This is a genomic window from Halobacillus sp. B23F22_1 (assembly GCF_043497005.1).
GTDB lineage: Bacteria > Bacillota > Bacilli > Bacillales > Halobacillaceae > Halobacillus_A.
The window spans coordinates 288357-403699 of record NZ_JBIEKE010000002.1 but is presented as its reverse complement, the minus strand read 5'-3'; the positions used below and the strand labels follow the sequence as shown (position 1 = coordinate 403699).

The following is a 115343-nucleotide window of genomic DNA, read 5'->3' as shown; positions in this document are numbered from 1 at the left end:
CTTGTACATATTGTAAATATAATTAATACCTTTACAATCTCTTGAAATTGAGTATTATTTTTAGACATATGCTCCTCCATAAACTTCGTTTTAATAAAGGATATGTCTAAAAATCACAAGAGTATACATACAAATTACATTTCTAAAATTAACATAAACGATTTCTATACTTTTGTAAATAGAAACCTATCAACTAATAAAACCGTTACGAATACTAGATTCATAACGGTTTTATGATCATTAATGTTTAATTAGAGCTATTCGTAACTGCAGCTTTTTGACAAACTTTACAAATCCCATGAAATGTTAACCGGTGATCCTTAACTTGGAATCCCCACTGATTTTCCACCAGTTTCTCAACATCACCTAGCAAATCCTCTTCAATTTCTTCAACGGATCCGCATTCAGTGCAAACAAGATGGTGGTGAAAATGTTCAGCACCCTCTTTACGTAAATCATAACGAGATACGCCATCTCCGAAGTTAATTTTATCAACAACTTTAAGCTCTGATAATAATTCTAATGTACGATATACTGTAGCCAGACCGATTTCAGGTGCTTTCTCTTTTACGAGGAGGTAAACATCTTCGGCACTTAAATGGTCGGCTTCATTTTCCAAAAGAACTCTCACAGTTGCTTCCCGCTGCGGTGTCAGTTTATAACTTTGGGAATGTAATTGCTTTTTAATTCGTTCCAAGCGATGTTCCATCTTGTCTTCCCTCCCTCGTAATTCCATTTTCATTATAAGCAGAGAAGGAAACAGTGTCAAATTAAAATAATTATAAAGTGTTAATGATAATCACTATAACTTGATACTGTTTATCTATATATCCATTTTACCGCTACTTCTAATAAAGGCTGAGCGATAAATACTTCAATCAAAGATGCAGTAACTAAAATGAGCAGCAGCGCACCAAATAACAGGCTATATTTTGCAAATGCTTGCAAAATAGGTTGATGAACTCTTTTAATAAACAGTTGCTTACATAACGTAAGCGAGAACAGTAAAGCTAAAGCACCAGCTAATAAATAAACAGGAATAATAACTAAATTTTGAGGAGCTATTGAAGCTGATGAAAGCAGCAACCCGTACCAACCCATCTGGTTAACTAGAAAACCTACTGAAAAACCTACTACTAAACCTTTAATAAATAGTAGCACGGTTATGATGGGCATTCCTACAATCGAAATCCCTAATAGGAACAACAAGAGCATATATTTCACATGATAAAGAACGCTGTCTTTTAGTAAGGCTGTCTTATCTGGATTGCTTCGGTCTACCATTTGTTCAAAGAACTGTTTCAAATAAAAAAACAAATCTTCTTTCTGTACAAAATTCATACTGTTCACGATTATGGCACCAAAAACCATGCCCATAATAAACAACACAAATATAAAAACGAAGATGCTTATATGGTTGTTAAAGTCACCCTTTACCATTCTTACGCCACGCTGCATCTACTCTTCATCCTTTCTCCTCATCGATCTATAAGTACTCTATGATCGGAGCAGGAAAAGTAGACCAAGAAAGAGAGATTTCTTAAAAGCGGGGTTATGGTCAGCTAGTTTGTATTGTATTTTATTTTAACCCTCTCAATTTTAAATAGAGTAATGCATAGGATGTTTTAGCATCATGTATTCTTTGCTCTTTTTCAAACTGTTCGGCCTCTTCTATTGATAGCTCCAATAATTCTACAAATTCATCTTCATCCCCGGCTACACTCTTCTCTAATCTCATTAATTGATTTGTAAAATACACATTAACAAGTTCATCAGCAAATCCCGGGGAGGTGTAAAAACTATTAACTAACTCTAAGTTTTCTGTGGTATAACCCGTTTCTTCTTCTAGTTCCCTTTTTGCCGTAACGATTGGATCTTCCCCTTCTTCCAGCTTGCCAGCAGGAATCTCCACCACGCTTTTTTCCAGTGCTTTACGATATTGTTCTACAAATATAATTTTTCCGTCTTCTTTTTGAGCAATAACAGCAACAGCACCAGGATGTTTTATGATCTCTCGTTTAGATGTATTGCCATCGGGTAAAGTAACTGTATCTACTTTTAAGTGTACGATTTTCCCTTTAAATATTTCTTTAGAATCTGTAGTTACTTCTTCAAATTTACTCACAAACATTCATCCTCTCTTTTCATCTATCGATAGTTTATCATAGAGAGAGTAAATAATAGAATAATGAATATATAACGAAAGGAAGATTAGATGAATAAAAGGCAAATTGGTCATACGGATTTATATGTTTCTGAATTGAGTCTTGGTTGTATGTCACTTGGCACCGATCCTAATAAAGCCAAAGAAATTATTGACCGCGCATTGAATGCAGGAATAAATTATTTAGATACAGCTGATCTTTATGATTTTGGTGAAAACGAGCGAATTGTAGGAGAGGCCATTAAAGGGCGGCGAGAAGATGTTCTAATCGGCACAAAGGCTGGTAATAAATTCACCCCGGGCCAAGAAGGATGGACATGGGACCCGTCTAAGTCTCATATAAAAAGCGCTGTCAAAGACAGTCTACAGCGACTGGGGATTGACTATATTGACCTCTATCAACTTCATGGAGGTACAATTGAAGATCCTATAAATGAGACAATCGAAGCTTTTGAAGATTTAAAGTCGGAAGGATTAATTAGGGAATACGGCATTTCTTCAATTCGCCCAAATGTTATTAAGGAATTTGCGGAAAAGTCAAACATAGCGACAGTAATGATGCAGTACAGCGCGTTAGACCGCCGCCCCGAAGAACTATTAGGGTTTCTTGAAGAAAACAATATTAGTGTATTAGCTAGAGGACCGCTGGCGAAAGGAATGTTATCCTCCAAAGGGCAGAAAAAAGTGAACCAAAAAGGAAGAGATGGATTTTTAGACTACAGTTATGAAGAACTGCTTGCAACCATTAATAAATGGCAAGATTACAGAAGCGATGAAAGAACTCTGGAATCCTTAGCCTTACAATACATTCTGCATCACAAGTCTGTAGCTACTGCAGTGTTTGGGGCAAGTTCATTAGCTCAGCTGGAAGATAATCTAAGCTTCCTGGAAGCTGCTCCGCTAACAGAACAAATTTTTGGGGAAATGCAGACATTAACTAAAGAATTAACCTATCAAAAACATCGGTAACAAAAAACGCCCAACTCAGTGGGCGTTTTTTATCGTTCAATTGTTTATATGCTTAGTAGTGGTATAAGACAACAGAACATTTCTTTATTTATAATAATAGAATATCCAAACTGAAAACAATACCTACCTTTTATATTTTTTCCAGTCTAATTCACTTTCATTTAATAGCTCTTCGAAGCTTTTATTCGCTTCTCGTTTTTTTCTTTCTTTTGCCTTTTTTTGCCGTTCTATTTCTTCTCTTTCTTTTTCTTGTTGCTTTAACGTTGATTTTTTCTCCTGCAGCTGCTTAAGCAAGTCTTCATTTAATTGATTAGCCAATGAACCTTTACTTTTATTGTTCATAGCGACACCTCTTTTTTTACAGTCCCTGTTGGAATAATCGGATTTAATATCCCTTCAGGACTTGATAGGCGAAATGTACCTTTTACAAGATCGAGCTTCATTTCATTTCTGAAAAAAACACCTTGTTGATGGTCAATAATAACAGGAATGTGTTCATTTTTTACTTCTCGATGGGCTTCTCTCTTATTAGTATTGACTAATCGAATCGTGGGCTGTCCATTAACCCCACACCCTAAGCCTTCAGTATCATAATAAAGCCGAAGCGTAGTGTGACTTTCATCCATTAATAAATTTAATTGTTTCAATGCTGATTCTGTAATCATGAGCCTCATCTTATCACCTCTTTATGTTTCCATAATAATTTAGGTAAATAGCCAATTCAAATATCATGCTGGGTTTGCCGCTATTTTTTGTTAAATTGAGAGCTTAACAAAGTTTCAAATAAAGATGGATAAACCTGGTAACACCTACTTCCAAGATCCATCCATACAGGCCGATCCATTTCCCGTTTTGGTACAAACAGCGTTTGTACAATTTCGCGTGCTACTTGGTTAGGTTGGAGCATAATTTTCTGGACCGCCTTTTCATACTTACCTGTCGGATCAGCATTCTGAAAGAAATCAGTTTTCACAGGCCCCAGGTTCACTGTGGTAACATAAACTCCGTATGGCTCAGCTTCCATTCTAAGCGCATTAGAATATCCTATAATGGCATGTTTAGTGGCTGAATAAACAGCTGATTTTGGAGTTGCCATTTTACCTGATTGGGACCCTATATTAATAATATGCCCTCTTCTTTGTTCTATTAAGTAAGGTAAAGTCTCATAGGTGGCACGGAACGCAGCACGAATGTTTACACTTATCATTTGCTCAATATCATTCCAATTTGATTCATTTACGGCGTCAAATTTTCCTACCCCGGCATTGTTAATAACAGCATCAAGAGAACCGTGGTCTAAAAAAATGGACTGTAACACATCTTTCCACATTTGATCGTCAGCTAAATCTGCTTCATAGCAATGGACAGGCACGTCATATTTTTTTTCAATTATATCCTTAATAATTCGCAGCTTGTTTATAGATCGAGATACAAGGATTGGTTCGCCGCCTTTCCCAGCAACATGAATCGCCAAATACATCCCAATTCCATTTGAAGAACCTGTAATTAGAATCTTTTTTCCTTTTAAAATTTTCTTCATAACAATCACCTGTTTACATAATAATATTTCTGTTTACCTGAAAGGTGAAAACAAATTTGTTTAGTATCTTCTAAGTAATCCAATTGTCCAATTGTTTCAGACATCGTTAAGCCGAATTGAGCTTGTATGTGTCTAGGAAATAACTTTTCACAAACCTGATAAGGCGTCATCTCTCCTCGTTGCAGCATGCTTAATACTTTAGCTGCTCTGACTTCCTGACTTTTTAACCTCTGTGTAATTAAAGCATCCATGTCGTGAAAAATTTCTCCATGACCAGGGTAAACTGTATCTACATGATAATGTAATAGCTTTTTCATAGAGTCTCTGTACTGAAGTAAAGGACGCGGCCGAGGTTTACTTGACGTCTTTGGCGGTTCCAAAAGCGGGTTTGAGGATATGTGAGCCAGCAAATGATCACCACCAATTAGAGATTGATCACTCTCTCTATAAAAAGAGATATGACTTTGCGCATGACCTGGTGTTTCAATCACTTTCCATTCAGGGTGACCTGTGAGTACATCTCCTTCTACCAACTCTTCTTTAAGCTTACCTACAGATGTCCATTTTAAAGGTTTTCGCAAATTCTTAAGTAAATAAAAATATTCTTCCGGCACACCAGATTCCGTGTACATTTGATGAAAAAAATCTTCGTATCTAATAAAAAACCCTTCATCTTGTTCATACCAAGGCCGCAGTAAAGGATGAGCAGCCACTGTTTTTAAATGAGGAAAATTTTCTACAAGCCCCATATGATCAGGATGATGATGTGTCAATACGACTTGTTCGATATCGTTAGGTGTTACATCAAGTTTTTCTAGCTCCTCCGTCATCGCCTGCCATGCTTCTTCCGTTTTCACTCCGGCATCAATTAACGTTAACATATCGCCTTCTAATAAATAGGCATGCACATCTCCCACAGCGTAAGGAGTGGGCATGGTAATTTGATGTATAGTGTCCTTAATCGTTCTCAATAATATAACCCCCAAAAGTGAATGGTCATTCATTGTTCATTGTAGCACTTTTTTTCCTATTATCCTATTTGTTTAAATAAAAGAAAGAAAACCACCCGGGAGCGGTTTTCTCGATTGTTATCAGAATACGATGCGACTGGACTAATCAATGAAACAAACACTTATGCTTGTGTTGTTCCTCCACTTCAAGGAACGGCAGAGAGTACTGAGAGTAGTTCAAGAACGGAACATATGATGAATCGTTTTCGTTAAAATAACCGGAAGTTTCTCAAAACTGTACGTTAACTCCAACCGTTCTGTCCACTGATGAGGATCTTTACCTAATGGACCAATATTGATAATAGGCATTGTAATGGACTCCATTAAATTAGATGGTAAACTAAATCCTTTTCCCTGGATCGGCATTTGATCGACTAACTGTTGTATGGAAGATTGAGTAGACACTGGACCTATGAAACTTAAATCAGATAAACCTGTAAAGTACTCTTGCGTTTGCAACTCCATGCCAAATGACTGACGAGCATATTCCATTGCAAACTGTGAAGTTTCCTTAATAAAAGGATCGTCATTGGATGATACTGCCGGGTAAAAAGGCGGACTGTAAAAAAGCACCATCATTGGCGTTATATCTTTGCATAAAGCTGCTAGATCTTGAACTAATAACGTAGAAAAATCCCGATCTCCTTGATCCCTTTGTTTCATTAATAAGTTTTGTCTTCTCTTCACTTCTTCCTTACCATAACGATCCACAGCAGCTTTATAAAGCTGCTCGTATGTTAAAACGGTTATACTCGGTTTAAAGGATGACTCTTGCTTTTCGTCCAAATAATAAGAAGCTTGTTTATAGTAGTGATCGATGATATTTTTCTTTGCTCTCTCGGCGGCTTGAATTAACTTTTTATTAATGTCTTCTATGGACTGCTTCATGTATAGTACGTTATACATTGTTACAGCAGCTTGTGGACTTTGAACAGAATATTCCTCTTTCAAGTCTCTTTGCATTAGACTGATCGGTGGAGGGGTCTTTTCCCCATCTACTTCTTCAATAAAAGCTTCATTCAGTTCTAATTCTTTTGCTAAGTAACTGATCATTAAGTTAGCATTTAATCCACCAAACGGTTCTCCTGCATGCGTTTCTTTTCCGTAACAAAGAAATCCGGGAAGCGCTTTGCCGATTGATCCCGTGTAAAGGTAGTAAGCTGGATCCCCAGGATACTTACTAAACATAGGTTCACCGTTAAGAGCAGCTTTATAAGTAAGGTTAAATTTATCTTTTAATTCATCCAATACCGGGAGAGCGGCAAGCATTCCCTCAGAATTCACTTCTTCATCCGGCACAGCCAGCAGCAGTAAGTTCCCTTTAAATTCTCCTTTCATGGCTTTTTCCAACAATGATAAGTGAACGGTTAAACCAGCCTTCATATCCATCGTGCCGCGGCCGAATATCCACTGCCCCGTTTCTAAATCCCGAGCAGCATCTGGAGGTAAAGCCTCTGTGTTTTTTTTGAATTCCTGGGTAAGTTCTTTAGGATAGAATGCTAAATTTTCCCATGATCCATAGTCCTGGACAGACACTACGTCAGCATGGGAAATTAAAACAATCGTTTCGTCAGCTTCATCTTGTTTTACAAGAGCCGAAACAAATTGGCGTCCATCTTCTAAGGGATGTAACTTTAAGTACTCTGGATGTTTTTGATAATATTCCTGATCGCTTAAAATATAATATAAATATTCAAAGATTGCGATCTCAGCATTAGAACCGGTAATACTAGGGTATTCCACTAGTGAACATAACAAATCAATCAGTTGATCTTTCGTTTGCCATTTACTCATGAAGAACCACTCCCTTTGACTTTTCCTAGATCATCACCCACAATCAATACGAATTAAACCTTTAATTGAGGTGAAAAGTGTGAAAAAAACTTTAATTTACGCTCATCGTGGAGCGAGTAAGCTTGCTCCTGAAAATACAATGCCCGCCTATAAACTCGCTAGTGAATCGGGAGCTGACGGAATAGAAATTGATGTCCAGCTGACGAAAGACCGTATTCCAGTTCTTATTCATGATGAAAATGTACGCAGAACTACAAACGGAACTGGCTTTGTTCAAGAGTATACATTAGATCACATTAAAAAACTGGATGCAGGAAGCTGGTTTTCTACAAAATTTTCTGATTGTTCTATTGTAACATTGGAAGAATTTCTATGCTGGTTCAAATTTAAGCCTATGTTATTAAATGTAGAACTGAAAACGAACTTGATCGAATATAAAGACATTGAAAACATCGTATACGAATCATTAATGAAACATAGGATGTTAAATCGCACTGTTATTTCTAGCTTCAACTTAAATAGTATTACAAGAATGCATGAATTAGATTCTAACGTGCAAACAGCGTTTTTAACGTCGACCAAACGTCAGAACTTAGCGAAGTTTGCTAAAGAAAACGGATCCACTTCCTTACACGTTAAATACCGCTTACTTGATAAGAAATTAATTAAAGATTGTCGAAGAAATGATATAGCTTTGAGAGTTTATACTATTAATCGACCTTCATATATGGAAAAATGCTACAACCTTGGCTGTGACGCGATTTTCACAGATGTTCCGCATGAAGCCATAGAGTACCGTGAAAGATTTCAAAAAGTGAGCCATCGATGATGATACTCTTCTATATCCTGCTCCTTGGCTTTTGGATATGGATAGTAGTAGAGTTCCTACGTGGATTTAAAGCTATAGAATCGATTGACCACTACCCAATAAGCGAAACCTCTCAACTTGTTTCTGTAGTTATTCCGGCAAAAGATGAAGAAAGGCATATAAAAGAAACACTCCTTTCTCTAATTGCGCAAGAAAATATAGCACTCGAAGTGATTATTGTAAATGACCGTTCTACTGACCGGACAAAACAAATAATTGACGACGTTAGCAGCCGCTACTCTAACGTTAAAGCAACTACTATAACCAGTCTGCCAGAGGGATGGCTAGGAAAAAATCATGCCTTATATAAAGGAGTTCAACTTGCACGCAGCAATTATTTATTGTTTACTGATGCAGATGTGGTTTTTCATAAAACTGCTTTAGTTCGTGCATTTAATAATATGGTCACCTACGGGGTTGATCATATTACTGTAGCTCCTCATTTAAAGGCCTCTTCCTTTTTCTTAAAAGGTCTCATTTCATATTTTCTATTTGGTTTTAGTTATTTAAATAAACCATGGAAAGCTAACAAACCGTCCTCCAAACAAGGGATTGGTATTGGCGCTTTTCAACTAATAACACGAAATTGTTACACAAGTGTAGGCGGTCACGAGCGGTTAAGACTTCGACCTGATGATGATCTCGCTTTAGGTCAACTTGTTAAAAATTCCAACTATAAGCAGAGATTTGTCACTTCACTTCAGCGTATTACTGTGGAGTGGTACCCCGATCTACAAGCAGCTTTTAAGGGTTTTGAGAAGAATGCTTTCGCTGGATTAAAATATTCTTATTTTATGGCAGTTTTAGCCATTACAGGAGTTTTCGCTTCTCAAATCCTCCCTTTTTGGTATCTTTTTTATGGTTCGAGCACCGAACAATTGCTCAGTGGACTGACGTTGCTCCTCGTGACTTCTGCCTATACAGTTTCCACCTTCTATTTTACTCGTTATCCTTTGTGGATAGTAGTTGGCTGGCCTCTATTTTCCCTTCTATTTGTGTACATGCTTACTAGAGCATTGCTTTTAACAATGACGCGAAAGGAAATAAGCTGGCGTGACAGCCGTTATTCTTTAGATGAGTTAAAAATTTTTTATAAAAATACAAAATAAAGAAACAGTGAGCTCTTAGATAATATGAAGTGTATCTACATTATTACGGTGGTATGATAGTTAGAAAGGGGGATACATATATGGAGCTATTTTTTTTAGGTACTGGCTCAGGAGTACCTTCAAAAGAACGCAATGTCTCTTCACTCGTACTTCGATTACTTGAAAAAAGCGGAAGAACGTGGGTATTTGACTGCGGAGAAGCTACACAACATCAGATACTAAGCACTAATATACGGCCAAGACGAATTGAAAAAATATTTATTACACACTTACATGGCGATCACATATATGGATTACCCGGATTATTAAGCAGTCGTTCATTTCAAGGAGGAGAAACACCAGTTACAGTTTATGGTCCAAGCGGATTGAAGGATTATATCGAGATTAGCTTAAGTATCAGCGGAACACGCCTGAAGTATCCTCTTTATATTGAAGAGGTGGATGAAGGTTTTCTATTTGAAGATGAAGCTTATGAAGTGGAGGCCGTTAAACTGCAACATGGCCTTAAAAGTTTTGGATATCTCATTAAAGAAAAAGACAAGCTTGGAGAACTGCGCCCAGACCGGCTGAAAGAATTAGGTGTTCAACCCGGCCCTATTTATCAAGAAATTAAAGAACAGGAGAAAACTACCTTGGAAAATGGGCGCACTATTTATAGGGATGAGGTATTAGGCCCTCCCAAGAAAGGAAGAAAACTAGCTATTCTTGGGGATACGCGTTATATGCCTGAACTAAAAGAAAAGCTGTCGGAAGTAGATGTGCTTGTCCATGAGGCTACTTTTGCTAGTGAGGAAGAAGCAATGGCTCATGATTATTTTCACTCAACAGTGAAACAAGCCGCTCAATTAGCTAAACAAGCGAATGTCCAAGAACTCATTCTCACTCATATTTCCTCTCGATATCACGGAGAAGCCGTAAAACAACTAGAGCGTGAAGCCAATACCATCTTTGATCGTACAACAATCGCTTTTGATTTTTACCAGCACCACATCAAATAATTAGGAGGCCGACTATTATGCACCCTGTAGTTAAACTTCAAAAAGATTGGTATAACGAAGGACACACCAAAAGTTACGAATTCAGAAAAGAACAGCTGAAAAAAATCAAGAAAATGCTGGTTACATTTGAAAAACCTATATTACAAGCTTTGAAATTCGACTTAAGCAAATCAGAGTACGAGGCTTATACAGCTGAAATTGCTTTTTTAAAAACAGAGATTGATGATCACTTGAAACATTTAAAAGACTGGATGGCTCCTGAAAGTGTGAAAACGCCTTTGACTCATACCGGCTCGAAAAACTATATAATTAAAGAACCCTATGGTACCACACTTATCATTGCCCCATGGAATTACCCACTGCAACTGGCTATTGCTCCTGTCATCGGAGCGGTTGCAAGTGGTAATACAGTTATCATTAAACCTTCAGAATTGACACCCACTGTATCGTGGGTAATTAAAAGAATGATCGAACAATACTTTCCTGCTCACTATATTTCTGTTATCGAAGGAGACAAAGAAGTTACTCAAGAACTCCTCGACCAACCTTTAGATTATGTATTTTTCACTGGAAGCGTCTCAGTAGGTAAGAAAATAATGGAGCAAGCCAGTAAACGTCTTATTCCTGTAACGCTTGAACTTGGAGGTAAAAGCCCTGCCATAGTCCATCGGGATGCTAACATTGACTTATCTGCTAAGCGAATTGCTTGGGGTAAATTTATAAATGCAGGTCAAACATGCATTGCTCCTGATTATCTTTATGTACATCATGAGGTAAAAGCGGATTTTGTTAAAGCAATAAAAAAATATATTTATGAGTTTTATGGAGAAGAATCGCTGTTAAACGAAGATTATGTGAAGATTGTCAATCGTTCTCACTTCGACAGAATATCAAGTTATTTAGATGAAGGGAACATTTTAGTAGGCGGACGTGTAGACTCTAAACAACTTAGAATTGAACCTACTGTGGTGGATCAAGTAACGTGGACAGACCAAGTGATGCAAGATGAAATTTTTGGACCTGTTCTTCCTATTCTTACTTACGATGAGTTAGATGAAGTTATTAAACAAATAAGCAACAAACCTAAACCGCTGGCTCTTTATTATTTTGGTGAGAGCGAAATAGATCAGCAGAAAGTTACAGAAAGAATATCCTTTGGAGGCGGCTGCATCAACGATACCCTTTATCACATTTTAAATCCTCACTTACCCTTTGGAGGAGTTGGAGAAAGTGGTATCGGTCATTACCATGGTAAGGCTAGCTTTGAAACATTCTCTCATGATAAAAGTATTACTAAGCAAACCACTAAGTTCGATCAAAAGTTCCGCTACCCAGGCTCCAAGCTCGGTTTAAAAGCGGTAAAAACGTTATTAGGATAAAATTAAAAAGCCATTATTTTAGACAGGGCTCCAGCTTGTGGAAGGACCATTGGTTTTCTACAAGCTTTTTTCTTGCCGCAAAAAGCGACGAAAGACCATTCGGGTCACTCTTTTTGCCACAGTAGTGGAAGGGTTCTCTCTTTTTGGAAGTCCTTTGGGAAAATCTCCTCCTCCCCCTGGATCACTCCGGGCAGGTGAAGAAGAATGTTCAGCCTACAATTACTTACACTTTTAATGAAAAACAATAAAAAAGATTTTCTGCCGATGAATCCTCAGTGAGAGGTCCTCTATTCATCAAATTCCTTTAAAAATTCGCCATAACCTTCTTTTTTTAATTCAGTTTTAGGGATAAAATTCAAGGCTGCGGAATTCATACAATAACGAAGTCCCGTTGGATCAGGTCCATCACTAAATACGTGTCCTAAATGGGAATCAGCATGTTTACTTCTCACTTCTGTCCTTACTCCAAAAAGGCCAGGGTCCTCTTTTTCTACGATATTGCCTTCAACTAGCGGCTTTACAAAACTGGGCCAGCCAGTCCCTGACTCGTATTTATCTTTTGAACTAAAGAGCGGCTCTCCAGAAATAATATCGACGTATATCCCCTCCTCCTTCAAGTCCCAGTATTTATTATTAAAAGCTTCTTCCGTCCCGTCTTTCTGGGTCACTTCATATTGATCAGTTGTTAGTTGATCTTTCAATTGTTCTTGAGAATATGTTATTAGTTTCCCATCTTTTTTAAATATTACTTCTTCTTTTTTTCTATCAACTTCTTTACCTCCTGCCATACGTTCGACGATTGAAGGAGTGTAGATTACAGCTAGAATTAAAAGAAAAATGAGAGCCATCACTATTTTGTACAATTGATACCCTCCTCTTATATAATAGTTAATATAATTTTATCATCTTATATAACGTGAGTCATAAATGAGGATGTGCCAATGGAATGGAGGAAAACCATGGAAAGAAATGAAATGGAAGAACGTGTGATCCGAAAGTATCGACAAGATGAAGATATGATGATTTTAATTTTTGCACAGTGGTGCGTCAATAACAATTTAGATCCTGTAAATGTTTACGAAGAAGCCTACCCGGGTCAACGTAAAAATGAGAAGCTTAACGAAGCAATAGAAAATACCGCATTAAAAAATGAATCAGAGCATATTTCAAATGAAGCATTATTAGAAATATTAGCCTTATTTGATAACGACACACTTGCCTTTAAGGTCGCTGAATATATTGAACAATTTAACACAGAAAGCAGCGAATAAAGCGTTTTCATTGAGTATTTATTCAATCTGTTCATTTGACTATCCAAAAAATTCTGATAACATAATTAAAATATGAGTCACGGTCTACAAACCGTGGTAATCACAATGATTATACAGGATGGTGAAAGCGTGACACTACAAACAAAAAACAACGATCATACGACACCGCTGCGACGGGACGTAAACTTACTAGGAAACATGCTTGGTGAGATTCTTGTCCATCATGGGGGAGAAGAATTACTTAACAAGGTGGAATCGATTCGTAAACTTACAAAGGATTTAAGGGAAAATCGCGAGTCTGATACTTACGATAAGTTAAAACAAAAAATCTCAAATCTTGAACCACCAATACGAGGCCAGGTTATCCGTGCTTTCTCAATTTATTTTCACCTAGTTAACATCGCGGAACAGAACCACCGTATCCGTAGGCGTCGTGAATATCAATTACGTGAGGATCACGGAGTACAGCCCTATTCATTAGAAAGTGCTGTAACTAATCTTAAAGAAAATAACATTGAAAAAGACGTTATTCAAAATGTGCTAAATGAATTATCTCTAGAGCTAATAATTACAGCACATCCAACAGAAGCAACAAAGCGTACGGTATTAGAAATTCAAAAACGAATTGCTAATATATTAATCAAGCTAGACCACCCTCAATTAACAAGCCACGAACGTGAAAATATTGAAGAAAGTTTATTCAATGAAGTAACCGTATTATGGCAGACTGATGAACTCCGCCATAGAAAACCGACAGTAATGGATGAGGTACGTAATGGTTTATATTATTTTGACCAAACGTTATTCGATGTACTGCCTGACATTCATCAGGAACTGGAAAATCGCTTAGAAGAAGTATATCCAAATGAAGATTGGGTAGTTCCAAACTTCTTGCATTTTGGTTCCTGGATTGGCGGCGACCGTGATGGGAATCCTAATGTTACTCCTGAAGTTACGTGGTCTACGTTAGAAAGACAACGTAACTTAGTGCTAAAAAAATATGATGCTGTTTTAGTTGAATTGATGAAAAGGTTTAGTCATTCAACTACAAGAGTCAAGATAAGCAAAGACTTTTTAAATGCTATACAAAAAGAAGAGGAAACCATCCCTGAAGACAAACGCTGGCGGGTGGAAAGTGAAATTTATCGACGCAAGCTTGCCATTATACTTGAGCGTTTACGCCAAGTGGGGTCATCACACGTGGGTTATGAAACAGCGGATGAATTACAAAAAGATTTAGAAGAAATTCAAGAGAACGTACATTATCACCATCCGACTAAACGCGAACTAAAAATGTTAAAGAAACTCATTAGACAAGTGAAGCTATTCGGCTTTCATTTAGCAACATTAGATATCCGTAACCACAGTGGCGAACACGAAACCGCTATAACCGAGCTTCTGCAAAAAGTTAATATCACAGAAAACTATGCTGAACTAAGCGAACAGGAGAAAGTGGATTTACTTGGAAAAGTATTGAGAGATCCCCGTCCAATTTCTTTATTAAATGAAGATTATTCTGAAGAAACTCAAGAAATGCTTAAAGTCTTTCAACTTATTAGAGAAGCTCATAAAGAGTTTGGTAAACGCTCCATACATGTTTACTTGATCAGCATGACAGAATCGGCTAGCGACTTACTGGAAGTATTGCTTCTTGCAAAAGAGGCAGGAATCTACAGATTACATGCGGATGGGAAAGTAGAAAGCAACTTAGACATTGCTCCTTTACTTGAAACTGTCGATGACTTGAAAGCAGGGCCTGAAATCCTTCATACCTTATTTTCCATGGATGTGTATAAAAAACACTTAAACGCCCGCGGTAATGACCAGGAAATTATGTTAGGCTATTCTGATGGCAGTAAAGATGGTGGTACTCTAACCGCTAACTGGAGATTGTATAAAGCTCAACAAGAAATTCACGAAATGGCTAAAGACTTTAACGTAGGATTAAAATTTTTCCACGGCCGAGGTGGTTCTCTTGGTCGCGGCGGTGGTCCGCTAAACAGAAGCATTGCATCCCAGCCTGTTGAAACGCTAGGAGATGGAGTAAAGATTACTGAGCAAGGTGAAGTGTTATCCTCAAGATACTTACTAACTGACATTGCTTATCGTAGTCTGGAACAAGGTGTTTCCACCCTTCTTGAAGGGGCTGCACACGTTTCAAGAGAAACTGAACAAGCTACAAGCTGGGAAGAGCATTGGGAGCAGGTAATGGAGGAGATCGCAAATGTTTCTTTGGAGAAATATCAGTCGCTTGTATTTGCTGATAAAGACTTCTTAACTTATTTCAATGAAGTAACTCCTCTACAAGAAATCAGCGAATTAAATATTGGGTCACGTCCTATGAAGCGTAAAGACAGCACTAAATTCGAAAACCTTCGTGCCATTCCCTGGGTTTTTGCTTGGACCCAAAACCGTCAGCTCCTCCCTGCCTGGTATGCAGCAGGCACCGGCCTTGCAGGGTATGCGGATCAAAGTGAACAAAATTTAACTCACTTAAAACAAATGTATCAAAACTGGCCATTTTTCCGTTCCACTATCGACAATTTACAAATGGCTCTTACCAAAGCTGACATGCCAACGGCTAAAGAATATTCAGCTCTTGTAAATGATGAAGAAATGGGTGAACGCATCTTCCAAAACATTGTTGATGAATATAATACAACTAAAGAGATTCTACTCAAGATTACAGGTGACAACGAGTTACTTGATCATCAACCGACTATTCAAGAATCTGTTCGTTTGCGCAACCCTTACGTGGATCCCTTAAATTTCTTACAAGTCGATTTGATCAAAGAACTTCGGGAACTTGATGAGACTGATGAAGAATTACTAACGGAAGTTTTGCTGACAATAAGCGGAATTGCTGCAGGACTTCGAAATACAGGTTAACAATTGTCCCGAGCTGCTAAAGCTCGGGATTTTTATTTGCCTATGCATAATTATAGTCGAGAGAATCACAATAGAGAGGAATTCATTTTATAGGAGGAATAAATATGGAACAACAGCTGCCTAATAATAATCCACAGTCTTCTTCTAACATTCCCGCTTCGATGAGTCATGGAGGGCACGAATTGTTTGATGCTCATGAAGTGATTGCTTCTGTCATAAGCTTACTAGATCAATATCAATTATACGATCAGCATATGCAGGATGAGGAGCTTAAACAAATCGCTTCACGTCAGTCATCATTTTTAACAGAGTTGTATAACATTATGGTTGAATGCTTACAAACAGGAGCTAAACCATCCCAGTCCACTCACGTTTACAAGATGGAACAAAATAATGATGTAACCTATGGGATGAAGCCCACTAAACCTAAAAAGCCAAATCAGTCGATTAATGACCTATCCGATCAGGGTCTATCCGCATATATGCTTGGTCAAACGAAAGGCTTAGCTTCTTTAATGGCTATGACTGCATTAGAAATGACGAATCCAGTATTAAGAAGAGTGATCGCCGATAGTGTCCCTAATCTCATTGAAATGAGTTACGAAGTGTTTTTGTACCAAAATAAACACGGGTACTATCAAGTCCCTCAACTAGCCCCTCAGGATATTGCTCAAATGACGAATAGTTATGCTCCTGCAACAAACCAGGGTTTACATTAAAAATATAGCCTTTTAACTGTTTTCAGACTGTCGAGAAATTTCTCGACAGTCATATTTTTATCTTTAATTTTCGTTATTTAAATTATAGACTTAAGAGCCGGTATGGAAAGGGAAGTGTTCTTAGCCGCTTACGTGGAAAAAAGAAAATGATGGAACAGGTGCTGATCACAGCTGCCGGCAAGAGTGATCCAGGAGAAGAATGATTTTCTAAAGGACTGCCAAAATGCCCTATCAGAAAAAAGTTAGCTAATATTGCCGAGCACGTATTTCTGTAAGGAAGCTCGGGCGCTCATCCCCGGAAAAGGAAAGGCCTTTGCTCCTGGCGGCAAGAAAAAACCTGTAGAAAAACAGAAGGTTTCTCCACAAGCTGAAAGCATTCTTTTGGCTGTTTGTTTAGTTGTTAGTACTATTTGAAGCAGCTACTGCTCCTACCATTCCTGCCATGATGGCAGCCTGCTGTGCTTGCATAATTGATTCTATGGTCGCAAATAACCCTGTCGCTGCAATACTAGAGTCTTTCAATCGATGACTAATCGACAAATTAACTGCCATTTTAAAATTTATGTCCTGATTCCATTTGAAATGTTTTGAATGATCAAGATCTTTTTTAACAGCTATAATAGTTTCTAACTCTTTTGTTCCTTCTTTGAAGAGGGAAAGTAAACTAATTTCAGGGTAATAAAGAGTTTTAGGTTTAATAGAAAGATGTTTCATTTGCTCATAAACATGAACAGCCCTTTCTATTAAATGATCTTTTTCAGGTTCTTTATCCAAAGATAAGATATGACTTAAGAATTGTAGATCATTTCCTTTATGGAAACCGTTACGACTCAGTTTTTTATAAAAATATTCCACCCTTTGAACGACTTCTTTTTCTTCTCCGTCAGTTTCAGATAGAAGAAAAGCCAACGGATAATCTTCTTTTGCCGTCAGAAAAGGGTGTTTATTCTTCATCTCTTTATAAATAGTAAGCGCTCGACTCATTTGTTTATCTTCTGCATGTAATTGTTCATTCGTTAGAATAGTGAGAGCTGCAATATATGTGAAATTTCCTTTTTTAAAACCGTGAACAACAAGCTTATCGTATACATGAAGCAGCTCTTCATACTTCCTTTTTACGTCCTCCCCATGTACATCTAATAGAGCAGCAGCTGTGAAGCGTAAATCTGAATTCAAAGGTGAAAAAATTCCTGCTTCTTTTTTTATGTATTCGCACAGTTCCTTATATTGACGAATGGAAAAGGTATGGTCATGCGTCACATATATAGAAGCTGCAAGCATAAGAACTTTTTTATCTGTCCACTTAAACGTCTCTGCTAGTTTAAAAAAGATTTGTTTATATTCTCTAATATTTGGCCCCAATTTATCTGTTTCCATTTAGATCACGCCTTTCTTGAATTTTACTTTAGTTACGTCCTCTCTTACAAAAGTTTCAATTACTTTTAAATCAATGCCTTCAAGCACCAAAGTAGGGTCATTTATAAAAAGCATGTAGTCTTTCTATTAGACTACATGCTTTTTAATTTAAACATTTTTACTTTTTATGATTTGTTTTCTGTTTCATTCTCATTTTCATCCTTTAGGGGCTCTTCTTCCTTGGTTGATGAAACTTCTTCGAACGCTTTATTAATTTCAGAATCAAAGTTATTTACATGACCTCTAGACACGTAGCTTTCAAGCATTGCTTTTAAATCCATACCTGTTGTTTCTTTCAAAGATTCCTGGATCCCAAGCATCGTAGACGTTACACTATTTGCTACTTTTGCTGAGCCGCCTTGAGAATTCGATCCTCCCATATCTATAACTCTCATGTCTTTAATTTGTGACAGCGGTGCTGAAACCTTTTCTGCGTAGTCTGGTAACACCCCTATCAACATTTCCATAATCGCAGCTTCACCATAATGTTCCATCGCTTTGGCCATACGTTCTTTCGATTCTGCCTCTGCAATACCACGCTGACGAATCACTTCGGCTTCTGATTCACCTTTAATTCGCTCGGTATCTGCTTCGGCTTCCGCTCGTTTGGTAACTTCATAAGCTTCTGCATCGGCGATAGAGCGTCTACGTTTGTTTTCTTCCTCCTCCAGCTCAACGGCTCGCTGTTTCTCTATGTATTTTACCTTCAGCTCTTCTTCTTTAATTTGCTGAGCAAGTTTTTGACGTTCAAGTTCGCCTGCTTGATCTGCTTTGGCTTTTGCACGATTTGTTTCTTTTTGAAATTCAGCTTCTTTAATTTCTTTTTCATTTGTAGATTCTGCTACCGCAGTGAGTCGGCGGTTTTCTTCATCTTTTGCTTCTTGATCATTTTTCGCATGATAAATTCGGGTTTCTTTTGTAGCGTCAGATTCCGCCATATTTGCTTTTTTCTGCACTTCCGCAATATGAGGGCGACCTAACGCGTCTATATAGCCATTCTCCTGGTCAACATCTTCTACATCATTTAATGCAAAAGATGTAATTTCAAAACCCATTCCTTTTAAATCCGATTCAGCAATTTTTTTTACCTGCGTATTTACTTCTTTAAAATCGTTATAAATTTTTTCTATTGGAAGTGAAGCAATAATGGAACGAAGGTGGCCATTCAAAACGTCTTTCAGTTCAGATTCTCTTTCATTCTGCTTCTTTCCTAAGAACTTCTCAGCAAAATTTGCCATTATTTCCAGTTCGCTCCCGATACTAATTACCGCCGTACTCGCTACGCGTACTGGAATACCTTCTTTGGTATATGCTTTTTCTGAGTTTACTTGCAGTTGGAAAGAAGTCAGGTCAATCGGTGTAGCCGTTTGGAACATACGTAAGCGATATCCTCCACCTCGTATAATTTTTACGGAACGACCATTATCATCTTCAAATACGTTTTTTTCTTTTTCTGGATCCCCCAACTTTGGCCCTGTTACAATTAAGGCTTCATTAGAGCTTGCTGTTTTGTAACGCAATCGAAAAATGACAAAGGTGATGATTCCCCCCACAAGAGCCACCACTCCTAAAATCATTAAAATAATTACGGATAAAGTACTTTCTAGCATCTTAAACCCTCCTACTTTTATGTTCCATTTCAAACTAATAAATGGTTACTCTATTACATAACGATGACAACCTTCCAAAAGTTTCACTATTTGTACTATAAAAACAAAAAAACCTTCCTCAAAGGTGAAGAAGATTTATAATGCTTCCATATAACGCTGATAATAAGCTTCCACGTTGTTAAGCAGAAGTAATTCGGTATATATATAACTCTTCATATTAAAATCATTAAAATCAATATTCGTCAGCTCTTGAATTTGTTTGATTCGATAATTAAGCGTGTTAGGATGTATATACAATTGAGTAGATGTTTGTTTCCCTTTACCGTTATTAGCAAGGTAAACTTCTAATGTACGTAATAGATTGGTTTGTTTTTCTGTGTCATTTTGAATCAATTTCAGCAGATCCTCGCTGTAATAATCCTCTGAACTATTTTTTTCATAAAGAGCCGCTAGATAACGATAAATTCCCAGTTTTGCAAATTCACGGGGCATTGACTCAGGTCGGGGCGTGATAAAGTTTGCTGTTTCAATAACTTCTAAAGCCTCTAGAAAGCTTTTTCTTAAATTGTATAGATTTGTATACTCTTTTCCTATACCTATCAGAAAATGATAAAACTCCTCTTCCCCCGTCTCATATTTAACATCATCTATTAATTTCCTGGCAATTTCGCGCGAAGAAAATTCCTCTGCTGTCGTTCCTAGAATTACGATAATGATCTGAAACTCTGTTTTCAAATATTGCAGTTGTTTACGTGCTGGTGATTGTTGAATAACCTTTTCTAAATAATCAAGCATATATTTATGCTTCGGTGTGGTAATTGAAAAGACAACCACTGAAAAACGTTCAGGCAAAGGTAGTTTGGCCAAAGAGGCATCATGACGAATTTGACTTTCGCTGCCATACTCGTGATGAAGCAATTTCCAAATAAGCTCTTCCTTCCGTCCTTCTTTCGCATTAGCTTTAGCATATACATCGTAAATTAACTTTCCAATGTGAGGCGTAATCTCTTCTAAAAATGTAAGTTCATCATCCTGTAATAGTTGATCGGATTCTTGTACCCACACGTATCCCATCGTATGTCCAAGATGCTTAGCAGATATAACAATTCGTTGATGAAAACCAAGTTCTTCAATCGGCTGCACTCTAATGGGGTCAGGCCGTTTTTCTAACCTTTGAACTATTCCTTCTTTTTTAAGACGATCAATAATGAAGATCGGGCATTTTTTGGAAAGGATCGTTTTTTGCTGCGTTTGATCAAACTCATCGAAAGAAGAGCTGTAAGAAATGAGTTCGAAGTTTTTATTTTCTATAATTACAGGTTTTTTTAAACGTGAACTAATAAGCTCTGTAGCTTTGTGCACATCGTCTACTTGAAAAATCAATTCTTTTACTTCCATAACAATCCATACCTTTCCAGGTCGTCATCTTGTGACTAGTTACTCATTATTATAGCGATTATTGATGGAAAGCAAAAGAAAAAAAGCTCTCCAGTTATGGAGAGCTTTTTTAAATCCTGTCATTTAGTACATTTCAGAGATGGTTTTAGCTTGCATATGAAGGGCAAGGTAATCTGGTCCACCAGCTTTAGAGTCTGTACCGGACATTTTAAATCCGCCAAATGGCTGGTAACCTACAATCGCACCCGTACAGTTCCGGTTAAAGTATAGGTTGCCAACATGGAAATCACGTTTCGCTTTTTCTAAGTGATCACGGTTGTCAGAAATTACAGCACCCGTTAAACCATACTCTGTGTTGTTGGCAATCTCAATGGCTTCATCAAAGTTCTTAGCTTTTGTAAAACATACAACCGGCCCAAAAATCTCTTCCTGCTGCATGCGGGAATTAGGTGCCAAATCAGCAAATACTGTTGGTTCAATAAAATATCCCTTAGAATTGTCGCCTTTTCCACCTGTAACCAGTCTACCCTCGTCTTTTCCAACCTCTATATAACTCATTACCTTATCATAGGCTCCCTGATCTACTACAGGCCCCATATAGACATTTTCTTCCGTCGCATTCCCAACGGTTAATTTTTCTGTTCTCTCTTTAACCATTTCAAGGAGCTCATCGTATACATCTTCATGCACCACTGCACGGGAACCTGAAGAGCACTTCTGACCAGAAAATCCAAAAGCAGATACAACAATCGCTTCAGCTGCAGTTTCAAGGTTAGATTTGCTATCAACTACTACGGTATCTTTTCCACCCATTTCAGCAATTACTTGCTTAATGTGAGTTTGCCCTTCTTTAACTTCTGCTGCTCGCTTAAGAATACGCGTTCCTACATCGCGGGAGCCAGTAAATGAGATTAAAGCAGTTTTTGGATGATCTACTAAATAATCTCCAACTTCTCCGCCGCTTCCAGGTACAAAGTTCAGGACACCTTTAGGCAGCCCGGCTTCTTCTAAGACTTCTACAAACTTAGCTGCAATAACCGGGCTATTACTGGCTGGTTTCATGACGACCGTACTACCAGTAACTAGAGGAGCGACCGTAGTACCAGCCATAATAGCAAACGCCAAATTCCAAGGTGGAATAACAACAGCAACCCCTGTAGAAGTGTAAATATAGCGGTTTTGTTCCCCTGGACGGCTTTCTATTGGCTTACCATCCTTAAGTTCAATCATCTGTCTGCCGTAGTATTCAAGAAAGTCAATCGCTTCGGCTGTATCAGCATCCGCCTCTTTCCATGGCTTACCTACTTCGTAAACGAGGTAGGCTGAAAATTCATGCTTTCGTCGGCGAATGATACTCGCTGCGCGGAATAGAACTTCAGCACGCGCACGCTCATCCCATTTTCTCCAATCTTCAAATGCAGTGTCCGCTGCCTGAATAGCTTTTTCTGCTATTTCTTGATTTGCTTTTGACACCGTGCCTACAACTTCTTTTGTATTAGCAGGATTAGTAGAAACGATTTCTTGATCGGTACGAATTCTTTCCCCATCAACTAAAAGATCATGTTTCTGACCAAGTTCTTGCTTAACTTGCTTGAGTGCCTCTTCAAATGCCTTTTTATTTTCCTCAATTGTAAAATCTGTAAACGGTTCATGCTTATAAGGTGTAACCATAATATTATTCCCCTTTCTATTTTTAAATTTATTTACTAAAAATTCCTTTTATAGCAAAAGTAACATTTGCCGGTCGTTCAGCAAGACGTCTCATAAAATAACCATACCAGTCTTCTCCATAAGGCAGATAGACACGTACAGTATACCCCTCTTCCATAAGCTGCTTTTGAGTTTCATTACGCATCCCATAAAGCATTTGAAATTCAAATTGATCTTTAGAGAGAGACATTTCTTGTTCAAGATGTTTCGTATAATTGATGATCGCATCATCATGACTGGCAATCGCAGTATAATGGCCATTCTTTAAATTTTTCTTTATTAAGTGTTTTAAATTAGAATCGACCATATCTTTGTCAACAAATGCTACTTTTCCAGATTCTTTGTAGGCGCCTTTCACAAGTCTTAAATACGGGTCGACCAAATGAAGCTCCTCAATATCCGAATCTGAACGATAAAGGTACGATTGAATTACTGTACCTAAATTTGAATAATCTTTTTTTAAGGATTTATAAATTTCTAAAGTGGACTCACACCTTGAAGAGTCTTCCATGTCAATTGTAACTGTTACATTACGTGCTTGCGCCTCTTTGAGAAGTTTTTTCATATTTTCGATGACTAATTGATGACTAATATCAAGTCCTAAAGAAGTAAGCTTCAAAGAGATTTCTGACTGCAGTTGATTTTCAGCAATCAACTGAACTGCTTCTACGCATTCTTCAGCGCGGTTTCGAGCCTCTGCTTCTGAAGTGACAAATTCACCTAAATGGTCAACCGTCACTTGCAATCCATCATGGTTAAGCTGTTCTATAATTGGTATTGCCTGACTAAATGTTTCGCCTCCTACAATCTTGTCAGCCCCAAATCTCGATCCAAATCGCTTCGCTAAACGATCCAAAACTTTGTTATTGGAAAGGTATAAGAAAAAATTCTTACTTATGGCTTCCAAGATCACCACACCCTTTCTATCATGCATTTAAAACCATGTGGAACATCGAAATAGATTTTTTAGTATTTGATCTATTAAGAAAATTATAACGATTAATGTCGGTTGCCGGCAACGTGGACATACCACAAACTTAAGCCTTTTCAATTGTGGTTTGTGCACAACTTGTGAAATGTCAAATAAAAACTCTGCTTTTTCTTTTTAAGAATATCTTTAAATGAATCGATAAATTTCTCCTTTCTTTACTTTCATGCTTACAGCAATAAGTGCTTTAAAAATTCAATACTTTAGGAAGTTATATTTTTATCTATTAATCAGCCTTTAATAGGATTGTAGTAACCACTAATAGACTATTGAATAAGTTAAAGAGCTTCTTTGTTAAAGTTCGTAACTCAATAAACGTATCAAAAAACCGCCAATATAACCAATGGCGGTTTACAATTTTTTCATATTAAATTGGGCATTGATCTGTCCTTGAATCAATTGGTCTCTTACTTCACGTTTTTTATTATCGTTTAATAATTCTTGTTTGATTTCATAGGTTTGGATACCTTCCTCCCGTTTATCTGCGATTTCCATTAATAATTCAATATCGGAGAAGGAATATTTTCTTGTTCCTCTCTCCGTTCGTTCAGGAAAAATTAGTCCCCGTGATTCATAATAACGAATCATTCGGCAAGTTAAACCTGTGATTTCATTCACAATTCCAATTGTAATGACTTTCTTATCTTTATAAGAAGACATAATTAACTCCTTTAACCAACAAAGTTATTTAACCGTCTGCCTGACGCGGTGATGACTCATAATAGTTTTAAGCTGGCTAACAGTTAGTGTACATTCATCCTTAGCTGAAGCATCTAACAAATTCGCTTCTATTAGTTTATTAATATAATACTGTTTCATTTCATAAACGGCATTCCTTAACTGATTAGGTTCTGAGACATCCATAATCCAATTATACTCATCGCTCGCCTTATAACTTTTAGGTTGATCCACTTCACTATTCCTCCCTTAATAATATCTTCTTTGTATACAGACTAGGATGAAAGAAAAAATGACACCAAAAACTAATGAGCTGCTTTGTTTTTCTGTTTCGTTAGTATAAGGATAAAGGAAAATTAATTGGTTGTCAGTAACTATGTAAGAAAACCTAACATAAGTTTCGTTAAAAAATAAATATAATGTAAGGAATATTAACATATATATACCAAAAAAACACAACTCAAAATTTGAGTTGTGTTTTTTCTTATTAATAACCGTCAATAACTTTATCTAGCTTGCCGGTTTCCGGATCAATAATGAGACCGTGAACTGGTATGCCTTCAGGCAGTAAAGGATGATTATTAACAGTGGAAACACTCTGTATGACACTATCTTCTACACTGCTAAAGCCTTGCAGGAACTGTTCTAACTCCACACCTGAATAATTTAGCGTATTTAATGTTTCTTTTTGAATACCTCTATCTTTCATTTTATTCATAATACCTTCCGATTCTAAGCTGGCCATACCACAATCGTAATGACCAACAATACAAACCTCTTCTGCACCTAGCTCATAAATCGCTACAAGAATACTTCTCATAATGCTGCCAAATGGATGAGAAACCACTGCACCAGCGGTTTTGACAATTTTTACGTCACCGTTTCTTACATTCATTGCTTTGGGAAGTAGTTCTACTAGTCTCGTATCCATACAAGAAACAATCACAAGCTTCTTGTTCGGAAGCTTACCTCGCTGGTACTTTTCATAGGCTTTACTATCCACAAACTGTTCGTTGTGAGTCAAAATTTCTTCAAGTAACTTCATTTTATCTACTCCTACTCTCTCATTATTTCTTTTATTCTATACTAGCGTTCTTTCAGCCTGTTGAAAAGTATTCTATCTTTAAAATCGCTGAAACTGCATCTATTTTCATAGAAAAATATAGGTCTTTCTCAACGTTTTACAAATATAAACAAGGGAACTTATACCATATGTACAATTTTGACCCTGAAGAGCTGCTGTTTACTCCTAGCAAAATTACAATATTGTACGTTGCTGTATAACTTATAAAGGAGGAAGTATGATGAGTAAAATTCATTTAATCCCTTATGAAATTGACGAAATTATCGAGGTATCCTCTGAAACACCTGAGGGTGTAAAAATGATTCAAGCTCCTGATGTATGGGAAAAATCCGAGCAAGGAAAAGGTAACATAATTGCTGTAGTAGATACGGGTTGTCAAATCGATCACCCTGATTTAAAGGATCGTATTGTAGGAGGAAGGAATTTCACAAGCGACGACAATGGGGATAAAGAAAACTATGATGATAATAATGGTCACGGAACCCATGTGGCCGGTACGATTGCTGCTTCTTCAGCCAATGAAGATGGTATCTACGGAGTGGCACCTGCGGCCAATATTTTAGTGGTCAAAGTGTTAAGCGAGGATGGAAGCGGTGACTATCAATGGATTATTGATGGAATACACTACGCCATCGACTGGGAAGGTGAGAATGGCGAAAAAGTAAGGGCAATCTCTATGTCCCTTGGCGGACCTACTGATGTACCTGAACTTTATGAAGCTGTCAAGAGAGCTGTCGATGAGGGAATACCTGTCGTTTGTGCAGCGGGAAATGAGGGAGACGATCGTCACGATACAGACGAGCTTGCTTTTCCAGGTTCGTATAATGAAGTCATTCAGGTTGGTGCAGTAAATTTCAATAAAGAAATCGCTCCATTCAGTAACACAAATGATGAAGTAGACCTTGTAGCGCCTGGCGTAAACATACTATCTACTTATTTAGACAGCAAATATGCCAAATTATCAGGCACCTCTATGGCTACTCCTCACGTTTCAGGTGCTTTAGCTTTAATAACAAAGATTGCTGAAGAACAATTCGATAGGCAGTTAACTGAGGCAGAACTTTACGCACAGCTGGTAAGACGTACAATACCGCTGGGTTATCCTAAATCTGCTGAAGGAAATGGTTTGCTCGCCCTCGCTATCTTAGATCAGTTCGAACAATTATTTACAGCCTTTACAACTCCCTATAATCTACCGAGCCAAAAAGAAACAGTCAGTACCTCAAGAAAACCCTAAAATCAGCAAGCCACCTGTGTCTTTTAAACAGGTGGCTTGCTATTTTTTATAATCATCTAAAAAATCTTTTTGAAAACTTGTAGTCACCTTTGCTTCCTGATTGTTTTTTAAAGAACGAAAGGTATCCTCTCCGTATTTCTCAGTTAAATTCTCCATGACTTTATACAATTTTTCTTTACTCGCATACTGCTCGAAACTAAATATGTCCAGCTGCTGTGTCACTTCAGATTTTTCAGCTAAGTCTTGAGCCGTAATCCCCAGCAGTCTCACAGGCGTTTGATTCCAGTGTTCATCAAATAACTGCATAGAAACTTGAAAGAGATCATCTCCCGTTTCTAAAAAATCCAATTGTTGTTTGCTCCGTGTTATCGTTTTTCGATCATGGTAACGAATCGTGATTTGAATATTTTTAGCAACGACGCCTTTATTTCTCATACGGGTTTCAACCTTGTTAGCCAGCTGCCTAAATATCCTTCTTACTTCAATATCATCCGTCGTGTCCTGTGCTAACGTCGTTGATGTACCTATACTTTTAAACTCATGAACTGCTTCTGGGTCTACGGGTCGTTCATCAATTCCATTTGCTCTATCCTGCAGTCTTTCACCATTTATTCCTAAAAGCTGTTTCAATTCAAAAGTTGAATGATGCGCCAAATCCCCAATAGTATAAATTTTTACTTTTTTTAATTTCTCAGCTGTCTTTTCTCCAACACCATACATTTCTTCAATGGGCAGAATCCATAACTGTTTTGATAAATCCCTTTTACGTAAGACGGTAATGCCCATAGGTTTCTTCATATCTGAGGCCATCTTAGCTAAAAATTTGTTAGGGGCAATCCCTATACTGCATGGAAGATCTAACTCTTCTTTAATTCTTGTTTGTATTTTGTCTGCAATTTTAAGTGGAGACCCTTGAGCTTCACAGCCAGTAATATCAAGGTACCCTTCATCAATAGAAACAGGCTGCACAAGATCAGTTACGTCAGCTAGTATTTTAAATATTTCTTTAGAAGCTGTTCGATATCGTTCAAACGTTGGACGCATAACAAGCAGATCAGGACACAAACGCTTTGCTTCCCCAACAGGCATTGTTGTTTTAACGCCAAATTTTCTTGCTTCATAACTGCTCGTAACTACGATCCCTCTCCGCTCTTCTGGATTCCCCGCAATGGCTAAAGGTTTCCCCTTTAACTCAGGGTTAAACGCCATTTCAACGGAAGCATAGAAACTGTTCATATCCACGTGAAAAATGACGCGGCCGCTTTTTGGATACCACTTCGACATAGTCATCCTTCCTTTTTTAGAACGGTTGTTCTCACATTATAACATAAAAACAGCCATGAATTTATCATGGCTGTTTTTTGTATTATTGTTGAGAAGCCTCCACAATAATTGAGGTAATAAATTCTGCAACTTTTTCGAGTTCAGCTACAGAGATGCGTTCATTGGTGGTATGAATTTCTTCATAACCTACAGCTAAGTTTACTGTAGGGACACCAAATCCAGCGATTATATTGGCATCGCTGCCTCCACCACTCGTTAAAAGCTCACTTTCACGGCCGATTTTAGCCGCGGCTGCTCGTGCCACCTCTACAACTTGATCACCTTCAGCGTGCTTAAAACCTGGATACATAACTTCTACATCAAGTTCAACTTCACCGCCCATTTCTTCAGCTGTTTCATTAAAAGCTTGTTTCATCTTTTCAACTTGCTTTTCCATTTTTTCGGGCACTAAAGAACGAGCTTCTGCTAAGATTTCAACGTAATCACAAACAATATTTGTCTGTTTTCCACCTTCAAACCTTCCAATGTTTGCCGTGGTTTCTTCATCAATCCGGCCAAGCGGCATTTTAGCTACAGCTTTAGAAGCAAGCGTGATAGCTGATACTCCTTTTTCAGGAGCTACACCAGCATGAGCGGTTTTTCCTTTTACTTTCGCTAAAATTTTAGCTTGAGTTGGAGCGGCTACAATGATGTTTCCAACCTGTCCGTCACTGTCTATCGCATAGCCATACTTGGCTTTTAAATGGGTGGTCTCTAGTGCTTTTGCTCCAACTAGACCACTTTCTTCACCCACTGTGATAACGAATTGAAGATCCCCGTGGTCGATGTTTTGTTCTTTAAGACTTTTAATCGCTTCTAGAATAGCAGCAATTCCAGCTTTATCATCTGCGCCAAGAATGGTTGTTCCATCTGTAATTACATACCCATTTTCTACAGAAGGTTTAATGTTATTGCCAGGTACTACTGTATCCATATGAGATGTAAAATAAATCATATCTGCCTTTTGATTAGAGCCCTGTAAATTACATATTAAATTTCCCGCACCATGACCAGTTTTCTCTTTCGCATCATCTTCTATGACCTCAAGTCCTAACTGGGTAAACTTTTCTTTTAAAACTTCAGCTATTTCAGCTTCCTGTGTTGTTTCAGAGTCAATTTTCACCAACTCTAAAAACTCATCTAATAATCTTTGTTTGTTAATCATTACCATACAACTAGAACCCCTTCCTATGTAAACGTACCACCCTCTGTACGTTAGCCGAACGATTATTTCATGTCAATTAAAGTGGTATATTTCCATGTTTTTTATATGGACGATCTTCTTGTTTATTTCTTAACATGTCCAAAGCTTTCATCAGAGTAAGACGTGTTTCTCGTGGGTCAATAACGTCATCGATCATCCCCAGCCCTGCAGCAACATAAGGGTTGGCAAACTTTTCCCGATATTCGTTGATTTTATTTTGCCTTGTTTCTTCTGGGGTTGAACTTTCTTGTATTTCCTTGGCAAAAATGATATTCGCTGCTCCCTCTGGCCCCATTACAGCTATTTCAGCGTTCGGCCAGGCGTAAACAAGGTCAGCTCCTATGGACTTACTGTTTAAGGCAACATAAGCACCTCCATACGCTTTTCTTGTTATCACGGTTAGTTTAGGAACTGTGGCTTCTGAATAAGCGTAAAGAATCTTTGCACCGTGGCGTATGATACCGCCGTGCTCCTGCTTAATACCTGGGAAAAAACCAGTTACATCCTCAAAAGTAATTAAAGGAATATTAAAAGAGTCGCAGAATCGAATAAATCGAGCTGCCTTGTCACTCGAATCAATATCTAGCCCCCCGGCCATATACTTTGGCTGATTACAAATAAGACCGACACTTTCACCTTTTAACCTTCCAAATCCTACCACAATATTCTTGGCAAAATCTGCATGTATTTCAAAAAAAGATCCCTCGTCTACAACCTCGTCTATAATAGTCCGAACATCATAAGGACGAATCGGATCAAAAGGAATCTTGTCTGTTAAGTCAGGTCGGTAATCATCTGATTCATCTACTTGAAACATAGCTGGCTTTTCTTTACTATTCTGTGGTAAATACTGAACTAACTGACGTACTGCGTCCAATGCTTCTGCTTCATTTTCTGCTTTTATATGTGCATTTCCACTAAGAGAATTATGGACGTCTGCACCGCCTAAATCCTCAGAGGATATTTTTTCTCCGGTAACTGTTTCAATAACTTTAGGACCCGTAATAAACATTTGTGAAGTTTTTTCCACCATAATCACGAAGTCTGTAATCGCTGGAGAGTATACAGCTCCTCCGGCACAAGGGCCCATGATGACACTAATTTGAGGTATGACACCTGAATATACAGAATTACGATAGAAAACTTGTCCGTATCCATCTAAAGAGGATACACCTTCTTGAATCCTGGCTCCACCTGAGTCATTTAATCCAATAAATGGCGTACCGTTTTTCACCGCCAGATCCATTACCGCAGCAATTTTTTTCGCGTGCATTTCCCCCAGGGCTCCACCAAATACGGTAAAATCCTGAGCAAATAAATAAATCGACTTTCCACCAATTTTTCCGTACCCAGTTACGACACCTTCTCCAGGAGCATCTTTTCCGTTCATTCCGAAATCGTCATGACGATGTTCTATAAATGGATTCAACTCCACAAAGGACCCCTCGTCTACTAAGTAATCGATTCGTTCTCTTGCTGTCCATTTGCCTTTTTCATGCTGCTTATCAATACGTTCGTCACCACCGCCTAATTGTACCTGCCGTCGCTTATCATAGAGTTCATTAATTTTATCGTAAATATCCATTTCAATCAGTCCTCCTGGTTGGGTTGACAGAGTTCATACATAACGCCATTTGCAGCTTTTGGATGCAGGAACGCAATTTGGCTTTGATGAGCCCCTTGTTTAGGATCATTATTAATTAATGCAACCCCCTCATCTTTATATTGTTGCAATCTATGGGAAATATCATCCACTTCTAATGCAATGTGGTGAATTCCTTCTCCTTTTTTTGAAATAAATTGATAAATGGGAGAATCATCGCTGGTAGGCTCTAGTAATTCAATTCTTGTATCCCCTATAGGTAAAAAAGCCACTCGTACCTTTTCTGAACTAACTTCTTCTACCGCTTCTAATGATAGACCTAGTGTATTTTGGTAAAAAGGCAGAGCCATCTCTAAACTTTCCACAGCTATTCCTATATGAGCAATTTTCTTAGGTGGTCCTACCGTTTCATGATTCATTAGCTGTTTAATATAAACAGCTATCGCATTCGTAGGTGCTCCGCTAGTAAAGATCTTAGTGACACCTTTTTCCTCAAGAAATGGAATATCTTCTGCTGGAATTACTCCCCCTCCTATTACCGGGATATCTGCTGCCTGCTCATTTGCCAAAGCTTCCACTACTTTAGGAAATAAAGATTTATGAGCTCCTGATAAAGAAGAGAGACCCACTACATCAACGTCTTCCTGTACAGCTGCTCTTGCAATCTGCACGGGTGACTGCCTTAACCCAGTATAAATTACTTCCATCCCATGGTCTCTTAAAGCCTGTGCAATGATTAAAGCTCCACGATCATGGCCATCTAAACCTGGCTTAGCGATTAATACACGAATAGGTTTCATCATTTTGTCATCCTTCCTACATTGCCGTATATTCTCCAAATTCCTCTCTGAGAACGTTTGCAATCTCTCCTACAGTGGCATAAGCTTTCACTGATTCAACGATATGAGGCATTACGTTTTCGTTCGTACTTGCGGCTTTTCTTAGCAATTCTAGACATTCTTTTACTCTTTGTTGCTCTCTTGTCTCTCGTACTTGCTGCGTTCGCTCGATTTGATTTTCCTCTAATTTTTCATCTACTTTTAATAAATCGGGATTGATTTCTTCTTCCACTTTATACTCATTTAACCCCACGATGATATCTTCTTTCGATTCAATTCTTTTTTGAGCGTCATAAGCAGCTTGATGAATCTCACGCTGCATATACCCTTCTTCCACAGCTTTAACCGCTCCGCCTATGTCAGAGATACGAGTCAAATACTCATTTACTTGTTTTTCAATTTCATCTGTCAGTGCTTCTACATAATAGGATCCGGCAAGAGGGTCAATGGTATCAGCCACACCACTTTCCTGTGCTATAATCTGCTGTGTTCTAAGAGCAATTCTGGCTGAGTCTTCAGTTGGAAGAGCGAGTGCTTCATCCTTAGAATTCGTGTGCAAACTTTGGGTTCCACCCATTACTGCTGCTAAAGCTTGAAGAGTGACCCTGACGATATTATTATCTGGCTGCTGAGCTGTTAATGTACTACCGCCCGTTTGAGTATGAAATCTCATCTTCCAGCTTTTAGGATCTGAAGCTTGGTAATGCTCCTTCATAATCTTAGCCCATATTCTTCTAGCTGCACGGTATTTTGCTGCTTCTTCAAAAAATTGATTATGAGCATTGAAGAAAAAAGCTAACCGCGGGGCAAACTGATCCACTTTTAAACCAGCTTCAATTGCGGCATCTACATATGCAATACCATTTGCAATTGTAAAAGCTACTTCTTGGACAGCCGTTGAACCAGCTTCTCTAATGTGATAACCAGAAATGCTAATGGTATTAAACTTCGGTAAGTTCTCCTGGCAATAAGCAAAAATATCAGTGATTAATCTCATCGACTGATTAGGAGGATAGATATATGTACCTCTTGCAATATATTCTTTAAGAATGTCATTTTGGATGGTGCCTGTTAATTCCTCCGCTTTTACCCCCTGTTTTTCACCTACAGCAATATACATAGCCAGCAGTATAGAGGCGGGAGCATTTATTGTCATCGAAGTACTCACTTTATTTAAAGGAATTTGATCGAAAAGAACTTCCATATCCTTAAGTGAATCAATCGCTACTCCCACTTTCCCTACTTCACCTTCGGCCATCGGGTCATCAGAGTCGTACCCGATTTGAGTAGGTAAGTCAAATGCAACAGAAAGCCCGGTTTGCCCTTGGGCAAGTAAATATCGAAATCTTTTATTCGTTTCACTAGCGGACCCGAATCCTGCATACTGTCTCATCGTCCAGTATCGACTGCGATACATGGTAGGCTGTATTCCCCGGGTATAGGGATACTGCCCTGGAAACCCTAATTCTTTTTCGTAGGAGAGTTTTTCTTCTTGAGTTGGTGTATACAACGCATCAATTTTAATATCAGAACTCGTTACAAATTGCTTCTTTCGTTGCGGGAAACGTTGGCTTGCTTTTTGAACATCTGCTTCCCACTTCTCTTTTCCTTGTTGAAAATCTGTTGAATTCCCCATGTGTTGACCCCCTCTAGTAATCTTTCTATAGTAAGCATACCAGAAATAAAGCGCTTACGTTTCAAAAAATTAGTAGAATTCATAATACTATTTTAATTCATTTCTCTCCCTTGTCCAATTCTTTGATATCATTTAAAATGTTTGTAGTAGGAAATGAAGGAGGTTACTAAACCTTGGCTAATCAAAATGAACCAGCAAAAAAGAAAAAGTCTAAACGAGAGAAACGTATGAAGTTCATTATCTACCTAATGATCCTTTCTATGTTCCTATCTTCTCTTCTCGCTGGCGCTTCTTTCTTTTTATAATACGAAGCTAAATGAGGGAGTCTATTTTCAATAGACTCCTTTTCTTTACATAAAAAAGCCGAGCATCCGCTCGGCTTAGTCTCCTAATAATTCCTTTAACTGTTCTTTCTCCCAATTCTCATAAACCTTCTCAAATTCTACAGTTTCAGAAGTAATGACAATATCTGTTTCTTCTTCCACTAAAGAATAAAGCTTTTCAACTTTTTCATTTTCCATTCGTATACACCCTGCCGACACGGCATCTCCAATTGAATCAGGATCATTAGTGCCATGAACGCCATAGATCCTTCCATCGGTTCCTTTTGCGTCAAACCCAATCCACCGGCTTCCTAAGGGGTTTTTCGGATCTCCACCAGGAATATCTTTCTTCCTATAATAAGGATCAATAGCTTTTACTTTAAATGTAAATTCACCCTCAGGCGTCAATTCCTTTGTTTTTCCTGTCGCTACTTCTGATTGAAAGACCGGCTCCCCATATTGATAAGCCACTAGTTCATTAGAAGATTTATTTACAATCACTAATGTATCATCAGTTACAGCAGGAGGGAGAAATAACGCAGCTATGAAATAAAACATATGCATGAAAGGCATCTCTGTCATCCTTTTTTCAAAGTATGCCTCATTCAATTGAGCTTATACATCACTTTTCTTAAATGAGCGTTTAAATATTAAGTATTGTTCAATTTCATTTAATAAGTGAAAAAGACTCGCTCTTTTTTCAAACTCTTCCCGCGTAGCAGGCAGATCATCATTACGGAACTCATCTTTCATTTCTTTTAGCTTTTGCAAGTATATGACGGCTGTATTTCCTGGATGAATGGCTTCTGATAAATCTTCAAAGAAATCCGCAATTACATGAGCATGCTTATTATCACCCCAAATTCGGGTAACGAGCGGGAGTATACGCTCCAGAATTTCGAATTGTTTTGTTCTCATATGAAAATAATGGTAATACTTATTGTGCGTCCTTAATAAATGGTTTTCCACATCACGGAAAGATAGCGATTTAGCTTCCTCAAGAAGCGAAGCTGTTTCTGTAAGTTCTTTACCAATCCACACTTCATTGCCGTCTCGTAAATAACGAGCAATTTCTTTAAGGATTGTTGAAAAGTTATCTTCTACCTTAAATTGATAATCCTCCAGTTTCCCTTCCAAGCTGGGCATGTATAAATTAAGCAGCAAGGCAGTTCCAATACCTACAATTATTAATAAGAATTCATTTATAATAATGTTCCATCCGATGGGTTCAGCCACGAAAAGGTGAAGGATAATAACAGAACTGGTCACAATTCCTGGAGTGATTTTGAGCCAGACTGTTGTAGGAATGAAAACGAATAACATAAGTCCTATGGCAAGAGGGTTATAACCAATTAACTCGAAAAAAATAAAGGAAAAAACGATAGCAATCATACAGGCAGCAAACCGATGCCACGCGGATAACATCGATCGTTTCCTTGTAATTTGTATACACAAAATTGTCAGAATACCTGCCGAAGCAAAATTCTCTAAGTTCAATAAAGTAGCAATCCATATCGCAAATGGTGTGCCTACAGCTGTTTTTATCGTACGATACCCAATCTTCAACGGTAATTCCACCTCAAATTAACCAATTCTACACAAAAGAGGACCTTTGCATAACAAAGATCCTCAATTTCTACTAGTTTTTGCTTACACTTCCTCACAATATTCCTCAAATTGATGCTGTAGTTTCGCGATGACTTCCATTGGCTCAAAGCCCTCAATGTCGTGGCGTTCAACCATCGCGTGGATTTTACCATTTTTCAGCAAGGCAAAAGATGGAGAGGATGGAGGAAATCCTTCAAAATATTCACGTGCTCTTTCTGTTGCTTCACGATCCTGTCCTGCAAATACCGTTACAAGCTGATCCGGACGCTTATCATAATGAATAGCGTGAGAAGCAGCTGGACGAGCTATACCGCCTGCACACCCGCACACTGAGTTAACCATCACTAAAGTAGTACCTTCTTTATTTAATGCTTCATCAACTTCTTCTTTAGTTGTTAATTCTGTATACCCTGCCTGCGTAATTTCTTCACGTGCTTTTGTAACGACGTCATTCATAAAAATATTGAAATCCATATCATTCGGCCCCTTTTCTATAAGTGCTATCAATAGTTTATCAATATTTATACAGCCTTTCAATTCTAAGAAACCAATAAAAAATTCCCCCGGTAGAAACCAGGGGCTAGTATTAATAAACGGAAGTATTGTCTTTCGTCATTTTTTCAAGTATCTCTTTAACACGTCTTAAGAAATTACCTGCCACCAAACCATCCAGCACTCGGTGGTCAAGAGAGAGGCAAAGGTTAACCATATCACGGGCTCCGAACATGCCGTCCTGAAAAACTGGCTTTTTAACTATAGATTCTACTTGAAGAATGGCTGCCTGTGGATAGTTAATAACACCCATCGACTGTACAGAACCGAAAGAGCCTGTGTTATTTACTGTAAAGGTGCCACCTTCCATATCCTTTGAAGTTAACTTGCCTTGACGTGCTTTTGAAGCTAAGACAGTAATATCTTTAGCGATTCCTTTAATGCTTTTTTCGTCTGCATCTTTAATAACCGGCACAAAAAGTTCATCTTCTTTCGCAACAGCTATATTTAAGTTTACTGCTTTTCGCTGAATAATCTTATCACCGGCCCACGTACTGTTTAACTGCGGATATTCTTTTAAGGCTTGCGCCACTGCTTTTACGAAAAAGGAAAAAAAAGTTAAACTGTATCCTTCTTTTTCTTTAAACTGTTGTTTAATAGAATTACGAAGCTCTACTAATCCGGTGACATCTACTTCTACCATCATCCAAGCATGAGGGATTTCAGTGGTGGACTTAACCATATTCTGGGCAATGGCTTTCCTTACACCAGTAACCGGAATTTCAATATCTCCTTCAGCGGTTTGTACGCCCGCTGTTTGAGCTTCAGCTGATTCCGAACGATTGTTTTCTTTCGATTGCTCATGCACTGAGGAAGAAGCAGTCGGAATATCACCGCTTTGAATAATTTTTTCAATGTCTTTTCTAGTGATTCTACCGCCTCGTCCAGAACCTTCAACTTGATTTAAATCAATATTATTGTCTTGTGCAAGAGTCATTACCGCTGGAGAGTAACGTTTCTTACTAGTCTTGTCATCGCTTTTTGCATTCTTACTCTGTTCAGGGGGTGAAGCAGATGCAGACGAGTTTGATGGCTTCTCCCCTTCTACTACTTCCTTCTCAACCGGTGCTTCCTCTGGGCTGCCAGCTCCATCAATTTCGATATAGCACATTAGCTCGCCCACTGCAATAGTGTCATCCTCCTGTGCGACAAGTTCTTTTATCGTGCCTGTAAAGGATGATGGTACTTCTGCGTTCACCTTGTCTGTCATTACTTCTGCAATTGGATCATATTTATTTACTTCATCACCGGGTTGTACGAGCCAAGAGCTTATCGTACCTTCTGTAACACTTTCCCCGAGCTGAGGCATATTAATCTTTTCTAACCCCATGGGAACGCCTCCTCTATATTAAAATTCCGCTAAATCACGCATCGCTTTCTCGACTTTATCAGGATTCATCATAAAGTATTTTTCCATTGTAGGTGCATAAGGCATAGAAGGAATATCCGGACCTGCTAAACGTTTTACCGGAGCATCCAAATCGAATAAGCAATTTTCACTGATGATCGCTGAAACTTCTGATATAATTCCGCCTTCTTTGTTATCTTCTGTAACGAGCAATACCTTCCCAGTTTTAGAAGCCGCTTCAATGATAGCTTCCTGATCGAGCGGATAGACTGTTCTTAAATCTAACACATGCGTCTCTATACCCTCGTCTGCGAGTTTTTCTGCCGCTTGCAAAGCAAAATGCACACAAAGTCCATAAGTGATTACTGTTATATCTGAACCCTCGCGTTTAACATCAGCTTTCCCTATTGGCAGCGTGTAATCCTCATCAGGAACTTCACCTTTAATTAAACGGTACGCTCTTTTATGTTCAAAAAATAGAACAGGATCGTTGTCACGGATAGAGGCCTTTAGTAAGCCTTTAACATCGTATGGAGTTGAAGGCATAACTATTTTCAAGCCAGGCTGATTAGCAAATACAGCCTCCACAGACTGCGAATGATACAGGGCTCCGTGAACACCGCCGCCATAAGGCGCACGGATAGTCATTGGAACCGACCAGTCATTATTAGAACGATAGCGTGTTTTTGCTGCTTCGGATATGATTTGGTTTACAGCAGGCATAATAAAATCAGCAAATTGCATTTCAGCGACCGGTCTCATTCCGTACATTGCAGCGCCGATTCCCACTCCTGCAATAGCTGACTCAGCAAGCGGAGTATCTAGTACCCTGGCTTCACCGAATTCTTCGTACAACCCATCAGTCGCACGGAAAACACCTCCACGTTTTCCAACATCCTCACCTAAAACAAAAACTCTCTCATCTCGCTGCATTTCTTCCTTCAAAGCTTGAGTTACAGCTTGAATATATGATATTACCGGCATACCTTCTCCCCCTCCTTACTCTTCGTAAACATAATGCAGTGCGGATTCAGCTTCTGCATAAGCTGCATTTTCTGCATAATCCGTAGCTTCATTTACTAACTGATCTAATTCTTCATTTAATGATTTTTCATTTTCTTCAGTTAATATGTTGTGTTCTCTTAAGTATTGAGCAAACGTAACAATGGAGTCTTTCTTTTTCGCTTCATCCACTTCATCACGCTCACGGTAAGTTCGATCATCATCATCGCTGGAGTGCGGGGTTAAACGATAGGAAACAGCTTCAACCAAAGTTGGCCCCTCACCATTTCTTCCACGATCAGCTGCTTGTTTAACGACTTCATAGACAGCTAAAGGGTCGTTTCCATCGACTGTATGTCCTGGCATTCCATAACCTACAGCTCGGTCAGATACATTTTCACAAGCTAACTGCTTAGAAACTGGAACAGAAATGGCATATTTATTGTTTTCTACCATAAAAATTACTGGTAATTTGTGAACGCCAGCAAAATTTGCCCCTTCGTGAAAATCACCCTGGTTAGAAGATCCCTCTCCGAATGTGACAAGAGAGACGAAGTCTTTATTTTCCATTTTTCCAGCCAGCGCAATCCCCACTGCATGTGGAACTTGCGTTGTAACAGGAGAAGAACCTGTAACAATACGATTCTTCTTTTGACCGAAGTGTCCCGGCATTTGGCGTCCGCCTGAGTTTGGGTCTTCCGCCTTCGCAAATCCAGAAAGCATTAAGTCCTTTGCTGTCATACCAAAAGCAAGAACCACCCCCATATCCCGATAATAAGGAAGGGCATAATCCTTTTCCCGATCCAGAGCAAAAGATGCTCCTACTTGAGCGGCTTCTTGACCTTGACATGAAATTACGAATGGGATTTTACCAGCTCTGTTTAGAAGCCACATTCTTTCATCAATTTTTCTTGCTAATAACATCGTGCGGAACATGTCCAGCACTTCGTCATCACTTAACCCTAACGTTTTATGACGATTCTCAGCCACAGGAATTCCTCCTTTGTTAATTATCCATGGATTTGATTACCATCTACAGCTAATGCTGCCTCACCGATAGCCTCTGATAGCGTTGGATGTGGATGTATACTTTCTGCAATTTCCCAAGGTGTAGCATCGAGAACCTTAGCAAGTCCGGCTTCCGAGATCATGTCTGTGACATGCGGTCCGACCATGTGCACTCCAAGCAGATCATCATTCTCTTTATTGGCAATTATTTTAACAAAGCCTTCCGTTTCTCCATAAACTAAAGCTTTCCCTATCGCTTTAAATGGAAACTTTCCAACCTTGACGCTGTATCCTTCTTCTTTAGCCTGTTTTTCCGTTAACCCTACACTTGCTGCTTCCGGGCTCGAATAAATGCAAGTTGGTACCTGGTCATAATTCATAACATGCGGGTGCTTGTCAACCATATGTTCCACCGCTGTTATTCCTTCATGGGAAGCGACATGGGCCAGCTGCATCCCGCCAATTACATCGCCTATCGCGTAAATATGAGATTCTTTTGTTTGATAATATTTATTTGTTAAAATTACCCCGTTATCCACTTCAATATCCGTATTCTCAAGTCCTATATTCGTCACATTAGCTGCACGTCCCACTGATACAAGCATGCGGTCAGCCTGAAACGTTTTTGTTTCTCCGTTAACTTCTCCCTGTATAGCAACCTGCGTTTCCACCTTTAAGCTTTCTGGCAGCACTTTTACATCAGTTACAAAGGTAATGCCTTTTTGTTTCAGCTGTTTTATCATTTCTTTTGATACGTCTTCGTCTTCTGTTGGTAAAATACGAGGTAAATATTCAAGGACGGTAACGTCTACCCCGAAATCAGCCAGCATCGATGCCCATTCAATACCGATAACACCGCCGCCTACAATTATAACGGAATTAGGGAGTTCTTCCATAGTGAGTGCCTCATCTGAGGACATCACATACTTTCCGTCAATCTCTAAACCTGGGAGTGTTTTTGGACTTGAGCCAGTTGCAATTAATACATTTTTGGGTATTAACATATCATTTTCTTCCCCGTTATTTAATTCAACTGAAATCGTTCCAGCCGATGGCGAAAAAATAGAAGGACCTAAGATTCGGCCGAATCCTTCATATACATCTATTTTCCCTTTTTTCATCAATCCTTGAACGCCTTTATGTAAGGTATCTACTATAGATTGTTTACGCTCTTGTACCTTAAGAAAGTTAAGTTTAGGAGATGATGTTTCAATACCATATTCATCTGCTTCTTTTGTCTGGCGGAATACTTCCGCACTTCGGAGCAGCGCTTTAGAAGGAATGCAACCACGATGCAGGCAAGTGCCACCCAATTCTCTTTTTTCAACTACAGCCACTTTTAATCCTAAACGAGAAGCACGTATAGCAGCTACGTAACCGCCTGTGCCACCGCCTAATACGACTAAGTCATACTCTTCTGCCATTCTAAACGACTCCTTTTATTCAGCAAAATTTGGATAATGCTTTGGCAGTTCTTCTCGATTCAGCACGCGGAGAGTTCCCTCATTTAAAGCCTCTAACTCATTTTCCCCCGGGTAGATTAATACGTCTGAAATCCAGCTCACTCTTTTGGATATTTCATCAGTAAATCCTTTTCCATATGCTAAGCCGCCTGTTAAAGCAATAGCATCGACGCGCCCTTCAAGTGCTGCACTCATACTGCCTATTTCTTTAGAAATTTGATAAGCCATCGCCTCATAAACCAGTTTTGCTTTTTTGTCACCATGCTCAATCATTTTTTCTACTTCTAAGCCATCATTCGTATCAAGATAGGCCATTAATCCGCCTTGTCCAACAAGTTTTTTCATGATTTCATCTCTATAATAGCGGCCAGAAAAACACATAGATACAAGATCACCAGCTGGTACTGTGCCGGCACGTTCTGGAGAGAAGGGACCATCTCCATGAAGTCCATTATTCACGTCAATCACACGTCCCTCCGCGTGCGCCCCAATCGTAATACCTCCACCCATGTGAGTGACAATTAATCGAGATTTACTATAAGGTTTTCTGAGATCTTCTGATGCTCTTCTAGCTACAGCTTTCTGATTTAAGGCATGAAATATGCTTTTTCTCGGGATTTCAGGAACTCCTGAAACTCGCGCGATATCTTGAAGTTCATCTACGACAACGGGATCCACAATATAAGCGTCTATGTTGAGACCTTTAGCAATCTCGCTGGCAATAATTCCACCAAGGTTAGAGGCGTGTTCTCCATTATAGCCATTTTTTAAATCTTCCAGCATGGCCTCATTTACTTCATATGTTCCACCTTCTATCGGTCGCAGTAAACCACCTCGTCCGCAGACTGCACTCAAAGATTGAATGTTAATTTCCGCATTGTCCAGCTCTTTTAATATAACGGATTTACGAAAATCATATTGCTCAATGATATGGTTATATTGATTGATCTCCTCATGTGAATGACGCATCGTTTTCTCAAAAATTACCTCTTCATTGTCAAAGACTCCAATCTTCGTTGAAGTTGACCCAGGGTTAATGACTAATATTCGATGTATCTCCAAAATCTTTTACCCTCCGATGCCTATCTTCTGCTTAAAATATGATGACCATTTTGTAGAAACTGGCTGCGAGATTGACGCATGGACTCTATACGTTCTTCTGCCATCCGATCCGCTGCTTTATAAGTAGGAATATGATCGCGCCGGGCGATTTCAAAAACTCTTGTTACGTTATCATAAATGGTCTCTACGCGCTTCATAGCCCGGTCTTTATTATATCCGTTCAATTCATCTGCTACATTTATTACTCCACCTGCATTTATAACATAGTCAGGAGTATAAACGACACCTTTTTCATGAAGGATGTCCCCGTGTTTTGTTTCTTTAAGTTGATTATTCGCTGCCCCTGCAATGACTTTAGCTTTAATTTGCGGTATCGTCTCATCATTAATTGTAGCACCTAGTGCACATGGAGCGTAAATATCGCAATCAACGCTGTAAATTTCGTTAATCCCTACTGCTTGTGCACCGAAATCCTCAACAGCTTTTTGCACAGCTTCTTCGTTAATGTCTGTAACAATGAGATGTGCTCCTTCTTCATGAAGGTGACGGCATAAATGGTAGGCTACATTTCCAACTCCTTGCACTGCCACCGTTTTTCCTTCTAAAGAGTCACTGCCAAACCCTTCTTTTGCCGCTGCTTTCATCCCTCGATATACGCCGTAAGCAGTTACTGGTGAAGGGTTTCCAGAAGACCCGAAAGCGGGAGAAATTCCAGTTACGTAATCTGTTTCTTCATGAATTAAATCCATGTCCTGTACAGTAGTGCCTACATCTTCTGCTGTAATGTATCTTCCGTTTAAACCTTGAATGTAACGGCCAAACGCACGGAACATGGATTCATTTTTATCTTCGCGAGGATTACCGATAATAACAGTTTTTCCTCCCCCAAGATTAAGACCAGCAGCAGCATTTTTGTATGTCATTCCTTTAGCTAAACGCAAAGCATCCTCTATTGCTTCTTCTTCACTGGCATAAGTCCACATACGCGTTCCACCCAGTGCGGGTCCTAGCGTTGTATCATGAATGGCGATAATGGCTTTTAAACCAGAGGATTCATCATGACACATGACTAATTGTTCATAATCGTATTTGCTCATATACTTAAAAATTTCCATATCCAATTCCTCCTACTATTTGCTTGAATGTAACGCTAATGCTAGTGAATATACTTTACTTTCAGATGTGTCCGACCTTGAAGTCAGTACAATTGGTGCACTTGCACCACTAATTACTGCGGCAACTTTAGCGTGAGCAAAGTACATAAAGGATTTATAAAGTGCATTGGCTACTTCTATTGAAGGTACCATCAATATATCTGCCTTACCGGCTACCTCAGATTTGATGCCTTTTTGTTCCGCTGAGATACTACTTACAGCGTTATCAAAAGCCAAAGGTCCATCTACAATACAACCGCTTATTTGTCCTCTCCGGTTCATCTGTGTAAGAGTAGCGGCATCTATAGTTGCCTGCATCGAGGGATTAATAACTTCAACTGCTGCTAAAGGAGCTACCTTTGGCATAACCCAGCCACTTCCTATTGCTACATCAACTGCATTCTTAATAATTTGAACTTTCTCTTCTAAGTTGGGTGCTATATTCATTGCTGAATCGGTTAAAAATATTAATCGTTCCTGACCGGGAATTTCAAAAAGAGCTACATGAGATAAAATTTTCCCCGTTCTCAATCCATCCTGTTTGTTGAGCACGGCTTTTAGCAGCGCTTTGGTATCCACATTCCCTTTCATAACTACTTGAGCTGTACCTATACTAACTGCTTTAACTGCTTCGAATGATGCTTCCTCAGTTAAACAATCAATAATTTGAATCTCGTCTCCTGCGTGAACATTAAGTTTCACCTCTCCAGCTAGACGCTGAATCTCTTCCTTATCCCCTGTAAGAATAAAGGTAGCTAACTGTAAGTCAACAGCTTTTTTTACAGCTAAGAGAACTTCTTTATCAGCTGCTTGTGCGACCGCTACTTTATTAGACTTCTGGTGTTTTAAATTGGTGATAAGTTCGTCAAGCGACTTCATACTCACCACTCCTTTTTTGCATACTATGAAAATCCTTGCAGATCATCTTTGTCCAATTGGTGTTTTTCTAGCTTATAATATAAATTTCTGATTGAGATACCTAATGCTTTAGCCGTTTTCGTTTTATTAAAATTATGCGTCCTAAACGCATCCGTTAATAAACTTTTCTCATAATCATCCACAGCTTCTTGGAGGCTAGACCTCTGCCAGGCCGCTTCTTCCCCATAATGATTCGTTTCTGATTTTAATAAGGTAGGAATATGACTTTTACGAATTACTTCTTCTGTGTGCTCCATAAAAATCATGGCTCGGCTAATTACATTTTCAAGCTCTCGAACATTACCAGGCCAATCGTAATCTTCAAGCTTTTCAAAAGCTTCATCGTCAATCGTCCGTACATTTCTTCCATAATCTTCGTTCAATTTCTGTATTAGATGAGTGATTAAAGGGGACAAGTCCTCTTTTCTCTCTCTGAGAGGGGGTATATAAATGGGCAGCCGGTTAAGACGATAATAAAGGTCATCTCGAAACGTTTTACGCATAATAGCTTTTTCTAAATTAATATTTGTGGCAGCGATGACTCGCACATCAACTACGACCGGCTTCGTGCCCCCAACGCGGACGAGTTCTTTCTCTTGTAAAACTCGTAGAAGCTTCGCTTGCATCGGCAACGTAAGTTCGCTAATCTCATCTAAAAAAATACTTCCATGATTCGCTTCTTCAAAGTAACCATTCTTGCCGCCCTGCTTTGCACCTTCAAAAGCTCCATCCTCATAACCAAATAATTCGCTTTCTAACTGCGACTCTGCAATAGATGCACAATTCACTCGAATAAATTTATTGTGACGCCGATTGCTTTCATTATGAATCGCGTGAGCAAATAGTTCTTTACCCGTCCCTGATTCACCTCTTAGCAATACTGTAGCAGGTGTTTTTGCTCCCACTCTTGCTTGTTCTAATGCAATGGTGAGTTCTTGAGAATCCCCTGTAATATCCGCAAATGTATATTTAGCTTCTAAACTTCTGATAATTTGTCTGGCTCGTTTTAATTCACTTGTTAATGATTGAATTTCTGTAACATCGTGTAATACTCCTACGCTTCCTTTCACTTTTCCATCGACAATCACTGGAGCAACGTTAACGAGAACATCCTTCTTCGCAGGTCCTACTTTCATCCGTACACCACGTACTGGACGTCTTGTGTTCAACACTTTCATATGCATACTTTCACCTTCGGAAATATCTACCGTGGCAGGCTTACCTATAACCTCGCTTTCTTCCAAGCCAGTAATTCGGGTGTATGCAGGATTTATCATTAAACCGCTTCCATTTTCATCGACCACAGAAATTGCTTCATCCGAGGATTGAATAATGGCTTCAAGCATTGTTTTTACTTCTTTTAAATCTGTAATTTCTTCCGCCAATTCAACAACTTCAGTAATATCTTTGAATACAGCATAAGCACCCACAGGCTCACCATCTGCTCCAATTAATGGAATGCGCGTTGTAATAACTTTTTTTCCATTTTCCAATTCTAACTCTTGATTTATTTCTTTCGTTTTAGTCTCTAGTAACTGTGGCAGCCCTGATGCCGGGATAACTTCTCTTACGTCTTTACCAATAATCGTTGAACGGACCTTACCTAGTATTTTTTCCCCACTTTTATTTAAAAAAGATACACGCTCATCATCACCAATTACAATCATGCCATCATGTATGCTGTTAAGAATTAGCTCCTGGTTATTCGTCTGGTGTTTAAATTCTTTCAGCAGTGTTTCTTTCTCTTCTAAAAGTTCTGATGTAATATAAGCCACTGCACCTGGAATTACAACAGTATGCGCAGGACGTTCTTCTCGAATTTGTTCAAAAACATCTTCTTTGCCAGTAGCTTCAATTACAATATCAATATCTTTATGTATATATGACCGCCAGTCATCTCCCGTAGGAATGCCTAATGATTTTGCTTTACTAAGTCCGACGGCGTACGGGTTTACGTCGGTTACAGCTACCACTCTTAATTTGTCTGTTTCACTTAACAGTTTCATAAGCGCTGTACCGCCTTTACCTGCTCCTACAATTAATACTCTTTTCATAGTTTTCACACCCTGCAATTTTTTGCGCAATTTTATCGTACATGATTGTGCACGTTTTAGCAAGAGTCAACTCTATTTTCAGTTCAAAGTGCTTCTGATATACTAATGAAGGATTGAAAAAATAAAGGAGTTATTATGATGAGATTGATCGCTCTATTGCTCATTGCTACACCCGGCATAATAGCTGTGATTGGGATAAAACTAATACGGGATGCATTATTTAACGTGTTTCATCCCGTTTTCTTTCATATTGTCATTCAAGGTGTCTTCGGACTCCTTTGCGTAATCGGCGGAATTGCCTTTATAGGCGGCTTCATTTTGCACCGTGACAGAAAAAGAAATTTAACTAAAGGACGTTTTAAGAAGAAGTAGAGTGCACACGCTCTACTTTTTTAAAAGTACATTTATAAAGGAGGTAATCACCTTGGGTCATTCTTTAGACTTTTACCGAACTCAATATCCATTTGATCTTCTTTCTGATAAAGAATTTGACGAGATCATTAAAGATGTTGAAGTTAAAGAATTTAGTAGTAATGAATTCATTATTCATGAGGATCAAAATGAAGATACGATAGATATACACTTTTTATTATCAGGCTTGGCTAAGAATATTATGCACCGTTCAAACGGAAAGCAATTGTCCGTGAGGTTTTATTACCCTGGCGATCTAGTTGGCGTAATGATTTTACTTACAAGCGGAGAAATGAAATTTTCTGTTCAAGCTTTAGAACCTATTAAGACGCTTTGCTTTAAGCGTGAATCCTTTTTAAAAATTATGTCTAACAATACACAATTTTCTAAAGTAGTCATGGATGGGATAAGTCATTTAATGAAAAGCTTATATGATGAAGTGAAATTTAAAAGCTCCTCTACGGATGAAGATGATGATCGTGAGTTATACAAAAAACGAGCCGGATCTTATATGGAACAGCCTGCTTTTATTCATCCTCAAGATTCCATTGAGAAAGCGGCTCGAATGCTTCAACAGCAAAAAATTGAAGCTCTGCTGGTTAGTGAAGATCGCCAGAACCTTTTAGGGATGATCGGATATGGTGATTTGCTGAAAGCTTATTTTGAAAATAACCATAGAGATTCAGTCTATCTCCACATGTCCGAAGAGCCTTATTCCATTAGTGATCAAGAGTTTATCTACGATGCATTAAGTTACTTAAAACATCATCCTACTGAAATTATCCCAGTGCACCATAAAGATAAGATTGTAGGAATATTACGTCAATCTTCCTTCTTTACGATCAGTAATTCTGTTTATTTTGATCTAACCTACCGAATTTCAAATGCTACAAGCTTAGAGGAATTAAAAGATTTGTCACCAGTTTATAATACCCGTTTCCAAGATTTTGTCTCAAGCTTGATTAAAGATCATATGATGGCTTACGATATTGCGGAGCTTATTACAAACTATAATGATCGGATCCATAAACAAATTGTCCAAATTGCGGAAGATGAAATGATTACAGCAGGGTTAGGAGCTCCTCCAATTAACTATTGTTTTTTAGTTATGGGCAGTGAAGGACGTAAAGAGCAGGCTTTTTCAACAGACCAAGATAACGGGATGATTCTGGCTGATTATGAACACTCCCGAAACAAGGAGCAGATTTATTCCTACTTTAAACTGCTTTCTGAAAAAATAAACTCTATGCTCAACCAATGCGGCTTTCCATACTGTACTGGAGGGATCATGGCTAAGGAGGATAAATGGCGCAAGGAGAAGAATGAATGGCATGAAAGTATCGATCAATGGATTAAAAAAATGGACGCGGAAGAAATTCGTGACTTCACTATATTTATGGACTTCCGTCCGATTTTCGGCGATTTTTCATTGGCTTATGACTTAAAAAAATATGTGACCAATCGAGTTCAACGTTCGCTGGGTCTGCATCAGCTTCTCATGAAAGATACGCTGCGTTTCAGGGTGCCTGTGCAGCCCTTCGGTCGAATTTCAGGGGTGGGCAAACGAAAAACATTAAATCTTAAAAAGTCAGCAATTATGCAAATTGTTAATGCCATTCGAATTTACAGCATGAAATATGGTATTGAAAATATAAATACCGTAAGCCGGCTCAATGCATTAGCCGAGCAGGAAAGATTTCATCCACGAGATGCTGAAAATGCAAAACTAGCTCTACATCGGTTAATGTCATTTCGAATCAAAGAAAACTTAGCACAGCTCCAAGATGATGAGCCCCTGTCTAACGAGCTGAAACTCGGAAAACTAAACAAAGAGGAACGTAAATCCCTTAAAGAAGCCCTTAATATAGCTAAACGACTTCAGCAAGTACTCGAACTCAGTTATAATCGAAATCGGGTGATGTAATGCTACCCATTGATTTACAAATATTAAAGTATCTATTCTTTGAGAAACCCATTTATTATTATAAGATACGACCTTTTATTAATACTGATATTCATCGAGAACTTTTTATTCAATTGCAAGAGTATGACTGTCTTGAAGTTCATAATAAAAGCTTACTTGAGATTGATTACACTATTTTTGATTTAGAAACCACTGGTTTTATTCCAGAAATCGGCCATGAAATTATCTCTATAGGGGCGATACGAATGCACGGAAATAGGATTTGTGATAATGAAACGTTTTACAAATTAGTTAACCCAATACGTCCTGTAACCAAACAGACCCTTACATTAACAGGTCTTAAAAAAGAACAACTGATTCAGTCCGATTCTTTTTTGGAGTGTTTCAAGGAGTTTCTTTCCTTTTGTAAAGGCTCCGTTCTAGTGGCCCATCCAGCTAAATTTGATATGCGGTTTATACAAACAATGCTTAAACGTTGGAAACTTCCGCCTTTAAATACCCCTGTTATTGATTCACAAAAGCTTGCAAAGTTTCTGTATCCTAACGAAAAGCATCAGCTTGACCCTCTTTTGAAAAAATTCCAAATCCAAAGACGCACAAGGCATCACGCATTAAACGATGCCCGAATGACCGCTGAATTATACGGTCATCTACTAGAAGATATTACTTCAGAAAAAAACCGAACGTTCGGTGAGTTAAAAATTCTGCTTTCAGAAAAAACAAAAGCGAGTAACCGTTAATGGTTTCTCGCTTAGTTTGTATATAAACTTAAATTTTACCTTCTATCTTTAAAAGGGGACAGACATCGAGTCTTGCCCCATGAACTAGGAAAGCTGCAAACTCTGTTCTCTTTCTATAAACCAAAATCGAAGATCAGAGCCAATTTTTAGAAAAACGCACGATACAATGATTGAACTGCCCGATTTAGATCCTTTGCTTTAATTCCAAACATCATGGAAACTTCTGAAGACCCCTGGTTAATCATATCAATATTCACTTCAGCATCTCTAAATGCCGTAGTAGCCTTACCTGCTATACCAATTGCTTCGTTCATACCTTCTCCTACAATCATGATCATTCCCATATCTCGTTCAATCGAAATAGTGTCCACATTTAATTCTTTCTTAATTCGCTCTTTAACACACTCTTCTTTTTCTTTAGAAAGCTGATGATCTCTAATAATAACAGACATATCATCAATTCCAGAAGGTGCGTGTTCAAATGAAATGCCTTCTTCTTCAAGGATTTGGAGCAGCTTGCGGCCAAAGCCTACTTCACGGTTCATTAAGTATTTACTTACATATAGGTTTAAGAACCCTGAGTCACTTGCTATACCAGCAACGTGACCTTCTCTCTCAGGAAGTTCTGCTACAATCATTGTTCCGTCACCGCCTGGATTATTTGTATTCTTAATACAGACAGGTATTTTTTCTTTAAAAGCAGGAATCAATGCTTCATCGTGGAAAACAGAAAAGCCTGCATAGGACAATTCACGCATTTCCCGATACGTTAATGTTTTTAACTCTTTAGGCTGATCGACAATCATCGGATTAACACAGTAAACAGAATCTACATCTGTAAAGTTTTCATATAAATCAACCTTCATACCTGCAGCTACTATAGATCCAGTAATATCAGAACCGCCGCGTGAAAAAGTGACTAAATCTCCTTCCAGCGTATAGCCAAAGAATCCTGGAATGACAAGAATACCTTCCCTTTCCCTTAACTTAAAGAGCTGATCAAAACTTTCATCTAATACCAAAGCCCCACCAGGCTGGTCACTTACAAAAATGCCGGCATCCTTAGGGTTTACATAAGAAGATTCCAGTTCCCTCTTGTTTAAGTAAGCACTCAACATAAGTGCCGTACCATCTTCACCACAGGACTTCAAGGAATCCATACCTCTTTTAAGATCTGTTTTAATAAGAGCACAAGCCTCATCAATTCTCTCTTGAATTGTATTTAATATAGAATAATCCAATTCAAGGTCTGTAATGATAGAAGCAAACCGTTCAATTACTTGATCATAAACAGCTTCATTCTTTACATTAATTTGCACAGATTCTCCAAGAGCTATTAAAAGGTCTGTGGTTTTAGTATCTTTCGAGTGCCTTTTTCCAGGTGCTGATACAACAATAGCTTTTCTTTCAGGATCAGCTTTAATAATTTCGGTTACTTTTCTTAATTGATCGGCATCGGCAACTGAACTGCCGCCAAATTTTACGACTTTCATTGTTACAACTCCCTGTTATGATGAACTAAAGTGTCTAATAATTAAGAATTGTACCATAATCTGTCGATAAGATGAAATAAAAAATCCCCCCTTAACTGGGGAAGCCGCTGAAAAAAATCCCCTCTATCTAGTGAGTAGTTCTTGATTCTCACAATAGCTTGTCGGTGTATGCTTGCCCCCGGCACGGCCTCACCACCGAATGCTTATTGCAGAACCAACCGAGATCCATCTTAGTCTTTAATTTATAAAAGATAAATCTCTCATTGATTAACTGTTTTTATTGTTCAAAATAACTAACGTGTATAAAATCTTTATTAGCACTGCATTTAATTTGCCTTACACGATCTGAAGTTACGTTAATTTCTTTTCCTTTTTCTCGCAATTTTTCTACTTCGGAATTAACTCCATATATCTTATTTAGTACCGAGTAATTCATAAAATGGAGATCGGTTAGATTTTCGGATCACTACACCACTTAATATTGTATAGATAGAACTCAAAATCTTCACAAAAAAATCTCCAATTTATTGAGTGGATTTTCCAATACACCCAAAAAATAAGAGATTAAAATTTGTTGAAATAATTACCTGTTATTTATCGATCTGAAAAAGTTGTTGTTTAGGTCATCAGTCAGTGTCCACAAATCATTCATACATAAGGTCTATAAACGTTAGTATGAATCCTATTAGGATGCTTTATGTTCTAATCTTAAACGATCAGCCACCATCGCAATAAATTCACTGTTTGTCGGTTTGGCTTTCGTAGAGGAGATCGTGTAACCAAACAAGGAAGAGATAGCTTCAATATTTCCTCGGTTCCAGGCTACTTCGATAGCATGACGTATTGCTCGCTCTACTCTTGATGCCGTCGTATTGTATTTAGCTGCTATGTCTGGGTAAAGGACTTTTGTAATGGATCCAAGAAGGTCAATGTCAGTATACACCATAGTGATGGCTTCTCTTAAATACAGGTAACCCTTAATGTGTGCAGGAACGCCTACTTCATGAATAATGTGAGTGATACTTGTATCTAAATCAGGCTTTTTCGATCTCGTGTAACTACTTCCCATTGCTCGATTAATGGGATCTCCCACATGTTTTATCTGTCTAACCTGCTCCCCTAAGTGGTCCAAATCAAACGGTTTCATCATAAAGTATGCAGCACCTAACTCTACAGCTTTTTTCGTCACTTCTTCTTGTCCAAAAGCAGTCAGCATAATAACTTCCGGTGATTGTTCCCTGCCTTTTAGTTCCTGTAAGACAGCTAATCCATCAACATGGGGCATAATAATATCAAGAATGAGTACATCCGGTTTCTTTTCTTTTAACATTTCCAAGCAATCTCTGCCATTGAACGCTGTACCAATCACTTCAATATCTTTAGCATCTGAAAAATAGTCCTCCAGAAGTCTAACTAGTTCACGGTTATCATCAGCTAAGCACACTTTAATTTTATCCATTTGCCCTTCCTCCTTACAAAATAATCCTGACTTACTATATGAATTCGACATCAGGAATGGTAACCCTCTTTATTATATCAAATTTATTTGTAAAAAATAAGATTATCTTGAAAATGCTTCTATTTACTCTCGCTTTCTCTATAATTCGATAATTTTCAACAAACTAATTTTATTATTGTCGAATTTTGTCGAACGAAAATAGAGAGCTCGTTTTTGAGCTCCCTATCCATTAACTTGCTTTATTCTGATCGTTTTCATAAATATCAATACCAGCTTCTTCAAGCATCCACTCAATATGAACACCATATCCTGAAGTAGGATCGTTTACAAATACATGAGTTACAGCACCAATAATTTTATCATTTTGAATAATTGGGCTCCCACTCATCCCCTGCACTATCCCTCCGGTTTTTTCCAGTAATTCTGGGTCTGTAATTTTCACTACCATCCCTTTAGTCACAGGTGAGTCCTTAGGCATATTACGGACCACCTCTACATCAAACGATTGTAACTTGTCACCATTTAAAACGGTTAAAATTTTAGCTGGTCCTTCTTCAATTTCATTATCCAAAGCAATGGGTAAACCATCTTTATATTGATCGTTTTTAATCGGATTTTCTAATTCACCGAAAACGCCAAAAGAGCTATTTTTTGTTATCGTTCCCATTCGATCATCCGTTAATGAAAACTCTGCTTTCTTTTCTCCTGGGACTCCTTGATTCCCTTTTTGAATTGAAGTTACTCGTGAATTCACAATTGTTCCTTCGTGAATTTCAATTGGCTTCTTAGTATCCATATCTGCAATTACATGTCCAAGAGCTCCGTACTTCTTTGTAACGGGATCATAAAAAGTCATTGTTCCAATTCCTGCTGCAGAATCGCGAACATAAAGACCAATTTGAAATTGATCTTCTTTTTTATTTACTTCTGGTTTAATCGTAGTATTAAATGTTTCTTCTCCACGCTTAACGTCAAATGTTACTTCTTTGTTTTTCTCTCCAGCTTCTTTAACAATAGCGGAGAGGTCTTCCATATGATTTAATTCTTTACCATTCCCTTTTAAAAGAATATCTCCTACTTGAATGTCTCCATTCTCTCCCGGTGATGTTTGTTGATCTTTATTTTCACTAACAAGGTGGTGACCGACCACTAATACACCTTTTGTCTGTAACTCTACACCTACTGATTGTCCGCCTGGAACTAATCGAATATCTTTTACGCGCTTCATATCTGTTTTCTTAACAGGAATTCCAGCATACTCATGGAATATAGCGTTTGTGGTGTTTGTTTTCTCCATTGAAAAGGCAGGGACTGAACCTTCCTCATCACTAATTGATGCATTTACTGGGTGCGATGAAGAAAGGTTGATCTCGGTTGGAATTGATATATACTCTTGAAGTGGACTTAATAAAGGAATAACAAGCATCATCAACAGGAGCATGGAGCCTAGAATATATTTCACCCTCTGTTTTTTATCCAAGGTCTACCACTCCTTTTTACTCCTGAACCAATCATTTGGCTTACTTATAATGTGGGCCTTAAAGCACTTTTTTAAACGAGCATAATCACAGAAAATATAGGATGGTTTCCCTAGTCATGAAACATTCACCAAAAGAAAAAACGCATGAATACAATCATGCGTTCTGCTTATGCTTATTTGCTAGTGATAATAATTCTTTTGCGTGCTCAACTGTAGTAGCAGTCAACTCAGCACCGGTAATCATCCGGGATATTTCATCCGCTTTATCTTTGTCAGATAACTCTTTTACAACGGTAGAGGTACGATCATTATCAATTTTCTTTTCTATCCTGACATGCGTATCTGCCATAGCAGCCACCTGTGGCAGGTGAGAAATACAGAGTACTTGAGAGCCTTCAGAAATCCCATAAATCTTTTCAGCAATGGCTTGAGCTACTCTGCCGCTTACTCCTGTGTCCACTTCATCAAAAATAACACTAGTAACGCCTTGATGCTTGGAAAAAATCCGCTTTAGAGCTAACATGATCCGAGACAATTCTCCACCAGAGGCTGTTTTATGTATTTCTTTTAAAGGTTCCCCAGGATTAGTGGTAATTAAAAAAGAAATAATATCCATCCCTTTTTTGTGAAGCTTAACTGGTTTTCCATTTATTGTTGGATCTGTTGTATTTCCTTCTTTCACATTAAATCCAACATCAAAAGCTGCTTTTTCTAAATACAAATCCTTCAATTCGTCGTGAATAGAATTTATAAGCTGTTGGGAAGCACTTTTTCGAATGTCATGTAAATGTTTAGCTTCTAGTACTGCATCTTCTCCGCATTCTTCAATTTCGGTCTGAAGACGAGATAAATAAGAGTCTTTGTTTCGGATTTCATCTATTTCTTCTTCAATCCGAGACATATATTCCAACATGTCCTCTACTGTTTGCCCGTACTTTTTCTTTAAACGATTTAATTCGTTTAATCGAGACTCTATAAAATCAAGCCGATCAGGGTCAAATTCAAGTTCCGCCATCTGAGCACTAAGCTGAAAACTCAGTTCTTCTACTAAATAATACGAATTCGTCATCTCTTCAGATAATTTTTCTACTTGGCTATCGTAGTTTGACGCACCTTCAAGAGAAGCCATCGCATGACCTAACCAATCCAGTCCTCTTTGTTCACCATATAAAGCATAATAGGCGTCGTGAATACCTTGATATAGCTTTTCATAATTCATTAGCTTTTGACGTTCATCGGTTAACTGCTCGTCTTCTAAAGGGGACAGCTCTGCTTCTTGCAGTTCCCTAAACTGAAATTCAAGTAAATCCAATCTTTGCGCCATTTCCTGCTCGTTTTCACTTAATTCCTTGTATCGCTTTCTTAAAGTACTGAGTTGATTGTATAGCATAGTGTAATCCGCCAACGTACGTTCCAATTCGTCACGCGCATATAAATCCAACAACTCAATATGCCGTTCAGGGTCCATTAACGATTGAGTTTCATGCTGACTGTGAATATCAATAAGGGAACTTCCAAATTCTTTAAGAATCCCTAACGTAACAAGCTTGCCGTTTACTCTGCAAATGCTCTTTCCTTGACTTGTTATCGTACGTTGAAGCACAATCATACCTTCTTCCTCAATTTCAACCCCGTAACGCTCTCCTTTTGAAAAAACAGGGTGGTGCTTTTCAACTGTAAATAATCCTTCTATATCCGCTTTATCAGTACCATGGCGAACAAATTCCACAGAACCGCGAGAACCTGATAATAGCTGAATAGCATCAATAATAATTGATTTCCCAGCTCCTGTTTCACCCGTTAGAACAGTTAAGCCTTCTTTAAAATGAATAGACACCTGATCTATAATAGCAAAGTCTTTAATTGATAATTCAGTTAGCATGAAGTGAGTCACCTCAGTTTATAACATATTTAACAGCTGTTCACTTATATCCTCGGTTTGCTCCTGACTTCTGCAAATAATTAGACATGTGTCATCTCCGCAAATTGTACCCATGATTTCCTCCCATTCAAGGTTATCAATTAGAGCACCCACTGCGTTCGCGTTACCCGGTAATGTTTTCAAAATAATGAAGTGACCGGCTCGATCGATACTTACAAATGCATCCATCATTAACCGTTTAAGTTTCTCTAACGGGTTAAAACGTTGATCAGCAGGGAGACTGTATTTGTAGCGGCCATCCATCATAGGGACTTTAACTAAGTGAAGTTCTTTAATATCTCTTGAAACTGTTGCCTGGGTTACGTTATATCCCATACCCTTTAAACGATCGACTAATTCATCTTGTGTCTCAATATCTTCATTCGTTATTAATTCTCGAATCTTTATATGGCGCTGCCCTTTATTCATTTTCACCCTCCCTAAACTAAATCTTCCTTAATAAAAGAGGCTGCTCGTGAGCCCCTTTTTCCTTACTTTTTATGTTTAGAATGTGCTTCTTTTACAATTTCATCAATATCTATATCAAACAACTTATCGTTCGATGCGTCTCCATATCGAAAGTGAGCTAAAAACTCGATGTTTCCATCACCGCCAGTAATCGGTGAAAAGGTTAAGGCTTTGGTTTTGAACCCGTATTCCTGAGCGAACGTTAAAATATTTAATACTACATTCTTATGAATTGCGGGCTCTCGAACGATGCCTTTTTTTCCAACTTGATCTCGACCTGCTTCAAACTGGGGTTTAATTAATGCAACTACATCACTTTCAGCTTTTAGAAGAGAAGCAAGAACTGGGAGGATAATTCTTAAAGAGATGAAAGATACATCAATTGTCGCAAACTCAGGCTGGCCATGTTTTAAATCATCTAATGTCATATACCGAAAATTCGTACGTTCTAATACAATAACCTGTTCATGATTTCTTAGCTTCCAATCTAACTGATTATAACCCACGTCTACGGCATAACTTTGCGCCACACCATTTTGTAATGCACAATCAGTAAACCCACCTGTTGAGGAGCCGACATCAATCATAATTTTACCTTGTATATTAAGATTAAAATTGTTTAATGCTTTCTCTAGCTTTAATCCACCTCGACTTACATATGGCAGAAGTCTTCCCTTAACCAGAATATCCGCATCTTCATCGATCTTCATACCAGGTTTATCTAAGCGAACTTGTTTATGGAAAACCAACCCGGCCATTATTGTTCGTTTAGCTTTTTCTCTTGTTTCTAAAAGTCCCTTTTCAACTAGTAGTACATCTAACCTTACTTTTTTTCCCATTTACATTAAGCCCTTTGCTGTTTAGTTAAAGTAATTCCTTTTATTTGTTTAATAATATTATCTTCTGTCAGGCCGATTTCTTCCCAGAGCTTAGGGACACTTCCATGCTCAATAAATCGGTCAGGAACGCCTAGGCGTTTAATCCAAGAAGTATAGTTATTCTCTTCTTTAAATTCAAGCACGCTGGAACCAAACCCGCCTTGAAGAACAGCTTCTTCGATCGTTAGGATCGGAAGGTTGTCTTTCATAATGTCATGAAGCATCGGCTCATCTAACGGTTTAATAAATCGTGCATTAATTACACGTACAGATATGCCTTCTTTTCCTAAACGTTTACCTGCCTCAACTGCCATAGAAATAGTTGTTCCAAATGTCAAGATCACTGCATCTGTTCCTTCTTGCAATACCTCCCAGCTTCCGATTGGGATAGTCTTCAGATCTTCGTCCATTTTCACTCCATTTCCATTTCCACGAGGGTAGCGAACAGCTATTGGCCCGTCATCGTATTTTACGGCTGTATGAACCATATGCTGTCCTTCATTTTCATCTTTGGGCATCATAACAACCATATTAGGAACCGAACGTAAGAAAGCTACATCAAATACACCTTGATGTGTTTCCCCATCAGCTCCTACGAGACCGGCACGATCAATACCGAACATTACATTTAGATTTTGACGAGCCACATCGTGAATCACTTGATCATAGCCCCGCTGAAGGAAAGTAGAATAAATAGCTAAGAAGGGTTTCATACCCTGAGTAGCTAAGCCTGCTGATAATGTTGTAGCATGTTGTTCTGCTATACCAACATCAAAAAGCCTTTCTGGAAATTCGGCTTGGAATTTTTCTAATTTAGATCCAAGTACCATTGCTGGAGTGACTGCCACAACCCTTTTATCTTGTCGTGCTTCTTTTCTCAGCGTTTCACTAATTACTTCACTCCACGCTGGAGGAGCATCTACAGCTTTTATCTTCTCACCAGATTCAATTTTATAAGGACCTACACCGTGCCACTTATCTTTTTGATCTGATTCTGCCGGATGATAGCCTTTTCCCTTTTGTGTGATCACATGAATAATAACAGGACCTTCGGTTTTCTTCGCGTAATTCAGATTTTCTAACAAATCATTATAATCGTGGCCATCCACAGGGCCGTAATAAGTAAAACCTAACTCCTCAAAAAACATTCCAGGTACGATAAAATATTTCATACTATCCTTAAGACGTTCAGCAGCTTGAGCAAGCTTTCCGCCAACCGCAGGAATCCGTTTTAGAAGCCACTCTAAATCATCTTTTGCTCGGTTGTATTTGCCAGCACTGCGCATGCGTCCTAACGCACTGTGAAGGGCCCCTACATTCTTAGCGATAGACATTTCGTTATCATTTAAGATAACGGTTACATTCTTTTTCTCATCCCCAATGTGGTTTAAGGCTTCAAGAGCCATACCCCCTGTAAGTGCTCCATCTCCAATAATCGGAAGAATCGAGTGGTCCTCCTCATTTAAGTCCCTTGCGATAGCCATTCCCATAGCAGCCGAAAGAGAGGTCGAACTGTGCCCGGTTTCCCAAACGTCATGCTCACTTTCATTACGTTTAGGAAATCCGCAAAGACCTTGATATTGACGCAGCGTATCAAATTTCTCTGCTCGTCCTGTTAGGATTTTATGGATATAGGACTGATGTCCGACATCAAAAAGAAAACGGTCTTTAGGACTTTCATATACTTTATGCAAAGCAAGCGTTAATTCAACAACCCCTAAATTTGCTCCTAAATGACCTCCAGTTGAGGACAAATTTTCGATTAAAAATTTTCGTACTTCTGTAGATAGTTCATTTAATTGATCAATTGACATTCCCTTCACAAAAGAAGGATCTTTAATCTTGTACAGATCCATAAATGGACCCCCTTATTTTTATCGTGATTTTCGAGTGGATTTTGTTGAGGCGGAAAGTATATTTATTTTAAAGCTTGATTCAATCCACGCAATCACTCGAGCAGTCATAAAAATAATCTTCGTAGAAGAATGTATGGCAAGAAATTTACCAACAGCCTTGCCGCCAACAGTTAATGCTGCCACAATACTTGTTAATACTACTGACAATGTGATTTGAACGGTTGAACCATCAGAATGACCGAACACGTTAGCTAATTGAATGACAACAACAGCTGTTGCTGTTCCACTCACTATACCAGATATATCCCCTATTACGTCGTTACAGAAACTTGCAAAGCGATCTGCGTTTCTCACGATGATAATAGCTTCCTTAGCTCCGGGGATCTTTTCAGCGGCCATGGCGTGGAATGGGGGCTCTGAGGCAGCAGTTGCTGCTATTCCTAGCATATCAAAAACTACCCCAGTAAATACAATGAGGAGTACGATAATTAGTCCAATCCCCCATACAACCTCAGTTAATACGGAAGAGGAAATTATTGAAAAAATAGCCGCTAACACAAAAGTGATAACGGCAATACTAATACTAAACTTTAAGGATTTTCTAAATTTATTGTCCATTTTCAACCTCAATATTTATAATTACGACTTATGTAAGAAAGGAATGGTCGTCAATCGAGTAAAAATTACGGCTTAGGTCTAGTAGGTTTTCCCAACCGGATACCGAATGTCACCATTCTGGCGGTTCCCCTTTAAATCCGGATCAACTCCGTTTCCGGAAGTTGGACTAGATTACCACTTAGTCCGTACTATAATTCTCGATTCACGTCCATAGAACAGCCTAGGGGATTTCCCCGACAGCCTTTAGCCGTTCCTTAGCCTCTTTTGCAGTTCAGATTTCATATAGTTACCTCTTCAAACCCTAGTGGCCATCTAAAGTTTTGAATGGTCCATGACTATAATCCCCTCAAAACCACTCAAGGCAGGCTACGCTACTTATACAGATTATTCCTCCATATAAAAGTAGGTTCATACCCCATTTCATAAGAGACTCCGGCTTAGAAACTCTTACAAAGATGGGCCTCCGCGGAAGCAGGGTCAACGCCCACATGCCTTTGTGGATCGCCCTGCAACCTTAACTCCCAGCACCGACCCAAGGCTGGGCGCCTCAAGCCGACACAAGGAACTTCATCGATGTGCCCTTCGGCGGATTTTTAGGCCCGCCTTCAGGAACGGAGGGCCGACTAGAATACTGCACCATTCCTTTTGTAGATCAAATATATCACAATCGTTCAACTTCCTCAATAAAAAACGCTGGCCAAACTTTAACGGTCCCTCTGGCTTAAATAGTTGATTAATTCTGATAACACCGTTCCGTCCACTCCTGCTTCATGTAAAGCATCCTGAGCAATCTTTAAGTAGTAATCTCTCTGTTTGATCGCTCCCTCTAGACCTAAAAGCTGCGGGTATGTACTTTTATAATTGCCTTCATCGCTTCCAGTAGGTTTGCCTATTGCTTCTGCATCACCTATGACATCTAAAATATCATCTTGTATTTGAAAAAGAAGCCCCAACGCCTCGGCCATCGTTGTTATTTCGGATAACTCGCGCTCCTTAGCCTCTGCTAGAAAAGCACCTGCTAAAACAGCAAACTTTAAAAGCTCCCCCGTTTTGTGCTTATGCATTTTTTCTAAATCTTCAAGTGGGAGCGTTTGGTTCTCACTATTCATATCCTTCATTTGACCATCTACCATTCCTTTAGGACCACTGGCTGCTGATAATTGACTAATGATGAAGACTTTTTCTTCACTGGTTAATTCTTCCGCATTAGAAATAACATTAAAACTTAATGTAAGAAGTGCATCGCCTGCAAGAATAGCTGTAGCTTCATCAAATTTCTTATGATTTGTAGGCTGACCTCTTCTTAAATCATCATTATCCATAGCAGGTAGATCGTCATGAATTAAAGAGTATGTGTGAATCATCTCTAAAGCGCAAGCTACACTTGCACCTTTTCCAGCATCTTTTTGAAAAGCTTCTATAGTAGCCATTAGAAGTATAGGCCTAAGGCGTTTGCCCCCTGCTTGAATGGAATAGAGCATAGCATTCTGCAGACGTCCTTCATTCGTATTTTGCCTAATATGTCTTTCTAATTCTGAATTCACTATGCGTTTATACTTATCTAAAAAAGGGGTTAAGCTTTCCACTACTCTTCCTCCTGAACGTCGAACGCCTCAAACTCTCCATGTTCATTTAAAATCTGATGCATTTGTTTCTCTACTGTACTTAGTTTTTCATTACAAACTTTAGAAAGCTTCATTCCTTCTTGATAATACTGAATGGCTTTCTCTAAAGGAACTTCGCCTGTCTCGAGTTTTTCTACCAATTCCTCAAGTTGACGCATAGCTTCTTCAAAGCTCACTGATTCTTGTTCTTCACTCATTTTTTCTCCTCCTTTACATCAACCACTTCACAATATAGAGTACCGTCTTGAAGTGTTACTTTCACATCATGGCCCTTAGATATTTGATTCACTGATTTAATCACTTGATTGTTATGATTGTACGGAATTGCGTAACCCCGCCTCATAGTGTCCAGAGGATTGAGCAAGGTTAATTTTTCAAGTTTTGAGTGAAATTGTTCTTTTTTTGCAGTTAATTTATGATGAAATTGTGTTTGCAAAAGCTTTGTCACTTCTTGAAGCTGCTTTTGTTTAGCCTCGATTTCTGTTTGAGGATGCTGCTGAAAAAGACGATTAGTTAAATAAGAGAACCGATCAGTTTGTTGTTTTTTTACTTGGTTAACACTTTGTGTTAGACGTTCAATCATCCGATCTAAATCCTGTTCTTTTTGGTTCATTAATTGTCCAGGATATTTAAAAGCATACGATTTTACCAGTCGATTCAATTTTTCTTTAGCCGTGGAGCGATCGACCTCCATTGCTCTTTGTAATCTTCTTTTTAAGGTCTGCACACGATCTTTTAGTTCAATAAGAGAAGGTACAGCTAATTCCGCAGCCCCTGTCGGTGTGGCCGCCCTTACATCTGCTGCAAAGTCACTAATAGTGGTATCTGTTTCATGACCTACAGCTGAAATAATAGGTGTCGCTGAACTGGCAATGGCTCTTGCTACAACTTCTTCATTAAAGCCCCACAAGTCCTCTAGAGATCCTCCTCCCCTTCCAACAATCAGCACGTCACAGTCTAAATGGTCGTTCGCATATTGGATCGCTTTATTAACCGAATTGGCAGCCGATTTACCTTGAACGAGCACAGGTAAGATCGATACTTTCACAATAGGGTATCTACGTTTAATTGTCGTTAGGATATCACGTATGGCAGCCCCTGAAGGTGAGGTGATAACTCCTATATGTTTGGGATAAGCAGGTATATTCTTCTTTCTTTCAACACTAAATAACCCTTCCTTTTGAAGCTTTTCTTTTAACTGTTCAAAAGCTAAATATAAAGCCCCAAGACCGTCTGGCTGCATATCCTGAATATACAGCTGATAACTCCCCATTGGTTCATAAACATTTATCTCGCCACGAACCAGCACATTCATTCCATTTTCAGGAGTAAACTTTAACGTTCGATTATTCCCTGCAAACATGACTGCTTGAATTCTTGCATGTTCATCCTTTAAAGAAAGATACATATGACCGCGGCTGTGATGTTTGAAATTAGAAACCTCTCCGCGGAGCCATACTTCCTTAAGATGATAATCATTGGAGAGCTTCTTTTTAATATACTTTGTAAGAGCTGTAACGGTTAAATAACGCTCATTCACTTCACATATCTCCTTACCGGTTATGAATCCACTTTGCAGCTTTAATCGTATTATGAAGAAGCATTGTAATCGTCATGGGTCCTACTCCTTTTGGTACAGGGGTAATGAACGAAGCCTTTTCTGAAGCTGATTCAAAATCAACATCACCTGTCAATTTTCCATCGACTCGATTAACTCCCACATCTATCACCACAGCTCCTTCTGCTATATCTTCTCCTGTAATCATACGAGGTTTGCCTACCGCAACGATAAGTATATCAGCCTGTTGTGTTAATTCTTTCATGTTTTTTGTACGAGAATGACAGTAGGTAACGGTAGCATTCTCATTAAGTAAAAGCTGCCCCACAGGCTTACCTACTAAGTTACTGCGACCAACGACTACCACATGCTTGCCTTCAACCGTAACGTTGGCTCGCTTAAGCATGACAAGTATTCCATACGGCGTACACGGATAAAACGTATCTTGTCCAGTCATTAACTTTCCAACATTAATTGGATGGAATCCATCAACATCTTTCCTGGGATCGATAGCTTCAATTACTTTTTGCTCATCAATCTGGTCGGGTAGTGGAAGCTGGACAAGAATGCCATGGACTGAAGAAACAGAATTTAACTGCTCAATCGTCTCTAATAATTTTTCTTGAGAAGTATCTGCCGATAGTTCTAATAAATCTGATTCCATTCCTATATTTTCAGAGGCACGCTGCTTTCCTTTGACATAGGATTGAGAGGCTGGATCTTCCCCTACGATAATAACTACGAGCTTAGGGTGAATCCCTTCTTTACTTAAAGAAGCAACTTCTTCTTTCATTTCTTGTCGAATTTGAGTAGCTAGATCTTTACCGTAAATAACTTCTGCTGACATACTTAAATTCCCCTTCCTACTTCACCATTTTAGATAATACGCCATTAACAAACTTACCTGATTGATCTTCTCCAAATATCTTCGCAAGCTCAACAGCTTCATTAATGGCCACTTGAGAGGGAACTTCCTCATTAAATTTAATTTCGTAAGCGGCCATTCGGAGCAAAGTTTTTTCTACTCGAGCTAGTCGAGTGAACGTCCAATTTTCTAAGTGTGTTTCTATCCAATCATCAATTTCATTTCTGTGTTTAAGTACCCCTTCTACCAACTCCATCAAAAAGGCATCTTTCTCCTCATCATTGAGGACGTGTTCAATGGCTTCATCCGCACCTATTTCACTTGAATTCATTTGGAAAAGCGCTTGAAATGCTTTTTCTCTTGCTATTCGTCGTTTCATCGGTCTTTTTCTCCTTTAATGTCATATCCGATAGAATCATAACATTTTCAATTCTTAAATGCTATTCACCATTAATAAAAGACCAGTCCAGGGTAATAACCTGCTGCTGGCCTTTTATAATTAGTCTTCTTCGGTTGCCGCTTCTTCTCTTGATTCCATTTGTACGCCGACCACATGGACGTTAATTTCTTTAATTTCAAGCGCTGTCATGTTTTTTAGTGCTTGACGTGTATTATCTTGAATTTTTTGTGCGGTTTCTGGTATGGAAATTCCGTAGTCCATAACCACATACGCATCAATTAATATTCCTTCTTCATCAAGTTCCACTTTTACACCTTTGCCATGGCTTTTTTTTCCTAGTCTTTCAACAACACCAGTGGCGAAATTACCTCGCATAGCAGCTACGCCTGCTACTTCAGAAACAGCTATGCCAGCAATTACTTCAATCACTTCTGGAGCAATCTCTACATTACCAAGAGTTGAACCTTCTGTAACGTTTAACAATTGTCTTTCGTCCATTTGTGACCACTCCTTAATTATTCGTCCTCCAAAACATTATAATTCTCGAGAAATTTAGTGTTGAAATCGCCTTGTACAAATACCTCATGATCCATCATTCTTTGATGGAATGGAATTGTAGTCTTGACCCCTTCAACAACAAACTCATCAAGAGCTCTTTTCATTCTCTGTACAGCTTCTTGACGATCTTTACCATAAGTAATCAACTTGGCTACCATTGAATCATAATAAGGAGGAATCATGTATCCAGGATATGCCGCAGAATCTACACGCACACCGAACCCACCTGGAGGTAAATACATTTCAATTGTTCCTGCTGATGGCATAAAGTTTTTAAAAGGGTCTTCTGCGTTAATTCTACACTCCATAGCCCAGCCTTCAAATTGAATCTCCTCTTGTATAAAAGATAACTTTTCATTATTCGCAACTTTTAATTGCTCTTTAATAAGATCGACACCAGTTACCATCTCTGTCACAGGATGTTCTACTTGTATACGAGTGTTCATTTCCATAAAATAGAATCTTTGCTCTTTCTGATCAAAAATAAATTCTACGGTTCCTGCACCAGAATAATCTACCGCAAGAGCAGCCTTTACTGCTGCATCCCCCATTTTTGTGCGCATGGTTGGATCAATTGCAGGAGATGGTGTTTCTTCAATTAATTTTTGCAAACGGCGCTGAATAGAACAATCTCTTTCACCTAAATGTACGGCATTCCCGTGATTATCAGCTAACACTTGAATTTCAACGTGGCGAAAGTCTTCAATAAATTTCTCAATGTAGACCCCCGGGTTTCCAAAAGCAGTTTCTGCTTCTTGCTGGGTTACTCTGATCCCTTTTTCAAGATCTTCTTCCGTTCTTGCTACTCGAATACCTTTTCCGCCACCGCCGGCAGTTGCTTTAATAATAACTGGATATCCGATTTCTTCTGCTATTCGCTTACCTTCTTCAACATCCTCAATTATCCCTTTAGAGCCAGGTACAACAGGCACTCCTGCTTCTCTCATCGTTTCACGAGCTACATCTTTGGTCCCCATCTTCTGAATCGCATAAGAAGAAGGGCCGACAAAAGTAATGTTGCATTCTTCGCACATCTCTGCAAATTCTGCGTTTTCAGCTAAAAAGCCATAGCCCGGGTGAATAGCATCCGTTTGCGTCAGTGTAGCCAAGCTCATTATATTCGTGTAATTTAAATAACTGTCTTTACTTAACGTTGGACCAACACAATAGGCTTCATCGGCAATTTGGACATGTAAAGCTTCTTTATCGGCTTCTGAATACACTGCTACCGTTTCTAATCCCATTTCTTTACAGGCACGGATGATCCGAACTGCAATTTCACCGCGATTCGCAATTAGTACTTTTTTTATCATGACAATAACCCCCCGACTACGCTGTCTTCACTCGAAATAATGGTTGACCATACTCGACGAGTTCGCCATCTTTTACGAGGATTTCTACGATTTCCCCTGTTACTTCTGCTTCAATTTCATTAAATAATTTCATCGCTTCAACTATACATACGACTGAATCTTGTTTAACTTCATCGCCAACTTTCACATAAGCTCCTTGATCTGGTGAAGGTGACTCGTAAAATGTACCTACCATCGGAGAAGTAATTTCTTGATCGTAGTCTGCTGTCTCCTTTTGTGGCTCTTGCCTTTCTTCAGCTTTAGGTGATTCTTCTTTTGGTTGAGAAGCTTCGCTTACCTCTGGTGCAGCTTTTGGAAGTGTATTTTGTTGTACAGGAGCTTCTGTTACAACTTTTCCTCCGCTCTTCTTCATGCACACCTTAGTTCCATTTGCTTCATATGAAAATTCATCGATTTGTGAATCATCAATTAATTTAATTAGTTCACGTATTTCTTGAACCTTTAACATGTTGGGCACCCCTTTATGTATATAGCTTTTATAACTGGTACTAATAACTCCTTATAACATTTTACGATACAATACCACTTCCCTGCAACTTTCCTTTCGCTTTACTAGAGTAATTAAAAATCTCCTTTACCAATTGGCAAAGGAGATTTCATATTTATGAGGTTGGTTGAAACTTCACTTCCACGCGCATCTGCCCAAATTCATCAGAAACCATTTGCATAATCTCTCTAGTTTCAGACTTCGTAAGCTCTTCAGCTTGTACGGTAACTTGAATAACATCGTCTTCAGCTCTAACTAATACATCTTCATATGGAATGCTTGCTCGAATGGTATTTTCTAAAATCGATTCTTTAGAAGACGTTTCCTGTAATGTCTCCATTTCTTCCATGGCATCATTTTTCTCTTCTGCCGAATAATCACTAGAAGCTACAATTTCTGAAAGTTGTTCTGATTTCTGGTCTCTTTCATTTTGTTTTTCAAGACGGATGGAGGCAAACAATTCATCAGTAGATAATTCCGAAGTTACTACATCTTCAGAAGTCCCTTCTTCTCCGTTCTCTCCCTCTTGCCATTCATCATCTTGAATGAAAGCCATCTCCCCGTTATCAGGTGAAGTCATGTAATAGACACTTAACACAATAAGTAAACTTAACATCGTTAACAGCCATACCGTTTGTTTTTTTACCAAGAGAAACCCTCCCTATGATTTAGGTAAAACTGAAACCCTGTGGCTGGGTACATCAAGTACACGAGACACAGCTTCAACTACCCATTCTTTTACTTTCATCTGTTCAACGCCTTTTGCCGTAACAAACACTCCGCTGACGTTAGGCTTGTTAGTTTTTGTCAGCAAAGGCACTTCTCGATCACCCTGTCTTACAAGTACTAACTGCTGTTCCTTCGAATAATCCTCAATCTCTCGTTCGCCTCCATTCTTGTCCGTTTCTTTTGTAGTTTGCTTTCCAATAATTAAGTTTTTGTCATACACTTTCTCCTCCGTAGCAGCTAGATTGATCATTAAGTCCACATCACTTACGCCTTGTATGTTTTCAAGAAGGGGCTTCAGTTGTTGTTCAAACTCACTTTCAAGCTGATCAACAGATAGTGATATGTCTTCGGTCTCCTCCTCAGAAGCTGAACTTTCATTAGTTGGAGGAGGCGGGGCAGTAGGGTTTGGCGTTTGGAACCAATTGCTAACTAAAATAAACATCACACCTACTAACCCTATAATGATCAGGTATTTTGGCTTGTTTAGTTTCTGTCCTTCTTTTGAAGATAAAGGACTTAACAGCTTACTCAACCAATTACTCATGATCTTCCTCCCAGCGTATTTCAATTTGTTCTTTAGCAAGATCCAATTGTTGAGCAGCTAACTCTTTAATTGAATCTTCTTCAAATTGCGGCTTTTCAGCTCTTTTTTCTTCATCTGCTGCTGAGATAATAACTTCCTCAACAGATCCCCCCTCTTCTGTTGAGGATATGAATAATACAAGCTTGTCCAGTGACTCTAAGGAGTGCGGGGTTTGAAAAAAAGTCAGATCAACCGCTTCCACCGTTACTTGTTCACTGCTCTCTATAGGCTCTTGAAGCTGAGCCACTATTGCTTCCTTCACCTGTTGTAATGTATATGCATCTTGTCCATTCAATATTTCATTTTTCTTTTCTTCAATTTCACCTGTTAATTGTTCTGTTTCCATACTTGCTTCCATCTGTCTTTCAACTGAATATAGGATCTGGTTAGGATCAAGCTTTAGAAACTGAAGCAGAGGGTCTACAATGACAAGCAGCAATAAAATCGCCATTACTAATCTTGCGTACTTTTTCATTAGTCCTGATGGAAGCAGAGCATCGGCAACCATTGCTAACAGGAGAAATAGAACGATTTCAATGATCCACTGGATAAAAACTTGCATAAGACATCCACCTTATCGAACCATCATTGTTATATTACTGGCTGCAACCATAATGACGATAACTAAGAAAAACATCATGGATACCATCAGCAATGCAGCAAATATATACATCATGTGCTTACTAACGACGGCCATTGCGGTTACGACTGGACCATCTCCTACTGGCTGCAGCAGGGCAGCAGCCAGTTTATAGATGAGAGCGATTGCTAATATTTTTAACGCAGGAAATAATGAAATGCCTAAAAGAATAACCACTCCTGCAATCCCTAATGTATTTTTCAATATAAGAGAGGCTCCTAAAATTGTATCGGTCGCATCTGTAAACAGCCGGCCTACGACAGGCACAAAATTGCCTGTAACAAATCGTGCCGTCTTCATCGTGACTCCGTCCTGTACCGCAGTAACTGTGCCCTGCACAGAAATAACTCCTAGAAATAAAGTCAAGTAAACTCCCATGATCGCCATCCCCGTCTTACGCATTAATTCCGCTAATTGATCAACCTTAAAAGCTTCATTTAGCGAACCCACGATAAGCAGAAGTGCCGATGAAGCGAATAAAGGGATAAGGACAAATTTAACAAGTAGACCACTTGATTGAACGAGAGCCACAATAACAGGATGAAAAAAAGAAATCGACATAAGATGACTAAAAGATGCCATAATCCCTAACAAAAGTGGCAGGAGTCCGATCATGAAGCTGCTCATTTGATTTATGGCTCCCAATGTATACTCAATAACTTGTCCAAAACTTTCTAATGCAAGTCCGATTAATACTAGATAGATGACCATATAGGCGATTCTGCTGACAACAGTATTCTCAAATGAAGACTGCATGGCTTGCAGTAAGGTACTAAACAAAGTGAGGAAGAGAAGCGCTCCTAAAAGTTTCCCGTTTGTCAACAATTCATGGAATAAAAAAGATACGATTCCAGAAATCCAACCTGTATTTGTAGGTTTTTCATTCCCCCAGCCACTAAGATCGTTAAAATCTACTTTAGGCATGTATTCACCATATTGCTCATGAAGATGTTCATAATTTTGCTCTAATTCTTCGGTTGAAATGTGATCCATTAATGATCTAACTTCTTCATCATTAGAGGTGGAGGCCTCCGACACATTTGGCATAAATAATATTCCAAAACTAAAACAGCAAAGTAAAAGTATTTTTTTCATTTCGAACCTCAATCCTTAACCTGCAGCTCCAGGTATAAAATCAAGTATTGTCTCAATTAAGGCTGTAATGATTGGGATTGCCAGCATAAGGATAAACAATTTCCCCGCGAGCTCCACTTTTGAAGCTAAGGAATTTAATCCAGCATCACGAATCAACTGGGAGCCAAACTCAGTAATATAGGCTATACCTATTATTTTTAAAATTGTCTTGAAATAAATTGACTCTACCTGTGCCTTTTCAGCCATGTATTGAAGAAGAGAAAAGATATATTTGACATGATCAATGACGGCTATAAAAATGAGAATCACAGTAAACAATAAAAGCAAAAATGCTATAGAGGATTTATGTTCTTTTAATAAGATAATGAGCAAGCTTGCAACTAGTCCTAAAGATACGATTTGAACAATATCCATGATCGTCTATCCTTGATACAGGAAGACCGATTTAATTTGTTGAAATAAGTCCGCCAGCCTGTGCAGCACAATAAATAAAACGATGATGAAGCCTGTAAGTGTGACTACTTGCGCGATCTCTTCTTTTCCCATTTGCTTCAAAATGCTATGGATCATAGCAACGATAATTCCTATGCCAGCAATTTGAAATAGGATGGATGCGTCTTGAAACACAACGTCCCCTCCCCCTCATCAAATAAGTAATAAAACAACTAACAATCCACTTAACACCCCCACCCCGCGAGCTAGTTTTTCATGTTTGCTCGAACTTTCAATTGCTTCATTAAGCTGTAAGTCTAGATGATGTGTAGTTAACTTAATTTGTTTTTGCTGCTGAGTTAAATCGTGCTGCCCAATTGTTGTTCCAAATTGTATAAGAATATCAAGATCACTTTTTGACATTGCATTCCAAAACCAATGCTTCCTTAACTCCGCACTCCATAAAGCACTGAAGTCAGTACAAGAATCTTTTTCTTTGGTTAGACTTGAAAAAAAATAGCAAACAGGCGGGGGAAGTATAACGGAAAGTTTTTCACAGACTTCCCACAAAGATGACTGACTATAAACCATTTCAGCTTCAATCATTTGCAGAGCACTCTTCCATTGTCTGATTTGACCAGGACGCTTTCTAAATTTAGCCGCAATATCAAACCCTACCCACGTTGTAGCGACTAGTACGATCAGGGCCCCGAACCATTCCATCATTTCCCTCCCCTTTCACTTTGACCATCTGTTTGCCGTGGCGGTCTAAAACAGTTAAATAATAACTAGAAATTGCTTTAAGTCTCTCCAATATGACATAACGATCAAATACTTCATCATCAAGTAAGGGGCCTACATCCTTTCTTCTTTTTACCGTGGTTAATCCTTCCCCATGGACACTGCAGATCACTTGAACCCCAGTGTTAACCGCTTCTTTTACTGCAGCTGCATCTTCCATCCCCCCAATTTCATCTACAATTAGAACTTCGGGGGACATAGAACGAATCATCATCATCATCCCCACAGATTTCGGACAACTATCCATAACATCAGTACGATTGCCTACATCCATTTGAGGTATTCCTTCTCGACAGGCAGCTAGTTCAGACCTCTCATCGACGATGCATACTTTTGCGCTTTGCGAAAAAGTATTACCACTTCCTATCCAACGTGAAATATTTCGAAGAACCGTCGTTTTCCCCGAATGAGGCGGCCCAATGATAAGTGTACTCAGCCATCTACTTTCACTGAATAAGTAAGGTATAATCCCCTTTGCATTGTCGATGTGATCATGCGCTACGCGAATGTTCATAAACGTTATATTCTTTAAAGTTTCTACTACGCTGTTATTCACATTAGCTTTGCCGGCTAGTCCTACTCGGTGCCCCCCTTCAATGGTGATGAAGCCTTCCTTCATTTCTTCTTTAAATTTATAAACCGAAAATTGACTGACTTGGTTGAGTACAAATGATAGATCGGATGAAGAGACGACGCCATTCGCGATAGTTTTTACACCATTTCCATCTACTACTTCCAGTGCTTTATTCACACGTAATCGAATCTCCTGAGTAATGTCCCAATTCACTTGTTTTCTTAACAAAGGAGCATAATGCTCAGGAAACAAACGGATAATCTGCTTCATCAAAAATGGTCTCCTTTACCTTCTTTACCTTATATGTATGTGCTCTCTTAAAAGATATGACTGTTGATAGAGGAACCATAAAAAAAGAGCAATCCCTATTAGGGTTGCTCTAACTAGTCTCTTATTTAAGCACGAGACACATATTTACCATCTGAGGTATTAATAAGTAACACTTCACCCTCATTAATGAAAAATGGCACTTGTACAATTAATCCAGTTTCCAATGTGGCTGGTTTCGTGCCGCCGCTAGCCGTATCACCTTTAATTCCTGGCTCAGTTTCTTCTACTTTTAATTTAACATTATTAGGAAGTTCTACTCCAATTGTTTCGCCTTCATATGTTTGGATTTGAACCTCCATATTCTCTTTCAGGTAATTCAGTTGTTCAGAGATTTGAGCTGTAGGTAATTCAACTTGCTCATATGTTTCAGTATCCATAAAAGCATGCATGTCTCCCGATCCATATAAATACTGCATTTTACGGTTCTCGATATGAGCTTTCTCTACTTTCTCACCAGCTCGGAAAGTTTTTTCTTGGATATTTCCATTACGCAAGTTTCGCAGCTTTGAGCGAACGAATGCAGCCCCTTTTCCGGGCTTAACGTGTTGGAATTCAACCACCTGCCAAATACTTCCGTCTACTTCAATTGTAAGTCCCGTTTTAAAATCGTTAACTGAAATCATATTTATTCCTCCTATTAAAGCGTAATTAATTCTTTCGGTGAATGACTTAATGTTTCGTTGCCTGTATCAGTCACTACTGTATCGTCTTCTATACGGCAACCACCAACTTTAGGAACGTAGATGCCCGGCTCAACCGTTACCACCATTCCTGGTTCTAAAACTACATCAGAACGATAAGAAAGTCCGGGACCTTCATGTACATCCAGTCCGATGCCGTGACCGGTTGAATGACCAAAAAAGTCGCCGTAACCTTTATCTTTAATATAATCACGCGTCAATGCATCTGCTTCTTTCCCCGTTATTCCTGCTTTTAAACCTTCCATTCCTTTGAGCTGAGCCTGTAAGACAGTATCATAGATTTCTTTCAACTTTTCATCTATTTGTCCAACTGCTACCGTCCGAGTAATATCAGAGCAATAGCCATTGTATAAAGCTCCGAAATCCAACGTCACTAATTCACCCGTTTGTATTTCTTTGTCTGAAGCAACACCATGGGGTAATGCCGACCTGGAACCAGAAGCAACGATAATATCAAAGCTAGACGATAAAGCTCCTTGTTTTCTCATGAAAAATTCCAGTTCATTAGAAATCTCTATTTCTTTAACTCCAGGTTTTATGTAATTTAATATATGGGAGAAAGCATCATCAGCAATTTTGGTGGCATCCTTTAATATAGTAATCTCGTCTTCGGACTTTATCAAGCGCAACTTCTCTACTAACCCTGAAGTAGGTGTTAAATCTGCTTTTACATGCTGGCGGAAGAGGTCATACTGCCCATATGTAAGTAAATCTTTTTCAAACCCTAATTTAGTGATTCCTAATTGATTTGCCTGCGCAGCTACTTCTTCATGTAAAGGTACTTTATGCTCGATTATAGAAAATCCGGTTGCTTGTTCTGCCGCTTGTTCTGTATAGCGAAAATCAGTGATCAAAAGCGCTTGATCTGCGGTGATTATTAAAGCACCAGAAGATCCTGTAAAGTTAGCGATATACCTTCTATTCTTAGAGGACATGATAAGGAAACCATCTATCCCTTGTTCTCCAAGCGCGGCCCGTAATTTACCAAGTTTAGTCATGAAAAAATTCTCCCTTCGCTTTTAAAGCTTTTTTAGCAGCCCTACTGCTGCGAGCTGATAGCCATCTGTACCAAGACCCACAATCTGTCCCTCACATACTGGCGCTAACATCGAATGGTGACGAAATTCTTCTCGCTGATGAACGTTCGAAATATGGACTTCAATGACTGGAGCTGTAATTGATGCGATAGCATCTCGCAAGGCAACACTTGTGTGAGTATAGGCCGCAGGATTAAAAATGATACCCGAAACCTCCCCTTCCGTTTCGTGTAATTTATCTATAAGTTCACCTTCATGATTGGATTGAAAATGATCCAACTCATATTGGTATTCATCTGTTACAGCTTTTACTTTATTGACCACATCAGCTAGTGTTTCCGTTCCATATGTGTCCGGTTCTCTTTGACCTAACCTGTTTAAATTAGGTCCGTTAAGTAGTAACAAACGTTTCACGATTAACCAACCACCCTATTCTCCCAAAATGAATATACTCCTATATTTTATCATACTATGAGCATATCATCACTTTGGCTGCTGATTATACTCGTGAAACTCGTACGAAATTGAATATCCAATGAAAACTCCATAAAGGATGAATAGGCATACACTCGTTACATACGTATCGCTAGTTAAATCACTCCATGTAGGTACAGCTGAAAATATAGGATTCAAAGCAAAGAAAACAGCTGAAAATACTACTATACCTAATAGCAGTCCTGGCCACATACCATTTTTTCGTTTCAATAATAAATAATATATAAGAGATACTAAGATTGACAATAACCCTACTATTATAACTGCAAGTATTTCCGCTAAAAAAGAACTCGTCCAATTCGTCTGCCAGAACGATCGAAAAATGAACGAAGCTGGAGATACTTCAGAAAAATGAAAATAATAAGAAATCGCTCCTAATGTACTCCATAGTACGCCAGAGACAAAGCCAATAGTTAATGACTTGGCCAGCACACTTTGCGGCGGCTCTTGTTTTCTTTGTTCTTTTGCTTCATCTGACATTTTCATCACCTCATCGTTATATTTTCCAACTTCTTATTTTTCATCCAATTTCTTTGAGCAAAAACTGTAGTGAAAGTCTCTGTATTGCTGTAAAATAAAAGAAAAGAAGTACTGGCGTTTCCACTAAATATTAAAGGTGATTTTCCTAATCTATGCATAATTAGAGCCTTATTGGAAAGAATTTAAAGAGTTAGTTGACTCGAAGAATTTTATAAATGTGTAAAAAAATGATAACAGCAAGGTCTAAAGTGGTATACAGATAGTAAGACTATCTTTATTGAAATTATGTAAAGGAGGAATAATTCATGACGAGGAACTGGGTAAGCCCTATGATCTATACACTAATTGCCCTTGCTATATTTTACGTGGGTGTGCAGCTCTTCACCAACACATCTGGCTTTCTAAAGTCTATTGTAATGATGATTGGAATCGCAGTGCTGATTTACGGGGCCATCTACTTTTTCTTTATCCGTCAACGCGTTGGATCCGGAGGTAACAGCAATGAAATGAAAAAGTATAAACAAGCGGTTAAACAATCAAAACAAAAATACAAAGCGCCAAAGCCCGTAAAATCAACGAAAACAAATCCTTCTACTACAAAATCCACATCGCTCCAAAAGAAAAAAGCTAAACGAAAGCAGCCATCCCACTTAAGAGTGATCGAAGGAAATAAAAATAATAAAAAAGATCGTGCCTCTTTCTAATACAGGCTCGATCTTTTATTTTGACCACCTTCTTAAAAAACCCGTCGCCTGTTCACGGCCTATTTCAAGTAATCTTTCTTTTTGTAGAGGACTTAGGTAAAAATCCGTTGTTTCCACACCTTTAACAGGGATAAAAATAATGTCACGACTTTTTGTGGTTGATATATACCGTGCATCGTGAGCTTGCTTCATCGTACTAAATAATGCCTGAAACATTTGAATAGAGTTTTTTATTTTACGCTCAGGCAGCTGATCTGGCGGATCGCTTAGCTGCATTCCTATTATCGGACGCTTCCTTCTCCCATGCTCATTCTCAAATAACCAAATCGGAAAATTACTAAGAACTCCTCCATCAACAACCAACGATTTCCCCTTCTTTCCATGTATTTTCACAGGCATAAAAAAATAAGGCAAACTTGCACTGATCCTTACTGCTTTTGCTACAGAAAACGTCCTCGGATCAATACCGTACACCTCACTTAAATCATCGGGAAAAACAACCATTCTCCCTAAAGTAACATCAGAGCATACGACTTTCAGGCTTCCCTTAGGCAGGTCATCAAAAGTGTGAATTCCTTTTTTATGGAGCCATTTAGTTAAAAGCTGTTCTAACCTATTCCCTTTATATAATCCCATTCTAAAGTATAGAAACAACCATTTTGAAAATGGGAAAATTTGATCCGAGAGAGGTTGGTCGATCAATTTCTCAAAGGATAGTTCCTCTAGAATGATATTTAAATCTTTCGCATTATAACCCGCTGCTTTTAAAGAAGCAATAATAGCACCGGCTGAAGTTCCTGCCACTCTTTCGAAACAATAATTCTGCTCTTCTAATACTTCTAATGCACCTATAAAAGCAAGTGCTTTTACCCCTCCACCAGAAAATACGCCGTCAATATTCACGCACATCCCCCCACACTTATATATAGAAAGAAGTCGTCGTTTATAGAACAAGAAGGCATGAAAAAAAGGCATTATAAAATGCCTCAGGCTGTTGAAAAAGCTTAGACAGAGAGAAGAGGTTAGCAACCCTTCCCTGAAGAAAAGGCACAAGAAAAAGCCGTCACTTAATTCAATTTAATACGTGTCGATATTATGGGTACACTTCAATAAAAACCGAAGCCCACCTTTCGCCTGTAGAATAGGTTTTGTTACCTGCACCCATATTCTATCGAATGATAGAAACTTTCCCTGACATAAAAAAATGTAGAGAAAACCAAGGTTTCTCTACAAGCTGAGGCGCTATAAAACGGCTTTAATTCTCTTCACTATTTTGCTCTTCATTTTTTTGCTGTACATCTCTTAAATCAGATACTCGGCTTTTATTTTCTTCAAAATATTGTACCAGATCACCTATGCGATCTATAGAATCCCAGCTTAAGTGATGCTCGATCCCTTCTACATCTTCATAAATTTTGTCTTTTTCTACTCCAATTATTTCCAAAAACTGTTCAAGTAGTTCATGACGATAAACGAGCCTTTTTCCAACTTTTTTCCCTTTCGGGGTCAGGATCAGCCCACGATATTTTTCATAGTTTAAATATTGGTCACGGTCCAATTTTTGAACCATTTTCGTTACTGAAGATGGGTGGACTTGCAGGTTCTCAGCAATATCAGAAACACGAGCATACCCTTTATCTTCTATTAATATGTAAATTTGTTCAATATAATCTTCCATACTTGGCGTCGGCATGTTGAACCCCCAATACAGCATATGGTCGCTAGACCTTTTCATGAAAATGATACACTAGTTTCCCTTTGATGACAAGGAATGGAGCTATTACAAAAGAAAGACACTTGCGTAAAGCAAGTGTCCTTTGTGTCCATATTATAATCCACATTTCAGCTGCGCATTACAATTTGTACACGTATTACAGCCGCCAATATCTTCTACTGTTCCTTTTCTACAAACAGGGCAGGTGTCCCCGACTTCAGAGCCAATGGTTACATTCGTTTTCTCAAGTTCATGCACCGTATCCATCAGTACAACCCGAGGTTTTGTATCTTCCTCAAATTCAAACTCTGTTTGCTCCCCGTCAAATGCATTTTCTTCCGCTTTCAACGTTAGAACTTGACTGTCACGACTGCCGTCTACATAAACAGTTCCGCCCTTAGCTCCACCACGGTAAAGCCTTTGGTAGACACTTTCAACCTGTTCTACAGAATAACCTTTTGGTGCATTTACTGTTTTAGAGATGGAACTGTCTACCCAGCGCTGAATCACACACTGTGTGTCCGCGTGAGCTTCAGGGCTCATAGTCATTGCAGTAATAAACCATTCCGGTAACTGATCAGGATCCTGGTCGGGATTTCGGTCCAGGTACTCTTTAACAATATCTGCTTTTACTTCAATAAATTTTCCTAAACGGCCGCTTCTATAATAAGAGAAAGAAAAATAAGGCTCAAGACCTGTACTTACACCCACCATCGTACCTGTACTTCCAGTAGGAGCTACCGTCAGTAAATGAGAGTTTCTTATTCCGTATTGAAGGACTCCTTCTCTTATATCTTCAGGCATTGCCTGCATGTATCCAGTATTCACAAAATTCTCTCGGAGTTGTTTTGTTTCTTCATCGGTTTCTCCAATAAGGAAAGGAAAGCTTCCTTTCTCTTTAGCTAAGTCGATCGATGCACGATAAGCGGTAGTAGCAATGGTTTCGAATATTTCATCAACGAGCTGGTTTCCTTCATCAGAGCCATACTCTGTTTCACAATAAATAAGAAGGTCATGCAGCCCCATCACTCCTAAACCGACTCGGCGTTCTCCAAGAGCCTGTTTCTTGTTTTCTTCCAGGAAATAAGGAGTAGCATCGATTACGTTATCCTGCAGGCGTACACCCGTAGCTACCGTCTTTCTTAGTTTTTCAAAATCGACTTGCTTGGCTTCCTTGTCTGCAACTGCAGCAAGGTTAACTGCGGCTAGATTACAAACTGAGAATGGGGCTAACGGTTGTTCACCACATGGGTTAGTAGCAACCACTTTTTGACCATACGCACTAGCGTTTGTCTTCTCATTTGCATTATCGATAAAGAAGATGCCTGGTTCCGCTGAATAAGTAGCACAAATATTAATAAGCTTCCATAGCTCGGCAGCTTTGACTGTACGATATGTGCGAACAGCTAGTCCTTTATCTTCCCATTCACGTACATCTCCGCTTGCCTGCCACTCCGCATTATAAATATCCATTTCTTCCTTAGAATAAGATTCCACATCCGGGAAACGTAAGCGATAGTCCTGTTCATTCTCAACAGCATCCATGAACTCCTTTGTAATACATACAGAAATATTCGCACCAGTTAAAAATTCAGGATTATTTACGGTATACGTTCCGCCTGTATGAAGTTTTTCTTCAGCTTCTCGGATGCTGCTTTCTGTGAAACCACCCTGACCTGGCATCGCTTTGTAATTAACAACGCTTTGGTACAAATCACGTTCTGTTTCTGTTAATGGAGTGAATTTTAATTTTTCTTTCGCTAAGTTTTTGATTTGCTCATCTTCTGTATTTTCTATTAAATAACGCAAAATTCGAGGGTTTTGCATTTTAGAAATAATAAATTCGACAATATCAGGATGCCAATCCGCTAACATTATCATCTGCGCTCCGCGTCTTGAGCCACCTTGCTCTACTAAGTGTGTCAGTTTCGCAATATCATCAAGCCAGGATACTGAACCAGAGGATTTACCATTTACCCCCCGGGCAAGCGTATTTCTCGGTCTAAGAGTAGAACCATTTGTTCCAACCCCGCCCCCGCGAGACATGATTTCCATTACTTGTTTCCGGTGATCAGAAATTCCTTCACGGGAATCTTGAATATATGGCATCACGTAACAGTTAAAATAAGTAACATCAGTGTTCGATCCTGCTCCATATAAAACTCGGCCGGCAGGTATAAAGTTCAAACTTGAAAGCTCTTTATAAAATTCTTCAAAACTTTGTTGTCTTTTATCCTCATCTACTTCAACCGCTGATAAACCAGCAGCATTCCTTAAAGCAATCTGCTCATAATAGACTTCTAAAGGCTTATCTATGATATCCAGGTTGCGTGTAATTAATCCTGAATCGCGTTCTTTTTCACTATCCAGTACATTAACAAAATCAGGTTCAACCTTGACAACAGCTTTGTGTGTTTCCCAATTGATTGATTGGATGAAACCGTAACCGCGTGCCGGAAACTTAGGATCATCTTTAACAGTTAATACAACGAAATCACCTTCTGCTAAAGTTAATTTCTCTGTGTCTTTGAATGCATAGCGGTCAAGCATGACTAGTCTTGATACACCGCTGTGTGTTACCTTCATATCCGGTGTAATCTCATGCACCTGTTCAAATTGTCTAATATCAGCATTCAAACGTTCTACATCGATTTTTGCGTTAGCGTCACTCGTTGTGGACGTCATTTGCATACAAACCTCTCCCTTCAATCATGCTTCATGAGGCATGTCCATAAATTACTACAGTGATGTTTAACCTATAAGTAACATACCACATCTATGATTTTTTAATCAATATATTGTACTTAAAATAAAAAATATTTCTATATATTGTGTTTTGAACAACATTTTAGAACTTTGTCAATTTGAAAATCGTTCAAATTATAAAGTAAGAAGAAGATATTGAAAGTAAACCTCTCTTCTTTTATTCGAAATCACCTTTTTTATCGTTTGCACCGTACTTCATTTAAAATACTTTTTTTCAATTATAGATAAAGCTTCTCTATCATAAGATACATTACCATATAATTTCAACGGGAAAAAAACTTTGAAATAAGAAGTATTCCCCCATATAATAGATAGGGGAAAAGGGGGTAGAGATAAAATGGAACTATGGATTTTAATTGGTGCAATTGTCTTCTTAATCGCTTTTGGCGTTTTCCGATTTTTGAAGGCTCGAAAAATATTAACCACATTAACGGAAGATGAGTTTCGTCAAGGTTATAGAAAAGCCCAGCTTATTGATGTACGAGAACCAAAAGAATTTGACGGTGGTCATATTTTGGGAGCTCGCAATATTCCACTATCTCAAATGAGAAACCGATTAGTGGAGATCCGTAAGGACAAGCCTGTGTATCTTTATTGTCAAAGTGGTGCACGCTCTACACGTGCAGCATTAATGCTCAATAAGAAAGGTTATCAAAACTTAAACCAATTACAGGGCGGCTTTAAAAAATGGAACGGAAAAATAAAAACTAAAAATTAAAAGACGCTGCAGTTACTGCAGCGTCTTTTAATTTTTATTCCTCTTTTTGATACCTCAAAATCGGTTTTCTAGCAGCAGTAGTTTCATCCATACGGCTGACAATTGTTGTATGTGGGGCATCTTGAACTTTTTCTGGATCATGTTTCGCCTCTTCAGCTATTTGTAACATGGCGTCAACAAAAGCATCTAAAGTTTCCTTAGACTCCGTTTCGGTTGGTTCCGCCATTATGGCTTCCTCTACATTGATCGGGAAGTAAATCGTAGGAGGATGATAACCAAAGTCTAACAAACGCTTAGCTATATCAAGTGTACGAACCCCTAGTTTCTTTTGAAGCTTGCCAGATAAAACAAATTCATGCTTACAGTGCTGGTCAAAAGGAAGTTCAAACTCTTTTTGTAGACGGCGCATCATATAGTTAGCATTTAAAACAGCATATTCACTCACCTTTTTAAGTCCTTCTGCACCCATCGTGCGAATATAAGTATATGCTCTCACGTTAATGCCGAAGTTCCCATAAAACGGTTTTACCCGCCCAATCGATTTTGGTCGCTCATAGTCGAAATCGTAGCCATCTTCACGTTTTGTTAAAATTGGTTTTGGCAGAAATGGTTCGAATTCGGCTGTAACTCCAACAGGGCCAGAACCTGGCCCCCCTCCTCCGTGCGGTCCAGTGAAAGTTTTATGCAAGTTTAAATGTACAACGTCAAACCCCATATCACCAGGCCGTGCATACCCTAAAATTGCATTTAAATTAGCACCATCATAATAGAGCTTTCCTCCAGCTTCATGAATAATTGAGGCCATCTCTTCAATATTTTCTTCAAACAAACCTAATGTATTAGGATTGGTAAGCATAAGCGCGGCTGTGTGCTCATCGACAACACGTCTAAGGTCCTCTAAGTCTACAAGCCCTTGCTGATTCGATTTTACCGTTACCGCTTCGAATCCTGCTACAGTAGCCGAAGCAGGGTTCGTCCCATGGGCTGAATCAGGAACAATTACTTTAGTACGGTTATAATCTCCGTTGCCTTCATGAAAAGCACGTATCATCATCAGGCCAGTCCACTCCCCGTGAGCACCTGCAGCTGGCTGTAGTGTCACTGTATCCATTCCTGTTATTTCAGCTAATGTCTCTTGAAGGTCATACATCAGCTCCAGTGCGCCTTGCACAGTTTCAACTGGCTGCAAAGGATGGATATGACTAAAACCAGTAAGTCTTGCTATATCCTCGTTTACTTTTGGGTTATACTTCATCGTACATGAGCCTAAAGGATAAAACCCAGAATCCACCCCATGGTTCCTTGTGGATAAGGCTGTATAATGGCGCATGATTTGTAATTCACTCACTTCTGGCAGTTCTGGTTCACTTCTTCTTATAAAAGCTTCTCCAAGCTGTTCTTCTATATTAGTCTCTGGAACATCTAATTCAGGTAAACTAAAGCCTGTACGACTCTCTTGACTGTGTTCAAAAATTAATGGAAAGTCTTGATTAGCCACAAATATCCCCCACTTCCTTAACGAACTGATCGATCTCTTCTTTCGAACGAATTTCTGTCACCGCTATGAGCATATGTCCTTTTAACTCCGGAAAATGACTGCTTAAATCGTAGCCGCCAATGATTCCTTTATCCAACAGTTTTCGATTTACGGTATCTACTTCATCTTTTAAGTTTACGACAATTTCATTAAAAAACGGTCCGTCAAATGCTACTTCAAAACCTTCTTCTATTAATAGTTTCTTCATATAAGAGGCTTTCTGAATATTCATCCAGGACATTTTTTTCAGGCCTTGCTTCCCGAGAGAAGACATCGCCACTGATGATGCCAATGCATTTAACGCTTGATTTGAACAAATATTAGATGTTGCTTTGTCACGTCTGATGTGCTGTTCTCTTGCTTGTAGTGTAAGGACAAACCCTCTACGGCCTTCTTCATCTTTCGTTTGCCCTACCAGTCGGCCAGGCACTTTACGCATCAATTTCTTTGTTGTAGCAAAATAACCACAGTGAGGACCCCCAAACTGGGCAGGAATTCCAAAGACTTGCGCGTCACCTACTACAATATCCGCTCCGAACTCTCCTGGTGGTGTAAGATAACCAAGTGCTAAGGGATTACTAGAAGTAATGAGCATCGTTTTTTTCTGTTCATCCACAAGTGCTCGTACTTTTTCTAAACGTTCGATTTGTCCAAAGAAATTTGGATACTGTAGAACAACACTTGCCGTATTTTCATCGAGTTCATTTTCAAGATGCTCTAGATCGGTGACTCCATTGTTATGGTCAATCTCTACCACTTCCACCCCTGGACCCTTTACATAGGAATGAATGACAGCAAGGGATTCAGGATGAATCGCTTTTGACACTAATACTTTTTTCTTTTTCGTCTGTCCCGCAGAAAGGTTTACTGCTTCAGCTAAAGCCGTTCCACCATCATACATAGAAGAATTAGCTACATCCATTCCTGTAAGTTCACAAATCATTGTTTGAAATTCGAAGATCGCCTGCAATTCTCCTTGAGAAATCTCCGGCTGATATGGGGTATATGCAGTATAAAACTCTGAACGAGAAATGACGTGATCAACAATCGAAGGAATATAATGGTCATAGACACCAGCACCAAGGAAACTAGTATGTGACTTCGTATCAATGTTCCGTTGAGCCAGCTGCGTTAGTTCTTTAGTCAGAGCGAATTCATTTTTTGGCGGCTTTATATTTAAACCCCCGCTGTAGCGGACGTTTTTAGGAATATCCGCAAACAATTCTTCCGTTGATTCCGCCCCTATAGTAGAAAGCATTTCTTTTTTATCTTGTTCTGTCATCGGTAAGTATCGAAATTCCATTAATCTTTCCTCCAATCCCTTAACGTTTGTAAAATGGGGTTGATACAACTTTTGCTTTTAATGTTTTCTTACGAATCTGCACACTAACTTCTGTTCCCAGCTCTGTATAGTTAATATCTAATATAGCTAATCCAATATTCTTTCCTAATGTAGGTGATTGTGTACCTGTTGTTACAAAACCAATAACCTGATCTCCATCTACTACATCGTACCCAGTCCGAGGGATTCCTTTATCGATCATTTCAATTCCGACCAGTTTACGTTTTAGCCCCTCCTCCTTCTGGCGGAGTAATGCTTCTTTTCCTATAAAATCAGCTTCTTTATTAAGTTTCACGGCAAATCTAAGACCTGCTTCAAGCGGTGTAATATCTGCACTCAACTCTTGCCCATAAAGTGCTAAATTAGCTTCAAACCGCAGAGTATCTCTTGCGCCTAATCCTATAGGCTGTACACCGTGCTCCTCACCGTATTCAAGAATGGCCTGCCATAACACAGGTCCTGATCCACTAGGCAGATATACTTCAAAACCATCTTCACCCGTATAGCCAGTGCGCGATACAATTGCTTCTCCTTCTACTCCATTAAATCGAACGTCTTGTGCAAAATGGAAAAACTTAATATCTGAAAGTTTTGTAACCGTCAAACTTTGTAAAGCAGCCTCAGCATTAGGGCCTTGTAAGGCTAACTGAACATACTCATCGGAAACATCTGAGACATCTACCTCTTCATCTATATGTCGCTTAAGCCAATCCACATCTTTCTCTCGATTCGCTGCATTGATAACGAGCAAGTATTTCTTATCGTTTAACATATAAACGATAAGGTCATCGACCGTGCCGCCGTTTTCATAACACATAATGGTATATTGTGCTTTTCCCGGCTTCAGTTTTGAAACGTCATTTGTCAGCATTTTTTGCAAAAAGGCTAAACTCTCTTCCCCTTCAACAAGCACTTCTCCCATATGGGACACATCGAATAGACCAGCTTTTTGACGCGTAGCATGATGTTCGTCTTTAATACTTGAAAATTGAACTGGTAAATCCCATCCTCCAAAATCAATTGTTTTAGCACCAAGCTTTTTATATTCAGGATATAACGGCGTGCGCTTTAAATCTGTCATTCAATCACTCCTTATCTCTTATTAGCCATAAAAAAAGAGACTCCACCGCATTATTAGGGAGTCTCTGTCCGTGCACCAGAAAGTTTCACGCAATCTTTTACGCTTGCTTCTTGGGTGGTTTACCTCTTTTGATAAACTCTCTCCAGAGCTGCGTCCTACAGAGGTCTTTTTGCCTGAGAGATTCACAATTAGTTGCTTGCTCCTTCGGCGCTACATTATGTAGACTCTCCCCCTGCAGTCATTCGCTTTAGTATTTAGTTAGACGGAACGGGACATACTAACCTGTAAAGCATGCGACAAACTCTCTTAATTTTCAGCTTCATTATACCATAGCGATTTAAAACGTACAGTTTAGATTTTTAAATTTCAAAAGAATCTATAAATAAACCCACTATAAGGAGGGGTTGAATGTGATTAAAGTTCACCAAGACTCCGAATTCTTACCTATCCTCACCAAAAGACTGGAAGCATCCGATTCGCTTTGCAGTTTTGATGAATTTAAATTAGCTTGGGAAGGGTTAAAATTACAATCCATCCCGCAATTTGAAGGGGTACTATCGCTAGAACAGCTCCCTCATGTGCAGTTCTTAGATCACCAAGTCCAAGCTTGTGAAAGAGTAGTTCATGAAATGAACGGCCGAGCCATTCTTGCTGACGAGGTAGGCTTAGGAAAAACATTGGAAGCTGGATTAATTTTAAAAGAATATATGATTAGAGGAATGGCTAAAAAAGTACTTATTTTAACCCCTGCTTCATTAGTCAATCAGTGGACTCAGGAACTCAGCGAGAAATTTTATATACAAGCCGCTTCTCCCCGAAAGAAACATGCAGACTGGAAAAATTGGGACGTAACCGTAACTTCAATAGATATGGCAAAAAGAGAACGCCATCAGGAAGAAATTCTCTCTATCTCATACGATATGATTATTATTGATGAAGCACACAAGTTAAAAAATCATCAGACAAAAAACTTTCAGTTTGTTAAACAACTAAAGAAAACATATTGTCTTTTATTAACAGCAACACCGATACAAAATCAATTAAGTGACTTGTTTAATTTAGTTTCCATATTAAAGCCAGGTTATCTTGGTGATTTAACAGAATTTAAAAAGAAATATAAAAATACGAACTTAGATGAAGAATCAACACAGCAGCACATTCATTCACTCCTTAGCAAACTAATGATACGAAACTTAAGAAAAGATACTGGACTTGATGCTTCAAAACGCAGAGTTAAAAATATTACACTGTATTTTAACGAAGAAGAACGACGTTTTTATGAAGAATTAGAAGCTCTCAAATCAGACTATCCCTCTTTTACATGGTTAACCTTAGCTAAAGAGTTTTGTTCTTCCCGAGAAGCGTGCTTTATGTCTTTAAAATCCATGAATGAACAAAACCCGTCTGACCTTAAAACCCACTTAATAGAGAGACTCGGAGAGTTACCTCACCATACGAAAGCCGAAAAAATGACGGAATTAATTAAGGAATCAGGCGAAAAGTTTATCGTATTCACAGAATACCGAGCTACTCAATTTTATTTACAATGGTTCCTACAACAGCAAGGTATTTCATCAGTACCTTTTAGCGGCAAATTTAATAAAAGTAAAAGAGACTGGATGAAGCAGCTTTTTAAAAACAAAGCCCAAGTCATGATTGCCACGGAAGCAGGCGCTGAAGGTATTAACCTGCAGTTTTGTAATAATATGATTAATTACGACCTGCCATGGAATCCAATGCGTTTAGAACAAAGAATCGGCAGAATTCATCGTTTTGGCCAAAAGAAAGATGTAAATGTTTTTAACTTTGCTATAAAAGAGACCCTTGAAGACCACATCCTTACTTTACTTTATGAAAAAATACAACTTTTCCAAAATGCAGTAGGGGACTTAGATGCCATTTTGGAGAAAATTCCGGGCGGAAGTTTCGAAAAACACGTTCAGACTATCCTTCAAGAGTCTGAGTCTCAAGGTGAGATTGATATCAAATTAAAAAATTTAGTCAGCTATGTTGAGTATTCAGTAGAAGAAAGGAAGGAATTAGGTTGAATAACGCTAGACATTATAACTTCACAAAAAGTTTCTTTGAATTAAACGGTTGCCTGATTACAGAGAAAAAACCTAAGCATATGACAATTAAGCTTACAAAAGAAATGGACGAAGCTCTTATGAATCGTCCATTTTATTGGCATTATATGAAAAAGATGAATCGAGAAGGGGAACCATTAAGTTTATCGTTTAAGGATATCAGTCTAGGGGATGAGGAAGAGGGTATATTTTTACACGCTGGAACACCTAAATTGCAACAAATATACCAAGTAGCTCTTGAAAAGGGATACACGACCCGTTTGTATGAGAAAATAAATTCGCCTTCTCAAAACCTTGCTCTTCATCCGTGGTTATGTATCAATGCAAAGCTTACATTTCGAGGGAAACAGTCTAAAGATCTATTGCTGTCTCTTGGTCTAAACCTTATTAATGGATCGCTCATTCACGAAGCTATGAATAAATTTCTAGGTGTGTCATTAACTTCAAATATCTCTGATTACACCTTCCCAATGACTCCATTAATTCGTTTAGAAAGCGGTTATAATCGGATCCTACAGAATATAGAAAACTACCTTCATGAGCTGGATACTGAATGGGCTGACCAGTCACTCTCTCAGCTCAATTACGAACAAAAACTGCTAGAAAGCTTTTTTCAATCCGGGGACGTTGATCCGGAGCAATACGAAAAGGAGCTTGAACAGCTCCATATCCGTTACCAGCCACGTATTCAGTTGAGCGTAGCTAATGGCGGCTTAATCTATTTAACCCACGAGACATCTCAGGACCTGCTAACCCATTATCATTAATTGCGCCGCTTTCTCAGCATCTTCAATGCGAATGGCAATAACCCAAACCAATAAGAAGTACTTTTCTTGGACACTTTCGCCTGCTTTTTTTCCATTTTCTCCCTCTTTGTCATATGCATGTGTTTCATCATTTCTTCTGTTAAAAATTGTGCATACTCACTCTTTTTCATAAGTACTCCCACCTTTATCAGAACTACTTTTATTATGTCCGGTGGGTTAACTTTTTAGACAATTGAGAACTTCGTTTGCAATAACAGGGGTCTCCTTGTGATCAACTTGAATCACATGGCTGGCTAGTGAACGATAAACCGGCAAGCGTTTTTCATAACGCTGTCGGTTTTCTTCTCGATTATTTGTCCATAGAGGTCGAGCTTGATCATTAGATAGTCGGCCATCAATCGTTTCAAAAGACGCATCCAGAAAAATAACCGTACCTTTTTTTAATAGTTCTTGATTTTCGGGAGCCAGTATAACTCCTCCCCCAGTTGAAACGATAACTGGCGCTTGCAGCGATTTTAATAAATCTGTCTCCAGCTTCCTAAAATACGCTTCCCCATATTTATTGAAAATTTGCGGGATACTCATTTCTTGTTGTTGTTCAATCGTTTCATCCATTTCTATGTATGGTATGTTCAACTTATCACTAAGCTCACTGGCCACCGTGGATTTTCCACTTCCCATGTACCCAATTAAAAAAATCATAATATTATCACTCCATTTTTATAAAATTTTTGCAGGAATTTATCAACTTACGTCGAAATAAGTATAGGCAAAGATATTGAAATGAGGTGATAATTCAACGTGAGTCAAATTGCTACTAAGGCTAGAGATTTACTCTCATCCGCTATTCATCATGCTGCTTCAGATATTCATTTTTCGCCTAACGATGAATCTACCGACATTTACTTTCGTATGGTAGGTCGTCGGACTTTTCAAAAGTCTTTACCTAACCCAACTTATCAGAAGTTATTAGCTTATTTCAAGTTTACTTCAGGGATGGACATTGGAGAAGTCACCAAGCCCCAAAATGCTTCATTAGAATATCGCGACACCCCCTTATTGTACCATTTGAGGCTTTCCACCTTACCCACAATTAAGAGTGAAAGTTTAGCTATTCGTATTCTTCCCTCTGCAGAACTCTTAAAGCTGGATCAGCTTTTCCTTTTCTCCCACCAATTAAAAACCCTAAAATCCTGGCTTAAACGTTCAAGTGGCATGATTTTATTTACCGGGGCAACAGGATGTGGGAAAACAACTACTATGTATGCTTTAATTCAGACACTTCTTCATGAAAAACCATTACAAGCTATTACATTAGAAGACCCTATTGAAAAGAATCTAAACGGTATAATTCAGGTTCAAGTTAACGAAAGGGCAGGAATCACATATGATGCAGGATTAAAAGATGCTCTCCGTCATGACCCAGATCTCATTATGGTTGGAGAAATCAGGGATAAAGAAACTGCCCATTTTGCCGTTCGAGCCGCTTTAAGCGGCCACTTAGTCCTCAGCACAATCCATGCAAAAGATGCCTTTGGCACGATTCAAAGGTTAAAAGAAATGAATATTAAGACGGTTGACCTTGAGCAAACGCTGATTGCTGTCGCAAGCCAACAGCTCATTAATCTCCAATTACCTGATTCTAAACCTCGAAGAGCGGCCATTCTGGAACTTCTAGAGAAGACAACCCTTATACAAGCTATTCATAATATCCCGCCTTCAAAGGATCCCTCCTTTCATCCATTTGAAACATTAAGGAGGAAAGCTTATGCTCTCGGCTATTTCAAAGATTAAACACTCTTTATCAAATAATTCTCCCTCTCTTCCTCTAAAAAAACAAATCACTTTTTTAAATCGCCTCTGCAAACTACTTACCAAAGGATATCCTCTGCTTAAGGCTCTTAAAATGACTAGCTGGGATGACAACTACAAGAAAATTACACAAGATATTATCGATGAACTTAATGTAGGTAACCCTCTAGATGAAGCATTTAAAAAAGCAAATTTTTCTAAGCAGGTCAGTTCCTTTTTATACTTCGCAAGAATTCATAAAGACCTCCCCTCTATGTTTAGACAATGTGCTGAAATATTGCAGCTTCATCATGATTCTAAGAAAAAACTTCAAGAAGCAATACGATACCCCATTATTTTACTTATTTTTCTGACTATCGCTTTTACTGTAATCAAACAAACAATTCTGCCTAGCTTTAGTACCCTTTTTGCAACTAATACTATACAGCCGTGGAGCCTTACTATTTTAAAATTAACTGACTTAGCTATTTCGAGTATGGGCTTTATCGTTATATTTGTAATAGGTCTGAGCATTGTATTTTATCTAACTAATCAGAAATTAACTACCTTTCACAGACTGCTTATGTATGAAAAGACCCCTCTCGTACGCTCCTATAAGATGTTCACTTTAACATTTCTATTTTCCACCCACTTAAGCTCTCTTCTTAAAGCAGGACTCCCGTTAAAAGAAGCCTTACAAGTAATCTCACACCAAACAAAATACCTTGAATTAGCTGCTTATGGAAAAAGAATTGAAAACCTATTACAGGAAGGGCAAACGTTAGCCGCCTCTGTGCATAGCTGTACGTTATTCCGACCTGAGCTTACCTCTATTTTTCATCACACCAATGACTTAGAAACATTAGAGTCAGAATTACAGATGTTATCAGAGCTTCTCATTGAGCAATTAAAAGAAAAAATGCTTAAGATTGTGCAATACATTCAACCCGTCTTTTTTATCGGGGTAGCGTGTATTGTGGTACTCATCTATGCCTCCATTATGCTTCCCCTATATCAATGGATGGACCAAATTTAAAGGAGCTGCTCACTTATGAACCAAAAAGGCTTTACATTAATAGAAATGCTTATTGTACTTCTTATTATTTCAGTGCTATTGATCATAACTATTCCAAACTTAACAGAAAACACAGAGTCGATTCGTACCAAAGGATGTGAAGCGCTCGTTTTAACTACAGAAGCACAGGTGGAATCGTACTATATTGAGCATAACGCACTTCCTGCCGATTTAAGTGTTTTAGTGGATGAAAATTACATTACCCAAACTACTTGTCCAAATGGCGAAGAGCTTACCTATGATGCTGTGAGTGGAAAAGTTGACAGCCCTTGATTGCCAAAAAGGCTATACACTCGTTGAGGTCACTCTCGTATTGACTGCCTTTACGGTTCTGCTCCTGATATTTGCCCCGCTTCAGCAACGTACAGTCAATAAAATAGAAAACGATCATTACCTGAAGCAGTTTGAAGAAGATATGTTACTCGCTCAACAATTAACGATGTCGGACCATCCTAATTACTGGATCATGGTTCGACCTCTACAAAATGATTATTACTTATACGACTATCAAAACAAAAAAACAATCTATCACAGAGTATTCCCACATGACTGGGAGGTAAGACTTCAAAGCCTTACCTCTCCTATTCGTTTTAATTCTACCGGTACAATGCAAAGCCCCGGAACAATGGCAATTAAAACCCATTACACTAATTACAAAATTACTTTTCCATTTGGAAAGAGCAGGGTGAGAATTGATGAACAATAACGGATTTACGCTAGTAGAAGTAATAAGTGCCTTCAGCGTGCTTATGATTGCAGCTTTACTTATTACTCCCCTACTAATGGAAATGAGAACTGCACAGCATTCCCTATCGGTAAAAAGAATTGCTTTAGTGACTTTACAAAACAAACTACATGATTATTCAACTCATTCTTCTATAGAAGATGTAAATGAATCAATCGATGAAGTCTATTATACATTTAACGTGTACCCGGATTATCGAGAAGGATGTGCGGAATGGAAAAATATGCAAAATGAAGAGGAGAAAGAATGCTTATATGCACCTTTATAATGAAAGAGCGTTTACATTTGTTGAAACAATGATATCTTTAATTGTCATTTCCATACTTCTAAGTATCAGCTTACCTACTATAAAGTTGGTGAAGAGTCCTTCATATTTTAATGAATTAGCCGTATTTCAATTTTTCACGTTCATCGAAAACGAAACAAACTCCTCAAGCAAAATTACGGTTAGTGAACGCCAAATTATTATAACAGATGTAGATGATAGAGAAATTGAGGTGTCCCTATATGGTGATGATGTGCGCAGAAGAGTAAATGAGAAAGGCCATGAACTGTTGATCCATGACTTAAAAGATATTACTTTTTCAATGCAGGATCATCTTTTAAGTATTCATGTCACTACTGTAAATGGAGGGGATTATCATAAAAAAATTCCCGTTTTCCAACAATGAAGAAGGCATCATTTTCCCCTGGGTCTTTATTTTAGTAAACCTAATGACCCTTATTACCATTTTCACCATCAATCTATATAAAAACCAAATGTATTCTACTGAAGCCATCCTCTATTCACACCAACTTCAAAACCTTTATTATTACTCGGAGACTGAGTTAATGAAAAATACAAACGATTTGGGTAATATTATAGAAATCTATACCTTACCTACTGGTAAGGCAGAGGTTAGCTGTAAGACAATTACAGAAAAAAATTATAAATGCGAATGGCACCTCAAGCTTTCTACAGGACAGAGTGATCGTTTTACAAAAAAATATTCCATGTAAAAAAACCGATATAAGTATCGGTTTTTTTTTAGTACGGGCTAAGAAATTTTTACTTTAAATTCGTGCTGCTCTGTTGTTAAACCTTTTAAACCTTCTTCATTATATCCAATCACTAACTTCTCACCGTCAGTCAGAATTGGTCGTCTTAACAGCTTAGGTTTTTCGTTAACTAATTGGAGAAACTCACTTACCGTTAAATCTTCAACTTCTATGTTCAGCTCTTTAAACTCCTTGCTGCGTTTCGCCAAAATTTCATCTATTCCACTTGTTGTAAGGGTTAATATCTGTTTCAACTCGTCTACAGTAGGCGTTTCTCTAAAAAGGTGCTGCTCATCAAACTTAATACCTTGCGTAGTGAGCCATGATTTAGTACGGCGACAGGATGTGCAACTGGGATAACTGTAAAATTTTAAAGCTTCCATCTTGATCGCTCCTTTATATAAAATTTTTGTCGAATTTTTAATGTACAGTTAATGTATAACCTTTGTACAATTTATTAAACCTATATACTTTAATTTTTTCATTTTAATTCGTTTAAATTTTATTTTTTAGGATAGAGTATAATAGATAAGCATATGGTTTATTTACAATCGTGACTTGGTCGTTTATAATGTGAATGATAGCGTTACGATGATAGATGATAAAGGAGGGGGAGGAAGCATGGATCGCATGTTTCGTGTATTGGCGTTCTGGACAGGGATTTTTGCCGTCATGTTTTATACTGGCGACATGATGGAAGCTGCATTTTTATCTCTAGCTCAAACTGCCTTTTTCCTTGCAATTGGTTACCTTAAACTGTCTGAACGTATGTACATATACATATTTTTTTCGTACTTGACAGTGTTTATGATTGGTTTTACGTATTATTCTTCATTCATTTTAGTACCTTCTTTTGGAGGTCACTAAAAAAACAGCTCCCTTTAAAAGGAGCTGTTTTTTTACGAGAAAAAAGGATTTTCATTTTTTTCTTCTTCTACTGTAGTCGGCAAACCATGACCTGGATAAATTTTCATATCGTTCCTCAGACTAAATAATTGAGTAGTTATACTATCCTCTAATATTTCTCGGTCTCCCCCGGGCAGATCTGTTCTACCTATTCCTCGCTGAAATAAAGTATCACCTGCTACAGTGAAACGTTGATTACGAAACACAAATGATACACTTCCAGGCGAATGGCCTGGCGTATGACGAACTTCAAAAGTAAAGGGGCCGATCTCCATCTGACCTGGGTTAAGTTCACGATCAGCCGGCCGAGCTGTAATTTCTCCTAATTGAAACAGCGCCGAGCCGTTTAAAGAGCTATCCATCAACCACTCTTTCTCGGCTGCGTGCAAATAAACGGGTGCCTGATAAGCTTCCCGTGCCTCATCTACAGCGCCAATGTGATCAAAATGAGCGTGAGTTAAAAGAATGGCTATTACCGTTACGTCCTTCTCTTTAATAAACTGATCTAGTTTGTCAAAATCTCCACCAGGGTCAACAATGATTGCTTGTGCTTCTGATGTGATAATGTAAGAGTTTGTACCCATTATCCCTAATGGCAGCCTCGTAATTTTTAACATTATATAACACCTCAACATCCTAAAATATTCTGCGATAACTACTCGACAAAACAACTATAATACTATAAAATAAATGTGGAAAGAAAACGGGTACATATAGTATAACATCCATTCATATCGGGTGATAATAATGAAAAGGATATTGGGGGTCTTCTTATGGTAACAGCAATCCTTCTTTTACTCGTAACCATTTTATGTGTTATGGCTGTATTTAGAGAAATTAAAACAAAAAATTTCTTTGCTGTTCTTTTTGCGGCAGGATCTGCTATAATGTTTGGCTGGTTCTCAGTGATGACCATTTATGCAAATTTATTTAGTTAAAGTCAAAAAACTCCAGTTGCTATTGCAATTGGAGTTTTTCACATTATAGAGAAACCTTTTTCATCGATCGTGTAAGTAAACGCGCCCTTGAAATAAAATTTAGAAATCGGTTGCCCCTTTATATTCTTTATTAAGACTGCGTGCGAATCTCTTCTTCCGTTTCCAGTAATTGATCTTGATCATTAAAAAAGTATCGGTACATCGCTAAAGTAATAAACATCGCACTTAAAGATACAGACGAGAATATACTTAGTGAGATGACAAGCTGATACTTTATCGCCATTACCGGCTCGACTCCGCCTAATATTAAGCCCGTCATCATACCCGGAAGCTGCACCAATCCAATTGTCTTAAGCTGATCTACGTTAGGAATAAGGGCAGCATTCAATGTTTTTTGTACGATAAGTTTAGACGCTGTTTTAGGTTTAGCACCTAACGATAAGGCGGCTAATAAGCGTCCGTTGTTCTCTTTAAATTCATTTTTCATCCGCTCTAATGCCAGCCCCATGGCCACCATACTATTTCCAATCACCATTCCACTCATTGGAATCACTTCTGAAGGTGTAAATTCAACCATATCAAATAACAGCCACATGCTTAATACACTTATTTCAATTACTATCAAGCCAACCAATATGTACCAAAATACATGAGGAAGCTCTTTTCCCTTTAATCTGGCATGGAAAGTAGCTACTGTAATCATAATACTAATCATTAATGGTATACCGATACTAGCTCTTAAATCAAATAAATAAGTTAATAAATATCCAATAGCAAACAATTGAATGGTTCCGCGTACAGAGGACCATAGGATATTTTTACTTAAGCCAAGTTGATAAAAATAAGATAATGAGAGCGGAATAAAAACAAATACAATTAAGAATAGTAAAGATTGATTAGAAATCTCTGGTTCCATTAGATTCACTTCCTTTAATCTTCAATAAATTTTTCCAATTCTTTTGACTTAGGCTTTTCAAGCATTTCCGGAATCCGGCCATCTTCTACCAGTCTCCCGTCAACCATAAATAGACCTCTTTCTCCTAATCGCCTGGCCTGCTTTAAATTATGAGTCACCATAATCATTGTCAAATTATGCACTTCTATTAAATTCTCCAAACATTCCTCTATTTCTTCAGCAGTACGGTAGTCTAAAGCACTTGTCGGCTCATCCAATAAGAGAACATCTGGTGAGTTAGCAAGAGTACGGGCTAAAGAAACTCTTTGCTTTTCTCCTCCGGATAACTGTGCTACATCTCTATCTAAATACGATTCGGGCAGCTGAACGTATTGTAAAAGCTTTTCTGCTTCTTGGTCATCCCATTCACCAAATATGGAAGGACCGTATTTAACATTATCTAACACAGTCCCTGGAAATAAATTAGGCTCTTGTAAAACTAAACCTACGCGTTTCCTTAATTCTGTGACTTCAAAGTCAACAATTTCTTGTTCTTTTAAATAAATAGATCCGCTGCTAGGACTATGTAATCGGTTGAACAAAAATAACAAAGTGCTTTTCCCTGCTCCTGAAGGACCAAAAAGGATTACTTTTTCCTTTTTATTTATCGAAAATGTTAAATCTTTTAAAGGTCCGTAAGAAACATCCTTAAATTGAAACATTCTCATTTCCACCCCTTTGTACTATTTTGAAACATCCCAAATGGTTATTTTTAGACACTCTTCTTATAATACCCGAGTTCACCGTATATAAAAGTAAAAAGTCATTATGAGAATAGACTCATAATGACTTTATTTCTTATTTAAAATCATAGAACCTGAATAAATCTCCGTAAATAATGTCATTGGAGTATTGTAATTCCTGATCGACTTTTTCTCTTACAGGGGCGCATGCCTCTTGTTCTGGGTCAATTTCTTCCCCTGTTTCTCGATCATAACAAATCGAATCAGTATAAATATACTCATCACTTACAAAACTGCCATCCCTCATTGCAATGTAGCCTTTTCGATCGTCTGAAAACATGTCTGTGCCAAAAGTGAGATCTTTTTTATCTTCTATACCCAAAAGATTGAGTAATGTTGGTTTTACGTCAATTTGTCCAACTACTTCGTCGCTATTTTCTGCACCTTCATACCCAGGTATATGAATCATGAAAGGTACTCTTTGTAATTGAATGTGTTCATAACCATTAATTTCTTTTCCTATAAATTCACCCATTGCCTTATTATGAAATTCACTAATGCCATAGTGATCTCCCATTAGTACAATAATGGAGTCTTCATACAATCCCGACTCTTTTAACTCATTAAAGAAAACCTCTACGGCTTCATCTGTATATCTAGCCGTTTGGAAGGAGTCATTTAAAGTTTGCGATCCAGAATCATGCTTATCTATATTGGCTTTTTCTTCTGGTAACTCAAATGGAAAATGGTGAGTTAACGTAATAAATTTACTGTAAAACGGCTGCTCCTGCTTTTCTAAATATGGGATAGACTGTTTAAAGAATTCTTTGTCCTCCAGTCCCCACCCAAATGAATTCTCTTCCGTTTCTTCAAATGATTCTTCCCCATAAAACTCGTCATAACCAATGTTGTCATACATGACTTCTCTATTCCAAAAGCTTTTATTATTAGCATGAAAGACAGAAGTTTCGTACTCATTGTGATTTAAGATTTCAGGAAGAGCATGATACTCATTTTGAGCATGTGTAAAGTAAACTGAGCCACGGTCAAGCGGATACAGTGAATTTTCCACTATAAATTCAGAATCTGATGTTTTCCCTTGAGCTGTTTGATGATAAAAGTTTTCAAACCAAATGGTATCATTTCTTTCTTTAAGATCATTTAAGAAAGGAGTGGTTTCCGTACCATTAATTTCAGAGTCCAATAAGTAGTTTTGGAAAGATTCAACGCTTACAAAAATTACGTTCTTATCTTCAGCCACACCAAACATTTCTGACGCTTCTTTTGAGCCCGTTTCTTCTTTCATGTAAGTTTCAATTTCACTTATTTCACTATCATCCGCGAAGACGCGCTGTGCTTTCGTTTTCGTCTGCATGGTGGCATCATAAATATGATAGTTGTAAATCCCTATATTTTTCACTAAATACTCACGGTCAAAAGCTCTGACAAATAGCATAGGACGTTCAATTTCAGCAAGTACTACATTTCCCGCAAGCAGCAAGAAAGTAACTGCCGTGGCTGCAATTTTAGTATGCTTACTAAAGTGTACAGCTGCATGAATGGATTTAACGCTTATCAGCCAAATAATAATTATATCTAAAATCAGAAGCACATCTTCAAAATGTATAAGCGTGAATAGACTAGAAGTTAAATCAGCTGCGTTATTTCCCTGAAAAAGCACTGGTATAGTGATAAAATCAGTAAAATTCCTATAAAAAACTAAGTTTAAATATAAGATTAACGTACCTACAATAGCGGTCCAACGCAAATACCTCATTTGATTTTTAGGTTTAAGCCAAACGCTGATTGCAAAAACCAAATAAGCACTTGCTAAGGGGTTAACAAATAAAATAAATTCTTGCATCAAGTTTTCGATGGTTAAGCCAAACATAAAGCGGTACATAAAATATGTTTTTAAACCAAAGAGAAACGATGCAATAACAAATAAAGGTAATCGCAATTTGTTAAATTGCATGTTGTTTCCTCCTCCACCCTGTAATTTGCATTTACGAGGATGTTTATCTTTTATTAATTTCCACGATGGATGATTTTTAAACAATTCCCCCTAATATGACGAATATCTTACCACAAAAGTTTCACAGAATGTAGTACTTCCCATTTATTACTACTTCTCACACCTCCACCTAAGCAAGAGATTTCCCTGCATTTCATTAAAAAAAAGCCAACTTAATGGCTTTTTTATTTGTGATACTGTTTTACCAACGATGCTCCACCTATGACACCGGCATCATTACCTAGTTCAGCCAGCTCAAACTTACATGCTTCGGCTGCTCTTGGTAATGCGTATCTTAAATAAGCTTCTTTTAAAGGATTTAACAATTGCTCTCCAGCTTTAGATACACCTCCGCCTAACACGATCTTATTTGGGTTAATTGTAACCGTTAAGTTGGAGAGTGCTAAGCCAAGTGTATCTATAACTTCTTCTAACACTTCCTTTGCAGCAGGGTCGCCGTCATCCGCCGCCTCAAATACATCTCTAGCTGTCAAAGCTTCTAACTCAGATAGAGTAGATGCAGGATATTGGTTCACGGTTTCCTTTGCTTTTCTAACTATAGCAGTAGCAGAAGTTTCTGTTTCTAAACATCCTGTTCGTCCACAGTTACAAGGAGCTCCTCCTGACTTCTTCACTGTCATATGTCCAATTTCTGCGGCTGTTCCATTTGCACCATTCAACACTTCTCCATTAGCAATTATTCCACCACCAACACCGGTACCAAGTGTAACTGCAATTAAATTCTCTACACCTCTCCCAGCCCCTAACCAGTTCTCGCCTAAAGCAGCTAAGTTAGCATCATTATCAACCCAGACGGGCACCCCAGTTAATTCGCTTAACTCTACTCCGAAATCATAATCCTTCCAGCCAATGTTAATCGCTTCATTAATATAGCCAGTATCCGTGTCGACAAAACCTGGTGCTCCAGCACCTATACCAAGAATCGAAGCTTTATGTAGTTGCAATTCGTCTAAAGTATCATTAATAGCTATGTTAATATCTCTTGTAATATGCTTGCCACGATCACTCGTATCTGTGTGAATCTCCCACTTTTTAATGATCTCTCCCTCAGTCGAAATTACAGCCAGCTTTATCGTTGTCCCTCCAATGTCTGCTCCAATACAATATTTCTCATTCATTTCACCCATTCTCCCCTTTTTGTTTATCTCTTAGAAGCGCTATTTCCGAACGCAAAAGTAAAATAGCCATCTGGTAATCGTCTTTTGTTATACATTGAGCTTCATATAATGTTTGAACTTCATCTTCCATTAACTCTATATCAGCCAGACGGTCGCCCACATAGATAAATGTTCCAAATTTTTTTAATAATTGCTGCACATCATAAATTGTTTTCATATTATCACCTTAACCATTATACCAATCAATGTGAGGATTGAAAACGTATAAGACCCTAACCGACTTATCGGTCAGGGTCTTTTGGATGCAGAAATGCAGGTCTTCTATTTTTTAATGGAATCGGAGATCGAACAAATATATCTCTAAAGGCTCGTAATGAGAATGGTAGAAAAGGCCATAGGTAAGGAGTTTTAAATGTTTGCATATTAGATAAATAAAGGATCCACAACGTAATCCCTATAATATAACCTTTGAGTCCAAATAACCCTGTCACCATTAATAAAGCAATTCTTGAGATACGATCGGCTAAACCTACTTCATAACTTGGCGTAGCAAATGTTCCTATAGCTGCAATAGATAAATATAGTACAACTTCAACAGTAAACAGCCCAACATCTACGGCTACCTGTCCTATTAAAATTGCTGCTACCAGACCTAAAGCTGTAGCTAATGAAGAAGGTGTATGAATGGCGGCCATGCGCAGCATATCAATTCCAATCTCTGCAATTAAGAATTGAACAATGAGCGGAATAGTCCCTTCTTCCTCTGGCCCTATATAGGATAAATCCACCGGCAGTAATTCTGGATGTATTGAAAATAAATAATACAAAGGCAGTAAAAAGAGTGACATAAACAGCGCAATAAATCTTACCCAGCGTAAATAAGCTCCTACTAGTGGCTTTTGGCGATATTCTTCTGCATGCTGCATGTGATGCCAAAAGGTAGCGGGTGTAATCATTACGCTCGGCGATCCATCAATAATGATTAACACATGCCCCTCATATAAATGAGCAGCTGCTGTATCAGGTCGTTCGGTATAACGAATAACGGGGTAAGGATTCCAATGCTGCCCGCTTATAAATTCTTCAATTGTTTTCTCTGCCATAGGAAGAGCGTCAGTATCTATTTCTTTTAACACTCTTTGCAAGTGAGAAATGCGTTCATCATCTGCTATTTCTTTAATGTAGCAGAGACATACGTCAGTTTGAGACCTTCGCCCTATTTGTAAATATTCCATGCGAAGTGAACGATCTCGAACTCTTCTTCTCGTTAAAGCTGTGTTAAACACTAGCGTTTCCACGAATCCGTCTCTTGATCCTCTAACTACTCGTTCCAAATCGGGTTCTTCAGGACCTCGTACGGGATAGGTGCGAGCATCGATCATGATAATCTTATCTACACCTTCAACAACTAATGCCGTCGGCCCGGCTAATACATTATCTCCTGCTTTATTTAAATCTGTTTCTTGCTCCAATTCCACATAAGGGATGTGCGTCTTTATCAATTTCTCAAGAGGCTCAATACTTAAATCGTTAGCATCTAAGTGAGATAATCCCCTCATAAGGTAGTGTAATATATCATCTTTAATAAATCCGTCCACCATAAATAAAGACATTTTCCGATTAGCGTAGACTACGTCTAGTTGGATTAAGTCAAAGCTTTCTTCAACGCCAAGATAATCTTTGAGGTAACTCACATTTGTATCGTAATGATCAAACATTGGCTGTTTCTCTTTCATGCCATAACCCCCATGATTCTTATGATGATTAGGCTTTACCATTCCTAGAAAAACATACGTCTGGATAACTTTTAAGCATGTCCTTCAATTTTCTTACATAGGTCTATAACATAGAGCCGTTAAAGGGGATGCTAGAGATTGAAATACATTTGGTTATCAATTTGTGTAAGTCTGCTATCCTTAACATTTTTTTACTTTTATCAAGTTACAAAAGAGGAATCGGTAGTTAAATATTTTCCCATTGATGAAGAAGGAAAGTTTGAATATGCAGAAACCTCTCTGTCGTTTCAGGAAGGAGAAGGAGACGATGAATATGAGGTTGGCTGGAAGATTAAATCAAAAAGTAACGAAAAAGTGTATCTAAGACAAGATGTATCTTTGTTATATGTAAACGGCCGGTTAAAAGGTGTAGTCAACAAGTGGAAGGAAAATGCAGATGTAATAAATAAACATTCCACGCTCCATGGAGAAGACACCAAGAAATATGAAGCCGTTAGTTTTCATCACGGAGAAATACATAAAGATGATGATGTAATAAATAGTATTCAAGCAACTTCAGGGGATTTGCTATACATTATTGACTCTCCACACTCTAACCGAATTGCGTTTAAAAAACCCGAAACGAAAGAAGAAGAAAAGTGGAAAAATAAACTTGACCATTCTATTTACCAGCAGCTTACCGCTCAGTGGGATGAACTAAAAGCATATTACCAGATACCCTCAGAAAAATATGAACAAGTACCATTAACTGACTTACCTTCTTACAATGAAGAAAACCCGTTCCCATTTATACCTCAAGGACAGTACAATAGAATCTCCGGTCAATTATGGGAAGGTCTATATAAGAATTATGTTTTAGGAATTAAAGATGCAAAGTCTAAACATCCTATACAAAGTTATATTCCTCTGCTTTTATTTGATAAAAAAGGCAAGCATTTAATGGTACTCTACGAAGATGACCAAGGGGAAAAAAATCAGCTTATTCAATATTATTGAATTGATTAATTAATTTTTGAAAATCTTCTTGTGCAGGTTGAAGGCTAGCTGCTTCTTCAGCAAACTGTTTAGCTGAGTTCAAATCTCCCTCCGATTGATAAATAAGGGCTAAGTTATAATGAGCTTCTGCCATTTTTGGCTGGAGCTCTATAACCTTAATTAAATCCTGCTTTGCTAAAGAAAGCTGATTGTTTTGGGAGTATGCATATGAACGATTAAATAATAATTCAGCTTCATAATTTCCCGGATGATGCAAAGCCTTCGTAGTTGTTTCTATTGATTCAATAAACTGCTTTGATTCATTTAATTCTTGTGAGATCTGCAAATGAGAGAGAGCAGATTGCTCTCCATCTCCTTTGTAAACTCCAATAGTAATCATTGAGACCATTAACAAACTATATAAAAGCACAGCCATTAGTTTGCTTTTCAACTGGTTGGAACGCTTAGGAAGACCTACCATCATAGATGCAATAAATCCCCCAATTAAACCTCCGATGTGAGCTCCATTGTCAATCTGCGGCACTATGATACCGAAAGCAATATTTATTCCAATAATCATGATTAGATTGTAGCCCATCGTTTGAAAGAAGACACGTTTATTGTTGAGTCCAAAGAACAATAATGCACCAAATAGGCCAAATATAGCTCCAGATGCTCCTGCAGCAATTTGAGGATTAAGCATAAAGCTTGCTGTTCCACCAAATATCCCTGCTAGAAAATATACCGTAAGAAACCTCGTCGAACCATAGATCTTCTCCACAGCTATTCCTAAATAAAATAACGCGAGCATATTCATTAACAGATGAACAATTCCAATATGAAGAAACATGGAAGTTACAATCCTCCACCACTCCCCTTCAAGGATAGCAGGATTATATTTAGCTCCAAATTCAATCAATGTTAAGGCAGAAGTACTGTTACCTTTCCATTCCATCACCGCAAAAAGAGTAAGGTTAATAACAATGAGTACAAAAGCAGCTACAGTTTTTCCATGAGAAAAAACTTCCTGGAGTTCTTTTCTTCTTTTTCTTTGAATCGTCATAACTTTCTGTTTTAAATAATCAACCTGACTTTCATATTCTATATCGTCTAATTCATAATCGGTCTTCGTCATTTCTAATTGAAATTTCTCAAAAAACCGGGAGTCTCCTCTTACTTTCTCTTGATCATTCAAATAGTATACACTTACTTGTTTTATACGCTTTTTGAGTGGAATCTCAACTTCTTCCCATGCATCAATCGGGGGATATTCAGAAACAAAAATGCAGTGAAGATGAGTTCGGCCTCCACGAAACATATGATTATTCTTTCTAACTTGCTCTTGGGCGTTGATCACATCTCTTTTTAATTCATTTCTCCAGTTTAATTCCTTATGCACAAGCCTTAAAACGTTCTGTTCGCCCCTTTTATTTTTGGCGAGCCAGACCTCACTCTTGTGTTCATCTATATAAACTATTTCATACTTGTGTTTAACCACTAAGTCATACGTTACCTTCCACAAATAGAACTCTTGTTTAATGAACACCACTCTCCCCCTCTCCTAAGAAAATCATACCACGATTGATTGTGTTGAAGTAAGCTATCTTCTACACAGGTAGTCAGCTTATAAAGAAACATCAGTATTCTCATGATTTTTTAATATTCAGGAGCATTTCAATCGTCCAATAAAATAAAGGATTCAAGGAAACGGAGTCGTTTCCTTGAATCCTTTTTAGATCAGAGCTCACTCATTAAAAACAACGAAAAAGTACCGCTTTCAGAAAGAATAGACTTTCCCTTTTGCATCACAGGAAGCGTGGCTTTAACTTTTTCTGTGACAAAAATGAAGGAATCTTTATATAAAACGTTTTTACTTAAAAAGATTCCCCATCAGCTTTTTCCTTACAAAAGGTATTTTCATAACAAACCGTACGCTATACTTTCTTAAAATTGGGACGGAAGCCACGATTGGGATCAGCTTATTCCTGAAAAAGAAAAGGGCAGTACCAACAGAAGTTATGAGTAGTGTGACAAGGATACTTTTATTTTTCATCTATGGAAACCTCCAGTAGAAATTGGGTTTCACATAGTTTCTCCATGTAAAGAATTGTTTATTCTATGGATGATGTCGTGCGAACGACTTCATTCTCAAGAATTAATTGATGGACAGGCTGATCGAACGATTCATAAGGAATCTCTTCTATCAGCTGACGATGAGAGAGCAGAGAGACTGTGTAACCTTGATAATCTTTTAAGTACCTATCATAAAACCCTCCACCATAACCAATTCTGAACCCACTTCGATCAAAAAGTAAACCTGGGACTAATATAAGATTAATGTCTTTCTTTTCTACTGGGTAAGTTTGATGTGGAGATGGTTCTTTTAAGCCAAAATACACGATCTCCAATTGACTAAAATCGGTTAACTTGTAAAATGTCATTGTTTTAGTTAGAGGATCACTTTTAGGCACAGCTACGACTTTATTATCTTCCCAAGCTTTTTCAATAATCGGATAGGTATTCCATTCATTCTTTAATGATAATGTAACACCAATGACCTTAGCTTCTTTATAGAAAGATGAGCGGAATAATTGATTGTATAATTGCCGCTCCGTTTCTATTTTTTCTTGTTTAGAAAAGGCTTTGAGAGTAAGTTTTCCTTGCTCACGTAATAATTGTTTTTTCATGTCATCATCCCTATAAAAAAACAGCAGAGTATAAAACTCCGCTGCTTATTTAGTCTCGCGATGAAGCGTATGCTTTCCTAGACGTGGGCTGTATTTTTTAAGCTCAATACGTTCAGGGTTTGTACGCTTGTTTTTTGTAGAAATATAATTGCGGTCACCAGTTTCAGTGCAAGCAAGTGTGATATTTACACGCATGGTTTATCCCTCCAAATCATGATTCAATTCACTGTCTTTATCCACATAATCAGACTTTATAATCGTACCAAAACTTCGATTGGCTTTCAAGTGTGTAAATGTAAATAGACGAATTAGCTTATAGAAATCCCTCTTAAAATATGGTATAACTGTACGAGGAAAGAGAGGAATGTAACAATGATGCCTATTTTAATTACTTTAACTGCAATTAGTGTTGTGCTTTTTATCGCTTCATTTTTCATGAATGATCGTTTAAAAGATGTAGAAGACCAAGTCGAACAACTATCGATCCAAGTAATGCAAGATACATATCAAGTAAAGAAAAAATTAAACGTTTTGGAAGAAGAACTTTTGACGGGGGACTTAACAGAGGAAATGATAAAACATCCTCGTTCCTCTTCCTCCAAGTCTCCTTCCCTCGCTCAAACGATTAAAAGTATGTACCAGGGTGGATATTCAACAGAAAGAATTGCTCAAGAAACAAACATGAGTGTTGCGGATGTAAAAAACATTGTTTATAGCTATTCTGCAAAGGGTGTCCCTCAATGAAACAATCCTTACGTTTTTTTTCACTAGGAATTTTTGTTTCTACAGTTGTAATGGGGATGAATTACTGGATTGGACCAAACGAGCAGGCTGAGAGCACAGCCACTATGGATGAGATAGATATGATAAATGAAATGGAAGCTGGCGGTTATAACGTGTTAACCGATGAACAGCTTCAAGAAAAAGTCAATCAAGCTGTTCATTCTCAAACGACCGCCGCTTCCAAAGAAGAAAGTACAAATGAAACTGATGGTGATGAACGAAATCAGGCAGATGAAGTGGAAAGTCAAGAGAAAGATAGTGAAGAAGGAGAAGAGAACAAAACTAAAACTTATACTCTCGTCATTGAAGAGGGAATCAGCTCAACAGATATAAGCCAAACTCTTGAACAACAAGGCATTATAGAAGATGCTGAATCATTTGATATTTATTTATCTGATCGAAAATTAACGCAATATATTCAAATTGGCGAGTTTGAGTTAAGTGAAAGTATGAATAGAGATGAAGTTGCTGATACGATTACAAGGTGAATATACGATTTTAAAAAGGTATGAGTTCATCCTCATACCTTTTTTCTAACTATTTAAATCAACATTTTTACCCTTTACTAAATATAATACATTCTCACCGATATTAGTAATATGATCAGCAAATCGTTCAATATAACGGGCCGTATAAGCCATCTGCATGATATGTTGAATCTGCTCTGGATTTATAGCCGTACTTTCAAGAAGTTCCTTCACAACTTCTCCGTACATCTTATCCATCGTATCGTCCATTTCTGCAAGTTTCTTCGCTAAAGTAATATCTTCATTTTCAAAAGCTTTAATGGATAGATCAACCATATCCATAGCTAAAATGCCCATCTCTCTAAGTTGGGGGTGAATCGTGATACCATGATCCTCACCCAAGTGTATTGTCGCTTTAGCAATATTCTTTGTATGATCTGCCATTCTTTCAAGATCAGCAGAAATTTTAATAGCCACGACCAAACGTCTTAAATCTGTAGCTACAGGCTGCTGTTTTGCGATCATTCCAATCGCTTCTTCGTTAATCTCTTCTTCTTTTAGATCAATAACTTTGTCATCTTTTATCAGCTGCTTAGCTTGTTGAACATTACCTTGATATAAAATGTGAATGGCACGGTCCAGAGCTTCTTTAGTACTTAGAGACATCTCATTAATATGGTTTTTAACTTTTGCTAGTTCTTCTTCAAACTGTAAACGAATTGCCATAACCAACTTCCTTTCGAGAGATTTTAACCAAAGCGTCCAGTAATATAATCTTCTGTTCGTTTGTCACTCGGATTTTGAAATAAGTCATCTGTACTGCTGTACTCAATTAACTCACCATTTAAAAAAAAGGCTGTTTTATCTGAAATTCTAGCTGCCTGCTGCATGTTATGAGTAACTATGATAATGCTGTATTTTTTCTTTAATTCTTGAACAAGTTCTTCAACCTTCAAAGTGGAGATCGGGTCTAATGCAGATGTCGGTTCGTCCATTAAGATAACATCAGGTTCAACAGCTAAAGCGCGGGCAATACAAACCCTTTGCTGCTGACCCCCGGATAACCCATAAGCATTTTCATTAAGCCGATCTTTTAGTTCCTCCCAAATCGCTGCATCTTTTAAGCTTTTTTCAACGATCTGGTCTAAAATTGCTTTTTTCTTAATACCATGCACCCTCGGCCCATAGGCTACGTTATCATAAACAGACTTCGGAAATGGATTTGGTTTTTGGAATACCATACCTACTTTTGTTCTCAAATACTCAACCGTCAGCTTATCTTTGTAAATGTTTTGATCATTGTATTTAATTGTTCCCGATGTTTTTACAATAGGAACCATCTCTACCATTCGGTTGAGTGCTTTCAAGTAAGTGGATTTACCACAACCTGACGGACCAATGATTGCTGTAACTTGCTTTTCAGGAATTTTCATATTAATTTCGTAAAGAGCTTGATTTGAACCATACCATAAATTTAAATCCTCTACTTCAAATACATTCCGCTTAGAATCCACCTCGTTATTTGATTGAATTTGCACTTGTGGAATTACGGTTGGCTTTTCATTCTCTTTGTTTGAAGACTTCTTTTCTCTTAGTTTATTCATATTGAAATCCTCCTCATCCATTTATAGGCGTCTCTGAAATTTATTTCTTATTAATACGGCAATAGAATTCATAAGCAGTAGGACAGCTAGTAAAACAATGATTCCGGCACCAGCTACATATTGCCATTCTTCTTGAGGACGTGCTGTCCAATTGTAAATTTGAATCGGCATAGCGGTGTATTTAGATAATAAAGAGTCAGGTAACGTGTAAATGGCAGCTGCGGCACCTACAATAATAAGTGGTGCCGTTTCCCCAATCGCACGTGACAAGGCAAGTATAGTACCTGTTAAAATACCAGGTAATGCTGCCGGCAGAATAACGCGTGCAATCGTCTGCCACTTTGTAGCACCCATTCCCATGGAGGCTTCTTTAATCTCATTTGGTACAGAGCGTAACGATTCTTGAGAAGCAACTACTATAATGGGAAGAATAAGCAGAGCCATCGTTAACCCTCCAGCAAGGAGTCGATAACCAATCGCAAACATATATACGAAAAAGGTTAATCCTAACAACCCAAAAACAACGGAAGGCACACCTGCTAAATTTTGAATATTGATTCTAATAATTTCTGTCAACTTGTTTTTCGGAGCGTACTCTTCTAAATAAATAGAGGTAGACACTCCAATGATAATCGACACTACAGCTACAATAGCCATTAGCCATATTGAACCAATTAAGCCTGCCCATATTCCTGCGTCTTCAAATGAAGGGGAAGGAAGGCTAGTTATAAAATCTAAACTTAAATATCCAGATCCTTGAGTCAATACACGGTAAAATAATGCACCTAAAACAACAAGTCCGACTAATGTTGCTAAAAGGAATAATACCATCATTCCTTTATTCAGCCACACTCTATTCGTCATTTTCTTTTGTAAATTCCCTACGTTCTTTTCAAACATTAATACTCCTCCCTAAACTTCCGTGAGATGTATTGGGCCAGTAAATTCATTACTAAAGTGATGACAAACAGCGTCATACCAACAGCATACAAACTATAATAGATGTCAGAACCAAAGCTTGTATCGCCCGTAGCAGCTTGAACGATGAATGCGGTCATCGTTTGAACGGATTCTGTCGGATTCATGGTCAGGTTCGGCGTAGCACCGGCAGCGATTGTAACAATCATCGTTTCTCCTATCGCCCTTGAAATCGCAAGAACAATGGAAGCTACAATACCAGAAAAACCTGCTGGCAGTAACACTTTGAATACCACTTCCAGTTTTGTAGAACCTAGTCCATAAGCCCCTTCACGTAACGAATTAGGGACAGCATTTAATGCATCTTCAGATAAAGAAGCAATCATCGGAATAATCATAACTCCTACGACAATCCCGGCGCTTAACGCGTTAAATATACCAAGTCCTGGAATAAATGATTGCAGTACAGGAGTAACAAAAGTTAAAGCAAAGAAACCATAAACAACGGTAGGAATACCCGCCAGAACTTCTAATATAGGTTTAATAACTCTCCTTACTCGATCGTTCGCATACTCACTCAAAAAAATGGCAGACATAAGGCCAATAGGAACTGCTACCACTGTTGCTACTAAAGTAATTAACAAAGTTCCACCAATCAATGGAGCAACACCAAAGTTACCGGTCCATGGGCCCCAGCTTGCACCCGTGTAAAAATCTACAATGGATACAGATGAGAAGAACCCAACAGATTCCCTTAAAAGTGTAAATAATATCCCAAGAGTTGTTAATATACTTACACTCGCACAAAGAAAAAGAAAATACGGTATTGCTTTTTCAAATATATTTTTTACGCTGCGATTTTTTCTCTTTTCTTCAATCATCATTTGGACGTTTAACTCTTTTCCCTCATTCAAAAGTTGGTCCATACGTAAACTCCTCTCACCCATAAGGCAAGGTGAGACCTAAATTGGCCCCACCAACCTTTTTGCTTTTCTGAATTATTCTTCCTCTACCCAGCTTTCGACTTCTTCAATTTGTTCTTTATATTCTTCATCGCTAAGTGCAACATACCCAACTTCATCAGCTTTTGCACCAGCATTTTCAAGTGTAAACTTAACAAAATCTAATACTTGCGGCTTTTCTTTTAACGAATCAAGGTTTGCATACGTAAAAATCGGTCGAGATAGTGGAGCGTAAGAACCATCCTGAATCGTTTCTGCATCAGGTTTTACTGCACCCTCTCCATTATCAATCCCTAATACTTTCAATGAATCTTGGTTAGCTTCGTAATAGGCATAACCGAAAAACCCGATAGCATAAGGATCATTTTCAATTCCGCGTACTAACGTATTATCGTCTTCAGAAAGAGTCGTATTTTCTCCCTCTTTCATTGGCTCTTCTTCAAGAATCGTTTCGTTCCAATAGTCAAAAGTACCAGAGTCATGTCCCGGGCTGAATATTTTAATAGGCTCGTCCGGCCATTCAGAATTTAGATCTGACCATGTTTCTACATCTGAAGAATCTAAGAAAATCTCTTTAAGTTGATCTACTGTTAACTCATCAACAAAATCATTTTGCTGGCTCACTACCACTGAAAGTCCATCATAAGCAAGTTCTAGTTCTTTAAGTTCAATGTCATTTTCCTCAGCAATTTTTTGCTCTTCTTCACTGATTGGACGAGAAGCGTTGCTTAAATCAATCTCTCCTACAGTTGATTTTTTAAATCCTCCACCTGAACCAGAGCTGTTTAGAGATGGATCAGTTTCAGGATGTTCTTGAGCGTACTGTGCTGTTATCCCTTCCATGATAGGAAATACTGTAGAAGATCCATCAATAGCGATTTGACCAGATACTTCAGAATCTTCTCCACCTTCTGAATCACCTTGTGTTTCTTCGTCCGAAGAGCCACATGCTGCTAGTACTCCTAGTACTAGAATGAATGCGAAAAGAAGTGCAAAATTTTTAAAGCTTTTCATGTTCCTTCTCCCCCTATAATTCTGAATGATTTGTGTATTGGCTGAGCCAACTTACATTTTATATACTAACTAGGTAATTTTAAGTACATATGAAAGCAACGTAAAGGTTTTGTAAACAAGTTTATTTTATGTATAAAAATCAGGAAAACGGTTTTTATTTTACACACAAAAAAAGAGTGATGCCTCATAGCATCACTCCTCTTCCACATCTTCTGTGTTTTCATCTGCGTCTGTTAACTCTAAGTTTATTCCGTTTTCTTCTCGTTCGTCTTTAAGGTCAAAATATGCATCCAAAATCCTGCGGGAAATGTCCCCATTAATGCTTGTATCAGAATCTTCTCCTGTAAATGGAACCATAACAGAAAAAGCTACTTCTGGATCATCAAAAGGCGCATACCCTACCATAGTTAAATTTAAAGTTTCATATTGCACAGGTTTATCGTCTGCACCATAAACTATATCCCCATTTTCATCTCTTTCAGTAACTATCTCCTGAGCGGTACCAGTTTTTCCTGCAGGTTGATAGTCCACACCGTTGAAATATCCGGATGCAGTACCTCCAGGAAGCATTACATCGCGGAAAGCTTCTTGAACTCTAGTTATATCCTCTTCATCCATCGTCAGCCTGTTCATAACTTCGGTATCATACTTATTGTATAAAGGCCCTAACCCCTCTTCCTCTTCATTTGGGTTATGAACTTCCTTTACTAATTTCGGCCGGACGCGATTTCCGCCATTGGCGATCGTCGACACATATTGATTCAACTGCATAGCTGTATATGTGCTGTACTGACCAATGGAGTAATCCAAGACCACGCCTGGATTAGGGAAACTCATTTCCTCAAATCCTTTGGCTTCATAAGGAAAATCTATCCCGGTTTCTACTCCTAAGCCGAACTGATTAAAGTTATAATTGAATCTTTGCAATGTGTCACTTTGTAAATTTAACGGCCCATTTTCTACATATTCGTGTCCGCCCATCCACATCGCAATATAGAACATGTATACGTTTGAAGATTGCTGTAATGCCTGGCGATAATTTACATTACCAATCCCTGGTCTATAGGAACTCTTGTTAGCCGTACCTTGAAACCTTAATGTCCTGTCATTTACCACCGTGCCTGGGGTGATGACTCCTTCTTTAAGGCCTGTAAGCACCGTAGCACCTTTAACTGTTGAACCCGGCGTATAGGCATTATATACAGCTTGATAAGATGCATCTGAAACTTTATCATCGCCCGGTTCTCGATCACGATTGTATTGTTTTCCTGAAACAGCAAGAACTTCCCCATTGTTAGGATCAGACATAACTACAACCGCATTCTCCATGTGTCGGTTCGCCTGCGGTTCTTCTTCAATTGCTTTCACCAGCTCTTCTTCAACAATATCATCGACTTCCTGCTGCAATTCAACATCTAAAGAGAGCATAAGGTCTTTCCCCCGTGAACCTTCCCGAACAACTTCCGTATCAATAACGGTATTATTTTTATCTGTCGTGTACTGAACTTTTTCCTTCGTTCCCCTCAGAACACTCTCATACTGTTCTTCTAATCCGCTGGTACCTACGCGGTCGTTACGACTGTAGTCCAGAGACATATAATAATCTTCCTCATCACGAGGAATACCTTGCTCACTTGTCGTGATGCCTCCGATGAAACTTCTAAATGTATTATCATAAGGAAAGTCTCTCTCCCAGTCGGATGTAACGTTAATCCCTGGAAGTTCAGATAAGTGTTCAGCGACAGTTGAGTATTCCTCTTGTGAAATATCCGCGTTCTTCACTACGTGGGGAGATAAGGTATATGCTTTATCCAGTTCTTTTTTAATTGCAATAATTTCTTTTGTTTCATCATCAAAATCATTAATTTCTTCTTCCGTGATACTGTCTATTTGCGCTTGATAAACTTCTCCATTGTCTAAGTCTTCAACATCTTCTTCTGAAAGGCGTTCAGTAACTTCCTGCTCATTTTTTAAAAAGAAATATTCTCGTAAATCTCTATCTGTCAATTCATCTTCAAAATCCATCTTAATATATTGAGCCATGGCTTCAGCCACTTCTAATCGATCTTCTGCCTGAACCCCTTTAGGTGGTGTATATGTAATTGAGTAAAGAGGTTGGTTATTCACCATTACCCGGCCAAACCGATCGTACATTTCTCCCCTCGGCACTGGGATGGTGGTTGTTGTATTTTCCGTCCGATCTATTTCTTCTTGTGCAGATTCTCCCGTTAAAATTTGCACGACGCCTAATTGCAAAATCAGACCTGCGAATAAAAGGAAAACGATAAAAAAGATAATATTTAAACGGAAAGGTAAATGCGATTTTTTATGATTTGAATTCTTCCCCATGGTTCCTCTCCCTTACTCCTAATAATTCCAACCTCTAGTATATCATTTATATAAGGTTGGAAAACAGTAGAAATCCATGAGAAAATTTTCAATTTTGTGCCTGATGCTTTGAGTTAAAATGAATGTCTTTAATTAGAAAGTAAATGAGGAAGTGTCCGCCTCCTATGATTAATAGGATATAAGGTATACCTGTCTCTGGTGGAATAAATACGATCGATAGTAAAAACACACCTATTGATAAGACACGTCCTGCATTTAAAAAAATTTCCCTTACCACAATATATTCTATTCTCATCTCTCCAGCGTTCCACGACTTGCCGATGACATCATATGTTAACGACTGGTAAGGTACATAAAGGAGTGGAAAAAATACACCCGTAATCGCTCCATAGAAGAGCAGTAACGATAAGCTTTCTCCCATGAGCAATAGAAGCACAGACAAATATAGGGCTAATCCAGCATAAAAGATAGCCTGTTTTCTTCGACTAGGCTTCACAAGTTTCGTTACTAAAAAGAAAAACAAAAATGAAAAGCCTGAATAGACGAGGTTATAAACTCCTAAAGTAAATTCATTTCTTGTGAGTAAGAAAACCCAAATAGTTACAGCAAATAAAAAGGTTCCTTCTCTAAATCCTTGCGATACATGCGCTTGTAGAATTTTATTCCAATTTGAATTGTATTTACGCTCTAAAATAATTCTTCTAAACGAAAAGTTTCCACGTGCTTTTCTTCTTGATAATCCAAAACTTATAAAGACTGCCAGTATAAAAAAGCTGAAAGAAATAGCAAATATAACAGTGTAGCCAGTGAGTTGGTCCAGCCTTGAAATCACATAACCAGCAAAAAGCGGACCAGTCATACCTCCAAAGGATTGGAGTACACCCAAAAAACCGTTAAAAAAGTCACGCGTATCAGGCTCTGTAATCTCAAAAGTGAGTACATTAAAGGCCAGCCAATAAAACCCATAGCCAATCCCTAATAATGAGCCTAAAAGAATGTTAAACTGCGCGGCCCTTTCCCCAATGATTAAAACAGCCAAAAAGAAAGCTGAAAGTACAATGACTCCAGCACGCAGCACGATTACACGGTCAATTTTTTTAGCACATTTACCCGCCACGATAAATGTTAAAGGCTGCATGACATAAATGCTTAAATTATACAGTGCTATATCAGTATAACTATTAGATTGTTTCCACAAATAAATGTTTACAAAAGTGCTCGATAAGAAAATTCCTAGAGAATAAAGACCTCCAATTAACAACAAAAAGATAAGGTCTTTCGATACATTCTCTTGCTTTAACCACACCTCTAACAATTTCAGCATAATTGTATATCTCCTTTAGCCATCTGTTCTTAGTGTAATCAGAACAATTCGAGATATACAAAAAGAAGGATACAGATCGCAATCTGTATCCTTCTGCTCATTAAATTATTTAGCAGCGTCGAAACGCTTAGAAACTTCTTCCCAATTTACTACATTCCAAAATGCTTTAGCATAATCAGGACGACGGTTTTGATAGTTCAAGTAGTAAGCGTGTTCCCAAACATCAAGACCTAAAATAGGTGTTTTGCCTTCCATAATAGGAGAATCTTGATTAAGCGTGTCAATAACTTCAAGTTGGCCGTTATTGACAACTAACCATGCCCAGCCTGATCCAAAACGTCCAAGTGCTGTAGCTTCAAACTTCTCTTTAAACTGGTCAAATCCGCCAAAAGTGTCTTCAATTTTAGAAGCTAGTTCACCTGACGGCTCTCCTCCACCGTTTGGAGAAAGAATCGTCCAGAATAGACTATGGTTTGCATGCCCGCCACCATTGTTACGAACTGCAGTCTTAATGTCTTCAGGTACAACTTCTAAGTTATTTGCAAGAAGTTCCTCTAATGATTTGTCTTGAAGATCTGCATGCCCTTCAAGCGCGCTGTTAAGCTTAGTAACATAAGTGTTATGGTGCTTCGTATGGTGAATGTTCATCGTTTCCTTATCAATGGTAGGTTCAAGTGCATCGTATGCGTAAGGTAGTTCTGGTAGTTCAAATTTAGCCATGTTTAACTCCTCCTTAAAATAGTATGTACAATATGTGAAAATTTTCATCCACAATTGTACATTACCAAAATGAAAATTTTCTTGCAAATCATTTGCACACCAATTAACTTGGTTTTTTGATTTCCGTTAATATGCATTCCCGTTTCATACTTATTTAAACATAAAAAAAACAAGCTTATATGCTTGTTCGAAAAAAATGGTGGCTCGGGACGGAATCGAACCGCCGACACACGGATTTTCAGTCCGTTGCTCTACCGACTGAGCTACCGAGCCATCGCAGTATTTAATTTTAAATGCGTGGTATTTAAGTACCTTGTTATGTAAATGGCGGAGGAGGAGGGATTCGAACCCCCGCGGGCCGTTAAGCCCCTGGCGGTTTTCAAGACCGCTCCCTTCAGCCAGACTTGGGTACTCCTCCGCAAAAAATATTGGTGGACCCTGCAGGACTCGAACCTGCGACCGATCGGTTATGAGCCGATAGCTCTAACCAGCTGAGCTAAGGGTCCAACATGGGGCGGCTGATGGGAATCGAACCCACGAATGCCGGAACCACAATCCGGTGCGTTAACCACTTCGCCACAACCGCCATGTTAATTTAGATATATTATGTAAACTATTTTACTATGCTTGTAAGATTGACCACTTCATGTAATAGTATATTGGATCAAAGCCATTCAGCACTTGGATTATCCGGCTTCAGGGCCAGACATTCGCGAGATAAGTCAGTCACTTCCATATTCCATAGATAGGGAACATCGCTGAACCTGTCTTATCCGTTTCGTGACTAAACGGTCCCTTCAGCACTTAATAGTAGCGGCGGAGGGGATCGAACCCCCGACCTCACGGGTATGAACCGTACGCTCTAGCCAGCTGAGCTACACCGCCATGTAAGAATTCATAGTCACTTTCAATGAAGCGACGCAAATAAATATACCATGGTTTACTTAAGCTGTCAACAAAGTTTTTTAGGTTGTTTGGGCTTTTTCGACAACAAAATTAATATAGCATGATGCTAACAGAGTTTCAATAAGTTATGGTGTATTTTTTTAAAAAAATAAAGCCGCTGAATGAATCAGCGGCTTTGTCATCTATTACAGGCTTTCTTTTTCTCCAAGAACTTCTTCCGCAATATTAACAGCGTGATCGCCAATTCGCTCTAAGTTACTTAACATATCGACAAAAACGATTCCCGCTTGACCTGTACATACTCCTTCATTCATACGAATAATATGCTTCTTACGGAAAGTTCTTTCCATTCGATCCAATTCATTTTCTTTTTGCACAACTGATAAAGCTTCTTCCCGGTCCATTCCTTCTAATGACTTCGTAGCCTGTTTAACGGTCATTAACGTTAAATCAAACATTTCATTTAAATCATCTATAGCTTGTTCAGTAAGAATAACCTTATTTGAATTCTTATAATCAATAAGCTCGATAATGTTTTCAAAGTGGTCCCCTATACGTTCAATGTCACGCACGGAGTCCATAAGGGCAGTATGCTTATGACTATCTTCATCTGAGAGCTGAGCTTGAGAAAGGTCCACTAAATAGTCCGTAATCTTACGGTCTAAATTGTTTAAAGCTTCTTCGATCTGCATAGCAAGCTCTGAATGCTTCTGTTGTTTATTGTTTAAATATAAACTAGTTTCTTCCAGGCCTTTGTATGCATATTCCCCCATACGAATAACTTCTTCTTTCGCCTGATCCAATGCAAGGGATGGAGATTGTTCAATAAAGATCGGATCAAGATGCTGTGGTTTGTATTCGATAAGTGAATCTTCTCCTGGTACGATGCGCATTACAATCCAGGCTAAAAGGGCAATGAAAGGGAATTGTACAATTGTATTGGCAATGTTAAATGATCC

119 protein-coding genes, 5 tRNA genes and 2 riboswitches (2 of these 126 cut by a window edge) are annotated in these 115343 nt (G+C 38.4%); of the genes, 28 read left to right on the top strand and 96 right to left on the bottom strand.

The window, feature by feature from the left end:
- The 4 genes from ACGTNH_RS09810 to ACGTNH_RS09795 all read right to left on the bottom strand — a co-directional run.
- Nucleotides 1–68: the 5' portion of a DUF4227 family protein gene (locus tag ACGTNH_RS09810; protein ID WP_394586533.1), read on the bottom strand. It extends 151 nt beyond the left edge of the window; 68 of the gene's 219 nt are visible here — the first part of the coding sequence; the start codon lies at nucleotides 66–68; its stop codon lies beyond the left edge, outside the window.
- Nucleotides 69–247: 179 nt separating this feature from the next.
- Complete coding sequence (fur, locus tag ACGTNH_RS09805) at nucleotides 248–709, bottom strand: ferric iron uptake transcriptional regulator (RefSeq protein WP_394586532.1); 462 nt, start codon at nucleotides 707–709, stop codon at nucleotides 248–250.
- Between the two features lie 110 nt (nucleotides 710–819).
- A complete protein-coding gene (spoIIM, locus tag ACGTNH_RS09800; RefSeq protein WP_394586531.1) occupies nucleotides 820–1458 on the bottom strand; it encodes a stage II sporulation protein M in 639 nt (212 codons plus the stop codon).
- A gap of 121 nt (nucleotides 1459–1579) precedes the next feature.
- Nucleotides 1580–2125, bottom strand: a complete 546-nt coding sequence (locus ACGTNH_RS09795; protein ID WP_394586530.1) for an NUDIX hydrolase — start codon at nucleotides 2123–2125, stop codon at nucleotides 1580–1582.
- 90 nt (nucleotides 2126–2215) lie between these two features.
- On the opposite strand from ACGTNH_RS09795, the gene ACGTNH_RS09790 reads away from it, so the two are divergent.
- Complete coding sequence (locus tag ACGTNH_RS09790) at nucleotides 2216–3133, top strand: aldo/keto reductase (protein WP_394586529.1); 918 nt, start codon at nucleotides 2216–2218, stop codon at nucleotides 3131–3133.
- A gap of 123 nt (nucleotides 3134–3256) precedes the next feature.
- Here the strand turns inward: ACGTNH_RS09790 and ACGTNH_RS09785 are convergent, their stop codons facing one another.
- From ACGTNH_RS09785 to ACGTNH_RS09765, 5 genes are all read right to left on the bottom strand, one after another.
- Nucleotides 3257–3475 (bottom strand): YqkE family protein, encoded by a 219-nt coding sequence (locus ACGTNH_RS09785; RefSeq protein ID WP_394586527.1) that lies wholly within the window; start codon nucleotides 3473–3475, stop codon nucleotides 3257–3259.
- Nucleotides 3472–3807: an iron-sulfur cluster biosynthesis family protein gene (locus ACGTNH_RS09780; protein ID WP_394586526.1), complete on the bottom strand. Its 336-nt coding sequence runs from the start codon at nucleotides 3805–3807 to the stop codon at nucleotides 3472–3474. Before ACGTNH_RS09780 ends, ACGTNH_RS09785 begins: the two co-directional genes overlap by 4 nt.
- 71 nt (nucleotides 3808–3878) lie before the next feature.
- Nucleotides 3879–4673 carry an SDR family NAD(P)-dependent oxidoreductase gene (locus tag ACGTNH_RS09775; protein WP_394586525.1) on the bottom strand — a complete coding sequence of 265 codons (795 nt, stop codon included), beginning with the start codon at nucleotides 4671–4673 and terminating at the stop codon, nucleotides 3879–3881.
- A gap of 5 nt (nucleotides 4674–4678) precedes the next feature.
- Nucleotides 4679–5644: an MBL fold metallo-hydrolase gene (locus ACGTNH_RS09770; protein ID WP_394586524.1), complete on the bottom strand. Its 966-nt coding sequence runs from the start codon at nucleotides 5642–5644 to the stop codon at nucleotides 4679–4681.
- 216 nt (nucleotides 5645–5860) lie between these two features.
- Nucleotides 5861–7477 carry a M20/M25/M40 family metallo-hydrolase gene (locus tag ACGTNH_RS09765; protein WP_394586523.1) on the bottom strand — a complete coding sequence of 539 codons (1617 nt, stop codon included), beginning with the start codon at nucleotides 7475–7477 and terminating at the stop codon, nucleotides 5861–5863.
- 79 nt (nucleotides 7478–7556) lie between these two features.
- On the opposite strand from ACGTNH_RS09765, the gene ACGTNH_RS09760 reads away from it, so the two are divergent.
- From ACGTNH_RS09760 to ACGTNH_RS09745, 4 genes are all read left to right on the top strand, one after another.
- Entirely contained in the window at nucleotides 7557–8306 is a 750-nt protein-coding gene (locus ACGTNH_RS09760; RefSeq protein ID WP_394586522.1) for a glycerophosphodiester phosphodiesterase, read from the top strand.
- A complete protein-coding gene (locus ACGTNH_RS09755) occupies nucleotides 8303–9454 on the top strand; it encodes a glycosyltransferase family 2 protein (protein WP_394586521.1) in 1152 nt (383 codons plus the stop codon). Before ACGTNH_RS09760 ends, ACGTNH_RS09755 begins: the two co-directional genes overlap by 4 nt.
- 80 nt (nucleotides 9455–9534) lie before the next feature.
- Nucleotides 9535–10452, top strand: coding sequence for a ribonuclease Z (rnz, locus tag ACGTNH_RS09750; RefSeq protein ID WP_394586520.1), 918 nt, complete (start codon nucleotides 9535–9537; stop codon nucleotides 10450–10452).
- Between the two features lie 17 nt (nucleotides 10453–10469).
- A complete protein-coding gene (locus ACGTNH_RS09745) occupies nucleotides 10470–11831 on the top strand; it encodes an aldehyde dehydrogenase (RefSeq protein WP_394586519.1) in 1362 nt (453 codons plus the stop codon).
- Nucleotides 11832–12118: 287 nt separating this feature from the next.
- Here ACGTNH_RS09745 and msrB read toward each other — a convergent pair whose 3' ends face one another.
- Complete coding sequence (msrB, locus tag ACGTNH_RS09740) at nucleotides 12119–12694, bottom strand: peptide-methionine (R)-S-oxide reductase MsrB (RefSeq protein WP_394586518.1); 576 nt, start codon at nucleotides 12692–12694, stop codon at nucleotides 12119–12121.
- Between the two features lie 96 nt (nucleotides 12695–12790).
- On the opposite strand from msrB, the gene yxiS reads away from it, so the two are divergent.
- The 3 genes from yxiS (at nucleotide 12791) to ACGTNH_RS09725 (ending at nucleotide 16710) form a co-directional block, all read left to right on the top strand.
- Nucleotides 12791–13102, top strand: a complete 312-nt coding sequence (gene yxiS, locus ACGTNH_RS09735; RefSeq protein WP_394586517.1) for a protein YxiS — start codon at nucleotides 12791–12793, stop codon at nucleotides 13100–13102.
- Between the two features lie 105 nt (nucleotides 13103–13207).
- The gene (ppc, locus tag ACGTNH_RS09730) at nucleotides 13208–15991 is read left to right on the top strand and encodes a phosphoenolpyruvate carboxylase (protein ID WP_444875031.1); all 2784 of its coding nucleotides are present in this window, start codon (nucleotides 13208–13210) and stop codon (nucleotides 15989–15991) included.
- A gap of 104 nt (nucleotides 15992–16095) precedes the next feature.
- A complete protein-coding gene (locus ACGTNH_RS09725; RefSeq protein WP_394586515.1) occupies nucleotides 16096–16710 on the top strand; it encodes a spore coat protein in 615 nt (204 codons plus the stop codon).
- 393 nt (nucleotides 16711–17103) lie between these two features.
- On the opposite strand, the gene ACGTNH_RS09720 is transcribed toward ACGTNH_RS09725, so the two are convergent.
- The 8 genes from ACGTNH_RS09720 to ACGTNH_RS09685 all read right to left on the bottom strand — a co-directional run bounded on the left by ACGTNH_RS09720 (nucleotide 17104) and on the right by ACGTNH_RS09685 (nucleotide 25555).
- Nucleotides 17104–18087: a DUF4003 family protein gene (locus tag ACGTNH_RS09720; RefSeq protein ID WP_394586514.1), complete on the bottom strand. Its 984-nt coding sequence runs from the start codon at nucleotides 18085–18087 to the stop codon at nucleotides 17104–17106.
- A 164-nt stretch (nucleotides 18088–18251) separates the two neighbouring features.
- Entirely contained in the window at nucleotides 18252–19736 is a 1485-nt protein-coding gene (locus tag ACGTNH_RS09715; protein WP_394586513.1) for a flotillin family protein, read from the bottom strand.
- Nucleotides 19737–19871: 135 nt separating this feature from the next.
- Nucleotides 19872–21134, bottom strand: coding sequence for a PucR family transcriptional regulator (locus tag ACGTNH_RS09710; protein ID WP_394586512.1), 1263 nt, complete (start codon nucleotides 21132–21134; stop codon nucleotides 19872–19874).
- A 123-nt stretch (nucleotides 21135–21257) separates the two neighbouring features.
- A complete protein-coding gene (pruA, locus tag ACGTNH_RS09705) occupies nucleotides 21258–22805 on the bottom strand; it encodes an L-glutamate gamma-semialdehyde dehydrogenase (protein ID WP_394586511.1) in 1548 nt (515 codons plus the stop codon).
- 28 nt (nucleotides 22806–22833) lie between these two features.
- Nucleotides 22834–23751: a proline dehydrogenase family protein gene (locus tag ACGTNH_RS09700; RefSeq protein WP_394586510.1), complete on the bottom strand. Its 918-nt coding sequence runs from the start codon at nucleotides 23749–23751 to the stop codon at nucleotides 22834–22836.
- A 432-nt stretch (nucleotides 23752–24183) separates the two neighbouring features.
- Nucleotides 24184–24492 carry a MerR family transcriptional regulator gene (locus tag ACGTNH_RS09695; protein ID WP_394586509.1) on the bottom strand — a complete coding sequence of 103 codons (309 nt, stop codon included), beginning with the start codon at nucleotides 24490–24492 and terminating at the stop codon, nucleotides 24184–24186.
- 24 nt (nucleotides 24493–24516) lie between these two features.
- Nucleotides 24517–24744, bottom strand: coding sequence for a hypothetical protein (locus ACGTNH_RS09690; RefSeq protein WP_394586508.1), 228 nt, complete (start codon nucleotides 24742–24744; stop codon nucleotides 24517–24519).
- Between the two features lie 253 nt (nucleotides 24745–24997).
- The gene (locus tag ACGTNH_RS09685) at nucleotides 24998–25555 is read right to left on the bottom strand and encodes a beta-class carbonic anhydrase (protein WP_394586507.1); all 558 of its coding nucleotides are present in this window, start codon (nucleotides 25553–25555) and stop codon (nucleotides 24998–25000) included.
- 259 nt (nucleotides 25556–25814) lie between these two features.
- Between ACGTNH_RS09685 and ACGTNH_RS09680 the strand changes: the two genes are divergently transcribed.
- Nucleotides 25815–26831: a S8 family peptidase gene (locus tag ACGTNH_RS09680; RefSeq protein ID WP_394586506.1), complete on the top strand. Its 1017-nt coding sequence runs from the start codon at nucleotides 25815–25817 to the stop codon at nucleotides 26829–26831.
- 39 nt (nucleotides 26832–26870) lie between these two features.
- Here the strand turns inward: ACGTNH_RS09680 and ACGTNH_RS09675 are convergent, their stop codons facing one another.
- The 5 genes from ACGTNH_RS09675 to ACGTNH_RS09655 all read right to left on the bottom strand — a co-directional run bounded on the left by ACGTNH_RS09675 (nucleotide 26871) and on the right by ACGTNH_RS09655 (nucleotide 33436).
- Nucleotides 26871–28115, bottom strand: a complete 1245-nt coding sequence (locus tag ACGTNH_RS09675) for a DNA polymerase IV (protein ID WP_394586505.1) — start codon at nucleotides 28113–28115, stop codon at nucleotides 26871–26873.
- Nucleotides 28116–28197: 82 nt separating this feature from the next.
- A complete protein-coding gene (locus ACGTNH_RS09670) occupies nucleotides 28198–29319 on the bottom strand; it encodes a M20/M25/M40 family metallo-hydrolase (protein ID WP_394587686.1) in 1122 nt (373 codons plus the stop codon).
- Between the two features lie 76 nt (nucleotides 29320–29395).
- A complete protein-coding gene (locus ACGTNH_RS09665; RefSeq protein WP_394586504.1) occupies nucleotides 29396–30943 on the bottom strand; it encodes an acyl-CoA carboxylase subunit beta in 1548 nt (515 codons plus the stop codon).
- A gap of 5 nt (nucleotides 30944–30948) precedes the next feature.
- Nucleotides 30949–31761, bottom strand: a complete 813-nt coding sequence (mce, locus tag ACGTNH_RS09660; protein ID WP_394587685.1) for a methylmalonyl-CoA epimerase — start codon at nucleotides 31759–31761, stop codon at nucleotides 30949–30951.
- A 16-nt stretch (nucleotides 31762–31777) separates the two neighbouring features.
- Entirely contained in the window at nucleotides 31778–33436 is a 1659-nt protein-coding gene (locus ACGTNH_RS09655; protein ID WP_394586503.1) for an acyl-CoA mutase large subunit family protein, read from the bottom strand.
- Between the two features lie 173 nt (nucleotides 33437–33609).
- Here ACGTNH_RS09655 and prli42 point away from each other — a divergent pair, with 173 nt between their 5' ends.
- The gene (gene prli42 / locus ACGTNH_RS09650) at nucleotides 33610–33741 is read left to right on the top strand and encodes a stressosome-associated protein Prli42 (protein ID WP_229734807.1); all 132 of its coding nucleotides are present in this window, start codon (nucleotides 33610–33612) and stop codon (nucleotides 33739–33741) included.
- A gap of 75 nt (nucleotides 33742–33816) precedes the next feature.
- Here prli42 and ACGTNH_RS09645 read toward each other — a convergent pair whose 3' ends face one another.
- The 11 genes from ACGTNH_RS09645 to ACGTNH_RS09595 all read right to left on the bottom strand — a co-directional run bounded on the left by ACGTNH_RS09645 (nucleotide 33817) and on the right by ACGTNH_RS09595 (nucleotide 45928).
- Entirely contained in the window at nucleotides 33817–34323 is a 507-nt protein-coding gene (locus tag ACGTNH_RS09645) for a L,D-transpeptidase (protein ID WP_394587684.1), read from the bottom strand.
- Nucleotides 34324–34374: 51 nt separating this feature from the next.
- Entirely contained in the window at nucleotides 34375–35325 is a 951-nt protein-coding gene (locus ACGTNH_RS09640) for an aromatic acid exporter family protein (RefSeq protein WP_394586501.1), read from the bottom strand.
- 84 nt (nucleotides 35326–35409) lie between these two features.
- Nucleotides 35410–35841: a BrxA/BrxB family bacilliredoxin gene (locus ACGTNH_RS09635; RefSeq protein ID WP_394586500.1), complete on the bottom strand. Its 432-nt coding sequence runs from the start codon at nucleotides 35839–35841 to the stop codon at nucleotides 35410–35412.
- 112 nt (nucleotides 35842–35953) lie between these two features.
- Complete coding sequence (locus ACGTNH_RS09630) at nucleotides 35954–37249, bottom strand: dihydrolipoamide acetyltransferase family protein (protein ID WP_394586499.1); 1296 nt, start codon at nucleotides 37247–37249, stop codon at nucleotides 35954–35956.
- 18 nt (nucleotides 37250–37267) lie between these two features.
- Nucleotides 37268–38251 carry an alpha-ketoacid dehydrogenase subunit beta gene (locus ACGTNH_RS09625; RefSeq protein ID WP_394586498.1) on the bottom strand — a complete coding sequence of 328 codons (984 nt, stop codon included), beginning with the start codon at nucleotides 38249–38251 and terminating at the stop codon, nucleotides 37268–37270.
- Nucleotides 38252–38266: 15 nt separating this feature from the next.
- Nucleotides 38267–39205: a thiamine pyrophosphate-dependent dehydrogenase E1 component subunit alpha gene (locus ACGTNH_RS09620; protein WP_394587683.1), complete on the bottom strand. Its 939-nt coding sequence runs from the start codon at nucleotides 39203–39205 to the stop codon at nucleotides 38267–38269.
- Between the two features lie 74 nt (nucleotides 39206–39279).
- Entirely contained in the window at nucleotides 39280–40701 is a 1422-nt protein-coding gene (gene lpdA, locus ACGTNH_RS09615; RefSeq protein ID WP_394586497.1) for a dihydrolipoyl dehydrogenase, read from the bottom strand.
- 15 nt (nucleotides 40702–40716) lie between these two features.
- Nucleotides 40717–41802, bottom strand: coding sequence for a butyrate kinase (gene buk / locus ACGTNH_RS09610; protein WP_394586496.1), 1086 nt, complete (start codon nucleotides 41800–41802; stop codon nucleotides 40717–40719).
- A gap of 20 nt (nucleotides 41803–41822) precedes the next feature.
- Nucleotides 41823–42917, bottom strand: coding sequence for a branched-chain amino acid dehydrogenase (gene bcd / locus ACGTNH_RS09605; protein ID WP_394586495.1), 1095 nt, complete (start codon nucleotides 42915–42917; stop codon nucleotides 41823–41825).
- A 15-nt stretch (nucleotides 42918–42932) separates the two neighbouring features.
- The gene (yqiS, locus tag ACGTNH_RS09600; protein WP_394586494.1) at nucleotides 42933–43835 is read right to left on the bottom strand and encodes a phosphate butyryltransferase; all 903 of its coding nucleotides are present in this window, start codon (nucleotides 43833–43835) and stop codon (nucleotides 42933–42935) included.
- Between the two features lie 23 nt (nucleotides 43836–43858).
- Nucleotides 43859–45928, bottom strand: a complete 2070-nt coding sequence (locus ACGTNH_RS09595; protein WP_394586493.1) for a sigma 54-interacting transcriptional regulator — start codon at nucleotides 45926–45928, stop codon at nucleotides 43859–43861.
- Between the two features lie 135 nt (nucleotides 45929–46063).
- On the opposite strand from ACGTNH_RS09595, the gene ACGTNH_RS09590 reads away from it, so the two are divergent.
- Genes ACGTNH_RS09590 through ACGTNH_RS09580 form a run of 3 tightly spaced genes read left to right on the top strand, consistent with a single transcriptional unit; the run spans nucleotide 46064 to nucleotide 49003 of the window.
- A complete protein-coding gene (locus ACGTNH_RS09590; RefSeq protein WP_188375751.1) occupies nucleotides 46064–46300 on the top strand; it encodes a DUF2627 domain-containing protein in 237 nt (78 codons plus the stop codon).
- A 52-nt stretch (nucleotides 46301–46352) separates the two neighbouring features.
- On the top strand, nucleotides 46353–48263 hold the full coding sequence (locus ACGTNH_RS09585) for a DUF294 nucleotidyltransferase-like domain-containing protein (RefSeq protein ID WP_394586492.1): 1911 nt from the start codon (nucleotides 46353–46355) through the stop codon (nucleotides 48261–48263).
- Nucleotides 48263–49003: a 3'-5' exonuclease gene (locus ACGTNH_RS09580; RefSeq protein ID WP_394586491.1), complete on the top strand. Its 741-nt coding sequence runs from the start codon at nucleotides 48263–48265 to the stop codon at nucleotides 49001–49003. Before ACGTNH_RS09585 ends, ACGTNH_RS09580 begins: the two co-directional genes overlap by 1 nt.
- A 146-nt stretch (nucleotides 49004–49149) precedes the next feature.
- On the opposite strand, the gene ACGTNH_RS09575 is transcribed toward ACGTNH_RS09580, so the two are convergent.
- The 28 genes from ACGTNH_RS09575 to ACGTNH_RS09440 form a co-directional block, all read right to left on the bottom strand.
- A complete protein-coding gene (locus tag ACGTNH_RS09575) occupies nucleotides 49150–50496 on the bottom strand; it encodes an aspartate kinase (protein WP_394586490.1) in 1347 nt (448 codons plus the stop codon).
- A gap of 685 nt (nucleotides 50497–51181) precedes the next feature.
- Nucleotides 51182–51955, bottom strand: coding sequence for a sporulation transcription factor Spo0A (gene spo0A, locus ACGTNH_RS09570; protein WP_188375747.1), 774 nt, complete (start codon nucleotides 51953–51955; stop codon nucleotides 51182–51184).
- Nucleotides 51956–52184: 229 nt separating this feature from the next.
- Entirely contained in the window at nucleotides 52185–53435 is a 1251-nt protein-coding gene (gene spoIVB, locus ACGTNH_RS09565) for a SpoIVB peptidase (RefSeq protein ID WP_394586489.1), read from the bottom strand.
- 154 nt (nucleotides 53436–53589) lie between these two features.
- The gene (recN, locus tag ACGTNH_RS09560; RefSeq protein ID WP_394586488.1) at nucleotides 53590–55317 is read right to left on the bottom strand and encodes a DNA repair protein RecN; all 1728 of its coding nucleotides are present in this window, start codon (nucleotides 55315–55317) and stop codon (nucleotides 53590–53592) included.
- 18 nt (nucleotides 55318–55335) lie between these two features.
- Nucleotides 55336–55785: a transcriptional regulator AhrC/ArgR gene (gene ahrC, locus ACGTNH_RS09555; RefSeq protein WP_394586487.1), complete on the bottom strand. Its 450-nt coding sequence runs from the start codon at nucleotides 55783–55785 to the stop codon at nucleotides 55336–55338.
- A 62-nt stretch (nucleotides 55786–55847) separates the two neighbouring features.
- The gene (locus tag ACGTNH_RS09550; protein ID WP_394586486.1) at nucleotides 55848–56663 is read right to left on the bottom strand and encodes a TlyA family RNA methyltransferase; all 816 of its coding nucleotides are present in this window, start codon (nucleotides 56661–56663) and stop codon (nucleotides 55848–55850) included.
- Nucleotides 56664–56668: 5 nt separating this feature from the next.
- Nucleotides 56669–58558 (bottom strand): 1-deoxy-D-xylulose-5-phosphate synthase, encoded by a 1890-nt coding sequence (gene dxs, locus ACGTNH_RS09545; RefSeq protein ID WP_394586485.1) that lies wholly within the window; start codon nucleotides 58556–58558, stop codon nucleotides 56669–56671.
- 18 nt (nucleotides 58559–58576) lie between these two features.
- A complete protein-coding gene (locus ACGTNH_RS09540) occupies nucleotides 58577–59176 on the bottom strand; it encodes a hypothetical protein (protein WP_394586484.1) in 600 nt (199 codons plus the stop codon).
- Between the two features lie 704 nt (nucleotides 59177–59880).
- Entirely contained in the window at nucleotides 59881–60762 is an 882-nt protein-coding gene (locus ACGTNH_RS09535; RefSeq protein ID WP_394586483.1) for a polyprenyl synthetase family protein, read from the bottom strand.
- Nucleotides 60762–60998, bottom strand: coding sequence for an exodeoxyribonuclease VII small subunit (locus tag ACGTNH_RS09530; protein ID WP_394586482.1), 237 nt, complete (start codon nucleotides 60996–60998; stop codon nucleotides 60762–60764). Before ACGTNH_RS09530 ends, ACGTNH_RS09535 begins: the two co-directional genes overlap by 1 nt.
- Nucleotides 60995–62341: an exodeoxyribonuclease VII large subunit gene (xseA, locus tag ACGTNH_RS09525; RefSeq protein ID WP_394586481.1), complete on the bottom strand. Its 1347-nt coding sequence runs from the start codon at nucleotides 62339–62341 to the stop codon at nucleotides 60995–60997. Before xseA ends, ACGTNH_RS09530 begins: the two co-directional genes overlap by 4 nt.
- Nucleotides 62342–62354: 13 nt before the next feature.
- Nucleotides 62355–63206: a bifunctional methylenetetrahydrofolate dehydrogenase/methenyltetrahydrofolate cyclohydrolase FolD gene (gene folD / locus ACGTNH_RS09520; protein ID WP_394586480.1), complete on the bottom strand. Its 852-nt coding sequence runs from the start codon at nucleotides 63204–63206 to the stop codon at nucleotides 62355–62357.
- Between the two features lie 16 nt (nucleotides 63207–63222).
- Nucleotides 63223–63603: a transcription antitermination factor NusB gene (gene nusB / locus ACGTNH_RS09515; RefSeq protein ID WP_394586479.1), complete on the bottom strand. Its 381-nt coding sequence runs from the start codon at nucleotides 63601–63603 to the stop codon at nucleotides 63223–63225.
- Between the two features lie 120 nt (nucleotides 63604–63723).
- Nucleotides 63724–64122, bottom strand: a complete 399-nt coding sequence (locus ACGTNH_RS09510; protein WP_253922304.1) for an Asp23/Gls24 family envelope stress response protein — start codon at nucleotides 64120–64122, stop codon at nucleotides 63724–63726.
- Nucleotides 64123–64139: 17 nt separating this feature from the next.
- The gene (gene accC / locus ACGTNH_RS09505; RefSeq protein ID WP_394586478.1) at nucleotides 64140–65495 is read right to left on the bottom strand and encodes an acetyl-CoA carboxylase biotin carboxylase subunit; all 1356 of its coding nucleotides are present in this window, start codon (nucleotides 65493–65495) and stop codon (nucleotides 64140–64142) included.
- A 16-nt stretch (nucleotides 65496–65511) separates the two neighbouring features.
- Nucleotides 65512–66003 (bottom strand): acetyl-CoA carboxylase biotin carboxyl carrier protein, encoded by a 492-nt coding sequence (gene accB, locus ACGTNH_RS09500; protein ID WP_394586477.1) that lies wholly within the window; start codon nucleotides 66001–66003, stop codon nucleotides 65512–65514.
- A 154-nt stretch (nucleotides 66004–66157) separates the two neighbouring features.
- Nucleotides 66158–66691, bottom strand: coding sequence for a SpoIIIAH-like family protein (locus ACGTNH_RS09495; RefSeq protein WP_394586476.1), 534 nt, complete (start codon nucleotides 66689–66691; stop codon nucleotides 66158–66160).
- A 12-nt stretch (nucleotides 66692–66703) separates the two neighbouring features.
- A complete protein-coding gene (spoIIIAG, locus tag ACGTNH_RS09490; protein WP_394586475.1) occupies nucleotides 66704–67315 on the bottom strand; it encodes a stage III sporulation protein AG in 612 nt (203 codons plus the stop codon).
- Complete coding sequence (gene spoIIIAF / locus ACGTNH_RS09485; protein WP_394586474.1) at nucleotides 67308–67916, bottom strand: stage III sporulation protein AF; 609 nt, start codon at nucleotides 67914–67916, stop codon at nucleotides 67308–67310. The genes spoIIIAG and spoIIIAF overlap by 8 nt, the downstream gene beginning before the upstream one ends.
- Nucleotides 67917–67928: 12 nt before the next feature.
- A complete protein-coding gene (gene spoIIIAE, locus ACGTNH_RS09480) occupies nucleotides 67929–69089 on the bottom strand; it encodes a stage III sporulation protein AE (protein ID WP_394586473.1) in 1161 nt (386 codons plus the stop codon).
- Between the two features lie 15 nt (nucleotides 69090–69104).
- Nucleotides 69105–69503 (bottom strand): stage III sporulation protein AD, encoded by a 399-nt coding sequence (gene spoIIIAD / locus ACGTNH_RS09475; protein WP_394586472.1) that lies wholly within the window; start codon nucleotides 69501–69503, stop codon nucleotides 69105–69107.
- 6 nt (nucleotides 69504–69509) lie between these two features.
- Nucleotides 69510–69716 (bottom strand): stage III sporulation protein AC, encoded by a 207-nt coding sequence (gene spoIIIAC / locus ACGTNH_RS09470; protein ID WP_101844256.1) that lies wholly within the window; start codon nucleotides 69714–69716, stop codon nucleotides 69510–69512.
- Nucleotides 69717–69734: 18 nt separating this feature from the next.
- Nucleotides 69735–70244 (bottom strand): stage III sporulation protein SpoIIIAB, encoded by a 510-nt coding sequence (gene spoIIIAB, locus ACGTNH_RS09465; RefSeq protein ID WP_394586471.1) that lies wholly within the window; start codon nucleotides 70242–70244, stop codon nucleotides 69735–69737.
- Nucleotides 70189–71166, bottom strand: a complete 978-nt coding sequence (gene spoIIIAA / locus ACGTNH_RS09460) for a stage III sporulation protein AA (protein ID WP_394586470.1) — start codon at nucleotides 71164–71166, stop codon at nucleotides 70189–70191. Before spoIIIAA ends, spoIIIAB begins: the two co-directional genes overlap by 56 nt.
- 125 nt (nucleotides 71167–71291) lie before the next feature.
- Nucleotides 71292–71849, bottom strand: coding sequence for an elongation factor P (efp, locus tag ACGTNH_RS09455; RefSeq protein WP_394586469.1), 558 nt, complete (start codon nucleotides 71847–71849; stop codon nucleotides 71292–71294).
- A 14-nt stretch (nucleotides 71850–71863) separates the two neighbouring features.
- Entirely contained in the window at nucleotides 71864–72925 is a 1062-nt protein-coding gene (locus tag ACGTNH_RS09450) for a M24 family metallopeptidase (RefSeq protein ID WP_394586468.1), read from the bottom strand.
- A 21-nt stretch (nucleotides 72926–72946) separates the two neighbouring features.
- Nucleotides 72947–73378 carry a type II 3-dehydroquinate dehydratase gene (gene aroQ / locus ACGTNH_RS09445; RefSeq protein ID WP_394586467.1) on the bottom strand — a complete coding sequence of 144 codons (432 nt, stop codon included), beginning with the start codon at nucleotides 73376–73378 and terminating at the stop codon, nucleotides 72947–72949.
- 69 nt (nucleotides 73379–73447) lie between these two features.
- Entirely contained in the window at nucleotides 73448–73939 is a 492-nt protein-coding gene (locus ACGTNH_RS09440) for a YqhR family membrane protein (RefSeq protein WP_394586466.1), read from the bottom strand.
- A gap of 305 nt (nucleotides 73940–74244) precedes the next feature.
- Here ACGTNH_RS09440 and ACGTNH_RS09435 point away from each other — a divergent pair, with 305 nt between their 5' ends.
- Nucleotides 74245–74643, top strand: coding sequence for an SA1362 family protein (locus ACGTNH_RS09435; RefSeq protein WP_394586465.1), 399 nt, complete (start codon nucleotides 74245–74247; stop codon nucleotides 74641–74643).
- Between the two features lie 15 nt (nucleotides 74644–74658).
- Here the strand turns inward: ACGTNH_RS09435 and ACGTNH_RS09430 are convergent, their stop codons facing one another.
- From ACGTNH_RS09430 to ACGTNH_RS09420, 3 genes are all read right to left on the bottom strand, one after another.
- A complete protein-coding gene (locus ACGTNH_RS09430) occupies nucleotides 74659–75552 on the bottom strand; it encodes a patatin-like phospholipase family protein (protein ID WP_394586464.1) in 894 nt (297 codons plus the stop codon).
- 346 nt (nucleotides 75553–75898) lie between these two features.
- Complete coding sequence (mntR, locus tag ACGTNH_RS09425) at nucleotides 75899–76336, bottom strand: transcriptional regulator MntR (RefSeq protein ID WP_394586463.1); 438 nt, start codon at nucleotides 76334–76336, stop codon at nucleotides 75899–75901.
- A gap of 135 nt (nucleotides 76337–76471) precedes the next feature.
- On the bottom strand, nucleotides 76472–79042 hold the full coding sequence (locus ACGTNH_RS09420) for a vitamin B12-dependent ribonucleotide reductase (protein WP_394587682.1): 2571 nt from the start codon (nucleotides 79040–79042) through the stop codon (nucleotides 76472–76474).
- A 418-nt stretch (nucleotides 79043–79460) separates the two neighbouring features.
- Between ACGTNH_RS09420 and ACGTNH_RS09415 the strand changes: the two genes are divergently transcribed.
- On the top strand, nucleotides 79461–79841 hold the full coding sequence (locus ACGTNH_RS09415) for a rhodanese-like domain-containing protein (RefSeq protein WP_394586462.1): 381 nt from the start codon (nucleotides 79461–79463) through the stop codon (nucleotides 79839–79841).
- Nucleotides 79842–79875: 34 nt separating this feature from the next.
- On the opposite strand, the gene gcvPB is transcribed toward ACGTNH_RS09415, so the two are convergent.
- The 3 genes from gcvPB to gcvT are packed head-to-tail and all read right to left on the bottom strand — an operon-like array spanning nucleotide 79876 to nucleotide 83801.
- Nucleotides 79876–81339 (bottom strand): aminomethyl-transferring glycine dehydrogenase subunit GcvPB, encoded by a 1464-nt coding sequence (gene gcvPB / locus ACGTNH_RS09410; protein WP_394586461.1) that lies wholly within the window; start codon nucleotides 81337–81339, stop codon nucleotides 79876–79878.
- Nucleotides 81332–82681, bottom strand: coding sequence for an aminomethyl-transferring glycine dehydrogenase subunit GcvPA (gcvPA, locus tag ACGTNH_RS09405; protein ID WP_394586459.1), 1350 nt, complete (start codon nucleotides 82679–82681; stop codon nucleotides 81332–81334). The genes gcvPB and gcvPA overlap by 8 nt, the downstream gene beginning before the upstream one ends.
- 19 nt (nucleotides 82682–82700) lie before the next feature.
- Nucleotides 82701–83801 (bottom strand): glycine cleavage system aminomethyltransferase GcvT, encoded by a 1101-nt coding sequence (gene gcvT, locus ACGTNH_RS09400; RefSeq protein WP_394586458.1) that lies wholly within the window; start codon nucleotides 83799–83801, stop codon nucleotides 82701–82703.
- Nucleotides 83802–83863: 62 nt separating this feature from the next.
- Nucleotides 83864–83949: riboswitch (glycine riboswitch) on the bottom strand.
- Between the two features lie 3 nt (nucleotides 83950–83952).
- Nucleotides 83953–84043: riboswitch (glycine riboswitch) on the bottom strand.
- Between the two features lie 168 nt (nucleotides 84044–84211).
- Between gcvT and ACGTNH_RS09395 the strand changes: the two genes are divergently transcribed.
- Nucleotides 84212–85849, top strand: coding sequence for a DEAD/DEAH box helicase (locus ACGTNH_RS09395; RefSeq protein ID WP_394586457.1), 1638 nt, complete (start codon nucleotides 84212–84214; stop codon nucleotides 85847–85849).
- Nucleotides 85846–86655 (top strand): YqhG family protein, encoded by an 810-nt coding sequence (locus ACGTNH_RS09390; RefSeq protein WP_394586456.1) that lies wholly within the window; start codon nucleotides 85846–85848, stop codon nucleotides 86653–86655. The genes ACGTNH_RS09395 and ACGTNH_RS09390 overlap by 4 nt, the downstream gene beginning before the upstream one ends.
- Here ACGTNH_RS09390 and ACGTNH_RS09385 read toward each other — a convergent pair.
- On the bottom strand, nucleotides 86652–86825 hold the full coding sequence (locus ACGTNH_RS09385) for a YqzE family protein (RefSeq protein WP_394586455.1): 174 nt from the start codon (nucleotides 86823–86825) through the stop codon (nucleotides 86652–86654). The genes ACGTNH_RS09390 and ACGTNH_RS09385 overlap by 4 nt on opposite strands.
- A 46-nt stretch (nucleotides 86826–86871) precedes the next feature.
- Entirely contained in the window at nucleotides 86872–87357 is a 486-nt protein-coding gene (locus ACGTNH_RS09380; RefSeq protein ID WP_394586454.1) for a shikimate kinase, read from the bottom strand.
- 99 nt (nucleotides 87358–87456) lie between these two features.
- Here ACGTNH_RS09380 and comGA point away from each other — a divergent pair, with 99 nt between their 5' ends.
- Genes comGA through ACGTNH_RS09350 form a run of 6 tightly spaced genes read left to right on the top strand, consistent with a single transcriptional unit; the run spans nucleotide 87457 to nucleotide 90937 of the window.
- Nucleotides 87457–88449, top strand: coding sequence for a competence type IV pilus ATPase ComGA (gene comGA, locus ACGTNH_RS09375; protein WP_394586453.1), 993 nt, complete (start codon nucleotides 87457–87459; stop codon nucleotides 88447–88449).
- On the top strand, nucleotides 88424–89482 hold the full coding sequence (gene comGB / locus ACGTNH_RS09370; protein WP_394586452.1) for a competence type IV pilus assembly protein ComGB: 1059 nt from the start codon (nucleotides 88424–88426) through the stop codon (nucleotides 89480–89482). The genes comGA and comGB overlap by 26 nt, the downstream gene beginning before the upstream one ends.
- Before the next feature lie 15 nt (nucleotides 89483–89497).
- Entirely contained in the window at nucleotides 89498–89794 is a 297-nt protein-coding gene (comGC, locus tag ACGTNH_RS09365; protein WP_394586451.1) for a competence type IV pilus major pilin ComGC, read from the top strand.
- Nucleotides 89772–90227: a competence type IV pilus minor pilin ComGD gene (gene comGD, locus ACGTNH_RS09360; RefSeq protein WP_394586449.1), complete on the top strand. Its 456-nt coding sequence runs from the start codon at nucleotides 89772–89774 to the stop codon at nucleotides 90225–90227. Before comGC ends, comGD begins: the two co-directional genes overlap by 23 nt.
- On the top strand, nucleotides 90217–90534 hold the full coding sequence (locus tag ACGTNH_RS09355; protein ID WP_394586448.1) for a type II secretion system protein: 318 nt from the start codon (nucleotides 90217–90219) through the stop codon (nucleotides 90532–90534). The genes comGD and ACGTNH_RS09355 overlap by 11 nt, the downstream gene beginning before the upstream one ends.
- The gene (locus ACGTNH_RS09350) at nucleotides 90521–90937 is read left to right on the top strand and encodes a competence type IV pilus minor pilin ComGF (protein WP_394586447.1); all 417 of its coding nucleotides are present in this window, start codon (nucleotides 90521–90523) and stop codon (nucleotides 90935–90937) included. The genes ACGTNH_RS09355 and ACGTNH_RS09350 overlap by 14 nt, the downstream gene beginning before the upstream one ends.
- A 366-nt stretch (nucleotides 90938–91303) precedes the next feature.
- On the opposite strand, the gene ACGTNH_RS09345 is transcribed toward ACGTNH_RS09350, so the two are convergent.
- The gene (locus ACGTNH_RS09345; RefSeq protein ID WP_394586445.1) at nucleotides 91304–91687 is read right to left on the bottom strand and encodes a Spx/MgsR family RNA polymerase-binding regulatory protein; all 384 of its coding nucleotides are present in this window, start codon (nucleotides 91685–91687) and stop codon (nucleotides 91304–91306) included.
- Between the two features lie 238 nt (nucleotides 91688–91925).
- On the opposite strand from ACGTNH_RS09345, the gene ACGTNH_RS09340 reads away from it, so the two are divergent.
- Complete coding sequence (locus ACGTNH_RS09340; protein ID WP_394586444.1) at nucleotides 91926–92171, top strand: DUF2626 domain-containing protein; 246 nt, start codon at nucleotides 91926–91928, stop codon at nucleotides 92169–92171.
- Between the two features lie 32 nt (nucleotides 92172–92203).
- Here ACGTNH_RS09340 and ACGTNH_RS09335 read toward each other — a convergent pair whose 3' ends face one another.
- Entirely contained in the window at nucleotides 92204–92827 is a 624-nt protein-coding gene (locus ACGTNH_RS09335; RefSeq protein WP_394586443.1) for an MBL fold metallo-hydrolase, read from the bottom strand.
- 156 nt (nucleotides 92828–92983) lie between these two features.
- Between ACGTNH_RS09335 and ACGTNH_RS09330 the strand changes: the two genes are divergently transcribed.
- Nucleotides 92984–93148 (top strand): DUF2759 family protein, encoded by a 165-nt coding sequence (locus tag ACGTNH_RS09330; RefSeq protein WP_394586442.1) that lies wholly within the window; start codon nucleotides 92984–92986, stop codon nucleotides 93146–93148.
- Nucleotides 93149–93278: 130 nt separating this feature from the next.
- Here ACGTNH_RS09330 and ACGTNH_RS09325 read toward each other — a convergent pair whose 3' ends face one another.
- The 6 genes from ACGTNH_RS09325 to ACGTNH_RS09300 all read right to left on the bottom strand — a co-directional run bounded on the left by ACGTNH_RS09325 (nucleotide 93279) and on the right by ACGTNH_RS09300 (nucleotide 99675).
- Nucleotides 93279–94064, bottom strand: a complete 786-nt coding sequence (locus tag ACGTNH_RS09325) for an ABC transporter permease (protein ID WP_394586441.1) — start codon at nucleotides 94062–94064, stop codon at nucleotides 93279–93281.
- Between the two features lie 14 nt (nucleotides 94065–94078).
- Nucleotides 94079–94765: an ABC transporter ATP-binding protein gene (locus ACGTNH_RS09320; RefSeq protein ID WP_394586440.1), complete on the bottom strand. Its 687-nt coding sequence runs from the start codon at nucleotides 94763–94765 to the stop codon at nucleotides 94079–94081.
- A gap of 136 nt (nucleotides 94766–94901) precedes the next feature.
- Nucleotides 94902–96761 (bottom strand): LTA synthase family protein, encoded by a 1860-nt coding sequence (locus ACGTNH_RS09315; protein WP_394586439.1) that lies wholly within the window; start codon nucleotides 96759–96761, stop codon nucleotides 94902–94904.
- 224 nt (nucleotides 96762–96985) lie between these two features.
- The gene (locus ACGTNH_RS09310; RefSeq protein WP_394586438.1) at nucleotides 96986–97939 is read right to left on the bottom strand and encodes an ROK family glucokinase; all 954 of its coding nucleotides are present in this window, start codon (nucleotides 97937–97939) and stop codon (nucleotides 96986–96988) included.
- Between the two features lies 1 nt (nucleotide 97940).
- On the bottom strand, nucleotides 97941–98156 hold the full coding sequence (locus ACGTNH_RS09305; RefSeq protein ID WP_394586437.1) for a YqgQ family protein: 216 nt from the start codon (nucleotides 98154–98156) through the stop codon (nucleotides 97941–97943).
- 64 nt (nucleotides 98157–98220) lie between these two features.
- On the bottom strand, nucleotides 98221–99675 hold the full coding sequence (locus tag ACGTNH_RS09300; RefSeq protein ID WP_394586436.1) for a spore germination protein: 1455 nt from the start codon (nucleotides 99673–99675) through the stop codon (nucleotides 98221–98223).
- Between the two features lie 138 nt (nucleotides 99676–99813).
- Here ACGTNH_RS09300 and ACGTNH_RS09295 point away from each other — a divergent pair, with 138 nt between their 5' ends.
- The gene (locus ACGTNH_RS09295; protein WP_394586435.1) at nucleotides 99814–100671 is read left to right on the top strand and encodes a hypothetical protein; all 858 of its coding nucleotides are present in this window, start codon (nucleotides 99814–99816) and stop codon (nucleotides 100669–100671) included.
- Here ACGTNH_RS09295 and ACGTNH_RS09290 read toward each other — a convergent pair.
- The 4 genes from ACGTNH_RS09290 to rpmG all read right to left on the bottom strand — a co-directional run bounded on the left by ACGTNH_RS09290 (nucleotide 100655) and on the right by rpmG (nucleotide 103532).
- Nucleotides 100655–102196, bottom strand: a complete 1542-nt coding sequence (locus ACGTNH_RS09290) for a rhomboid family intramembrane serine protease (protein WP_394586434.1) — start codon at nucleotides 102194–102196, stop codon at nucleotides 100655–100657. The two genes, ACGTNH_RS09295 and ACGTNH_RS09290, sit on opposite strands and share 17 nt — an antisense overlap.
- 324 nt (nucleotides 102197–102520) lie before the next feature.
- A complete protein-coding gene (gene yqgO, locus ACGTNH_RS21165) occupies nucleotides 102521–102703 on the bottom strand; it encodes a protein YqgO (protein ID WP_507161310.1) in 183 nt (60 codons plus the stop codon).
- 58 nt (nucleotides 102704–102761) lie between these two features.
- Nucleotides 102762–103337 carry a 5-formyltetrahydrofolate cyclo-ligase gene (locus ACGTNH_RS09285; RefSeq protein WP_394586433.1) on the bottom strand — a complete coding sequence of 192 codons (576 nt, stop codon included), beginning with the start codon at nucleotides 103335–103337 and terminating at the stop codon, nucleotides 102762–102764.
- A 45-nt stretch (nucleotides 103338–103382) separates the two neighbouring features.
- Nucleotides 103383–103532 (bottom strand): 50S ribosomal protein L33, encoded by a 150-nt coding sequence (gene rpmG, locus ACGTNH_RS09280; protein WP_188375694.1) that lies wholly within the window; start codon nucleotides 103530–103532, stop codon nucleotides 103383–103385.
- 177 nt (nucleotides 103533–103709) lie between these two features.
- On the opposite strand from rpmG, the gene ACGTNH_RS09275 reads away from it, so the two are divergent.
- Both ACGTNH_RS09275 and ACGTNH_RS09270 read left to right on the top strand, forming a co-directional pair.
- A complete protein-coding gene (locus ACGTNH_RS09275; RefSeq protein ID WP_394586432.1) occupies nucleotides 103710–104081 on the top strand; it encodes a hypothetical protein in 372 nt (123 codons plus the stop codon).
- Nucleotides 104078–104608 (top strand): hypothetical protein, encoded by a 531-nt coding sequence (locus ACGTNH_RS09270; RefSeq protein ID WP_394586431.1) that lies wholly within the window; start codon nucleotides 104078–104080, stop codon nucleotides 104606–104608. Before ACGTNH_RS09275 ends, ACGTNH_RS09270 begins: the two co-directional genes overlap by 4 nt.
- Nucleotides 104609–104653: 45 nt before the next feature.
- Here the strand turns inward: ACGTNH_RS09270 and phoU are convergent, their stop codons facing one another.
- The 14 genes from phoU to ACGTNH_RS09200 all read right to left on the bottom strand — a co-directional run.
- Nucleotides 104654–105313, bottom strand: a complete 660-nt coding sequence (phoU, locus tag ACGTNH_RS09265; RefSeq protein ID WP_394586430.1) for a phosphate signaling complex protein PhoU — start codon at nucleotides 105311–105313, stop codon at nucleotides 104654–104656.
- A gap of 23 nt (nucleotides 105314–105336) precedes the next feature.
- Nucleotides 105337–106191 carry a phosphate ABC transporter ATP-binding protein PstB gene (gene pstB, locus ACGTNH_RS09260; protein WP_394586429.1) on the bottom strand — a complete coding sequence of 285 codons (855 nt, stop codon included), beginning with the start codon at nucleotides 106189–106191 and terminating at the stop codon, nucleotides 105337–105339.
- Between the two features lie 21 nt (nucleotides 106192–106212).
- On the bottom strand, nucleotides 106213–107091 hold the full coding sequence (gene pstA / locus ACGTNH_RS09255; protein ID WP_394586428.1) for a phosphate ABC transporter permease PstA: 879 nt from the start codon (nucleotides 107089–107091) through the stop codon (nucleotides 106213–106215).
- On the bottom strand, nucleotides 107091–108035 hold the full coding sequence (gene pstC / locus ACGTNH_RS09250) for a phosphate ABC transporter permease subunit PstC (protein ID WP_394586427.1): 945 nt from the start codon (nucleotides 108033–108035) through the stop codon (nucleotides 107091–107093). Before pstC ends, pstA begins: the two co-directional genes overlap by 1 nt.
- Nucleotides 108036–108107: 72 nt before the next feature.
- Nucleotides 108108–109085, bottom strand: coding sequence for a PstS family phosphate ABC transporter substrate-binding protein (locus tag ACGTNH_RS09245; protein ID WP_394586426.1), 978 nt, complete (start codon nucleotides 109083–109085; stop codon nucleotides 108108–108110).
- A 192-nt stretch (nucleotides 109086–109277) separates the two neighbouring features.
- Nucleotides 109278–111434, bottom strand: coding sequence for a peptidoglycan D,D-transpeptidase FtsI family protein (locus tag ACGTNH_RS09240; RefSeq protein ID WP_394586425.1), 2157 nt, complete (start codon nucleotides 111432–111434; stop codon nucleotides 109278–109280).
- An 88-nt stretch (nucleotides 111435–111522) separates the two neighbouring features.
- Nucleotides 111523–112758 carry an MFS transporter gene (locus ACGTNH_RS09235; RefSeq protein WP_394586424.1) on the bottom strand — a complete coding sequence of 412 codons (1236 nt, stop codon included), beginning with the start codon at nucleotides 112756–112758 and terminating at the stop codon, nucleotides 111523–111525.
- Nucleotides 112759–112863: 105 nt separating this feature from the next.
- Nucleotides 112864–113478, bottom strand: a complete 615-nt coding sequence (locus tag ACGTNH_RS09230) for a superoxide dismutase (protein ID WP_394586423.1) — start codon at nucleotides 113476–113478, stop codon at nucleotides 112864–112866.
- A gap of 197 nt (nucleotides 113479–113675) precedes the next feature.
- Nucleotides 113676–113751 (bottom strand) — tRNA-Phe (locus ACGTNH_RS09225).
- A 52-nt stretch (nucleotides 113752–113803) separates the two neighbouring features.
- Nucleotides 113804–113896: transfer RNA gene (locus tag ACGTNH_RS09220), tRNA-Ser, on the bottom strand.
- A gap of 11 nt (nucleotides 113897–113907) precedes the next feature.
- A tRNA-Ile gene (locus ACGTNH_RS09215) sits at nucleotides 113908–113984 on the bottom strand.
- Between the two features lie 4 nt (nucleotides 113985–113988).
- Nucleotides 113989–114064, bottom strand: a tRNA-His gene (locus ACGTNH_RS09210).
- A gap of 225 nt (nucleotides 114065–114289) precedes the next feature.
- Nucleotides 114290–114363: transfer RNA gene (locus ACGTNH_RS09205), tRNA-Met, on the bottom strand.
- Nucleotides 114364–114569: 206 nt separating this feature from the next.
- Nucleotides 114570–115343, bottom strand: the 3' portion of a protein-coding gene (locus ACGTNH_RS09200) for a Na/Pi cotransporter family protein (protein WP_394586422.1). The gene runs 864 nt beyond the window's last position; 774 of the gene's 1638 nt are visible here — the last part of the coding sequence; its start codon lies off the right edge, out of view; the stop codon is at nucleotides 114570–114572.

What these genes read in the sequence shown, in the direction of transcription:
- yqiS (WP_394586494.1), bottom strand. Translation starts at nt 43,835, where the DNA reads ATGAAGTCGCTTGACGAACTTATCACCAATTTAAAACACCAGAAGTCT.
- ACGTNH_RS09450 (WP_394586468.1), bottom strand. Translation starts at nt 72,925, where the DNA reads ATGACTAAACTTGGTAAATTACGGGCCGCGCTTGGAGAACAAGGGATA.
- accC (WP_394586478.1), bottom strand. Translation starts at nt 65,495, where the DNA reads ATGATAAAAAAAGTACTAATTGCGAATCGCGGTGAAATTGCAGTTCGG.
- efp (WP_394586469.1), bottom strand. Translation starts at nt 71,849, where the DNA reads ATGATTTCAGTTAACGATTTTAAAACGGGACTTACAATTGAAGTAGAC.
- gcvPA (WP_394586459.1), bottom strand. Translation starts at nt 82,681, where the DNA reads ATGGAATTTCGATACTTACCGATGACAGAACAAGATAAAAAAGAAATG.
- ACGTNH_RS09695 (WP_394586509.1), bottom strand. Translation starts at nt 24,492, where the DNA reads ATGTCTTCTTATAAAGATAAGAAAGTCATTACAATTGGAATTGTGAAT.
- ACGTNH_RS09380 (WP_394586454.1), bottom strand. Translation starts at nt 87,357, where the DNA reads ATGATTTTTTTAATTGGGTACATGGGAAGTGGAAAATCCACGGTGGCC.
- spoIIIAF (WP_394586474.1), bottom strand. Translation starts at nt 67,916, where the DNA reads ATGCAAGTTTTTATCCAGTGGATCATTGAAATCGTTCTATTTCTCCTG.
- ACGTNH_RS09430 (WP_394586464.1), bottom strand. Translation starts at nt 75,552, where the DNA reads ATGTGCGTGAATATTGACGGCGTATTTTCTGGTGGAGGGGTAAAAGCA.
- ACGTNH_RS09275 (WP_394586432.1), top strand. Translation starts at nt 103,710, where the DNA reads ATGATGCCTATTTTAATTACTTTAACTGCAATTAGTGTTGTGCTTTTT.
- ACGTNH_RS09630 (WP_394586499.1), bottom strand. Translation starts at nt 37,249, where the DNA reads ATGGGGTTAGAAAAGATTAATATGCCTCAGCTCGGGGAAAGTGTTACA.
- ACGTNH_RS09655 (WP_394586503.1), bottom strand. Translation starts at nt 33,436, where the DNA reads ATGGGGAATTCAACAGATTTTCAACAAGGAAAAGAGAAGTGGGAAGCA.
- ACGTNH_RS09315 (WP_394586439.1), bottom strand. Translation starts at nt 96,761, where the DNA reads ATGCAATTTAACAAATTGCGATTACCTTTATTTGTTATTGCATCGTTT.
- ACGTNH_RS09385 (WP_394586455.1), bottom strand. Translation starts at nt 86,825, where the DNA reads ATGAAAAAGAGTGAGTATGCACAATTTTTAACAGAAGAAATGATGAAA.
- ACGTNH_RS09230 (WP_394586423.1), bottom strand. Translation starts at nt 113,478, where the DNA reads ATGGCTAAATTTGAACTACCAGAACTACCTTACGCATACGATGCACTT.
- ACGTNH_RS09625 (WP_394586498.1), bottom strand. Translation starts at nt 38,251, where the DNA reads ATGCCGGTAATATCATATATTCAAGCTGTAACTCAAGCTTTGAAGGAA.
- pstC (WP_394586427.1), bottom strand. Translation starts at nt 108,035, where the DNA reads ATGGACCAACTTTTGAATGAGGGAAAAGAGTTAAACGTCCAAATGATG.
- ACGTNH_RS09310 (WP_394586438.1), bottom strand. Translation starts at nt 97,939, where the DNA reads ATGAATGAGAAATATTGTATTGGAGCAGACATTGGAGGGACAACGATA.
- spoIIM (WP_394586531.1), bottom strand. Translation starts at nt 1,458, where the DNA reads ATGCAGCGTGGCGTAAGAATGGTAAAGGGTGACTTTAACAACCATATA.
- recN (WP_394586488.1), bottom strand. Translation starts at nt 55,317, where the DNA reads ATGCTAACTGAATTATCAATTAAAGACTTTGCTATTATAGATCAGGTG.
- ACGTNH_RS09665 (WP_394586504.1), bottom strand. Translation starts at nt 30,943, where the DNA reads ATGGATATTTACGATAAAATTAATGAACTCTATGATAAGCGACGGCAG.
- fur (WP_394586532.1), bottom strand. Translation starts at nt 709, where the DNA reads ATGGAACATCGCTTGGAACGAATTAAAAAGCAATTACATTCCCAAAGT.
- accB (WP_394586477.1), bottom strand. Translation starts at nt 66,003, where the DNA reads ATGTTAAAGGTTCAAGAAATACGTGAACTAATTAAATTAATTGATGAT.
- ACGTNH_RS09320 (WP_394586440.1), bottom strand. Translation starts at nt 94,765, where the DNA reads ATGTTTCAATTTAAGGATGTTTCTTACGGACCTTTAAAAGATTTAACA.
- ACGTNH_RS09580 (WP_394586491.1), top strand. Translation starts at nt 48,263, where the DNA reads ATGCTACCCATTGATTTACAAATATTAAAGTATCTATTCTTTGAGAAA.
- spoIIIAD (WP_394586472.1), bottom strand. Translation starts at nt 69,503, where the DNA reads ATGGATATTGTTCAAATCGTATCTTTAGGACTAGTTGCAAGCTTGCTC.
- ACGTNH_RS09620 (WP_394587683.1), bottom strand. Translation starts at nt 39,205, where the DNA reads ATGTTCCGCACGATGTTATTAGCAAGAAAAATTGATGAAAGAATGTGG.
- pstB (WP_394586429.1), bottom strand. Translation starts at nt 106,191, where the DNA reads ATGAATAAACTAAGAGAAAAGAAGTCTTCAAACAAAGAGAATGAAAAG.
- ACGTNH_RS09345 (WP_394586445.1), bottom strand. Translation starts at nt 91,687, where the DNA reads ATGGAAGCTTTAAAATTTTACAGTTATCCCAGTTGCACATCCTGTCGC.
- ACGTNH_RS09645 (WP_394587684.1), bottom strand. Translation starts at nt 34,323, where the DNA reads ATGCATATGTTTTATTTCATAGCTGCGTTATTTCTCCCTCCTGCTGTA.
- ACGTNH_RS09340 (WP_394586444.1), top strand. Translation starts at nt 91,926, where the DNA reads ATGGATCGCATGTTTCGTGTATTGGCGTTCTGGACAGGGATTTTTGCC.
- spoIIIAE (WP_394586473.1), bottom strand. Translation starts at nt 69,089, where the DNA reads ATGAAAAAAATACTTTTACTTTGCTGTTTTAGTTTTGGAATATTATTT.
- ACGTNH_RS09540 (WP_394586484.1), bottom strand. Translation starts at nt 59,176, where the DNA reads ATGGACAATAAATTTAGAAAATCCTTAAAGTTTAGTATTAGTATTGCC.
- gcvT (WP_394586458.1), bottom strand. Translation starts at nt 83,801, where the DNA reads ATGACAGATTTAAAGCGCACGCCGTTATATCCTGAATATAAAAAGCTT.
- bcd (WP_394586495.1), bottom strand. Translation starts at nt 42,917, where the DNA reads ATGGAAATTTTTAAGTATATGAGCAAATACGATTATGAACAATTAGTC.
- ACGTNH_RS09530 (WP_394586482.1), bottom strand. Translation starts at nt 60,998, where the DNA reads ATGAGTGAAGAACAAGAATCAGTGAGCTTTGAAGAAGCTATGCGTCAA.
- ACGTNH_RS09635 (WP_394586500.1), bottom strand. Translation starts at nt 35,841, where the DNA reads ATGGATTTCAATATTTTTATGAATGACGTCGTTACAAAAGCACGTGAA.
- ACGTNH_RS09335 (WP_394586443.1), bottom strand. Translation starts at nt 92,827, where the DNA reads ATGTTAAAAATTACGAGGCTGCCATTAGGGATAATGGGTACAAACTCT.
- ACGTNH_RS09755 (WP_394586521.1), top strand. Translation starts at nt 8,303, where the DNA reads ATGATGATACTCTTCTATATCCTGCTCCTTGGCTTTTGGATATGGATA.
- ACGTNH_RS09235 (WP_394586424.1), bottom strand. Translation starts at nt 112,758, where the DNA reads ATGCTGAAATTGTTAGAGGTGTGGTTAAAGCAAGAGAATGTATCGAAA.
- ACGTNH_RS09325 (WP_394586441.1), bottom strand. Translation starts at nt 94,064, where the DNA reads ATGGAACCAGAGATTTCTAATCAATCTTTACTATTCTTAATTGTATTT.
- ACGTNH_RS09590 (WP_188375751.1), top strand. Translation starts at nt 46,064, where the DNA reads ATGATGAGATTGATCGCTCTATTGCTCATTGCTACACCCGGCATAATA.
- ACGTNH_RS09435 (WP_394586465.1), top strand. Translation starts at nt 74,245, where the DNA reads ATGACGAGGAACTGGGTAAGCCCTATGATCTATACACTAATTGCCCTT.
- ACGTNH_RS09270 (WP_394586431.1), top strand. Translation starts at nt 104,078, where the DNA reads ATGAAACAATCCTTACGTTTTTTTTCACTAGGAATTTTTGTTTCTACA.
- mntR (WP_394586463.1), bottom strand. Translation starts at nt 76,336, where the DNA reads ATGCCGACGCCAAGTATGGAAGATTATATTGAACAAATTTACATATTA.
- mce (WP_394587685.1), bottom strand. Translation starts at nt 31,761, where the DNA reads ATGAAACCTATTCGTGTATTAATCGCTAAGCCAGGTTTAGATGGCCAT.
- ACGTNH_RS09720 (WP_394586514.1), bottom strand. Translation starts at nt 18,087, where the DNA reads ATGGAAACAGATAAATTGGGGCCAAATATTAGAGAATATAAACAAATC.
- ACGTNH_RS09510 (WP_253922304.1), bottom strand. Translation starts at nt 64,122, where the DNA reads ATGGACGAAAGACAATTGTTAAACGTTACAGAAGGTTCAACTCTTGGT.
- spoIIIAB (WP_394586471.1), bottom strand. Translation starts at nt 70,244, where the DNA reads ATGGAATGGTTCGGGGCCCTGATCGTACTAGTCGCTACAACGTGGGTA.
- ACGTNH_RS09680 (WP_394586506.1), top strand. Translation starts at nt 25,815, where the DNA reads ATGAGTAAAATTCATTTAATCCCTTATGAAATTGACGAAATTATCGAG.
- phoU (WP_394586430.1), bottom strand. Translation starts at nt 105,313, where the DNA reads ATGGCAATTCGTTTACAGTTTGAAGAAGAACTAGCAAAAGTTAAAAAC.
- ACGTNH_RS09420 (WP_394587682.1), bottom strand. Translation starts at nt 79,042, where the DNA reads ATGACGTCCACAACGAGTGACGCTAACGCAAAAATCGATGTAGAACGT.
- ACGTNH_RS09785 (WP_394586527.1), bottom strand. Translation starts at nt 3,475, where the DNA reads ATGAACAATAAAAGTAAAGGTTCATTGGCTAATCAATTAAATGAAGAC.
- ACGTNH_RS09285 (WP_394586433.1), bottom strand. Translation starts at nt 103,337, where the DNA reads ATGAAAAAACAATTATTACGTGAGCAAGGAAAACTTACTCTCAAAGCC.
- ACGTNH_RS09415 (WP_394586462.1), top strand. Translation starts at nt 79,461, where the DNA reads ATGGAACTATGGATTTTAATTGGTGCAATTGTCTTCTTAATCGCTTTT.
- ACGTNH_RS09710 (WP_394586512.1), bottom strand. Translation starts at nt 21,134, where the DNA reads ATGGAAGTAAAAGAATTGATTTTTCAAGTAGACGATGTGCACAAAGCT.
- yqgO (WP_507161310.1), bottom strand. Translation starts at nt 102,703, where the DNA reads ATGAAAAATAAAAGTATCCTTGTCACACTACTCATAACTTCTGTTGGT.
- comGC (WP_394586451.1), top strand. Translation starts at nt 89,498, where the DNA reads ATGAACCAAAAAGGCTTTACATTAATAGAAATGCTTATTGTACTTCTT.
- ACGTNH_RS09685 (WP_394586507.1), bottom strand. Translation starts at nt 25,555, where the DNA reads ATGAAGTTACTTGAAGAAATTTTGACTCACAACGAACAGTTTGTGGAT.
- folD (WP_394586480.1), bottom strand. Translation starts at nt 63,206, where the DNA reads ATGTCAGCAGAAGTTATTTACGGTAAAGATCTAGCTACTCAAATTCGA.
- ACGTNH_RS09330 (WP_394586442.1), top strand. Translation starts at nt 92,984, where the DNA reads ATGGTAACAGCAATCCTTCTTTTACTCGTAACCATTTTATGTGTTATG.
- ACGTNH_RS09675 (WP_394586505.1), bottom strand. Translation starts at nt 28,115, where the DNA reads ATGTCGAAGTGGTATCCAAAAAGCGGCCGCGTCATTTTTCACGTGGAT.
- ACGTNH_RS09715 (WP_394586513.1), bottom strand. Translation starts at nt 19,736, where the DNA reads ATGCTAGAAAGTACTTTATCCGTAATTATTTTAATGATTTTAGGAGTG.
- ACGTNH_RS09780 (WP_394586526.1), bottom strand. Translation starts at nt 3,807, where the DNA reads ATGAGGCTCATGATTACAGAATCAGCATTGAAACAATTAAATTTATTA.
- nusB (WP_394586479.1), bottom strand. Translation starts at nt 63,603, where the DNA reads ATGAAACGACGAATAGCAAGAGAAAAAGCATTTCAAGCGCTTTTCCAA.
- spoIIIAA (WP_394586470.1), bottom strand. Translation starts at nt 71,166, where the DNA reads ATGAAGCAGATTATCCGTTTGTTTCCTGAGCATTATGCTCCTTTGTTA.
- dxs (WP_394586485.1), bottom strand. Translation starts at nt 58,558, where the DNA reads ATGGATCTGTACAAGATTAAAGATCCTTCTTTTGTGAAGGGAATGTCA.
- ACGTNH_RS09595 (WP_394586493.1), bottom strand. Translation starts at nt 45,928, where the DNA reads ATGAAAAGAGTATTAATTGTAGGAGCAGGTAAAGGCGGTACAGCGCTT.
- spo0A (WP_188375747.1), bottom strand. Translation starts at nt 51,955, where the DNA reads ATGGATAAAATTAAAGTGTGCTTAGCTGATGATAACCGTGAACTAGTT.
- ACGTNH_RS09355 (WP_394586448.1), top strand. Translation starts at nt 90,217, where the DNA reads ATGAACAATAACGGATTTACGCTAGTAGAAGTAATAAGTGCCTTCAGC.
- ACGTNH_RS09440 (WP_394586466.1), bottom strand. Translation starts at nt 73,939, where the DNA reads ATGTCAGATGAAGCAAAAGAACAAAGAAAACAAGAGCCGCCGCAAAGT.
- ACGTNH_RS09245 (WP_394586426.1), bottom strand. Translation starts at nt 109,085, where the DNA reads ATGAAAAGCTTTAAAAATTTTGCACTTCTTTTCGCATTCATTCTAGTA.
- ACGTNH_RS09725 (WP_394586515.1), top strand. Translation starts at nt 16,096, where the DNA reads ATGGAACAACAGCTGCCTAATAATAATCCACAGTCTTCTTCTAACATT.
- ACGTNH_RS09765 (WP_394586523.1), bottom strand. Translation starts at nt 7,477, where the DNA reads ATGAGTAAATGGCAAACGAAAGATCAACTGATTGATTTGTTATGTTCA.
- rnz (WP_394586520.1), top strand. Translation starts at nt 9,535, where the DNA reads ATGGAGCTATTTTTTTTAGGTACTGGCTCAGGAGTACCTTCAAAAGAA.
- spoIIIAG (WP_394586475.1), bottom strand. Translation starts at nt 67,315, where the DNA reads ATGAGTAATTGGTTGAGTAAGCTGTTAAGTCCTTTATCTTCAAAAGAA.
- ACGTNH_RS09305 (WP_394586437.1), bottom strand. Translation starts at nt 98,156, where the DNA reads ATGAAAACAATTTATGATGTGCAGCAATTATTAAAAAAATTTGGAACA.
- lpdA (WP_394586497.1), bottom strand. Translation starts at nt 40,701, where the DNA reads ATGGCAGAAGAGTATGACTTAGTCGTATTAGGCGGTGGCACAGGCGGT.
- ACGTNH_RS09550 (WP_394586486.1), bottom strand. Translation starts at nt 56,663, where the DNA reads ATGGGAAAAAAAGTAAGGTTAGATGTACTACTAGTTGAAAAGGGACTT.
- rpmG (WP_188375694.1), bottom strand. Translation starts at nt 103,532, where the DNA reads ATGCGTGTAAATATCACACTTGCTTGCACTGAAACTGGTGACCGCAAT.
- ACGTNH_RS09670 (WP_394587686.1), bottom strand. Translation starts at nt 29,319, where the DNA reads ATGATTAACAAACAAAGATTATTAGATGAGTTTTTAGAGTTGGTGAAA.
- pstA (WP_394586428.1), bottom strand. Translation starts at nt 107,091, where the DNA reads ATGTTTGAAAAGAACGTAGGGAATTTACAAAAGAAAATGACGAATAGA.
- ACGTNH_RS09575 (WP_394586490.1), bottom strand. Translation starts at nt 50,496, where the DNA reads ATGAAAGTCGTAAAATTTGGCGGCAGTTCAGTTGCCGATGCCGATCAA.
- ppc (WP_444875031.1), top strand. Translation starts at nt 13,208, where the DNA reads ATGATTATACAGGATGGTGAAAGCGTGACACTACAAACAAAAAACAAC.
- ACGTNH_RS09300 (WP_394586436.1), bottom strand. Translation starts at nt 99,675, where the DNA reads ATGAAAGAGAAACAGCCAATGTTTGATCATTACGATACAAATGTGAGT.
- yxiS (WP_394586517.1), top strand. Translation starts at nt 12,791, where the DNA reads ATGGAAAGAAATGAAATGGAAGAACGTGTGATCCGAAAGTATCGACAA.
- ACGTNH_RS09745 (WP_394586519.1), top strand. Translation starts at nt 10,470, where the DNA reads ATGCACCCTGTAGTTAAACTTCAAAAAGATTGGTATAACGAAGGACAC.
- ACGTNH_RS09350 (WP_394586447.1), top strand. Translation starts at nt 90,521, where the DNA reads ATGCACCTTTATAATGAAAGAGCGTTTACATTTGTTGAAACAATGATA.
- ACGTNH_RS09240 (WP_394586425.1), bottom strand. Translation starts at nt 111,434, where the DNA reads ATGGGGAAGAATTCAAATCATAAAAAATCGCATTTACCTTTCCGTTTA.
- pruA (WP_394586511.1), bottom strand. Translation starts at nt 22,805, where the DNA reads ATGGTTACACCTTATAAGCATGAACCGTTTACAGATTTTACAATTGAG.
- comGB (WP_394586452.1), top strand. Translation starts at nt 88,424, where the DNA reads ATGCTCTCGGCTATTTCAAAGATTAAACACTCTTTATCAAATAATTCT.
- ACGTNH_RS09775 (WP_394586525.1), bottom strand. Translation starts at nt 4,673, where the DNA reads ATGAAGAAAATTTTAAAAGGAAAAAAGATTCTAATTACAGGTTCTTCA.
- ACGTNH_RS09790 (WP_394586529.1), top strand. Translation starts at nt 2,216, where the DNA reads ATGAATAAAAGGCAAATTGGTCATACGGATTTATATGTTTCTGAATTG.
- ahrC (WP_394586487.1), bottom strand. Translation starts at nt 55,785, where the DNA reads ATGAATAAAGGGCAGCGCCATATAAAGATTCGAGAATTAATAACGAAT.